We start from the raw sequence: 112,854 nt of genomic DNA, 5'->3' as shown, positions 1-112,854 counted from the left end.
CGACGCCGGTGGAGGCGCCGCCTGCGGCCGAGGCGCCCGCGTCGCCCGACCGCGTGGCGGCTGCACGTGACCGGATGGAGCAGCGGATCTATTCGCAGGTCCAGCAGCCCCGCGCGCGCACCGTGGCCGAGCGCGAGACCATCGACGAGCCGGACGCCCCGGCACCGGCCAAGGCGCGCCGACACCATCGCGGCACGCGCTACATGCATCGCGGGGCACCGTTCGACGCGTCTTGGTACAAGGGCGCCTGAGGGGCCTTTCGCAAGTCGAAGCCCGCGCCGGCGCCGATGTGGTCGAGCCCGTGCACCGCTGCGCGCAGGCGGCGCCGCAGCGGTTCCGACACCGGCAGGAGGGGCGCGCGCGTATCGGCAGCAATGTGGCCCGCCTCCGACAGCAGCGCCTTGACGGGCGCCGGGTTCGGCTCGGCAAACAGCAGCTCGGCCAAGGGCGCAAGCGCGCTGGCGAGGCGCCGTGCTTCGTCGACGCGGCCTGCGCGATGGTGCGCGACCAACGCCACGAACAGATCCGGGCGCAGGTGGGCGCCCGCCAGGATGCCTCCGGTGCCGCCATGTGCGAGGCAGTCGAGGAGCGCGCCGTCATCGCCGCTCAGGACAGCGAGCGGCCCGCCTTCGAGCTGGGCAAATTGCTCGGCCACGCATTCCTTGATGGCGACGATGTTGGCGGTCTCTGCCAGCGCCAGTGCGGTGGCAGGCGCGATCGACACGCCCGTGCGCTTGGGCACGTTGTACAGCACCACGGGCCGCGCCGTGCTGGCGGCCACCTGTGTGTAATGCCAGTGCACCCCGGCTTGCGATGGACACACGTAATACGGCGGCGGAACAAGGTAGCCCGCGCTGTTCCAGCGCTCGTAATGACGGATCTGCGCGCACACCTCGCGCGTGTCCGCCGCGCCTACGCCGATCAGAAAAGGCGTGCGGTCGGCGCAAGCGTAGGCGATGGCCTCCAGCACGGTGTAGCGCTCGATCTGAGAGAGCAGCGCGGCTTCACCGGTCGTGCCCAGCGCAACGAAGCCCGACACGCCCGCGCCCTGGTAATGGCGCACCAGCCGCCGCAGGGCAGCGGTGTCGACCTGGCCATGGTGGAACGGCGTGACCAGCGGAATCCAGATTCCCGAAAACATGGCGCGCCTCAATGCAGCAGCGCATGCGCGCGCTTGTGGGACGTGCACAGCGGCGTGATGCGGCCCAGCGTGGCGCGGGGCAGGCCACGCAACAGCGCGCCCACCACCGCGTCGACATCCGCATGCGGCAGTTCGAGGTCGACCGTGACTGCCTTGCGGCGAGCGTCATGCCGGACGATGTACAGCCCAAGCGTGTCGCCAAGCAGCGCATGCAGCTGCCGCCGAACCGCGTGCGGTGCATCGCCGGGCACCGTCACGCGCAGGCACACATATTGGCGTGCCGGCAGCGCCGCCGCCCGAGGCACCGTCGCCGGCGAGGGCGGCAGCAATTGCGGAATCAGCGAAGACAGGAGCATCGATCGCGCCATGATGAGTTGGCGACGGCCCGCGTCGCCATGTCGTTGAACATGACGACACCGTATCGAATCGCTCGTAAAAAGCGTGAAAAAGGGGCGTGACGCTGCGTAAAGAAAGCGTAAATGCTCAGGCAGCGCCCACTGCCTTGCAACGACGCAGCGCGATGATCGTCAGCGAGATGCCGCTCACCGCAGCGGCCGTCAGCACGTAGTAGCTCGGTGCCAGCGTATCGCCCGTCGTGTGGATCAGCCATGTGACGATGAACGGCGCGAACCCGCCAAACAGCGTCACGCCGAGGCTGTAGCCGAGCGACAGCCCGGTCGAGCGCACGCGCGTGGGGAAGATCTCCGACATCAGCGCCGGCATCGGGCCCGAATACGCGGCCTTGAAGATGCCCGACACAGCTTGCAGCGCCAGCAGCGCACCGATGGTCGGATACGCGCGCAACAGCGCAAACATCGGATAGATCAGCAGGATCATCAGCACCGACGTGCTGAGCATGATGCGGATGCGGCCAATGCGATCCGACAGCGCGCCCATCACCGGCGAGAGCAGAAACTGCAGCCCGCCATTGAGTACCACCACCGCGAACGACTGTGCGGCCGGCAGATGCAGTTGCTTGACGGCATACGTCGGCATGTAGAGCTGGAGCACGTACACCGACACGGTGGACTGTGCCACCACGCCCACCGCCAGCAGCAGGTTCGTCCACTGCGCTTTGAACGACGCTTGCGGATCGACGGTCGTTTTCTTCTGCTCGGCGACGAACTCGGGCGTCTCATCCAGATGGCGGCGGATGTAGAAACCCACCGGGCCGACCAGCAAGCCGAAGACGAACGGCAACCGCCAGCCCCAGCCTTCCAGATCGGCCGGCGTGAGCGACGCGGTGAGCAGCGCCCCCAGCCCGGCCGCCAGAATGGTGGCAATGCCCTGGCTGGCGAATTGCCAGCTGGCGTAGTAGCCGCGCCCGCGCGTGCTGTGCTCGACCATGAAGGCCGTCGCGCTGCCGAATTCACCGCCCACCGCAAAGCCCTGCACCAAACGTGCGAGCAGGATCGTGATGGGCGCGACGATACCGATCTGCTGATAGCCCGGCATCACGGCAATCGCCAGCGTGCCGACGATCATCAGCAGGATCGACAACGTCAGCGCCGCCTTGCGCCCCTTTCTGTCGGCATACATGCCCAGCACGATCGCGCCCACCGGCCGCGTGATGAACGACACGCCAAAGCTGCCCACTGCAAACAGCAGCGAGACCCATTCGTCATCGGCCGGAAAGAACAGCTTGCCGATGACCGACGCAAAGAAGCCGTAGACGAGAAAGTCGTACCACTCCAGCGCATTGCCGATCGACGACGAAATGACGATGCGGCGTGCGTGCGCTGCAGTCGTTGTTGCGTGCCGAGCAGGTGCAGCAGTGCCTGCCGCAGAGGGGGCGGTCATGATGAGGGTTCCTTTGGTGCCGGCCGGGATCGTTTTTATGGGAACTGCAGCGCGTTGCCCGCCCGGTCCCACGGGTCAGCGCGCTGGTGCGGCGGAGCTTTCTTAAAAGCCCACCGCGTGGCCGTCGCGGCGGCTGTCGCTGGCGGCCACGTAGCCGTGATCGGCGTCGTCCGACAGGCGCCAGATGAACTGGCCGGAGCCGAAATCCATGTACGGATCGGCCACCGATTCGAGCTTGTGGCCGCGTGCTTCCAGTGCAGCGACGGTCTTGGCGTTCATCGTGCCTTCCACGTCCAGCGTGAAATCGCGGTTGACCTTCCAGCGCGGTGCGTCGCACGCGGCCTGCGGCTGTTGCTTGTAATCGAGCATGCGCACGAGCGTCTGCAGGTGGCCTTGCGGCTGCATGTCGCCGCCCATCACGCCGAAGCTCATCTGCGGCTGGCCATCCTTGGTCAGGAACGCTGGAATGATGGTGTGGAATGGTCGCTTGCCGCCTTCCACCACGTTGGCCGAACGCGCGTCCATCGAAAAACCGAAGCCGCGGTTCTGCAGGCTGATGCCGGTGCCGGGCACCACCACGCCGGAACCGAAGCCCATGTAGTTGGACTGGATGAACGAGACCATCATGCCGCTCTCGTCGGCGGCCGTCAGGTACACCGTGCCGCCGGCGCGCGGCATGCCGAAGGTCGGCATCTGCGCGCGGCCCATGTCGATGAGCTTGGCGCGTGCATCGAGGTACGCGTCGTCGAGCATCTGCTCTGGCGTGACTTCCATCGAGCGCGGGTCGGCCACGTATTGGTAGAGATCGGCAAACGCCAGCTTCATCGCTTCAATCTGTAGATGCTGCGAATCGGCGGAGTCGACCGGCAGGGCGCCAAGATCGAAGCGATCGAGAATGCCCAGCGCGATGAGCGCGGCGATGCCCTGGCCGTTCGGCGGGATCTCGTGCAGGTCGTAGCCGCGGTAGCGCTTGGTGATCGGCTTGACCCATTCGGGACGATAGTCGCCCAGGTCTTGTGCGGTCATGCCGCCGCCGCATTCGCGCGAATAGGCGGCGATGCGTTCAGCGAGTTCACCTTCGTAGAAATCGCGGCCATTGGTCTGGCCGAGGCGGCGCAGCGTGGCGGCTGCGTCGGGCAGTTTGAATTTTTCGCCCACTTCCGGCGCGCGGCCGTGCGGCATGAAGGCCTGCGCGTAGCCGGGCTGGTTGTGCAGTTCGGGAATGGCCGCCGCCCATTTGTGCGCGACGATGGGCGCGATGGTGTGGCCGCGCTCGGCAATCTCGGCCGCCGGTTCCAGCACGTCGGCAAACGGCAGCTTGCCGAAGCGCTCGTGCAACGCAGCCCATGCGGAGATGGCGCCGGGCACGGTTACCGCGTCCCAGCCGCGCGTGGGGCGCTTGGGGTTGCCCTTGGCGTCTTCGCCGTATTTCTTGCGGAAGTAATCGAGGTTCCAGGCCTGCGGCGCGGTGCCGGAGGCGTTCAGGCCGTGCAGTTCCTTGCCGTCCCAGAGGATTGCGAAGGCGTCGCTGCCCAGGCCGCACGAGACGGGCTCGACCACGGTCAGCATGGCCGCTGCGGCGATAGCCGCATCCACGGCGCTGCCGCCCGCGAGCAGCATGCGCAGCCCAGCCTGCGCGGCCAGCGGGTGCGACGTCGACACAACGTTGCGCGCAAACAGCGGAATGCGCACGGTCGGATAGGGGTTCTGCCAGTCGAAGCGGTGGGACATGGTGCTCAAGCGGGATGGAGTTGAACGCCGATTATTTGCCTCGCGCTGGATTTAATAAAGTTAAAATTCATTTGATGTTGCTTAAGAAAATCTTGAGATTCCGTCGGTGAGTACGATCCGCTTTCTCCGCACCTTCGTCGCAGTGGCGCGCCATGGCTCGTTTGCCGCCGCTGCCGAGCGCGTGGCGCTCACGCAGGCCGCCGTGAGCCTGCAGATGCGTGCGCTCGAGGCCGAGTTGCGCCGCGACCTGTTCGACCGCTCGGGCCGCACCGTCACGCTCAATGCGCGCGGGCGGGCGCTCCTGCCGCAGGCCGAACATCTGCTGGCGCTGTACGACGCCATGCGCATCGGCGACGAGCCGCAGACCGAGCTTGCCGGCGCCGTGGCGATCGGCGCGGTGGTGTCGGTCATGGGGTCGTTGGCGCATGCGGTGGCGGGCCTCAAGCAGGTGCACAAGGCGCTCGACGTGAAGCTCATCACCGGCAAATCGGGCGAACTGGCCGAGCAGGTGGAGGCGGGGGAACTCGATGGCGCGCTGGTGGTGGAGCATCTGGAGCGGCTGCCGGCCAACCTCGCGTGGCACCCGCTCTACACCGAGCCGCTGGTTGTGGTGGCCGGGCGCCATACGCGCGGCCGTGCCGAGGAGGTGTTGCGTACGCACCCGTTCCTGCGCTTTGACCGCGCGGTGCGCACGGGCGCCCTCATCGACCGTGCCTTGCGCAAGACGCACATGGCGGTCAACGAGTTCATCGAGGTCAATTCGATCGAGGCGATCGTTGAGCTGGTGCGCCAGCAGGTTGGGGTGACGCTGGTGCCGCGCCTGCGCCGCGCCAGTTGGGAGAGCGATCCCGCCCTGCGCGTGCTGCCCATGCCGCCGCAGACCCCCGTGCGCACTGTCGGCATGATCGAGCGCAAGGAGCACGTGCGGCACGGTGTGATCCAAGCGGTACTCGATGCGCTCGAAACCACACTTGGCAAATCGAGCGCCTAGACTGCAATCACCAAAATCCGCCCCGGAGGCCAGAAATGGACGCGTTCATCGAACGTTGGCGAAACGAGCTGATGCTGCTCGCCCGCATCCTCATGATGGTGCTGTTCGTGATGTCCGGATGGGCCAAGCTCACCGGCTTCCAGGGCACGGTCGGCTACATGGCAAGCACGGGCGCGCCCGTACCGGCGGTGGCCGCCGCCATTGCCGTCATCATGGAGTTGGGCGTGGGGATCTGCCTGCTGATCGGTTTCTGGACGCGGCCGCTGGCCTTGCTGATGGCGCTGTTCGTGCTCGGCACGTCGCTGATTGGCCACCATTACTGGAGCATGGAAGGCGCGGCGCAGGCGGCCAACAAGATCCAGTTCTACAAGAACCTGACGATCATGGGCGGCTTGTTCCTGCTGGCCGCCGTGGGGCCGGGCAAGTACGCGGTGCAGACATCGTAGCGGGCGCTTTCAGCGCAGCGAGCGCTGCATCAGCACCACCACCGCCAGCACGCCGCACACCACGGCAAACCAACTGAAGAGCTGCGTGCCGGCCAGCAGCGTGGCCTGTCGGTCGATCTCCGCCGACAGGCTCGCCAGGCGTTGCGGCGTCAGCGGTCCGGCGGCCTGCAGATCCGATGTGAAGCGCGTGACGTGCGCCACGATCAGCGAGCGCGATTCGGCCTGCTGCGTCTGCAGCGACACCGCCGCCAGCCCCGTGCCGACTGCCGTGGCGAACTGGCGTGCGATGTTCTTCATCTGGTAGCCGTGCGCGAAGTCTTCCCGGTCGAGATCGAGGTAGGTCATCATCGCGACCTGGATCATCACCGCACCCGGCGTGATGCCTTCGAGCATCGATACGGGGAAGAAGGCGTAGTCCGGTGCGCCCGGCATCAGGCTCGTGCCGAGCAGCAGCGCTGCCGCCGCATACACGCCAAAGCCGATCGCGATGAAGCGGCGCTTGCGGAAGAAGAACGGCAGCCAGATCGTCATGATCACCGCCACCACGGTCGATACCGCGCCGCTGATCATCAGGAACAGCGTGGTCGTGCGGAACGTGAAACCGAGCCCGCCTTGCGACACCGCCGGAAACAGGTAAGACCAATAGCCGCTCATCAGGTAGTACACGCCGTAGAAGCCGATGCCCCACAGGTAGCGGCGGCCGTTCAGGCGCGACAGGTCGAGCCACGGATCGGGGTGCGTGCGCAGCCGGTGCATGGCCAGCAGCAGCGATGCCGCCCCGCCAATCAGGAGCAGCGGGATCGCCGGCGACGCCGTGAGCCGGCTATAACGCAGCTCCGACAGGCCCATCAGGAACGACAACGCGCCGATGGCCATGGCGCCGACGCCGACCCAGTCCCACAGGCTGTCCTGCGGCGGCGCCTCGTGCGGGCGGCGTGCGGCGCGTGTGCGGGGCTGGTGACGTTCGGGCGGCAGGAAGAACATCGCCATCCACGCCACGACGGCCAGCACGAGCTCCAGCCAGAAGATCACGCGCCATTCGCTGTATTCGAGCACCTCGGCGCAGATCCACGGCGCGATCGTCGTCAGGCCGAAGAGACCGACGCTGAACATGAGCATCGGCGGGATGCGCTCGTCGGGCTCTGCGGTGAGCTGCACCAGGATCCGCGATGCCGAGAACAGGCCGCCCGCGCCCAGCCCCTGGATCGTCCGGCCGACCACCAGCTCGCCAATCGTGTTCGATTGCGCGCACACCACGCAGCCGGCGGCAAACAGCGCGATCCCTACGAGCGAGTACATGCGGTAGCCCACGTGCGCGGCAATGCGGCCGATGGCGAGGTTTGCCACCACCGCGGCCACGGCATAAGCGGTGACGGCGTACAGATACGCTTCGGGGCTGGCATGCACGCCGCCCTGGATGTGCTGCCCGGCCACGGCGAACATCTGCGAAGACACGAAGTCGAGCCCGGTGGACAGGCCCAGCGCGAGCCCGAATGCGTGGACACGCGCAGAAGAAAAATGGGGAAACGCCCGCAGCGACGCGGGTTTGAGGATTTGCAGCGACATGTGCCCGAGCATAAACTTGCCCGCCAGCCGGATAAACGGCCAACTCTAGGAACACTGTCCAGTCATGCGAACAATGGAGTGGAACGACTGGGAGACCTTCTGCCGCGTGGTGGAGGCCGGCAGCTTCACCGCCGCCGCCGAGGCGCTCGGGATCCCGAAATCGACCGCCAGCGCCGCCGTCTCGCGGCTGGAAGCCTCGCTCGGCGTGCGGCTCATGACGCGCACCACGCGCCAGCTGCGCCTGACCGAAGCGGGCTCGCACTTCTACGACGACATCGCCCCACTGTTCGAGCGCCTGCGCGAAGTGCACGCCGACACCACCGCCGCCAGCGAAACCGTCGCCGGCACGCTGCGCATCGCTGCGCCGTACGAGGTGGGTGCACAGCACCTGACCGAGCCGGTGTGCCGCACGCTCGAGAAATACCCGCACTTGCAGATACAGGTGCACATCTCGTGGGAGCAGCCCGATCTGCTGGCCAGCGGTTACGACATCGTCTTCGTGATGGTCGACCAGATGCTGCCGGACTCGTCGCTGGTGGCGCGCCGCGTGGTGATGATCCCGCGCGGCCTGTACGCCTCGCCGGCATTGCTGGCGGAACGCCCGCCGCTGAAGACGCCCGCCGACCTGGCCGGCTGGCCCTGCCTCTCCGGCCCCGACGATGCGAGCTGGGCCTTCCGCCCCGCGGGCGACCCAGCGGCTGAGCCGATCGAGGTTCCGATCCAGCCGCGCCTGCAGACGCTGAATGCCGAAATGCGCGCCCGCGCCGCCGTGCGCGGCTTGGGCGTGGCGCGCATGGCGCGTTCCGTGGGCGATGCCGAAGTCGCCACCGGCCGGCTCGTGCGCGTGCTGCCCGACTTCGAGCTGACCGCGCTGCGTGTGTACGCGCTGATGCCGGCGCGCAAGCTCGTGCCGCGCAAGGTGCGCGTGTTTCTGGATGCGCTCGAGGCGGAGGGCGTCGCCGCCACGCCGGCGCCCGCCGATCCGGCCTAGCCGAAGACTCGGGGCCGATGTCACAATCGGCGCTTTCCCATTCGGATTTGTGAGGACCGGCGGCCATGCGCTTGCGCCAGATCGAAGTCTTCCGCGCCGTGATGCTGGTGGGCACCGTCAGCGAGGCCGCGCGCATGCTCAACGTGTCGCAGCCCGTGGTGACGCGCGTGCTGCAACACACCGAGCTGCAGCTCGGCTTCCGCCTGTTCGATCGCACCAAGGGACGCTTGCAGCCTACCGCGGAGGCATTCGAGCTGTTCGCGGAGGTCGAACGCCTGTACCAGGAGGTCGAGCGCGTGCGGCGCGTGTCGGCCAACCTGCGCCACAAGGGGGCGGGGCGCCTGCGCGTGGCGGCCACGCCGAGCCTGGCGCCGAGCATTCTCGCGCCGGCTGTGCGCCGCTTCTCACAGCGTCACCCCGACACGCTCGTGCGCGTGTTCACCCATCACACCGCCGAGATCGTGCAGGGCTTGCTCTCGCAGGATATTGATGTCGGCTTCGCCTTTGCGCCGCCCGTGCATCCCGCCATCAGCACGACGCCGGTCGCCCAGGGCCGCATCCTGCTGGCCGCACCGCGCGCGTGGGTCGGCGGAAAGACCGACGGTCGCGCGCTGCACAGGCTCGTCGCCGAGAAACCGTTCATCGGCCTCGAAGACCAGATCTCGCTCGGCTCGCTCGTCGGGCAGACGCTGGCACGCGGCGGACTGGCGCCGCAGTCGACGCTGGAGGTGCAGACGTATTCGCTGGCGCGCTCGCTGGTGGAGGAATCGCTGGGGGTGACGATGCTCGACCAGTTCACCGCCGCCACCGGCAGCATGGAGCGCATCGCGCTGTTCGCGCTGGAACCGGCGCAGACCTTCGATGTGCGCGCCATGCGTGCCGAGCACCATGCGCCGTCATCGCTGGCTGACAGCCTCGTGCAGTGCTTTGCCGAAGCGGCGCGCGCGTTGTCCGAGGAACTGCCGCAACGCCTGGAGCCGACACCGCTTGTGCTGAGCCCGTCAGCCGCGGAAGCCGACGACGCGGCGGACTGACTTTTCGGGCCCGTACACGTCTAACGGGCTCCCGCTGATCTTCCAAGGAGACCGATCCATGCGTCGTTCTGCAACCGCAATGATGTTGGGCGTGGCGCTGGGCGCCGGCGTGTTCAGTGGCTTCGCCACCGCGCAGCAGTCGCCCGTGCCCGGCATGTCGTCCGACGATCTGAATACCGCGCTCGACTTTGCCAAGGCCGGGTTGAACAAGGCCATCGACCAGGCCCGCGCGTATTCCGCACTGCCGATCAAGGAGCCGCACGACGTGCGCTACAGCTGCGGGGGCGGCAAGACGCTGCTCGTGAAGTACATGACGGTGGGCGATACACCGCTGGCGGCCATCACGCTCGACGGCAAGACCCACGTGTTCGCCAACGTCATCTCGGCGTCGGGCGCGCGTTATGCGTCGGGCCCGTACGTCTGGTGGACGAAGGGTCCCACCGGCTTCCTCACCGATGAGACGCTGCCCGCCAACCGCAACGTCCTCTACCGCGACTGCAACGAAGCGACCAGCGGCCGCCCCTAGATTTCCTGCAGGTCGCGGCCCACGATGATCTCGCGCTTGAAGTGCGGGCGCACCGCATCGAGCCACACCGCATCTTCCAGATACGGATAGCCGCCCGGCACGAAGTGCGACAGCACCAGCGTCTTCACCTTGGCCTCGGTGGCGATGCGGCCGACGTCTTCGGTGGAGGTGTGGCTCGCCAGCAGATGCTCGCGCAGCGTCTTGGCATTCGGCTCGGTGGCGAGCAGCCTGTCGAGCGACGGCAGGTGCATCACCTCGTGCACGAGCACGTCGGCGCCATAGGCCAGGCGCACGAGGTTTTCGCTCGGCGCCGTATCGCCGGAAATGACGATGGAGCGGTCTGCCGAATCAAAGCGGAACGCCAAGGCGGGCGCCACCGGGGGGTGCTTCACCAATGCGCTCGTGACCTTGACGTTGGCGTCTTGCATCACCAGCCCGCCTTCGGTGATCTCGTGCGGGTGGATCATCGGCGCCAGCGGCGGCCGGCCTTCGTCGGCAATGCGGGTGCGGATGTCGTAGTCGTACAGTTCGAGAAACCTGGTCGTCATCGCGGCCAGCGGGGGCGGGCCCCAGGCGTCGACGGGGCCGGTCAGGTCGGTGGCCCAGGCGAGCAGCATCAGCGTGCCGTAATCGGCGTTGTGGTCGGAGTGCTGATGCGTGAGGAAGACGTGGCGAATGTCCTTGAGCTTGAGCCCCGCCGTTACATACTGGCGTGCGACACCGTTGCCGCAGTCCACCACGTACGACACGCCGTTGATGACGATCACCTGCGCCGGCGCTGAGCGGTTCTTCTTGGGCGTCGGCCCCCCGGCGGTGCCGAGCAGGATCAGGCGCGTGCCCTTGCCCGCCCCTGCCGCCGATGCTGCCATCGGCCAGCCTGCGGCGGCAGCGCCCGCGCCTGCGGCCAGTGCGCCTGCCTGCTGCATCCAGCGGCGGCGGTTGTTGCTGAATGCGTGCATGCGGCGGTCTCCTCTCTGTTGTTGTGGGATGCGCCTCAGCGCGGCAGGCCGCCGACCTTCATGCCGGGCTTGATGCCCTTGCGCGAGAACCAGCCCTTGTTCATTTCGAGCGCATAGCGGCCGGCGCGGGTCGGGCAGTGGTTGTCTTCGGTCTGCGGCTTCATCTCGGCAATGTCGGAGATGGTGCCGTCCTCGGTGATGAACGCGATCGAGAGCGGCAGATCCGTGTTCTTCATCCAGAAGCAGTGTCCGGCAATCTCGTCGAACACGAACAGCATGCCGGCCGTGTCGGGCATCGACTTGCGGAACATCAGCCCCGTCTCGCGAGACTGCGGGGTGGCGGCCACTTCAGCGTGGACCTTGTACATGCCGATCGTCAGATCGGTGACGGGCAGGCCGGTGTTCGGGCCGGTCGGCGTTTGCGCGAAGGCCGTGCCGGCGGCGATCGACAGGCACAGGCCGGCAAGCAGGCGGGAGAGCGTGGTCATGGCAAGCAAGGCAGAAACGAAACGCACCATGATCGGCACTCGACCTCCCGGCGTCAATGCGGCGAGGGCCCGCGGGGATAAAAAGTTGTTACCGCGTAGTGGCCTGGTCGGGCCGGATGGCGGCGGTCCTTGTGCCCGCCCTGGGCGCGTGCGCCGAGCGTGCCTTGTCCACCGCGGGGTCCGGCATCTGCGCCACGTAGCGCGCATCGGTGAGCGTGCGCAGGAAGGCGACGATGTCGTCGATTTCGTCTTCCGTCAGCGCGGGTGTAGCGCCGGCGCGGCGGTTCATCGGCACAGCGTTCACGTTGATGTTGCCCTGGTATCTGGCTGGCACGTCGTCGAAACGCTTGCCGCCGGGGTACCACTGCGCCGGGTCGGTCGAGCGCGTGGCATAGAAGGCCACCGCATCGCGCAGCGTGCGGAACACGCCGTTGTGCATGAACGTCTGCCGCACGGCCACGTTGCGCAGGCCGGCCGTGCGGAAGTAGCCGCACCACTGGTCGGGCTCGGGCCATCCGAGGGCGCGGGCGGTCTGGCACAGGCCGACGTCGAAGTGGCGCGCGTCCTTGTTGGCGGGCAGCCGCGGGTTGCGCGGCACGGCGATGGCGTCGTAGCCGAAATCGGTGAACAGCGAGCGCTCCGGGCGCGACGACGATTCCACCATCAGGTGGCACGAGGCGCAGTTGCCCTTGTCGGGGTTGCGGAAGAGGGCGAGGCCGCGCATCTCGGCCGGCGAAAGCGGCGTGCGCTTGCGCAGGAAATCATCAAAGCGCGAGGTGAACGGCGCCATCTCGTCGCTCTGGAAATACGCCTCCAGCGCCTTTCCCAGCGCGCCCACGAGCCGTTCGGGGTCGCGGACCGCATCGGCACCGAATTGCTGCGTCAGCGCTTGGCCGAGGTCAGTGCCGGCCACCTTGCGCTGCAGCGTGCGCGGCGAGCGATTGCCCATTTCATCGGGGCTGAACAGCGGGCCGCGAATCTGCTCGGCGATGGAGTCGGCACGGCCATCGGCAAAGAAGCCGCCAAACGGCGACGGGAAGCTCGCGTCGTCGTCCTGGAAGAAGTACCGCTGCGGCACGTAACGCAGATACAGCAGCGATGGCGCATTGCGCGCGGCCATGTGCCCCGGGCGGCTGCCTGCCGGCACGCCGATGCGCAGCGCCTCGCCCTTGAGCGTGGGCGCGAACGCCCGGCCGGGGTCATGGCACGCCGCGCACGACGTGCCCTGCGGCTCCGACAGGCGCGGGTCGAAAAACACCCGCTTGCCGAGCGCGACGAGGTTCGGGTCGGGCTTGAACACGGCCGACTCGGCAGGCGGCGGCACGGCGTCCAGCTTGGGCGTCATGCCAATCGATTCGGCCAGCGCCACACCCGGGATGAGTGTGGCGGCAACCCAAAGCGCAATGCGCAGGCGCTTCAAGGTGCGACGAAGCCGGTCTTGTCGCACACCAGGCTCGAACCGTTCTGCGTGCACGTCGTCAGCAGCTTGCCGTTGACGGTGTACGCCTTGAACAGCCAGCCCTTGGCGGGCGCCGGCTGGCGGTCCATCACCATGAAGCCGAACGAGTTGTTGTGCGAGATGCTGCCCACCGTCACGCCGGAGGCCGGGCTGATGGCCGGGAACGGATCGGGCAGGGCCACATCCAGCGAATCGCCGGCGTTGCCCGCCACGATGGTCGCCGGATGGTTGCTGGTGAAGTTGATGGCCTGGAAGTCGTGCACGTGACCATGTAGCGCCACCTGCACGCCGGGCGGGTAGTAGGCCGTGGCGTTCAGGCTGTTCATGACCGACAGCAGTGCCGCGTTGCCGCCCAGCGGCGTGCCCCCTGCGATCGGCACGAAGCCGAGGATCGGGTGGTGGTTGGTGAAGATCGACATCACGCCCGGCTTGGCGGCCAGCGTACCGACGGTGGCGAACTGCTTCTGGTAGGTCTGGAACCACGGGTCGGTGGTCGCCAGCGGCGTGGTGCCCGCCTTGGCCGAATCGAACACGATGACTTGCGTATCGCTCCCGATGGCCACGGCGTACGGGTCCGACGCGTTGGCTGCGGTGTCGTTGGCCGGGTTGTCGCACGAGCGGTCCGCGGAATACGGGCGCGGATCGAGGAAGCGATACCAGCCCTGGCCGGCGCGCGCGCATTCCTCGTGATTGCCGCGCACCAGCACCCACGGGGCGGCGGCCATCAGCGGGGCGGCGGGCTGGAACAGGTCGGCCTGCCATGTATCCCAGCCGTAGCCCCACGGGCTGCCCTGGCAGCCGGCCACGTCGGGCGGGCAGGCGTTTTCGCGGTAGTGGTAGTCGCCCACGTGCAGGACGAGGTCGGGTTTCATGGCCGCTGCCGTGGCGGCAGCAGTCGAGAACGGCCACGACAGCGGATCGTTGCACGCCTGGAACGTGTTGCTCGACTTCTTCATGCGGCAGCCGGTGTCCGCCAGGATCACCACGCGTTGCGGGTTGGCCTTGGGCAGCGGCAGCACACGGGAGCCGATCGACGCGGCCTTGGCGGTCGATGCCACCGTGGCCTCGCAGGCGCTCACCGGAAAGGACGAAGCCTTGGAATCGCTCGCGGCGCTGGCGGTGGTGCGTTGTGCCACGGTGCCGGCGGCCACGCGCAGGCTCATGCGGGTGGTGGAGCCGTCCACCGTCAGCAGCGGACACACGGAGCTGTCGGCCGGTGTTGCGCCGTTCGTGTAGCTCGTGGCGACGCGGACGATGGCCTGATTGTTGTCACCGATCTCCACCCACGCGGCCTGGATATTGGCATCCGCCGTGGCGGCGTCAGCCGGCGCGGGCGTCGGTGCAGGCGTGGAATCGGAGGACGAGCCGCCGCAGCCTGCGATCACGGCTGCCGCAGCCAGCGCGGCAAGAGAGAGCATCGTCAACACGGTGCGTTTGCGCCGCACCGCAGCGAACATCGATCGGAATTCCATCGCGCCTTCCCTGTTTCTTGTTGTGAGGAACGCGCAACGTACCCAAGCTAGATGGCGCTATTTTGACAGCCCCACTTGCGTGCTGGGGTATCGGCCAAAGCGGGGCGAAAAAAAAAGCAGATGCATAAGCATCTGCTTTCTCTGGGCCAGCCGAGCCGCGAGGGCCCGGCGTCGCCACAAGCTTATTGCTGGGCAGCCGGAGCCGAAGCGTCAGCAGCAGCGGCCTTCTTGGCCTTCTTGTGGTGGTGCTTCTTGGCCTTCTTGGCCTTCGGAGCAGCCTTTTCAGCGGCCGGAGCAGCAGCTGCGTCAGCAGCCGGGGCCGAGGCTTGAGCGAACACACCGGTGGCGAACAGGCCGGCGATCAGGGCAGCGATCAGCTTCTTCATGGTGAATCCTTTTATAGATCAGTGAGTTAAACCATCGACCCGCTAAATGAGTCATCTGCAATAACGCAGCCCGTTACAGGCCCGTTGACACGCCGGATCGAATTTTTTGCGGGCGGCGGCGAAAGTCCGGCACACGCGGATCCGCGATGTGAACCATGTTGCGCCGCGCAAGAAAGTTGCCCGACGCGCCGCCTGCGGGCCGCCATTTCGGACTCGTCTGATAGGAGGGCGCCGCTGCGGACCTTGAGAATGCAGGCCCGTTTTCCTTCATGCTGCCGTGTCCCCGCTTTCGTTGTCGCTTTCCCCGCCCAAGCCGGAGCCGCTTCGGCGCCGCGACGTGCTGCTGGCCGCCGGTGGTTGGGTGGCGCTCGCCGCCTTGCCGGGAGTTTTCCGCTCCGCGCCGGCGCCCAGTTCGCACCTCGACGATTTCCTTCTGGTATCGGAGACGATCGCCGGAGCGCCGCTGGACCGCCGTGCGGCCCTGGCACGTTTGTGCCTCTTGCTCGAGGCGGACGGCCGCTTCGGCGACCACATCCAGACGCTCGCCTGGCTGGTGCGCCGTCACCCCGGTCTGGATGCCGCGGGGCTGGCCGGGTTGCTGAACACCGACGCTTCCGCCGGGCTGCGCGACGCGTTGGCCCGGGTTGTCGCCGCCTGGAGCGCGCTGCCCGACGCCGCGCCCGCACTGACGGATGCCCGCACCGTTGTCGCACACCGTCCGGACGGTGGTTTGCCCGGCAGCTAGGGGCCGGTCCGCCACGCGCGGGAGTATGGCGGATGGTGAAATTTTCCGGCATAATGCGGAATTCACTCTTGTGTCTTATATAAGAGTTGCGGCTTGCAAGGATTTTGTGCGGTGCATCGTGAGAGCGCCATCGCGGGCCGCTAGAATCGCCAGTTCATTGCAGCGTGCCGCATCGGCCAACCCGCGCGCGGCGCGCTGTGCTGTCAACCCCCACCGTCCATCCGCTCACCTGCGGTCAGCACTGGAGTCGTCATGTACCAACACATCAAGGTCCCGGCCGGCGAGAAGATCACCGTCAACAAGGACTTCTCCCTGAACGTCCCCGACAACCCCATCATTCCCTACATCGAGGGCGACGGCACGGGCTTCGACATCACGCCGGTCATGATCAAGGTCGTGGACGCCGCGGTCGAGAAGGCCTACGCCGGCAAGCGCAAGATTTCCTGGATGGAAATCTACGCCGGGGAAAAGTCGACCAAGGTGTACGGCCCGGACGTATGGCTGCCCGAAGAGACCCTGCAAGTCCTGAAGGACTACGTGGTGTCCATCAAGGGCCCGCTGACGACGCCGGTGGGCGGCGGCATCCGTTCGCTCAACGTGGCGCTGCGCCAGGAGCTGGACCTGTACGTCTGCCTGCGCCCGGTGCGCTACTTCAAGGGTGTGCCGTCGCCGGTGCGTGAGCCCGAGAAGACCGACATGGTCATCTTCCGCGAGAACTCGGAAGACATCTACGCCGGCATCGAATGGGCCGCCGAGAGCGAGCAGGCCAAGAAGGTCATCGCCTTCCTGCGCAACGAAATGGGCGTGAAGAAGATCCGTTTTCCGGAAACGTCGGGCATCGGCATCAAGCCGGTGTCGAAGGAAGGCACGCAGCGCCTGGTGCGCAAGGCCATCCAGTACGCGATCGACAACGACAAGCCGTCGGTCACGCTGGTGCACAAGGGCAACATCATGAAGTTCACGGAAGGCGGCTTCCGTGACTGGGGTTACGAACTGGCCCAGAAGGAATTCGGCGCCGAGCTGATCGACGGCGGCCCGTGGTGCAAGTTCAAGAACCCGAAGACGGGCAAGGAAATCATCGTCAAGGACGCCATTGCCGACGCCTTCCTGCAGCAGATCCTGCTGCGTCCGGCCGAGTACTCGGTCATCGCCACGCTGAACCTGAACGGCGACTACATCTCCGACGCCCTGGCCGCGCAAGTCGGCGGTATCGGTATCGCCCCGGGTGCCAACCTGTCGGATTCGGTGGCAATGTTCGAAGCCACCCACGGCACCGCGCCGAAGTACGCGGGCAAGGACTACGTGAACCCGGGTTCGGAAATCCTGTCGGCCGAAATGATGCTGCGCCACATGGGCTGGACGGAAGCCGCTGATCTGATCATCAGCTCGATGGAAAAGGCGATCCTGTCGAAGAAGGTCACGTATGACTTCGCCCGTCTGCTGGAAGGCGCGACCCAAGTGTCGTGCTCGGGCTTCGGTCAGGTGATGATCGAGAATATGTAAGCATGTCGCTCGCGGCTCCGGCCGCGATGGATATGACAAAAACCCCGGCAGCTTCGGCTGGCCGGGGTTTTTCGTTTCGAGCCGCAACCAGCCGCCCGCGTGTGCTCCAGTCTTGGGCGGCTTGCACTCTCAAAGGGGCGGGCGAGTCCCAACAAGCCTCAACGCCGATGCTGCAACAAAGGCGCCGCGGCCCATGCGTCGGCCTCGCCCATCAATCAGCGGGGGCCCGCGACGTTCCGGCGAAGCCGTCTTGCTCGTGGCGGCCTGCTTCATGGCTGCGGCGCGCGCGGCCAATGCATGCAGGAGTTCCCGCGCAGCACCAACGCCCTTTTGATATTCGCCGCGCGAATCGGCAACAGCGGGATCGACGGATGGGAAGATCGAGCGGGTCACGGCATTCCTCTTCATGTGATGAACGGAACCGCGCCCAACCCTTGGCGGGAGGGGTGGGCGAGCACAGGCAAGGTGGAAAACCGAGGTATAGCGATCGGCACGGCCGAAGCCGATCAAGCCTGGCTCGCCCCAGGAAGGAGACGAAGCCAAGCCATAACGGTTCAGGACAAGCACCTATGCTCGGCGCTTGCCCGCTATACCCGAGGTTTCCACACCTCGATCGCATTCTCTATGGCACTGAAGCGATGGGCGCGAGTGTACCGATGGCTGCTTCGTCTGAGCAGGGGCGAAACTATAAATCAGAGTTTGTCTAGGGGAGGCACGTGCAGCGCCTAGAGGCGCGTTGTCGCGGCTGCGCGCGGATGGCGACTAGTGAGGCACCCGCGTTGTGCCGGGCGATTGCGGCCCCGGCGAGCGCCCGCGCAGCACATCGCGCAGCCGCCGCACGCCGCGCCACAGCTTGGGCAGCAGCCACGCCGATACCAACAGCAGCAGCGCCAGCACCACCAGGAACGCGATCGGCAGGAAAAACGCCATCAACAAACCGCCGCTGGCGGCCACGTCTTCACTGAACGACGCCACCCAGTTCGAGAACGGTTCCGGCGACGTGTTGATCAGCGCGCGCGTGCCGGCCTTGGTGGCATGGGCTGTGCCGGCCAGCGTCCCGCCAATCAGTCCCGCAGCCACCATCCATTGCGGATCGAGCTGTCCGAACGCAGCCGCAGCCAGGATCGCACCGGCAGGCACGCGGATGAAGGTCTGGATGCCATCCCAAACGGAATCGAAACCGGGAATCTTGTCGGCGAGGAATTCCGCCACCGCCAGCACGCCGGCCAAGCCGATGACCCACCACGATTCCAGCATCTGCAGACCGGGCGGCAGGTGCAGCCACCCCGAGCGGCCCAGGATGCCCGCAGCGAACACGGCCAGGTAGAGACGGAAGCCGCTGGTCCAGGACAAGCCGGCGGCCAGCGCGGCGGTTTCCAGCATGGGTGCCTCGAGCAAAATGGCGGGCGAACGCCCATCGATACTGCAGTGTAGTGCGCGCCTGGCCGCGTCGCGCCTCAGAGCAGCGATTTGCCCTGCGACAGGATCTTGTCGCAGGCCTGGCGGGTGATCTGCGACTTGATGCTGGCCAGGTCGAATGTGCTGCCGTCGGCGCCGGTGAGGATGCCCCGGGTGCCATCCGTATAGCCTGGGTCAGACGCGGGCGCGCCCCCCAGCTTGCCGAGCAGCCTGTCCTTGACCGACTCCGCGCCGGCGCCGCTCAGGTAATTGTTCTTCACGCAGAACTCCAGCACCCCGGCCACATTGCCGGTGCTGCCCGAGCTGAGCGAACCCAGCGACGGCAGGCCGCCGCCCATTCCACCGAGATTCCCCAGGGCGCCCAACCCGCCGGAGGATTCCTGCCCGCCTTGCGTGGCGCCTTTGATGAGATCGCCGATCTGCGCGCTGGCACCGGCCGGCAGTAACGCCGCAATGAGGGCGACGGAGAGGGCGGTACAGGCGATGTGCTGTTTCATGCGGGGGCCTCCTTGAACACGGGGATCATCCACGCACCCTGGCCCACGCTGCGACGAAATGGCGTGTTGCTTGCGGTGTGCCGCCATTGTCCGCCGCTGCGGCAACAAAAAACCCGGCGTAGTACCGGGTTTTTTGCAATTGGGCGTCCGCCAGCGGCGGGCGCCCCATGACGCCGATCAGGCGGCCGACTGGATATTGGTGGCCTGCTTGCCCTTCGGACCCTGCGTCACCTCGAACGTGACGCGCTGGCCTTCCTTGAGCGTCTTGAAGCCGCTCATCTGGATGGCCGAGAAATGCGCGAACAGTTCTTCACCACCCTCGTCAGGCGAGATGAAACCGAAACCCTTGGCATCGTTGAACCATTTGACAGTACCGCTTGCCATAAACAACCCCTCCGTGGAAACACAAGTCCGAGCGGGGAAAGCATGCCTGTCGGGCCAGTGCAGAGCGGTACCGCGCAGTCATCGCCGGGCGTCGGCCGTGGGGCACGACGAAAGGCGCGGATGGAACCGCGCCGTCAGCGATCGGTCTTCTCGTGGCAGGCGCCACAGCCTGAAGCGGTTGTCGATCTGTTGTCGACTGGTGTGAGGCCTCCCCGGCTCACCATCATGAGGCCTGCTGCCAACGGTTTGCGGGGCAGTAAGACGCACATGTTGAATTCGATTGTTCGAGGAAAGCAACAGACTGTCAAGGCCGCCGAAGATGGGTTTGTGGCGAAAAACGGTCAGTTTTTGAAGAGGTTTCGCTCGAAATTGAGCCGGTCGCCCCCACTGTGAGAAAACGATTGGCATGGCAGGCCCGGAGCTTGCGCCGCTCTCCGGCGGGCAGCGGCGGAAAAACCCCTCCGCGCCGAGGGCCGACGCAAGCACGCCGGCTCGGCCAAACCGTTTGCAGACCTTGAAGTCAGCGTTATTTCCCCAAATTGCGAAGTCGAAAGGAGTGGTTAGAATAAGACCATGGCAATCCGGCAAGCGACCACTCCACAACACGATGCAGGCACCGTCCTGGAGCGGAAAGAGCAAGCGCTCAAACCGCCCGCGATGTACAAGGTGCTGCTGCTCAACGACGACTACACCCCGATGGAATTCGTCGTGATGATCCTTCAGCAATATTTCAGCAAAGACCGGGAGACTGCCACACAGATCATGCTGACTGTGCATCGGGAAGGTAAGGGCGTGTGCGGTATCTACACTCGGGATATCGCCGCGACGAAAGTGGAATTGGTATCAACCCATGCACGGCAGGCGGGGCACCCGCTGCAGTGCGTGATGGAGGAAGCATGATCGCGCAAGAACTGGAAGTCAGCCTGCACATGGCGTTTGTCGAAGCCCGTCAGGCTCGCCACGAATTCATTACGGTGGAGCACCTGCTGCTTGCGCTGCTGGACAATCCGACGGCCGCGGAGGTGCTGCGCGCCTGCGCCGCCAACATCGAAGATCTCCGCACGCACCTGAAGAACTTCATCGCTGACAACACGCCCGTCGTGCCCGGCACCGACGAGGTGGACACGCAGCCGACGCTCGGCTTTCAGCGCGTGATCCAGCGCGCCATCATGCACGTGCAGTCGACCTCCAACGGCAAGAAGGAAGTCACGGGCGCGAATGTGCTGGTGGCCATCTTTGGCGAGAAGGATTCGCACGCGGTGTACTACCTGCAGCAACAGGGCGTGACCCGCCTGGATGTCGTCAACTTCATCAGCCACGGCATCCGCAAGGACCAGGCGGAGCCCGCCAAGCAAGGTGAGGGCAACCCCGAAGGCGAAGGCGGCGACGGCAAGGAAAGCCCGCTCGAGCAGTTCACCCAGAACCTGAACGCGCTGGCCAAGGCCGGCAAGATCGATCCGCTGATCGGCCGCGAGCAGGAAGTCGAGCGCGTGGTGCAGGTGCTGTGCCGCCGCCGCAAGAACAACCCGCTGCTGGTCGGCGAGGCCGGCGTCGGCAAGACGGCCATCGCTGAGGGCCTGGCATGGCGCATCACCAAGGGCGAAGTGCCGGACATCCTCGCGAAGTCCGTCGTCTACTCGCTCGACATGGGCGCCCTGCTCGCCGGCACCAAATACCGCGGCGACTTTGAGCAGCGCCTGAAGGGCGTGCTGAAGTCGCTCAAGGACAACCCGAACGCGATCCTGTTCATCGACGAAATCCATACGCTGATCGGCGCGGGCGCTGCATCGGGCGGCACGCTGGATGCCAGCAACCTGCTCAAGCCGGCGCTGTCGTCGGGCGCGCTCAAGTGCATCGGTGCGACGACGTTCACGGAATACCGGGGCATCTTCGAGAAGGACGCAGCGCTGTCGCGCCGCTTCCAGAAGATCGACGTGGTGGAGCCGTCGGTGGATCAGACCGTGCAGATTCTGCGCGGCCTGAAGTCGCGCTTCGAAGAACACCATGGCGTGAAGTACGCGTCGTCGGCGTTGACTGCGGCGGCTGAGCTGTCGGCGCGCTTCATCACCGACCGTCATTTGCCGGACAAGGCGATCGATGTGATCGACGAAGCGGGTGCGGCGCAACGCATCCTGCCGAAGTCGAAGCAGAAGAAGACCATCGGCAAGAGCGAGATCGAAGACATCGTGTCGCGCATCGCGCGCGTCCCGCCGCAAAGCGTGTCGCAGGACGATCGCAGCAAGCTCCAGACGCTGGAGCGTGACCTGAAGTCGGTCGTGTTCGGGCAGGATCCGGCCATCGACGCGCTGGCTTCGGCCATCAAGATGTCGCGTGCCGGCCTGGGCAAGACGGACAAGCCGATCGGCTCGTTCCTGTTCAGCGGCCCGACGGGCGTGGGCAAGACGGAAGTCGCCAAGCAGCTCGCGTTCATCCTCGGCATCGAGCTGATCCGCTTCGACATGTCGGAGTACATGGAGCGCCATGCGGTGAGCCGGCTGATTGGCGCGCCTCCGGGCTACGTGGGCTTCGACCAAGGCGGTCTGCTGACGGAAGCCGTGACCAAGAAGCCGCACTGCGTGCTGCTGCTGGACGAGATCGAGAAGGCGCACCCGGACATCTTCAACATCCTGCTGCAGGTGATGGACCACGGCGCGTTGACGGACAACAACGGCCGCAAGGCGGACTTCCGCAACGTCATCATCATCATGACGACCAATGCGGGCGCCGAGACGATGAACAAGGCAACGATCGGTTTCACCACGGCGCGCGAACAGGGCGACGAGATGGCCGACATCAAGCGCATGTTCACGCCGGAGTTCCGCAACCGTCTGGACGCAACCATCAGCTTCCGCTCGCTCGATGAGGAAATCATCATGCGTGTGGTCGACAAGTTCCTCATGCAGCTGGAAGAGCAACTGCACGAGAAAAAGGTGGATGCCATCTTCACCGAGAAGCTCCGTCGCTTCCTGGCGAAGAAGGGTTTCGACCCACTGATGGGTGCGCGCCCGATGCAGCGCCTGATCCAGGACATGATCCGCAAGGCGCTGGCCGACGAACTGCTGTTCGGCAAGCTGGTGAACGGCGGAAAGGTGGTCGTGGATCTGGACGATGCGGATGCGGTGAAGCTGGAATTCTCCGAGAACGAAGCACCGCCCGCACCTGCCCAGGAAGAAGCGGAAGCCTGACCCGTCAGACGCTCCAAAGAAAACGGCCCGGAAAAACTCCGGGCCGTTTTTCTATGTGCGGACGATGCACTCAGTGGCGTCCCGTGCTGCCGAATCCACCGGCACCGCGCTCGCTTTCTGCAAAGTCATCGACGATGTTCAACTCGGCTTGCACCACCGGCACGATCACCAGTTGTGCCAAGCGCTCCATCGGATTGAGCACGAACGCCGTGCTGCCACGGTTCCACGTGCTCACCATCAGTTGGCCCTGGTAATCCGAATCGATCAGGCCGACCAGGTTGCCCAGCACGATGCCGTGCTTGTGGCCCATGCCCGAGCGCGGCAGGATCAGCGCGGCATAACCGGGGTCGGCCAGGTGGATCGCCATGCCGGTCGGAATCAGGTGCGTGGTGCCGGGCTCGATGGTGAGCGGGGCGTCGATGCAGGCTCGCAGGTCCAGCCCGGCGCTGCCGGTGGTGGCGTACCGCGGGAGCTGTTCGTGCAGGCGGGCGTCGAGAATCTTGACGTCGAGTTTCATGCGGGGCAGGCCGAGGAGGTTGCAGAAGCCGGAGATGGTAGCGCAAACGCCTCGGCCAGCAGCTCGTACGAGCGCAGGCGCGCCTTGTAGCTGGGCGCGACGGTCAGCACGATCAGTTCGTCGGCGACAAAGCGGCTCTTGAGCGCAAGCATCTGCTCGGCCACGGATTCCGGTGTGCCGATGATGCTGCGCGGCCGCTCCCGCATGACGATGGCCTGGTCGCGCTCGGTGTAGACGTGCGCTTCGGCTTGCTCGACAGTCGGGACCGGGCCATTCACGCCAATCGCCATCTGCACGCGGCGCAAATCAATCGCAGCTTCGTAGCGGCGCGCCTCGGCTTCAGTGTCCGCCGCGATCACGAAGACGGCGGCAGCGCTGTACGGCCGTGCGTCGTAGCCGGGTTCGAAATCGGTACGGTACTGCTGCGCGACGATGTGCCCGACGTGCGGATTGATGAAATGCGCAAACGCGAAACGGATACCGAGGCGCGCGGCCAACGCGCCACCAAAATCGCTGGAGCCGAGCACCCACAGTTCGGGTTGGGTGTCGATCTCGGGCTGCAGGATGACGCCGTAAGCGGGGTGATCCGGTGGCAGCGTGCCCGTCAGGTGCCAGATCAGTTCCTGCACCTGCTGCGGGAAGATGTCGCCGCGGTTGTAGTCGCCCATGGCCACGGCCTGCGCGGTACGCATGTCGCCGCCGGGTGCGCGGCCGACACCCAGGTCGATACGGTTCGGGAACAGCGCTTCCAGCAAGCGGAACTGCTCGGCCAGCTTGAACGGGCTGTAGTACGGCAGCATCACGCCGCCGGAGCCCACGCGCAGGTGCTTCGTGGCGCTCGCCACGCGGGCGATCATCACTTCGGGCGCGGGGTTGCTGACGCCGCGCAGGCCGTGGTGTTCGGCGCACCAGTAGCGCGTGTAGCCGAGCGAATCCGTCAGTTGCGCCAGGTCGACCGTCGCGGCAATGGCATCGCGTGCGCTGTGGCCATAGATGACGGGGCTTTGGTCCAGGACCGATAGACGGATCGGCGCGGCGCTCATGACCGTGCTCCGTGCACGCGGTCGGCGATGGCGGCGACGATCTGGCGTGCCAGCGTCAGCTTGTCGGCACGCGGCAGGCGCGTGATGCCCTTTGCATCGAAGAGCGCGACTTCATTGTCGTCGCGGCCGAAGGTCTGATGGCCGAGATTGCCGACCAGCAACGGGATGCCTTTTTTCTGGCGCTTGGCCTCGCCGAACTCTTCCAGGCGTTCGGTTTCTGCTGCAAAGCCGACGCAGAAGGGCGCATTCGCACGGCGTGCCACGGCGGCCAGGATGTCCGGGTTTTGCGTGAACGTCAGTGTCGGTACGTCGGAATCGCTCTGCTTCTTGAGCTTCTGCTCAGCGGCTTGCGCCACACGCCAATCCGCCACGGCGGCAACGGCGATGAAGATGTCGTTCTTCGTGGTGTCCAGCTCGCGCATGACGGCATCGTGCATCTGCTGGGCAGTCTGCACATCGATGCGCAATACGCCTGCAGGCGTGTCCTGATGGCACGGCCCAGCGACGAGCGTGACCGTCGCACCGGCCTGCGATGCAGCCCGCGCCAGCGCAAAGCCCATCTTGCCGCTCGACAGATTCGTGATGCCGCGCACCGGGTCGATCGGCTCGAAGGTCGGGCCGGCTGTCAACAGCACGCGGTGGCCGCGCAGCAGCTTGGGCTGGAAGAAGCCGATGAGTTGCTCGACGATGTCTTCCGGCTCGAGCATGCGGCCGTCGCCGACTTCGCCGCAGGCTTGGTCGCCGGCATCGGGGCCGAGCAGCGTGACGTCATCCGCGCGCAGCTGCGCGGCGTTGCGCTGAGTAGCGGGCGCGGCCCACATCTGCCGGTTCATGGCGGGGGCCACGAGCAGCGGGCAGTCGCGCGCGATGCATAGCGTGGAGAGCAGATCGTCGGCCATGCCGTGCGCAAGCTTGGCGAGGAAGTCCGTCGATGCTGGGGCGATGACGATTGCGTCCGCTTCGCGCGAGAGATCGATATGCGGCATGTTGTTGCCGATGCGGTTGTCCCACTCCGACGTGAAGACGGGGCGTCCGGAAAGCGCCTGCATCGTCACCGGCGTGATGAAGTGCGTGGCGGCGTCGGTCATCACCACCTGCACGGTCGCACCGGCCTTGGTCAGCAGCCGCACGAGCTCGGCCGACTTGTAGCACGCGATGCCGCCGGTCAGGCCGAGCACGAAATGTTTGCCTTGCAGTTCCATAACTGTCCGCTGGGGTCCGATTGACGCAATGTGCTTGGGCAGGATACAACCCGGAGCCGGATCGGCCCGCCCGTCAGTGTGGCGATGATACCGGCTTGGCCCGAAGCCCGTCCGGCGCCCGGATTTTTCCTCAAATGCTCATTCCCGATATGGTTTTCGCTCGTTCGGCAGTCTGCAATGTCCTGGCGGTAGTCGGCGCATTGTCCCTTGTCGCCCTGGTGACGGGCGCGGTGCTCGTGCGCGAAGCCAAAGCGTGGTTGCGCGAGGAGTCCGTGCCTGCGAGGGCAGACGTGATCGTTGTCCTCGGCGGGGAATCGGGTCAGCGCGTGATCGGTGCGGCGGAGCTGTATCACGCGGGTGTGGCGCCGCGCGTGTTCGTGAGCGGGGAGGGAGATTGCCTGCTGATCGTGCGCCGGCTGGTGATGGCCGGCATACCGGCTGACCGCATCGGCTACGAGTGTGAATCGGGTAGCACGATGGAAAACGCGCAGATGACGCACCGGGCGTTGACCGGTCAGCATGTCGGCCGCGCGGTGCTGGTCACTAGTTGGTACCACACAGGCCGGGCGCGGGACGTATTCCGCCAGGTGTGGCCTGATGTGGCATGGGGCGTGCACGGCGTATTCGCCGGGGACACGCTCACCAAGTCGTTGCCGATTTACGAGAGCGGAACCATCTTGGCCGAGTACATCAAACGGGCGTGGTACGCGATTCGATACTGATTCACTACCACGCCACTGCGTCGGCGTTCAGCGCCGCACGCGCCGCAGTTCGTCAACGATCAACAGCACGGCGCCGATCGTGATCCCGCAGTCCGCCACATTGAATGCGGGCCAGTGGTAGGTGTTGAGGTGAAAGTCGAGGAAGTCCACCACGTGGCCGTAGACGACGCGGTCGATCACGTTGCCAAGCGCCCCACCCAGGATGAGCGCGAGCGCAAAGCAGAACAGCTTCTGCGCGCTGTGCCGCTTGAGCAGCCACACGATGAACAGCGCCGCCGCGATTCCCAGGCCTGTGAAGAACCAGCGTTGCCAGCCCCCAGCCGCCGCCAGGAACGAGAACGCCGCCCCCTTGTTGTAGGCCAGCACCAGGTTGAAGAAACCCGTGATCGGGCGCGATTGTCCGTACGTGAACGTCTTCAGGATCGCGATCTTGGTCAGCTGGTCCAGCAGGATCCAGATCACGGCCAGGCCCAGCCAGGGGCCCAGACCATGACCGCCGCCTGAACGCGAAACCGCCTTGCTCTTGCCGTTGTTGCGAGTGGCCATCAGGCAGCGCTCCGTTGTTCACCGGCGCCAAACAGGTTGTCAGTGCAGCGCTTGCACAGCGTCGGGTGGGCGTGGTCGTGGCCGACGTCGGCGCGGTAGTGCCAGCAGCGTTCGCACTTGGCATGCGTCGAAGGTGCCACGGTGATGAGCAGATCGCCGCCCTCGGGCGCGCGTTCGAGTTTGGCCGCCGACGTGATGAGCACGAAGCGCAGGTCGTCGCCGAGGCTCGCCAGGGCGTCGTACACGGTGTCACCGGCAGCGACCGTCACTTCCGCCTGCAGCGACGCGCCGATCTTGCCGTCGATGCGCAGCGCTTCGAGCTGCTTGGTCACTTCGCCGCGCACGTTGCGGATGGCGGCCCACTTCTCCAGCAGCGCGCTGGCGCCTTGCGGCACCGGGGCGTCGTAGTAGGTGCTGGTGAAGATGGTGTCGGTGTGCTCGGTGCCGTGTGCGAAGACCTGCCATGCCTCTTCGGCCGTGAACGACAGGAACGGCGCCATCCAGTGCAGCATGGCCTGGGTGATGTGATACAGCGCGTTCTGTGCCGAGCGGCGCGCCACGGAATCGGGTGCCGTGGTGTACAGGCGGTCCTTCAGCACGTCGAGGTAGAAGCCGCCCAGGTCTTCCGAGCAGAACGTCTGGAGCTTGGCGACCACCGGGTGGAATTCATACACGTCGTAGTGCGACAGGACTTCCTTCTGCAACGCATCCGTCAGCGCTACGGCATAGCGGTCGATTTCGAGCCATTGCTCGGTCGGCAACGCGTGTTTGGCGTGATCGTAGTCGGTCAGGTTGGCGAGCAGGAAGCGCAGCGTGTTGCGGATGCGGCGATAGCTTTCGACCACGCGCTTCAGGATCTCGTCAGAGATGGCGAGTTCGCCCGAATAATCCGTCGAGGCGACCCACAGGCGGATGATCTCCGCGCCCATCTTGTTGGCGATTTCCTGCGGTGCGATCGTGTTGCCGATCGACTTCGACATCTTCCGGCCTTCGCCGTCCACCGTGAAGCCGTGCGTGAGCAGGCCCTTGTACGGCGGCTTGCCGTACAGCATCGAAGCCGTCAGCAGCGACGAGTGGAACCAGCCGCGGTGCTGGTCGGAGCCTTCCAGGTACAGATCGGCCAGGCGGCCGTCCGGCAGCTCGGCCGAAGCGTCGTACAGATCCGCCGCATGCGAGCCGCGGATGACGTGCCAGTGCGTCGTGCCCGAGTCGAACCACACGTCGAGCGTGTCGCGATTCTTCTCGTACATGTCAGCCTCGTCGCCGAGCAGCTCGCGCGGGTCGAGCGTCTGCCAGGCTTCGATGCCGTTTTGTTCGATGCGCTGCGCGACCTGCTCCAGCAGCTCAGGCGTGCGCGGGTGCAGCGCGCCGGTTTCCTTGTGCACGAAGAACGCCATCGGCACGCCCCATTGGCGCTGGCGCGACAGCGTCCAGTCCGGGCGGTTGGCGATCATGTTGTGCAGGCGCTGCTTGCCCCACGACGGGTAGAACGCGGTGGCATCGATGCCGGCGAGCGCCGTTTCGCGCAGCGTGGCGTTGCCGTCGTTGGGCTGCACGTCCATCCCCGCAAACCACTGCGACGTGGCGCGATAGATGATCGGCGTCTTGTGGCGCCAGCAGTGCATGTAGCTGTGGTTGTACTTGTGCGCGTCGAACAGGTTGCCCGATTCGCGCAGCACCTCGACGATCTTGGGGTTGGCATCCCAGATCATCTGGCCGCCGAACAGCGGCAGCGTCGATGCGTAGACGCCGTTGCCCATCACCGGGTTGATGATGTCCGCGTCGCGCATGCCGTGCGCCTTGCACGACTGGAAGTCTTCCACGCCATAGGCGGGCGCGGAGTGGACGATGCCGGTGCCGGTGTCGATGGTCACGTAGTCGCCCAGGTAGACGGGCGAGGTGCGGTCGTAGCCCGCATCCATCTTCGCGAGCGGATGGTGGAAACGCACGCCCGAGAGCGCGGCACCTTCGCACGTGGCCAGCACGGTGCCTTCGAGCTTCCAGCTTTGCAGGCAGGCCTCGACGCGCTCCTTCGCGACGATCAGCAGCCCGCGCGGCGTGTCGACCAGCGCGTATTCGATTTCCGGGTGCAGGTTCAGCGCCTGGTTGGACGGGATCGTCCACGGCGTCGTCGTCCAGATCACGATCCAGCCCGGCTTGGCCTTGAGCACATCGGCGCCGACGTGGAAGGCGCTCGCCAGCGCGTCGATGTCGGCGAACGGGAAGCCGACGTCGATCGACAGGTCGGTGCGATCCGCATATTCGACTTCTGCCTCAGCCAATGCCGAGCCGCAGTCGAAGCACCAGTTGACCGGCTTCAGGCCGCGGAAGACGTAGCCCTTTTCGAGAATCTTGCCCAGCGCGCGAAGCTCGTCGGCTTCGTTGCGGAAGTTCATGGTGAGGTATGGGTCCGCCCAGTCGCCCAGCACGCCCAGGCGCTCAAAGTCGGCCTTCTGGCGCGCGATCTGGCCGGTGGCGTAGGCGCGCGCCTTCTCCTGCACTTCCTTGACGGGCAGGCCCTTGCCGAACTGCTTTTCGATCTGGATCTCGATCGGCATGCCGTGGCAATCCCACCCCGGCACGTACACGGCATCCAGGCCGGTCAAGCCGCGCGACTTGATCACCATGTCCTTGAGGATCTTGTTGACCGCGTGGCCGATGTGCAGGTCGCCGTTGGCATACGGCGGGCCATCGTGAAGGATGAACTTCTTCGCGCCTTTACGCGCGGCGCGGATCTTCTTGTAGAGCTGCTTGTCCTGCCACTGCTTGACCCATTGCGGCTCGCGCTTGGGCAGATCGCCGCGCATGGGGAAGGGGGTGTCCAGCAGGTTGACCGGGTACTTGCTTTTCTCCGGCGTGGGCTTCTTGGCGTCAGACATGGTGTGATGTGAGGCAGATTCGGGCAAATCGGATCGATGCAGCGCGCCGGTCAGAGCAGGCGCGTGCGTGGTGTGGCTTTCGGGCGGCGGGTGCGTCAGCCGCCTACTGAATTCGGTCGGTGGCGGAGGTCGCGAAGTCGCGCCGAAGCGTTGGCGACTCGCCGGCCGGTGGAACGGGCAGGCCGAAGAACTGCCGCGCGTGAACACAGTCCTGCGCGATGGCGTCCTTGAGCGCATCGAGCGAATCGTAGCGAGCCTCGTCGCGCAGCTTCTTCATGAATTCCACGCGGACCAGCTTGCCGTAGACGCTGGCGTTGTAATCAAAGACGTGCACTTCCAGCAGCACGCGGCCGGAATCGTCCACCGTCGGGCGCACTCCAATGCTGGCGACGGCCGGCAGCGGCTTTTCGGCCAGCCCGTGCACCTGCACGACAAAGATGCCGGCCACTGCGGGCTTGCGATGCGAAATGCGCAGATTCAGCGTCGGGAAGCCGAGCGAGCGCCCGAGCTTTTGCCCGTGCACCACGTGCCCGCTGATGGCATAACCGTGACCGAGCAGGCGGCGGGCATGTTCGAGGTCGCCCGCGGCCAGCGCCTCGCGCACCGCCGAGCTGGAGATGCGAATGCCGGACTCCGACACCGAGCCCATCTGCTCGACTTCAAATCCGAACTGCGCGCCGGCGGCCTGCAGGTAGGTGAAGTCTCCGGCGCGCTTGGCGCCAAAGCGGAAGTCATCGCCCACCAGCAGCCAGCGCGCATGCAGCCCGTCGACGAGCACGTTGCGCACGAACTCGTCCGGCGTCTGGCCGGCGAAATGCGCGTTGAAGTGCTCCACGACCACGCGGTCGACGCCCTGGCGCCGCAGGCTTTCGAGCTTGTCGCGCAGCAGGGCAATGCGGGTGGGCGCGCGATCCGGCATGAAGAATTCGCGCGGATGCGGCTCGAACGTCATCACCGTGAGCGGCAGCCCGCGTGCGTCAGCCGCCGCGCGCGCCCGGGCCAGCAGAGACTGGTGCCCGCGGTGCACGCCGTCAAAGTTGCCGATGGTCAGCGCGCACGGCGCGCGACTTTCGGCATTGGGCAGGCCGCGAAAGACTTTCACGAGAGGCGTCGGTGATGGAGGAAGAAAGGGCAGCGTTTCGGATTGGATTGCCGCGGCACTGCGCAAAAATCCAGCAAAACGCACATTATATAAGGGATTGCCGCGTCCCCGGCGCGCCGCGAGCCAGGTGTCGGGCTGTTGCACAATCCTCCGAACGGTGCGCCCGCCCGTTGCGGGCTTGCGGCACAATCCGATATCCGCTGAGATCCGGCTTCTTCTTCCCCGCATTCCCTTGAACGCCTCGTTGCGCCTTTTCTTCGCCAAGTTCGGGCTGGCCAGCCGTGCGCCGCTCGAACTGGATGCCCGAGCCAAGCTGCTCGCCGCCGTGCATCGGGGGGCGCCCATGGGGATTGCCGCCTCGGTCGTGCTGCCTGCGCTGACAGTGGCGGCATTCTGGGATGCGCCCAATCGCCCGGCGCTGCTGGGCTGGTGCCTGATCATGCTGTGCCTGACGGCGTCGGGCCTGCGCTTCTATTTCGGATACCGCTACGACCTCCCCCGCATGACGCTGGCTGCGCACACCCGCAAGTGGTGGACGGGCATGCACGTCATGTCGGCGGTGGGTGGCGTGGCATGGGGCTGCTCGGCCGGGTTGTACCTGATGTCGCCGTCGCTGGAGTTCAGCAGCCTGCTGATGATCGTGATCATCGGCGTGGCGGCGGCCGCGGTGCTGTCGCAGGCGCCGGTGCCGTCGAGCCTGCTGATCCTCGGCACGGGCATCCTGGCGCCGCACTTCGTGCTGGCGGAGCAGGCGTTTCCGGGCCACGGGCTGTACCTGCGCGGGGTGCTGCTCTTCTTTGCGGCCCTGCTGACGCGCCATGCGGTGAACATCCACAACACGCTCGTGCGTGAAATCCAGCTCGAGAACGAAAGCCGCCAGCTGGCGCGCCGCTACCAGGACGAAAAGCAGCGCGCGCTGTCGGCGTCGGAGGAAAAGTCGCGCTTCCTGGCCGCGGCCAGCCACGATCTGCGGCAGCCCGTGCATGCGCTCGTGCTGCTGGTGGAGGCGTTGCGGGCGCGCAACCAGTCCGAATCGCTGGCGCCGCTGGTGGAGCAGCTTGCCTCGGGCGCGGCGACGATCGATCTGCTGTTCCGCTCGCTGCTCGACCTGTCCAAGCTCGAGAGCCGCAAGACCTCACCGACGCTGGAGCCGGTGGATCTGGGCGAGGTCATCACCGAGGTGGTCCAGCAGTTCATGCCGGATGCGCGCGCCAAGGGTCTGACGCTCACGCAGCGCATTCCGCCGCTGCCGGTATTCGGCATGGCCGAGCCGGTGCTGCTGCGCCGGGCGCTGTTCAACCTGCTGCAGAATGCGCTGCGCTATACCGAGCGCGGCGGCGTGATGGTGGCGTTGCGCGTGCGCCAGAAGCATCTGCGCATCGAGGTGTGGGATACCGGCATCGGCGTGGCGCCGGAGCACCAGAAAGAAATCTTCTCGACCTACTACCAGGTCGAAAACCCCGAGCGCGACCCAAGCCAGGGTCTCGGCTTGGGGCTGGCGATCTACAAGGAATGCGTGCGCCTGCTGCGCGGTACGTTCGGCGTGCGTTCGGTGCCGGGCCGGGGCTCGATGTTCTGGATGGCGCTGCGGCCCGTGCCGGCCGAGGTGAAGGCGCCGCTGGCCGCCCAGCCGCGGGCGGAGCAGAAGCGTGCGGTGCTGGACCAGCCGCGTTTCTCGGGCGTGGTGCTGGTGGTGGACGATGATCCGCAGATCCGCAAGGCCTGGCACGCACTGCTCGAGGCGTGGGGCGTGGAGGTGCACAGCGCCGCCGATGGCCGTGCCGCGGACCAACTGCTCGCGCGCGGCATTCGCCCGCAGATCATCTTCTGCGACCTGCGCCTGCCCGGAGAGGAAGACGGCCTGCAACTGCTCGAACGCTGGCAGGTCAGCCATCCCGACGCCCACGCCGTGCTGCTGACTGGCGACCGCAACTCCGCCGCGCTGGCGCGTGCGGAAGAGGCCGGCTACCTGCTGCTGGCCAAGCCGATGGATCCGAACATGCTGCGCGTACTGCTCAAGCGCTGGCTGCGGGGCCGTGCGGCCGAGCCACAGGTCGCGTACTGAGCAACGCGGAAAGCCGGCGCCGTCGGATGCGGCGCCGCGCAAATCAGGCCGCGCCCGTCAGGCGGAAGCGCTCCATGCGCGAGATGATCTGGATGCGCGTGCGCACGCCCAGCCGCTGCAGGATCGCCGAGACGTGTTCCTTGACGGTGTTCTCCGTCAGGCCCAGCTGGCGGGCGATCGATTTATTGGGCAGTCCTTCAAGCAACAGCGCGAGCACAGAACCCTGGCGCGGCGTCAGGCCGAGTTCTGCCGGCGTGATCGGGATGCCGTGGGAGGCGCCTCCTTTGTTGCTGCCGCCCATGTCGTCTTCCGACGGGAACGACGCATCGCCGCTGAAGATGCCGGCCACGGCCTTCGAAAACGCATGGGCATCGGCGTGCTTGCCGATGAAGCCGATGGCGCCCAGCGCCTGTGCCTTGGCGACGATCTCCGGCGTGTTCTCAGCCGACATGAAGGCAAAGCGCGCTTCGGGCAGCTTGCCGCGCAGCTCGCGCATGGCGTCGAAGCCGGTGCAGTCGGAGAGCCAGACGTCGAGCAGCACCACGTCGGGCCGGACGCCTTCGTCCACCAGCGCCAGCGCCTGGCGGCGGCCGATTGCTGCGTGCACCTGGACTTCAGGCAAGGCGTGCGCGAGAAACGTGGTCGTGCCAGACAAGGCGAGGGGGTGGTCGTCGACCACCAGCAGGCTACGCAGCGAGCTCGTCATTCTTATTCCCCGGTGAGGGCAAGGCCCTCTTGTTGTTGTACGCGTGCCGACCCGGCGCGGGCGGTGGCCGGCGGGCCGGGCTGGGTCGCCCACGGCCGATCGGCTTTCACGGTTATTGCCCGCGCAGTGTTGCAGCGAAGATGCCGGAACGCCGCAAGGGACTTCCAGTCGTCGCTGACGGCACACCGGACCCCCCCGGGTGTGCGGGCAATTATGGTGTTGAGATTATCAGAGCGCGCCATCGCACGCCAACGGTTGCACCCTCCATTTTTGGGATGCGGCGAGCTTTTTGCTACGCGCCGTCGGCAAAATGCCACGGTACGCCGGAAAGCCGCGTGACGCGGGCTTGCCAAGCGCCACACCGGATTTTCTCCGGGGAACTGCGGCGCACTTGATAAAATGCCGCGATGAAAAACATCGTCATTCTCATTTCCGGGCGGGGCTCCAATATGGAAGCCATCGTGCGGGCTTGCCAGGCAGAAGGCTGGCAGGCGCGCATTGCCGCCGTCATTTCTAATCGGCCTGATGCGGCCGGACTTAAATTTGCCGCGTCGCACGGCATCGCCACGGCGGTGGTCGATCACAAGACGTTTGCCGACCGCGAGCACTTCGATGCTGCGCTGGCGCAGGCCATCGACGGCTACTCGCCTGATCTGGTCGTGCTGGCGGGCTTCATGCGCATTCTCACGCCCGGCTTCGTGAAGCATTACGCCGGACGCATGCTGAACATCCATCCGTCGCTGCTGCCGTGCTTCCCTGGTCTGCATACGCATGAGGCGGCGCTGGCCATGGGCGTGAAGGTGCATGGCGCGACCGTCCATTTCGTGACCGCGGATCTGGATCACGGTCCGATCGTGCTGCAGGCCATCATCGACGTGCGCCAGGACGACACGCCGCAGTCGCTCGCCGCGCGGCTGCTCACGCAGGAGCACGTGATCTATCCGCGCGCCGTGCGCTGGTTTGTCGAAGACCGGCTGAGTGTGCAGAACGGCGTGGTGCGTGTTTCGCCGGACGCTCCACAACTCGTGATCGGGGCCGATGCCCGGGAGGCTGCATGAGCCAGGATCGCCAGCGGCCGCGCAATGGGGGGTCGGGTAGCAAGCGTTCGGGTTCGGGGGGCGGTGGCTGGTACCGGGCACCGCAAGGCAAGCCGGCCCAACGTACGCCGCGCCCGCGCACGGGCGTGCACGGCAGCCATCTTGAGCACCTGGACAAGGTGCTCGCCCGCCTGCTGCACTTTGCTGCACCGGCCGACATGGTGGTCAGCCAGTACTTCCGTGAGCACCACGAACTCGGCCACCGCGAGCGCGGCATCGTCGCCGAGGCGGCCTTTGCCGTGCTGCGCCGAAAGAACGAATTTGGCCAGTTTGCCGAAAGCGGTTCGGGGCCGGCGCGCCGCCGCCTCGCGCTGCTCGGCCTCGTGCAGACCGCAGGACGTGAAGCGATCGCGCCGTTCCTGAATCCCGCGGAAGCCGAGTGGCTCGACCGCTGGCAACTGCGCGACCGCGCTGCGCTGGCGCCCCGTGTGCGAGCCAACCTGCCCGACTGGCTCTTTGACGCCCTGGTTGCGCAGCACGGTGCGGAATTTACCGAGGCCCTTGCCGAGGCGTGGCTCAATCCCGCGCCATTGGACCTGCGCGTCAACACGCTCAAGGGCGATCGAGACACGGTGCTGGCGACGCTGGCCGAAGCCGGCATCGAGGGCGCCGCGGCACCGCTGTCGCCGGTGGGCATTCGCCTGGCGGGCAAGCCGGCGCTGAACAAGCTCGAGATCTTCACCAACGGCACCGTCGAAGTGCAGGACGAAGGCAGCCAGCTGCTGTGCCAGCTCCTGGCGCCCAAGCGCGGCGAGATGGTGGTCGATTTCTGCGCGGGCGCGGGCGGCAAGACGCTGGCGATCGGTGCGGCGATGCGCTCGACGGGGCGGCTGTACGCATTTGACGTATCGGAGAAGCGCCTGTCGAACCTGGGCCCGCGTCTGGCACGCAGCGGCTTGTCCAATGTGCATCCGAGCCGGATCGACAGCGAGCACGACGCCAAGGTCAAGCGCCTGGCGGGCAAGATCGACCGCGTGCTGGTCGACGCACCGTGCAGCGGGCTCGGCACGCTGCGCCGCAATCCGGACCTGAAATGGCGGCAATCCGCGCGGGCCGTGGAAGAGATGTCAGCCAAGCAGCGGTCGATTCTGGACTCCGCGGCGCGGCTCCTCAAGCCGGGCGGCCGCCTCGTCTACGCAACGTGCAGCGTGCTGGCGCGCGAGAACCAGCAGGTGGTCGAGCAGTTCCTGGCCGCGCATGAAGACTTCGTGCTCGTGCCTGCCGGCGAGGTGCTGGCGGCCCAGAAGATCGCGCTCGAGATGGGCCCTTACCTGGAGCTGTATCCGCACGTGCACCAGACCGACGGCTTCTTCGCGGCCGTACTGGAGCGCCGCGCATGACCGCACGCCAAGTCGGTCTGCTGCTGGCCGCTGCGCTTGCATTCAGTGGCACCGGCCTCGCCCAGGCCCGCAGCACACCACCGGTTCTGCCGGCCAAAGGTACGGTGCAGGCCGCCTTCACGCCCGATGACGATATCGAGGGCCTGCTCGCGGACGCCATCGACCAGGCGCGCGAGCAGGTGCTGGTGCAGGCCTACCTGCTGTCAAACAAGGCGATCGTGCGCGCGCTGCTGGCGGCGCATCAGCGCGGCGTCGATGTGCGGGTGCTGGCCGACCGCGAACAGATGATGCGCGCCAACGGCAGCCGCGTGCCGGAAATCGCCAATGCCGGCATTCCCGTGTGGCTGGAAGTGCGCTACAAGAACGCGCACAACAAGGTCATCGTGATCGACCCGCGCGGCGCCCGCCCGGTGCTCGTGACGGGCAGCTTCAACTTCACGCAGACGGCGCAGCGCGGCAATGCCGAGAACGTCCTGATCGTGCGCGGCGACGCCGATCTCGCCCAGCGCTATGCCGCCAACTGGCAGAAGCACGCGGGCGACGCCCTGCCTTATCGAACGCAATAACGTGTCGGCCGAATGAACGGATTGCCACAGAACCTGAGCCACCTCGCGCTGGGCCACATGATCGACGACATCGTCGCCGACCTGGGCGGCCCGCGCTTTATCTGGCAGCTGGGCGTGCTCGTGCTGCTGCTCGGCGCGGCGTGGCTCATGGCCCGCTCGATCGCGCGGCGCCTGCATGCGCGCCACGTGAACGAGACCTTCGCGCTGCGCTTTGCGTGGTCGAGCCTGGAGCGGGCGATGTTCCCGCTGATCGGCTGGCTGCTGGTGCTCGGGGCCCGTTACGCGCTGGTCGGCACCATGCCGATCAGCGTATTCCGGCTCGCGGCGGTGCCGCTCTTCGGGCTGGCGGTGCTCTACCTGGGCTTCTATGTGCTGCGCCGCGTGTTGTCGGCCAACGGCGAGCTGCACGGCATGCTCGTGCTGGCCGAGCGCGTGCTCACAACGCTCATGTGGATCGGCATGGTGCTCTACGTGCTCGGTGTGCTGGGCGACGTGGTCGATTTCCTCGAGGGCATCCGCTTTGCGCTGGGCGGCAAGCAGAAGGTCAGCCTCGCCGCCTTGCTCATGGGCGTCGTGTGGATTCTCGTCACGGTGCTCGTGGCGATGTGGTTCGGCTCCTGGCTTGACAGCCGCATCACCCGCGCCACGGCGCTCGACGCCAACCTCAAGGTGGTGCTGTCGCGCGTGACCAAGGCGATGTTGCTCCTGGTGTCGCTGCTGCTGAGCCTGTCGCTGGTCGGCATCGACCTGACGGTGCTGTCGGTGTTTGGCGGCGCGCTGGGTGTGGGGCTGGGCCTGGGCCTGCAGAAGATCGCGAGCAACTATGTGTCGGGCTTCATCATCCTGCTTGAGCGCTCGCTCAAGCTGGGCGACCAGATCACGGTCAGCAGCTACACCGGCATCGTCACGCAGATCCGCACGCGCTACACCGTCGTGCGCAACGGCGACGGCGACACACTCGTGCCGAATGAGTTGATGGTCGCGCAGGCCGTGCAGAACCATAACGAGCGCGGCACCGTCCGTGTGGCGGTGCGGGTGCAGGCCTCGTATGCGGCAGACCCCGAGACCGTGCTGGCCTTGCTGGTCCAGTGCGCCGAGGGCATTCCTCGCGTACTCGCAGATCCGGCGCCCGCCGCGTTCCTCGCGCTGTTCGGCGACAGCGGCATCGAGTACGAACTGGGCGTGTGGATCAACGATCCGCACAACGGCAAGCTCGGTGTGCAGTCCGATCTGAATCGGGCGATCTATCGGCGCTTCAAAGAGGCGGGGATCGACATTCCATACCCGCAGCGGGAAGTGCGCGTGCTGGGGCCCGTGGCTGGGGATAGCTTATCGGCGGGTGATGCATGAGGCGCCTGGGTGCCCGGCTTTAACACATCCCGGTGCGGAACGGTGCGCCCTTGCTCAGGGTCAAACTCACGGTTTTCCCCCATGGAGTAGAGGGGGTCTTCGGTTAAAATGCCGGATGTTCCCCCGAAGGATCAGGCGGCCGTCGCAATGGCCTGAAGTTTGCGACGCATTGCCGCGAAAGCCTTGCATTGCGCAGGGGCGGAGGTCATATGACCGGCAGCCGGAGAGTTCGCCGATGTGACGCGCAAGCCGGGTGCCAACACCCGAATCTCCGCCAACACGACCCCACTGTCGCCACCGTGCGACAGCGGATGGCCTGACGAGGCAGCAATGGCGCTATCGACCCAGGCTGCTTCAATCACCCGAGTTGACCACGGAGAACACTTTGATCGACTCTCTTCTGAATTTCCTTGCCAACGGCACCCTGGACTGGGCCTGGTGGCAAATCCTGATTTTTACGCTGGTGGTGACGCACATCACCATCGCGAGCGTGACGATTTTCCTGCACCGCTGCCAGGCGCACCGGGCGCTGGACGTGCATCCCATCGCTGGACATTTCTTCCGGTTCTGGCTCTGGCTGACCACCGGCATGGTCACCAAGGAGTGGACGGCCATTCACCGCAAGCACCACGCCAAGTGCGAAACGGAAGACGATCCGCACAGCCCGCAAACACGAGGCATCCGCAAGGTGCTGCTCGAGGGCGCCGAACTCTACCGGGCCGAGGCCAAGAACAAGGAAACGATCCAGAAGTTCGGCCACGGCACGCCCGACGACTGGATCGAGCGCAACGTGTATTCGAAGTTCACGTGGCAGGGTGTCGGCCTGATGCTGATCCTCGACGTCGTGATGTTCGGCGCGATCGGCCTGACGGTGTGGGCCGTGCAGATGCTGTGGATTCCCATCCACGCTGCCGGCATCATCAACGGCCTGGGCCACTACTGGGGCTATCGCAACTTCGAGTGCGAAGACGCTTCGACCAACGTGTCGCCGTGGGGCATCATCATTGGCGGCGAAGAGCTGCACAACAACCACCATACGTACGCCACGTCGGCCAAGTTCTCGGTCAAGTGGTACGAGTTCGACATCGGCTGGGGCTACATCCGTGCGCTGGAAATGGTTGGGTTGGCCAAGGTCAAGAAGGTGGCGCCCAAGGCACGTTTTGGCGACGTCAAACCGGTCGACCAGAACACACTGGAAGCCATCATCGCCAACCGTTATGACGTGATGGCGCGCTACGCCAAGACCGTCAAGGCGGCCTATCGCCAGGAGCTGGCCAAGCTCAAGGCGTCGCGCGATGTCGAATACCGTGCGCTGAAGCCGGCCCGCAAGTGGTTCCACCGCGACGAGACCAAGCTCGGCCCGCCGCAACGCGAGCAGCTTTCGCAGATCGTCTCGGACCATTCGTCGCTGCACACGTTCGTGGAGATGCGCCGCGAACTGGGCGCGCTGTGGAGCCGTTCGAACGCTACGCGCGAGCAGCTGCTGCATCAACTGCAGGACTGGTGCAAGCGCGCCGAGGAAAGCGGCATCCACGCGCTCCAGGAATTCGCTGTGCGCCTGCGCCGCTACGCCTGACTTTTCTGTTTCATAGGTGAAGCCCCGCTCCGCAGCGGGGCTTTTCTTTTGGGTAAACTGCCCCAATTCACATTCTTAAGCTGCGGCAAAGCATCGCGGCGCGAGTCCTCCTCACACGCCGTCCGTTTCATTGCCACGCCACCTTTCTGACGCCTTAACGGCAGGAACGGACGCGGAGACCACCATGGAAACCCACATCAAGACGGTTGAATTCGAGCGCCCGGACATGCTGGCCGAGACGCAATCCGGCGCGAGCTGTGTCGCCCACGCATGGGCGAAAGTGCCGCCGGCGCTGTCGCGCGAGGAGCGCGATGGGCTGAAGGCCCGCATCAAGCGGCTGCTCAAGGAGCGCGAGGCGGTACTCGTCGCGCATTACTACGTCGACGCCGACCTGCAGGACCTCGCCGAAGAGACCGGCGGCTGCGTGTCCGACTCGTTGGAGATGGCGCGTTTCGGCCGCGACCATTCCGCCAAGACGCTGGTGGTCGCAGGCGTGCGCTTCATGGGCGAGACGGCCAAGATACTGAGCCCCGAGAAGACCGTGCTGATGCCCGACCTGGACGCCACGTGTTCACTGGACCTGGGCTGTCCGCCGGACGAATTTGCCGCATTCTGCGACGCGCATCCGGATCGCACCGTCGTCGTCTATGCGAATACCAGCGCGGCCGTGAAGGCGCGAGCCGACTGGATGGTCACTTCGTCCATCGGGCTGAAGATCGTGCAGCATCTGCACGCGCAGGGCAACAAGATCCTGTGGGCCCCGGACCGGCATCTCGGCAGCTACATCCAGAAGCAGACCGGCGCCGACATGCTGATGTGGCAGGGCTCGTGCCTCGTCCACGACGAGTTCAAGGGCGTGGAACTGGACCTGCTGCGTGCCGAACACCCGAACGCGAAGATCCTCGTGCACCCGGAATCGCCCGAATCCGTGGTGGCGCAGGCCGATGTGGTGGGCTCGACGTCGCAATTGATTGCGGCTGCGCAGTCGCTGTCGGCCAACGAGTTCATCGTCGCGACGGACAACGGCATCCTGCACAAGATGCGCATGGCCGCGCCCGGCAAGCGCTTCATCGAAGCGCCGACCGCCGGCAATGCCGCCACCTGCAAGAGCTGCGCGCACTGCCCGTGGATGGCGATGAACGCGCTCACGAACCTGGCCGAGGTGCTGGAGACCGGCCGCAACGAAATCCACGTCGACCCGGCGACAGCCCGGCAGGCCGTGGTCTGCATCGACCGCATGCTCGACTTTGCCGCACGCGAGAAAGCCGCCGTCCGGCCGCACGGCGATCTGGCGGCCAATGCACAACTCTTCCAAGGAATTGGCCCGGCATGACGGCGACCCAGATGAACGGCAGCACCGCGCAGGCGATTTTCGACAGCTTCGGCGCGGCACTGCGCGAGGCGCTGGCTGCCAACGTGGCTGCAGCGATTGCGGAGGATGTCGGCACGGGCGACCGCACGGGCTTGCTCGTCCCCGCAGACAGGCATGCGCGCGCGCGCGTGATTGTGCGCGAGTACGCCGTGCTGTGCGGCACGCCCTGGTTCGACGCGTGCATGCACGCCGTCGACCCGGCGCTGCGTGTGACATGGCGCCAGCACGAAGGCGATGGCATGGCGCCCGATTCCGTGGTGTGCGAAATCGAAGGCCCTGCGCGTTCGTTGCTGACGGCGGAGCGTCCGTCGCTGAATTTCCTGCAACTGCTTTCCGGTGTGGCGACCGCAACGTCGCGCTACGCACAAGCCATTGCCGGTACGCGTGCGCGCGTGCTGGACACGCGCAAGACATTGCCCGGCCTGCGGCTTGCGCAGAAGTATGCCGTGCGCATTGGCGGCGGCGAGAACCAGCGCCTCGCGCTGTACGACGGCATCCTCATCAAGGAAAACCACATCGCTGCAGCCGGTGGTGTGACGGCGGCCTTGCGTGCTGCCCAGGCGCTGAATGCCGGGGTATCGATCCAGGTGGAAGTGGAAACGCTCGCGCAGCTGGAAGAAGCGCTGGCAGCCGGCGCCACGTCCGTGCTGCTCGACAACTTCGATACGCCCGCGATGCGGGAGGCGGTGCGCCTGACGGCGGGGCGGGCGCTGCTGGAAGTGTCCGGCGGCGTGAACATCGAGACGATCCGCGCGTTTGCCGAAACGGGCGTGGACCGCATCTCCGTCGGTGCGCTCACGAAAGACGTGCGCGCCACCGACTATTCCCTGCGGATCGTCGAATAGGCCTCAGCGTTTGCGCGCGATCTGCCGATGCGTCGGCTGCATGACCGTCGGCAGCGCCTTGGGCAGCGTCTCGGGATAGTCGCGCGAGAAATGCAGGCCACGGCTCTCGTGCCGTGACAGCGCGCTGTCGACGATGAGCGAGGCCACTTCAACGAGGTTGCGCAGTTCCAGCAGGTCGTGACTCACGCGGAAGTTCGCGTAGTACTCGGTGATCTCTTCGCGCAGCAGTGCAATGCGATGCTGCGCGCGTTCCAGCCGCTTGTTCGTGCGGACGATGCCGACGTAGTTCCACATCATGCGGCGCAGTTCGTCCCAGTTGTGCGAGACGACGACTTCCTCGTCGGCATCGGTCACGCGGCTTTCATCCCAAGCCGGAATCTGCACCGACGTCGGGTGCGATTGCGGCTGCGCAAGGATGTCTTCCGCCGCGCCGCGTCCGATGACCATGCATTCCAGCAGCGAATTGCTGGCCAGCCGGTTGGCCCCGTGCAGGCCGGTGTAGGCCGTCTCCCCCACGGCGTACAGGCCGGCGATGTCGGTGCGGCCGAGGTGATCCGTCACCACGCCGCCGCACGTGTAGTGCGCCGCCGGCACGACCGGGATCGGCTCTCGGGTGATGTCGATGCCCAGCTCCAGGCAGCGCGCCAGGATTGTCGGGAAATGCTCTTTGAGGAAGGCCGGGCTCTGGTGGCTGATATCGAGATAGACGCAGTCCAGGCCGCGCTTCTTCATCTCGAAGTCGATGGCGCGGGCGACGATGTCGCGCGGGGCGAGTTCGGCGCGTTCGTCATGCGCGGGCATGAAGCGGGTGCCATCGGGCAAGATCAGCTTGCCGCCTTCGCCGCGCACCGCTTCCGTGATCAGGAAGGACTTGGCGAACGGATGGTACAGGCAGGTCGGGTGGAACTGGATGAACTCCATGTTGGCCACGCGGCAGCCCGCGCGCCATGCCATGGCAATGCCATCGCCGCTGGCCGTGTCCGGATTCGTCGTATACAGGTACACCTTGCCCGCGCCGCCCGTGGCCATCACCGTGTGATTGGCGGTGAGCGTCTTGATGTGGCCCGAAGCCACATCCAGCACATACAGGCCATGGCAGCGCATGCCAGGCAGGCCGAGCTTCGCATCGGTAATGAGGTCGATCGCGAAATGGTCTTCCAGCAGCGTGATGTTCGGGTGATTGCGCACCTTTTCCACCAGCGTCGTCACCACGGCATGGCCGGTCGCGTCGGCGGCGTGGATGATCCGGCGGTGGCGGTGGCCGCCTTCGCGCGTCAGGTGGAAGCCGAGCTCGGCCTGTTCGTCGCGCGTAAAGGGCACGCCGTGGCCGATCAGCCATTCGATGGCCTCGCGTCCGTTTTCGACGATGTAGCGCGTGGCCGCCTCATCGCACAGGCCTGCGCCTGCGATGAGTGTGTCGTCGACGTGCTCGTCATGGCTGTCGCCGGAGTCGAGCACGGCGGCAATGCCGCCCTGTGCCCAATCGCTCGCGCCTTCCGGCAGGCTGCGTTTGCTGATGACGACCACGCGGCGGTGATCGGCGAGGTGCAGGGCGACGGTCAGGCCCGCCAGGCCACTGCCGACGACGGCAACATCGAAATTCATGGAAGACGCGGGAGGCTGGGCAGACGCGGCTGGGCGTAGCGCAGTCGCGTGTCAATCGGAAAGAGAAGCAGTGTACACCGCGGTTTGACCGTGCGGCGCGCAACAAAAAACCCGCCATGAGGCGGGTTTTCGGTGCCGGTCCGCATGGTGCCGGACGGGCGGAAGCCAGATGCGCAATCCGTGGCGGATTACTTGATCTTGGTTTCCTTGTAAGCGACGTGCTTGCGGGCGACGGGATCGAACTTCATGATCTCCATCTTTTCCGGCTTGGTGCGCTTGTTCTTGGTGGTCGTGTAGAAATGACCCGTACCTGCGGTCGATTCCAGCTTGATCTTGTCGCGTCCGCCTTTGCTGGCCATGTTTAACTCCTAATTAGACTTCGCCGCGTGCGCGCAGGTCCACGAGCACTTCGTCGATGCCTTTTTTATCGATCAGGCGCAGACCAGCGTTCGAGACGCGCAGGCTCACCCAGCGGTTTTCGGATTCGACCCAGAAGCGGCGATTCTGCAGGTTCGGCAGAAAACGGCGCTTGGTCTTGTTGTTTGCGTGGGAAACGTTATTGCCGACCATCGGCGCTTTCCCGGTCACTTGACAGACGCGTGCCATGGAGCACTCCTAACTTGATTCGTATGACTACAGTTTGCGACCGGGCGCGTAGGACTTGAGCCATGCGCAGCGCCACTGTAGAGGTGGGACACTTCAGCGAAACGCGGATTATACACACAAAACCACCGTGAAATCAACGCAATCCGTGGATTGCCGTTGCGCGCCGTGTGGTGCGGCGCCGGCGCTACATCTTCCCGTGCTCCAGGAAGCCGTAAACCGTGGTGCGGCCCACGATCATGTGGTCCAGCACGATGACGTCGAGCAGCGCCAGCGCCCTGCAGAGCTCGCGGGTGAGCGTGACGTCGGCTTCGCTCGGCTCGGCGTGGCCAGTGGGGTGGTTGTGGGCCAGGATGACGGCGGCGGCATTGTGATGCAGAGCGCGCTTGGCGATCTCGCGCGGGTACACGCGCGCTTCGGTGAGCGTGCCGCGAAACAGCTCCTCCCAGGCGATCAACCGGTGCCGCACGTCAAGGAACAGGCAGGCAAACACCTCGTGTGGGCGATGGCCGAGCGTCAGGCGCAGGAAGTCCTTCACGCTTTGCGGCGACTCGAAGGTGAGGCCGACGCTGATGTCTTCCTTCAATGCGCGCCGCGCGACCTCCAGCAGCGCGTGCAGCTGCGCGTACTTGGCCGGCCCCATGCCGTCGATCGAGGAGAACTCCTGTTGCGAGGCGTGGCAAAGGCGCCCCAGCGAGCCGAAATGCGCGAGAAGCTCGCGGGCAAGGTCGACCGCGCTTTTGCCCGGCATGCCAACGCGCAGGAAGATGGCCAGCAGTTCCGCATCGGACAGGGCGCCCGGGCCGTGGGCGAGCAGTTTTTCACGTGGCCGCTCGTGGGCGGGCCAATCGACGATTGCCATAGTTGAGATCGCGGTGGACCGCTGCGTGCGGCGCGCGCCACGCCAGCGGCCGGGAAAAGGGCTGGCGTACAATAACGGGTTACTTTTCGGTCAAGCAGGTTGAGCGTGCAAAATTTGGTGAACGACGCGCCCAAAGGGGCGCCAGGCGGCGAAGTGAAGGTGGTTGGGCCGGATTCGTATCTGACGCTGCATTACCGCATCGCGCTGGAGAACGACACGGACATCGTGACCACGTTCGGAGACAAGCCCGCCACGCTGCTGCTGGGCCAGGGCCAATTGGCGCCGACGCTGGAGCAGGCGCTGCTCGGCATGCGCGAGGGGGAGCGGACGACGTTCCGCCTTGCGCCCGAACATGCCTTCGGGCCGCGCAACCCGGAGTTGCTGCAACGCGTGTCGCTGGCCACGCTGCGCGAAAACTCCTCCTTTGAAGAGGATTACCAGCCAGGCGATCTCGTCGAATTCAACGCCCCGAGCGGCGGCAAATACGCCGGCGTGCTCAAGGAAGTGGGCGAGACCTCCGCGCTGTTCGATTTCAACCACCCGCTCGCCGGCCAGACCATCGTGTTTGAAGTCCAGCTGATCGGCATTCTGTGATGAGCACCACCGTGAACGCGCCCGTCGATCCTGTCACCCAAGCCGATGCCGAAGTCCTGCTCGCGCAGCCGCGAGGCTTCTGCGCCGGGGTGGACCGCGCCATCGAAATCGTCGAGCGGGCGCTGCAGCTTTTTGGCGCCCCGATTTATGTGCGTCACGAGATCGTCCACAACGCCTATGTCGTGAGCGACCTGCGCAACAAAGGCGCCGTGTTCGTGCAGGAACTCGACGACGTGCCGGTGGGCGGCACGGTCATCTTCAGCGCGCACGGGGTGTCGCGTGCTGTGCGTGAGGCGGCGCAGGCCCGCGGCCTGCGCGTGTTCGATGCGACCTGCCCGCTGGTCACCAAGGTGCACGTGGAAGTCTCGAAGATGCGGGCGCAGGGCTTCGAGATCATCATGATCGGGCACAAGGGCCATCCCGAAGTCGAGGGGACGATGGGGCAGGCCGACGACGGCATACTGCTTGTCGAATCGGTGGCTGACGTTGCCCATCTTGCAGTGAAGGACCCGACGCGGCTGGCGTATGTCACGCAGACGACGCTGTCGGTGGATGAGACGCAAGAGATCGTCGCTGCCATCAAGGCGCGCTTTCCGGCTGTGCACGAGCCCAAGAAGCAGGACATCTGCTACGCCACGCAGAATCGCCAGGACGCGGTGAAATTCATGGCGCCGCAGGTCGAAGTGGTGATCGTGGTCGGCAGCCCGAACAGTTCGAACTCCAACCGCCTGCGCGAACTGGCCGAAAAGCTGGGCGTACCGGCCTACATGGTGGACACCCCAGAACAGGTGAAACCGGAATGGGTGGCCGGCAAGCGCCGCGTGGGCCTGACGGCGGGGGCGTCCGCGCCCGAGGAGCTGGCGCAGTCGATCGTCGATCGGCTCAAGGCGCTGGGCGCTCGGACGGTGCGACCGCTGGAGGGAATCCAGGAAAACATGTCCTTCCCTCTTCCGAGGGGCCTTCAAATGAATTGAATGCGTTTATGTAAATGCCCACTTAAAAAATGCCCTAAAGAAGTGCGCGCCAAAGCGGTGCATCGAGCGCTTTTTCATAAATGACAGCCACGCAATCGAGCGTGGCTGTTTCATTTTGTGCGCCGCAAAAAGAGACCCGCTACCCGCCAAGCCTTGATTTACTGTGGATGTCGCCCGGCAAGCCGCGTGGTGACAGGGTTTTCCCTGCTCTGGCACGCTTCTTGATCTTCTCGTCCGCCATTCGTGTTCGCCTGCGCGAAATCACCCGTTTTTGTGCATTGGGGAAACCCCGTAAAACGGCGTGGTTACGGCAAAAAACGTTGTTGCGACGCGTATTGCATCCGCAAAAAAAGGGGATACAATGCGCGCGTTTCAAATTGAAACAAATCGGCGCGGGGGGAGCGGCCGGGAGGCAGGACGCTCTCCTTGCTCTTGCGAGATCTAGGAGATCACTCATGCAAATTAAGTTTGCCAAAGTTCTGCCGCTTGCGGCTGCCGTGGCACTCGTAGCAGCTTGCGGTAAGAACGAGGAAAAGCCCGCAGACCAGGCTGCTGCACCCGCAGCAACGTCGGCTCCGGCCGCGGCTGCTGGCGGCGGCGAGACCGTCGTCAAGATCGGTCACGCGGCTCCGCTCACGGGCGGTATTGCTCACCTTGGCAAAGACAATGAAAACGGCGCACGCCTGGCCGTTGAAGAAGCCAACAAGGAAGGCCTGACCATCGACGGCAAGAAGATCAAGCTGGAGCTGGTGGGCGAAGACGATGCGGCCGATCCGAAGACCGGCACCGCCGTGGCGCAAAAGCTGGTCGACGAGCACGTCGTTGCCGTCGTTGGCCACCTGAACTCGGGCGTTTCGATCCCGGCCTCGAAGATCTACAGCGATGCAGGCATCGTGCAGATCTCGCCGTCGTCGACCAACCCCGACTACACCAAGCAAGGCTTCAAGACGACCTACCGCGTGGTGGCAACCGACGCGCAGCAAGGTCCGGCACTGGCGAACTACGCTGCCAAGAGCCTGAATGCCAAGAGCGTGGCGATCGTTGACGACGCGACCGCTTATGGCAAGGGCCTGGCCGACGAGTTCGAGAAGACCGCGAAGGCCGACGGCATGAACGTGGTGGCGCGTGAAGCCACCAACGACAAGGCCACCGACTTCAAGGCCATTCTGACCAAGATCAAGGGCAAGAAGCCGGACGTGATCATGTACGGCGGCATGGACGCCACCGGCGGTCCGTTCGCCAAGCAAGCCAAGGAACTGGGCATCACGGCCAAGATCGTTGGCGGCGACGGCGTGTGTACCGACAAGGTGGCCGAACTGGCCGGCGACGCCATCGACAACATCATCTGCTCGGAGGCGGGCCTGGCGCTGTCGAAGATGGAGAAGGGCGCAGACTTCGAGAAGAAGTATCAAGCGCGCTTCAACACGCCGGTGCAGATCTATGCCCCGTTCACGTATGACGCCGTCAACGTGATCATCGATGCGATGAAGCGTGCCAACTCGACCGATCCGGCCAAGATCCTGGCTGCCATGCCGGCAACCAACTATCACGGCGTGATCGGCAACATCGCGTTTGACGACAAGGGTGACCTGAAGGAAGGCTCTATCACCCTGTACAACTACAAGGACAAGAAGAAGACCGTTCTTGACGTTGTGAAGATGTAATCAAGGGTCATCCGCCCTGGAAACGGCACCGCGCCCACCCCTGCGGTGCCGTTTTTTATAGCCTCGCCAGTTACACAAGGCCCTCACCATGGGCGCGTTCGGCAGGCCGCTTACCAGCAACCTCACCTTACCCATCCGATTGATCGCATACCTTGCGGGCGCGCCACCGCGTCGCCTACAACAAGCAAGGCATAGCAGGAGCTGTTCTCATGGATATCTTTATCCAGCAGATCGTGAACGGCCTGGTGCTCGGCAGCATTTACGCGCTGATCGCACTGGGCTACACCATGGTCTACGGTATTCTCGGCATCATCAACTTCGCCCACGGCGACGTCCTGATGATTGGCGCCATGTCCGCGCTGACCGCCATCAACTTCCTCCAGAAGTTCTTCCCCAACTTGCCCGACTGGCTGACGCTGGTGCTCGCGCTGCTGTTTGCGATGCCGGTTTGCGCCATCGTCGCGTACACGATTGAACGGGTCGCCTACCGGCCGCTGCGCAATGCGCCGCGCCTGGCCCCACTGATCACCGCTATTGGCGTGTCGATCGTGCTGCAGACCCTGGCGATGATGATCTGGTCACGCAACCCGCTGACCTTCCCGCAACTGCTGCCCTCGAACCCGATCGACATCGGCTCGACGGGTGCGACCATCACCGGCAAGGAAATCGTCATCATCGTGGTGTCGATCCTGGTGATGATCGGGCTGATCCTGCTGGTCAACCGCACCAAGCTCGGCCGCGCCATGCGCGCGACCGCCGAGAACCAGCGTGTGGCGGGCCTGATGGGCGTCAATCCGAACTTCGTGATCTCCGCCACCTTCATGATCGGTGCTGCCATGGCGGCGGTCGCTGGCGTGATGATGGCGACCAACTACGGCAACGCCCACTTCTACATGGGCTTCATCCCTGGCCTGAAGGCGTTTACCGCCGCGGTGCTGGGTGGCATCGGCAACCTGGCGGGCGCCATGGTGGGCGGCGTGCTGCTCGGCCTGATCGAGGCGCTGGGTGCCGGCTATATCGGTGATCTGACTGGCGGTGTGTTCGGTTCGAACTACCAGGATGTCTTCGCGTTCATCGTGCTGATCGGCGTGCTGCTGTTCCGGCCGTCCGGCATCATGGGCGAACGCGTTGCGGACCGTGCATAAGAAGGGGAGCGCCATGACTGAAACTGCAACCGAATTCAAGGCCCCGAAGAAAACGCGTCTCGCGCTTTACGGCTTCCTGATCCTCGCTGTCTTCGCGCCGTTCCTCGTGGGCGCCGCAGGCGGGAACTACTGGGTGCGCGTGCTGGACTTCGCGCTGCTCTACATCATGCTGGCCCTGGGCCTGAACATCGTCGTGGGCTTTGCTGGCCTGCTCGACCTGGGCTATATCGCGTTCTACGCGGTGGGGGCGTACATGATGGCGCTGCTCGGCTCGCCGCACCTGTCCACCCAGTTCGAGTGGGTTCACCAGCTGTTCCCCAACGGGCTGCACTTGGTGGTGTGGTGGGTGATTCCGCTGGGCGCGGGGCTTGCGGCGCTGTTCGGCATCCTGCTGGGCGCGCCGACCCTGAAGCTGCGCGGGGATTACCTCGCCATCGTGACGCTGGGCTTTGGCGAGATCATCCGCATCTTCATGAACAACCTAGACCGGCCGGTGAACATCACCAACGGTCCGAAGGGCATCAACCTGATCGAGCCGGTCAAGATCTTTGGGTTCGACTTCTCGAAGCGCCATGATTTCTTCGGCATCCGCTTCGACTCGGTCTATATGTACTACTACCTGTTCGTGATCCTGGCCGCGATCATCATCATCGTGTGCCTGCGCCTGCAGAACTCGCGGATCGGTCGTGCATGGGTCGCCATCCGCGAAGACGAAATCGCTGCCAAGGCGATGGGTATCAACACCCGCAACATCAAGCTGCTGGCGTTTGCGATGGGTGCGTCGTTCGGTGGCGTCTCGGGGGCGATGTTTGCATCGTTCCAGGGCTTCGTGTCGCCGGAATCGTTCGTGCTGTGGGAGTCGATCTACATCCTGGCGATCGTGGTGCTGGGCGGCATGGGCCACATCCCGGGCGTGATCCTGGGCGGCATCCTGCTGGTGGGCTTCCAGGAACTGCTGCGCGCCTTGGCTGAGCCGCTTCAGAACAAGCTGTTCGGTCATGTGATCGTGGAAGCGGAAGTGCTGCGTCAGTTGCTCTTCGGCCTGGCCATGGTGGTGGTGATGCTGTATCGCCCTGCGGGCCTGTGGCCCTCGCCGCGCAAGGAAGACCGTCCGCAGAAGGCGCGGGTCGGTGGGTTGTCCCGCATCTGATTGGAGGCACGCAACATGAGCAACAACAACGTCCTCCTCTCGATTCGAGGAGTGAGCAAGCGCTTCGGCGGCCTGCAGGCGCTGTCCGATGTGAACCTGGAGATCCGCGAAGGCGAGATCTACGGCCTGATCGGCCCGAACGGCGCCGGCAAGACGACGTTCTTCAACGTCATCACCGGGCTGTACACGCCGGACTCCGGTGAATTCGTACTGGGCGGCACGCCGTATCAGCCGACCGCCGTGCACGAAGTGGCCAAGGCCGGTATCGCGCGCACGTTCCAGAACATCCGCCTGTTCGGGGACATGACCGCGGCCGAGAATGTCATGGTCGGCCGCCATGTCCGCACGAAGGCCGGCCTGGTCGGCGCGGTATTCCGCACGAAGGCTGCCCGTGAAGAAGAACAGTCGATCGAGGACTGGGCGCACGACCTGCTCGACTACGTCGGCATCGGGAAGTACGCCAACTACACGGCGCGCAACCTGTCGTACGGCCACCAGCGTCGTCTGGAGATCGCGCGCGCCCTGGCCACGCAGCCCAAGCTGCTGGCCCTGGACGAGCCGGCCGCCGGCATGAACGCGACTGAAAAGGTCGAACTCCGCGGTCTGCTCGACAAGATCCGTTCCGACGGCAAGACCATCCTGCTGATCGAACACGACGTGAAGCTCGTGATGGGCCTGTGCAATCGCTTGACCGTGCTTGACTACGGCAAGGTCATCGCACAAGGTCTGCCGCAGGAAGTGCAGAGCAACCCGGCCGTGATCGAGGCCTACCTCGGCGCATCGGCGCACTGATGCGGAGGAACGGAACAATGAAACCAGTGATGTTGAAGATCGACGGCCTGAAGGTTGCCTATGGCGGCATCCAGGCGGTCAAGGGTGTGGATCTGGAGATCCGCGAAGGCGAGCTTGTCACGCTGATCGGTGCCAACGGCGCCGGCAAGACGACCACCATGAAGGCCATCACCGGCCTGCAGGGCTGGGCCGGCGGCGACGTGCAGTATCTGGGCAAGTCGATCAAGGGCGTGCCGAGCTACAACCTGCTCAAGCAGGGCCTGGCGATGGTGCCGGAAGGCCGCGGCGTGTTCGCGCGCATGACCATCACCGAGAACCTGCAGATGGGCGCCTTCACGCGCAGCGACGATGCGCAGATCAAGGCGGACATCGACCGCATGTTCGGCATCTTCCCGCGCCTGAAGGAACGTGCAAACCAGCTGGCCGGCACGATGTCGGGCGGCGAGCAGCAGATGCTCGCCATGGCGCGCGCGCTGATGAGCCAGCCGAAGCTGCTGCTGCTCGATGAGCCGTCGATGGGCCTCTCGCCGATCATGGTGGAGAAGATCTTCGAGGTCGTGCGCGACATCTCGGCGCAGGGCGTGACGGTGCTGCTCGTCGAGCAGAACGCGCGCCTGGCGCTGCAGGCGGCGCACCGCGGCTACGTGATGGACTCGGGTCTCATCACCATGAGCGGCGATGCCAAGCAGATGCTCGACGACCCGAAGGTGCGTGCCGCCTATCTGGGCGAGTAAGCGTTCCGAAGCGTCATCAAAAAAGCCCCGCGATGTCTGCGGGGCTTTTTCTTTGTGCCAGTGGAGCGCCGAGGCTCAAGCGTGCGCCTTCAGCAGCGTACGCAGCATGCCGATCATCGTGTCGATTTCTTCGGTGGTCACGTTCAGCGCGGGCATGAAGCGCAGGATGCTCGGGCGCGGGGCGTTGAGCAGCAGGCCCGTCGGGTTCATCTCGCGTGCGGCCTCGACGAGCTGGCCGCCGATGTCCTTGCCGAGCAGCAGGGCGCGGAGCAGGCCTTCACCGCGTTCGCCGGCCAGGCCAAACTCTTCGCTCAACTTCAGCAACTGCGTGCGCAGGTACGCACCGCGCTCCTGCACACCGGCCAGGAAGCCCGGGGCCAGCAGCTGCTCGATGACGGAGCAGCCGACGGCCGTCATGAGCGGGTTGCCGTTGTACGTACCGCCCTGGTCGCCGGCTTCGAAGCTCGCGACTTCATCGGTGCACAGCAGGGCCGACAGCGGCACGCCGCCGCCGATGCCCTTGCCGAGCGTCATGATGTCCGGCTCGATGTTCGAGAGCTGGTAGGCGAACAGCGTGCCGCAGCGGCCGCAACCGGCCTGTACTTCATCGACGATCAGCAGGATCTTGTGCTTCTTGGTCAGCGCGCGCAATTGCTGCATGAATTCTGGCGTGGCTGGCAGCACGCCGCCTTCGCCCTGCACCGGCTCGAGCATCACGCCGACCGTCTCATCGGTGATCAGCGCTTCCACCGATGCGATGTCGTTCAGGATGGCCTTCGGGAAGCCCGGCACTTGCGGCGCGAAGATGGTGTCCCAGCCTGCCTTGCCGGATGCGCTCATGGTGGCGAGCGTGCGGCCGTGGAAGCTGTGGTCGAACGTGATGATCTGGTAGGCGCCGTTCTTATGCTTCTTGCCCCACTTGCGCGCGAGCTTGATGGCGCCTTCGTTGGCCTCGGCGCCGCTGTTGGCGAAGAACACCTTGTCGAAGCAGCTGTGCGCGGTCAGCAGGCCGGCCAGCTTGGCCATCGGCTCGTTGTAGAACGCCGGGCTCGGGTTGATGAGCTTCCTGGCTTGGGTGTTGAGCGCCTCGATCATGCCGTCGTTCGAGTGGCCAAGGCAGTTGACGGCCCAGCCCTGCACGAAGTCCAGGTATCGCTTGCCGTTGTGGTCCGTCAGCCACGAGCCCTTGCCCTCGGTGAAGACGATCTCGGGCCGGTTGGTGATGTACATCAGGGACTGGACGGGGTAGTCAGCAAACGCCATGGCAGAAGCTCCAGAAAAAAGGCGGCAAGGAAATGAAAAGAGCGTGAAAAGAGCGGCGGGAAAAAGACAAAGGCCACGGGGGTCGCCCCGTGGCCTTGTGATCGTCGAATCCTGCGAACCCGATATGCAATCAGCAGACAGCCGCGCGGCTTCCCGAAGGGAGCAACGTACGGCGGCGTCGGAGGTGCAGGGCCTGGTTCATAAGGCGCAAGAATAAGACGGATGCCATGTCAAGTCAAAACCAAATTTTGACCGTCTTTGGATTTGTGCAACGCCTCAGCCCGCCGGGTGCAGGTCGGCTTCCGAGGTGAACGAGTCGGCAAAGAACGCGTCTGGATGCATCTTGCATTGCGCGGCAAAGTCGTTGCGGGCGGCATTGACCATGACCGGCGCCCCGCACGCGTAGACCTCGTGGTTGGACAGGTCTGGGTGGTCGGCCATCACAGCGTGGTGCACGAAGCCGGTGCGGCCCGTCCACGCGTCTTCGGGCAGGGCGTTCGAGATGACCGGCACGTAGGTGAAACCCGGGATCGTGCGCGCCCATTCCTCGGCCCTGGCGTGCATGTACAGGTCTTGCGGACGGCGGCCGCCCCAGTACAGCGTCATCGGGCGCTTGCTGCCGATGAACTGGGCGTGCTCGATGATGGCCTTGATGGGCGCGAAGCCCGTGCCGGAGGCCAGCAGGATGATCGGCTTGTCCGAGTCTTCGCGCAGGAAAAAGCTGCCCAGCGGCCCTTCGAAACGCAGGATGTCGCGCTCCTTCATGGCCGGCGCGCCTTCCTTGGCGCCGAACACGTAGTCGGTGAATACGCCGCCCGGCATGTGGCGGATGTGCAGCTCGATCGGGCCTTCTTCGTGCGGCGGATTGGCGATCGAGTAGCTGCGGCGCTTGCCGTCGCGCAGGAGGAATTCGACGTACTGCCCGGCCAGGAACTGCATGCGCTCGGTGGCCGGCAGTTGCAGCTTGACGATGGTCACATCGGGCGCGGCCTTTTCCAGGGACGCCACGCGGCACGGGATCTTCTTGATGGGCACGTCGCCGGCGCCTTGCACTTCGCGCACTTCAATGGTGACGTCCGTGGCCGGCGTGGCGCAGCAGAACAGCGCGCGGCCCTCGGAAGCTTCCTGCGCGGACAGCGCGTTGGGCGAATGGTTGCCCTGCACGATCGAGCCCTCGCGTACATGCCCCTTGCACGAGCCGCATGCGCCGTTCTTGCAGCCGTACGGCAGGCCGATGCCCTGGCGAAGCGCCGCTGCAAGGATGGTCTCGCCGTCTTCGGCCTGGAACTGGCGGCCGCTGGGCAGCACGTTGATCTGGTAAGCCATACTACAATCCGAATATGTTGAAAAGAGTCTCTGGTCGCCTGAATGCGGCGCATTCGGCGGCACATCCGAGGGTGAGCCCGGCAGTCGCCCGGCCACCGGAATCCATGTCACGTCTGGGGCTTCCGCGCGTACTCATCGTCGGCTGCGGGGACGTCGGCCAACGTTGCCTGGCGATGCTGCGCACGCGTTTCCGCGTCTTTGCCGTCACGTCGCGCGAAGCGGGCCGTGCTGCCTTGCGCGAAGCGGGCGCCGTGCCGGTGCTTGCGAATCTTGACGATGCCGCGTCGCTACGCCGTCTGCGCGGGTTGAGCCAGCGCGTCCTGCACCTGGCACCGCCGCCCGCCACCGGCCGCGACGATCCACGCACCGGCGCGCTGCTGCATGCGCTCGCGCGTCCCGCCCGGAGCCCCCGGGCCACAAAGCATCGCATTTTACCCGAGCGGCCGCGCACGTCTGGCCGCTTCACGGGTCGCTTGAAAACCCGCCTCCAGGCGCGTGCGTTCGTGTACGCCAGCACGAGCGGCGTGTACGGCGATGCCGGCGGCGCCTGGGTGGAAGAAAGCCGCCCCGTGAAGCCGGCCACCGCCCGTGCCCAGCGCCGCGTGGCCGCCGAGCGCCGCGTGCGCTGGTTCGGAGCAGGCGGCGGCTGGCGCACGTCCATCCTGCGCATCCCCGGAATCTATGCGGCCGAGCGCCTGCCGACCGCCCGGCTGGAGCGCGGCACACCAGCCTTGCGCGCCGAGGACGATGTCTACACCAACCATATTCACGCCGACGATCTCGCGCGGGCATTGATCGCGGCGCTGTTCCGCGGCAGGCCGCAGCGCATCGTGCATGCAAGCGATGCGTCGGAGTTGCGCATGGGCGATTACTTCGACGCCGTGGCCGATGCCCGCGGCTTGCCGCGTCCGCCGCGCATCTCGCGGGCCGATGCCACGCAGCAGATCGAGCCGACGCTGCTGTCGTTCATGAGCGAATCGCGCCGTCTGCGTAATGCCCGCCTGATGCGCGAGCTGCGCGTGGTGCTGCGGTATCCGACGGTGGCGCATTTCCTGAGCGGTGGGGCCTGACATGGAGCCCCCGGCGCCCGCGGTATCTTCGCCCAGCCCGGCGCGGCGGCGTGCGATCCGGCTCGCGCTTGCGCTGACCGCGGTGGTGGTCGGCGTGGGAACGTGCTGGATTGCCGCATGCATCGTCGCGGACATGATTGCCGCGCGCGACGTGCAACAGATGGTCGAAGCCCGGCGCCAGCTTGCCGCCCAGGTGGCCGAGGGCATGTCGAGCCAGATCACGGCCGACGTCGCCCTGCTGCGCGCCATTCCGCAGACGCTCGCGCAGATCGATGCCATCCCGCGCGCGGTCAACCGCATCGATACGCGCCGCTGGAGCCTGATGGACCAGGGCTCGCGCGCCAAGGAGGCGCAGTCGTATCCGGAGGTTGCCGACATCAACGCGTTCCTGAGTACGACCGCCGGCAACCTCGGCCTCGACTACGTCTGGGTGGTCAATCGGCACCACTATGTGGTGCTGGGCAACATCGCCGGACACCCGGAGTCGTTCATCGGCGTGCTGTCGAGCATGCAGCCGTACATGAAGGAGGCGATGCTCGGCGGGTTGGGCGAGCAGTTCACGGTCGGGCGTGTCACCGGCGTGCCCGGGTTGTTCTTCGCCGCGCCGGTGTACGACGCGGGCGGCTACCTCGTTGCGGCGATGGGCACCAAGGTCAGTCTGGCACGCCTGCAGCACTGGGTATCGCACCCGACCTCGCTGGTCGCTGACGCAAACGGGCTGATCATCCTGTCGACTGACGCGTCGCTGGTCGGCAAGATGCTGCCGGGCGCCCGTCTGCAGCAGATGAGCGCCACCGATCGGTACGACGCGTACCAGCGCGTCGACTTCGACGTCTGGCCGTACCAGTCCGCCGCGCAGCCGCATCACCCGGTGCCGCGATGGGTGCCGCAGGACGTCCGCGATACGCTGGCCTGGCGCGAGGGCAGCGCAATGCCGTCGCTGACGGTGTCACGCAATGCCAGTGCCGATCTCACCGTCGTCGTGGCCGAGCCGCTGCCCGCGTGGAGCCAGCAGATTGCGGACCACACTCGCAATCGCACCCTCTGTTTCGTGCTCTTCGTGAGCGTGCTGGCGACGTTCGTTCTGGTGGTGTGGTCGCTGGTGCGCGAACGGCAGCATCATCGCGTCACGCGGCATCTGAACCAGCGGCTGCAGCGCACCAACAGCGCACTGGCCAACGAGGCGCACTTCGACCACCTGACCGGCGTGCTCACGCGCCGGCGCTTTCTGGCGCTGTTCGATACGGTGCTGATGCGTGCGCACAACCGCGGCGAGCCGCTTGTGCTGGTGCTCGCCGATCTCGATCACTTCAAGCGCATCAACGATACATGGGGCCACGCGGTAGGCGATCTGGCGCTGCAGCGCTTCGCCTCCCTTGCCACCGCGGTCCTGCGCAGCAGCGACATGGTCGGCCGCCTGGGCGGCGAGGAATTCGCCATCGTCATGGGCCGCACGACGCTGGACGCGGCAACGGAAGTCGCGGAGCACCTGCGCGCCTCCGTGGCCGAGACCGACGACAACTTTCCCACCGGCCTGTCGATGACCGTCAGCATGGGCATGACGGCCCGCCGGCCGGGCGATACCGCATCGGAGATGCTCAAGCGCGCAGACCTTGCGCTTTATCGCGCCAAGGAAAGCGGCCGCAACCGGCACGTGGCCGGCTGAGATCAGCGGGCCTGGCTGGCGCGCCCGTTGCGACGGCGGCGCAGCTCGAGGTGTGTGCGTGTGCCCGACAGCGGCACCCGGCGGAAGCGCTCCCGGCGCTGCTCCTCGTCGAAGAACGCGAGCGACGGTTTGACCAGGTCGCTGCGCGAGACGATGCCCACCACGCGGCGCGATTGCGAATCGGCCACCACGGGCAGCCGCTCCAGCCCATGCACGGCCAGCCGTGTGGCGACGATGCGGCAGGTCTCGCCGGGCAGCGCCATTGACGGTGCGTTGGCGCCGAACAGTTCAGCCACGGTGTGCGCGCCGCGCGCCTGGCCGGCCAGTAGCGCCTCGCGGTCGAGCATGCCGACGAGGGCGCCATCGCGCACCACCGGGAATGCGCGGTGCGCCTGCTTGGCCCCAAAGCGCGTGGCCAGCGTCTCCTGCAGCGTGGCGTGCGCATCGATGGTCTGCACCGAGCGCGTCATCACTTCATCGACGGCGTGGCGCTCGAGCGGGTCGACGGCGTATTCGCGATAGATGTGGAAGCCGCGGCGCGCGATCTTCTCGGTCATGATCGAGCGCGGCATGGTCAGCACGACAAAGCCATAGGACACCGCTACCGCCAGCAGGATCGGCAGCAGGGCATTCACATCGTGCGTGAGCCCGAAGGCGAAGACAATGGCGGTGAGCGGGGCGCCCAGCACGCCAGCCAGCGTGGCGGCCATGCAGACGAGCGGCCACAGGCCCGGATCGCCGCCCGACAGCACGGGGCCGATCAGCACGCCAAGCCCGGCGCCCATCATCAGCAGCGGGGCCAGCACGCCACCCGAGGTGCCCGAGCCCAGCGCGATCACCCAGATGATCGCCTTGACGACCAGCAGCGCCAGCGCCACGCCGATGGCCAGGTGGTTGTGCAGCAGGTCGCCGATGACGTCGTAGCCGACGCCCAGCGCGCGCGGCTCGAAATAGCCGCCGATGCCGACCACGAGCCCACCGATGGCCGGCCACCACATCCAGTGGATCGGCAGGCGGCCAAACAGGTCTTCGGTCTTGTACAGCGCTATCGACAGCGACCGTGCCAGCGCGCCGCACAGCAGCCCGGCGACAATGCACGAGCCGAGCGCCGGCAGCGTCGCCGGTGCGGTTTCCAGCGGGAAGAGGGGGCCGGGCTCCAGCACGAGCACACGGAGGAAGCCCGCGACCGCGCACGCCACTGCCACCGGCAGCATGCTGCGCGGGCGCCATTCGAACAGCAGCAACTCGACGGCCAGCAGCAGCGCGGCCACCGGCGTGCCGAACACTGCCGTCATGCCGGCCGTGGCACCGGCCACCAGCAGCGTCTTGCGCTCGGCGGCGGTGAGCTTGAAGAACTGCGCAAACAACGAGCCCACCGCACCGCCCGTCATGATGATCGGGCCTTCCGCACCGAACGGCCCGCCGCTGCCGATCACGATGCCCGACGACAGCGGCTTGAGCACCGCCACTTTCGACGACATCTTGCTCTTGCCGAACAGGATGGCCTCGATGGCTTCGGGAATGCCGTGGCCGCGGATCTTCTCCGACCCGAAGCGCGCCATCAGCCCAACGATCAACCCGCCGATGAGCGGGATCGCGACCACCCAGATCCCGAGCGTGTTGGTGGCCGGCGAGCGATCCGCCAATGACAGCGTCTGGAAGAAGAACAGGTTGGTGAAGAAGCGGATCAGGTTGAGCAGCACCACCGCCGCCAGCGTGGCAAATGCGGCAATGACCACCGCCAGCGCAGTCGTGCGGAACAATGTGGTGTCGGTCGCAAAGTCGCGCCGATGCAGCGAGTGTTCAGGGGTTTGCATGACGTGACTGCGCGGCGGAGGGGTCAGCGGCTTGGTCGAGATGCGGGATCTTGAAGGCGCGGCTGAAGGCCGACAGCTCGCTCTGGTGCAGCCCAGCCAGCAGCGCGACGAGACGATCGCCCTTCCTGGAGAGGTGGACTTCGACCTGCCGCGCATCGGCGTCGCTCTGGCGGCGCTCGACCAGGCCGGCTTCCTCGCAGCGCGTGACCAGGGCCGCGGTGCCGTGCGCAGACGCCTGCAGCCGCTCGGCGAGCTCGCCCACGGTCGCCCACTCGCGCCCGGCGTAGCCCTTCACGTGCAGCAGCAACTGGTACTGCAACGGCGTGATGCCCTTGGAGTGGATCAGGTCTTCAGAGGCACGCAGGAAGCGACGCAGGTGGTAGCGGAAATCGGAAAGGGTCTCGAAATCCTGCTTGGACAACGGTCGTGGATTGGTGGCAGACATGATGGAATCAGCGTTTCGGCCCGAATGTATCACAACATGATATATCTGGCGATGTCCACCGGAAACGGCCGTGATGCCGCAGGTGCGCCATAACGGGCCCGAGATTGTTGAATTCCGCGCAAGACTGTTTGGTCCCCCAACGGGTTTTTCCGGCACGGCAAAGACAGCACACTGCGAGCCTGTCAAAACGTTTGCGGAGCGTCGGGCCACGATGCCGTCGGCTTTCCGCGTCTTGCCCAGGAGTTTTGCGGCATGCATGCCACACCCGCTTCCTCTGATCGCGCACCCGTCAGCGCAACGCTGCCGTTGCTCGCACTCGCAGCCGGCGCGTTCGGCATCGGGACCACCGAGTTCTCGCCCATGGGCCTGCTGCCCGTGATTGCCGAAGGCGTGCACGTATCGATTCCGCAGGCCGGCATGCTCATCAGCGCCTATGCCATCGGCGTGATGCTCGGTGCGCCCGTCATGACGCTGCTGCTGGCACGTTGGCCGCGCCGCTCGGCGTTGATTGCGCTGATGAGCATCTTCACGCTCGGCAACCTGTTGTCGGCCATCGCGCCGAATTACACGACGCTGCTGCTTGCGCGTCTGGTGACCAGCCTGAACCATGGCGCGTTCTTCGGGCTGGGCTCCGTGGTGGCGGCGAGCCTCGTACCGCGCGAGAAGCAGGCGAGCGCCGTGGCGACCATGTTCATGGGGCTGACGATTGCCAACGTGGGCGGCGTGCCGGCGGCCACGTGGCTCGGCCAGATGATCGGCTGGCGCATGTCGTTCATGGCGACGGCGAGCCTCGGCCTCATCGCCATCGCGGGCCTGTTCGCGGCGTTGCCCAAGGGTGACGCCGGCAAGATGCCGAACCTGCGCGCCGAGCTGCGCGTGCTGACGCGCCCCGTCGTCGTGGGTGCGCTGCTGACCACGGTGCTGGGCGCCGGCGCGATGTTCACGCTGTACACCTATGTGGCCCCCACGCTGGCCCAGCTGACCGGCGCCACCCCCGCTTTCGTGACGGCCATGCTCGTGCTGATCGGCGTTGGGTTTTCCATCGGCAACATGGCGGGAGGCCGGCTGGCGGATCGCTCGCTCGACGGCAGCCTCATCGGTTTCCTGGTGCTCCTGATCGCGACGATGCTGGCCTTTCCCGTGCTTGCAAAAACGCATGCCGGCGCCGCAGCTGCGTTGCTGGTGTGGGGCATTGCCACGTTTGCCGTCGTGCCGCCGCTGCAGATGCGCGTCATGCGCGCGGCCGCGGAGGCCCCCGGTTTGGCGTCGTCGATCAACGTGGGGGCGTTCAATCTGGGCAACGCGCTCGGAGCGGCGGCCGGCGGCGCGGTCATTTCGGCGGGTTTCGGCTATGCGGCGGTGCCCGTGGCCGGTGCGCTCATCGCGGCCGGGGGCCTATTGCTGGTGCTGCTGCAGGTGGCGCAGCGCCGGAGCCGGCTTGCGGTGAACCCGTAGTCGATTCCGAGCCTGGCGGGCTTGCGCATCGCCACCAAGAAAAAAGCCGCTCCGGAGAGCGGCTTCAGCAGCAGTTGCGCCGGGGTCAGTCGTCCAGCAGCGACAGGTCGCGCACGGCGCCCTTGTCGGCCGACATCACGAGCTTCGCGTAGGCCTTCAGCGCTGCCGACACCTTGCGCGGACGCGGCTTCGCCGGCTTCCAGCCCTTGGCGTTCTGCTCTTCGCGGCGGCGTGCAAGTTCCTCGTCCGACACGAGCACGTTGATCGTGCGGTTCGGGATATCGATGCGGATGCGGTCGCCGTCGCGCACGAGGCCGATCGCGCCGCCTGCCGCCGCTTCCGGCGAGCAGTGCCCGATCGACAGGCCCGAGGTGCCTCCCGAGAAGCGGCCATCCGTCAGCAGCGCGCACGCCTTGCCCAGGCCTTTGGACTTGATGTAGCTCGTCGGGTACAGCATTTCCTGCATGCCGGGGCCGCCCTTCGGCCCTTCGTAGCGCACGATCACCACGTCGCCGGCCTTCACCTTGTCGTTGAGGATGTTCTCGACCGCTTCGTCCTGCGATTCGGTCACGTGCGCGGTGCCCTCGAACACGAGGATGCTCTCGTCGACGCCGGCCGTCTTCACCACGCAGCCGTCGAGCGCGATATTGCCGGTCAGCACGGCGAGGCCGCCTTCCTTCGAGAACGCATGCTCGTACGAGCGGATGCAGCCTTCGGCGCGATCGAGGTCGAGGCTCGGCCAGCGCGTGTTCTGGCTGAACGCGACCTGCGTCGGGATACCGGCGGGACCGGCGCGGTAGAACGTCTGCACGGCTTCATCGGACGTGCGGACGATGTCCCACTGATCCAGCGCGTCCTTCATCGTGGGCGCATGCACGGTCGGCACGTCGGTGTGCAGCTTGCCGGCACGGTCGAGCTCGCCGAGGATCGCCATGATGCCGCCGGCGCGATGCACGTCCTCGATGTGGTACTTGTTCGTGTTCGGCGCGACCTTGCACAGCTGCGGCACGACGCGCGACAGGCGGTCGATGTCCTTCATCGTGAAGTCGATGCCGGCTTCCTGAGCAATCGCCAGCAGGTGCAGGATCGTGTTGGTCGAACCGCCCATCGCGATGTCGAGCGTCATCGCGTTTTCGAACGCCTTGAAGCCGACCGAGCGCGGCAGCACGCGGTCGTTCTCCTGTTCGTAGTATTCGCGGGTCAGCTCGACGATGCGGCGGCCGGCGCGCTTGAACAGCTGCTCGCGGTCCGCGTGCGTCGCGACGACGGTGCCGTTGCCCGGCAGCGCCAGGCCGAGCGCTTCGGTCAGGCAGTTCATCGAGTTCGCGGTGAACATGCCCGAGCATGAGCCGCAGGTCGGGCACGCCGAGCGTTCGACTTCCGCGACTTCGGCATCTGAATACGACTGGTCGGCCGCGATCACCATCGCGTCGACGAGGTCGAGCTTCTTCAGTTGGACGGTCTTGGTGACCGGGTTCGCGAGGCGCGTCTTGCCGGCTTCCATCGGGCCGCCCGACACGAAGATCACCGGAATGTTCAGGCGCATCGCGGCCATCAGCATGCCCGGCGTGATCTTGTCGCAGTTCGAGATGCAGACCATGGCGTCGGCGCAATGCGCGTTGACCATGTATTCGACCGAGTCGGCGATGATGTCGCGGCTCGGCAGCGAATACAGCATGCCGTCGTGGCCCATGGCGATGCCGTCATCGACGGCGATCGTGTTGAATTCCTTCGCGACGCCGCCGGCGGCTTCGATCTCGCGCGCGACGAGTTGGCCGAGATCTTTCAGGTGCACGTGCCCGGGCACGAACTGCGTGAACGAGTTGACGACCGCGATGATCGGCTTCTGGAAATCTTCGTCTTTCATGCCGGTGGCGCGCCACAGCGAGCGGGCCCCCGCCATGTTGCGGCCGGCGGTGGAGGTTTTGGAACGGTATGCGGGCATTTTGGGTACGGAAGCAAGTCGATTGTGGGGCGGGCCACGCGGATACAGGCCCTCGCGCGCCCGTGCAACCGGCCTCTTGAGCCACGCCCGGGGCAAAACAGGGATTATCCCACGCCGCGCCGGGCGCGTTGTCCTGCATCCTCGTCCTGCCGGACGTGCAATGAAAAAGCCGCTTCTGCATCAACAGAAGCGGCTTTGGAATCTGGTGCCCGGGGTCGGACTCGAACCGACACGCCTTGCGGCGGGGGATTTTGAGTCCCCTGCGTCTACCTGTTTCACCACCCGGGCAGGTGCGAACGAGCCGGCAATTATGCCAGAAGTTCGGCTCGCCCAACAAGGCAGGCGGGGCGACGGGCCGCGGCTCAGCCCGCCTTGTGTGCGTTCTGCAGTTCCAGCACGCGCAGCAAGGACGACGTATCGTCGTATCCCCAGCCGTTGGCCACCAGCGCGTTGAGCTGCGAGGCCACCAGCTCCATCGCCGGCATCTGCAGGCCCAGCTCGTGGGCGATCTCGCGCACGAGGCCGAAGTCCTTGTCGTGCAGGCGCGCTTCGATGCCGGCGGCAAAGTTTCGCTCGGCCATCTTGGGGCCCATCATGTCGAGCATGCGGCTGCCGGCAAAGCCGGGCCGGATGGCGTCCAGCACGCGCGCGGGGTCGGTGCCTTGCTCGCGCGCAAACAGCATCGCTTCGGCAATGCCCTGGATGTTGATGACCTGCACGATCTGGTTGCACGCCTTGGCAACCTGGCCCGACCCGGCCGCACCGATATAGGTGATGGTCGTGCCCAGCAGCTGAAGCAGCGGGCGCACGCGCTCCAGCACCTCGGGCTTGCCACCCACCATGATGGACAGCGTGGCCTTCTGCGCGCCCATCGTGCCGCCCGAGACGGGCGCATCCAGGAACTCCAGCCCCGCCGCTTCCAGTTCCGCCGCAATGCGCCGCGTAGCCACGGCGGAGATCGTGCTGTGGTCGATGCAGACCGCACCACGCGGTGCGCCGTGGATGACGCCGTCCGGCCCCAGCAGCACGGCTTCGACGTCGGCGGTGGAGGTGACATTGGTGAAGATGACCTCCGCGTCGCGCGCGGCCTCGGCCGGCGTGGCGACCGGCTCCGCACCGAGGGCGCGGGCGTTGTCGGCTGCTTCCGGGCGGCGCACATAGGCACGCACGGTATGGCCGGCGGCGATCAGGTGCTGGACCATCGGCGTGCCCATGTTGCCGAGGCCGATGAAGGCGAGTCGTGTCATGGCGAATCTCGAATCTGTGTTGCTCGGGTTTAACGCGGGCCGGCGTAGGCGAACCGGCCGTTCCTGATGATGCCCATCACGCGCGAGCGCTGGTCGAAGCCCTGGTGATCCTGTGCATTCAGGTTCAGCACGCCGTTGGGCACGGTCAGGTCTCGCGTGGTTTCCAGCGCGTCGCGCAGGGCGGCGCGAAAGGCCGGGGTGCCCGGCTGCGTGCCGGTCTTGAGCGCACGGGCGGTGGCATTGTCGAGCAACTGCCACGCGCCCCACGCATCGCCCGCAAACTGCGTGACAGTGTTGGGGCCGTACCTGGCCTCGTAGCGCTCGGCAAATTCCACCGCGACCTTGCGCACCGGATGGCTGGCTGGCAACTCGCGGGCGACGACGACCGGGCCGGTGGGGAACAGCGTGCCTTCCACGTCCTTGCCGCCGACTTTCAGGAATTCCGTGCTGGCGATGCCATGCGTCTGGTAGATCCGGCCCTTGTAGCCGCGCTCGACCAGGGTGCGCTCGGGCAGCGCGGCCGGCGTGCCCGAGCCCGCGATCAGGATGGCATCCGGCCGGGCGGCCATCAGCTTGAGCGCCTGCCCGGTGACGCTGGCGTCCGTGCGCGCAAAGCGCTCGTTGGCGACGACGTGCAGCTTGCGCACGTCGGCCAGCTTCGAGAACTCGCGCCACCAGCTCTCGCCATACGCGTCGGCAAAACCGATGAAGCCGACGGTACGCACGCCGGTATCCGCCATGTGCTGCGTGACGAGCGTCGCCATGTGCGAATCGTTCTGGGGCATCTTGAAGGCCCAGTGGCGCTTGGCGTCCTGCGGTTCGACGATGGAGGCGGAGGCGGCCAGCGCCACCATGGGCGTCTGCCCTTCGGCCACGGCGTCGAGCGAGGCGAGCGCCGTCGGCGCGATGGTCGGGCCGACGATCACATCGACCTTCTCTTCGGCGATCAGCTTGCGCACATCGCGCACCGCCACCGAAGGGTCCGATGCATCGTCGAGGATGATGACCTGCGCGCGCTGGCCCCCGATCGTCGCGGGCCACATCTGCACGGTGTTCTTGCTCGGGATGCCGATGGCCGCGGCGGGTCCGGTGCTCGACAGCACCACGCCGACGCGGATATCGGCGTGGGCGGGCAGGGCGATGGCGGCAGCGCCGGCGAACAGCGCGAGGCCGCATATACGGTCGAAGAGGCGGCGACGTCGGGTCGTCATGAGGTCTCCAGGCATGTCAGGCGGAATTCGGGGCGATTCAAAGCTCGTACGCTTCGTGCTCGCCGGACATCAGCTGCTCGACCAGCTTGCGCGTGAGCGTCGGCGCGAACAGTTCGATGAATGTGTAGACGAAGCCACGCAGGTACGCCCCCTGCTTGATGCCCAGGTGGGTGACGTTGGTGCCGAACAGGTGCCCGGCCGGAATTGCGCGCAGGTTGCGGTCGCGCTCGGCATCGAACGCGACGCCGGCCACGATGCCCACACCCAGGCCGACTTCCACGTAGGTCTTGATCACATCCGCGTCGATGGCCTCGAGCACGATGTCCGGCTTCATCTGGCGCAGCTCGAATGCGTGGTCGATCTTCGGACGGCCGGCAAAGTGCTGGTCGTACGTGATGATCGGATAGCCCTTCAAGTCGTCGAGCGTCAGGTTCGGGCGGGAGAGGAGCGGGTGGTCGGGCGGCGTCACCACCACGTGCTGCCACTGGTAGCCCGGGATCGAGATCAGGTCCTTGATCTGCGAAAGCCCTTCGGTGGCGATGGCCAGGTCGGCCTGGTCGTGCAGCACCATCTCGGCGATCTGCGCCGGCGTGCCCTGCTGAATGGACAGGCGCACCTTCGGGTACTTGCGCGTGAATTCGGCGATCGCCTTGGGCAGTGCGTAACGGGCCTGCGTGTGCGTGGTCGCGATGGTGAAGTTGCCCTGGTCCTGCGCCGCGTAGTCCTTGCCCACGCGCTTGAGGGTTTCGACTTCCTCCAGTACCCGCTCGACGGAAGCGAGAATGCGTCGGCCGGGCTCCGTGAGACCCCGGATGCGCTTGCCGTGCCGCGTGAAGATATCGACACCCAGTTCCTCTTCCAGCTCGATGATGGCCTTGGAGACCCCGGGTTGTGATGTGTAGAGCGCTTTCGCCGCCTCGGTCAGGTTGAATTTCTGCCGGACGGCCTCGCGAACGAAGCGAAATTGATGAAGGTTCATGGCGCGCGATCGGATGCGAAGAAAAGCGAGCGATCAGAACGCTACTTATAACCGACGCCATATAAACAAACAATTTTTTATTGGTTTGGGATATGAGGCCGCTTCATTACGATGCTCGAACTTCGTGATAACACGCCCACACTGTCCCTCGTGTCCCCCGCGCCATGACGCTTGCTTATACGGTTTCCGGTCTGCTGGTCGGCCTGCTGGTCGGCCTGACGGGCGTGGGCGGCGGTTCGCTGATGACCCCGCTGCTGACGCTGATGTTCGGCTTTTCGCCGGCGACCGCTGTGGGCACCGATCTGGCATTCGCCTCGCTGACCAAGGGTGTCGGCACGATCGCGCACCGCAGCCATGGGCATGTCCGCTGGGACATCGTCAAGCGCCTGTGCCTCGGTAGCCTGCCGGCCGCGCTGATCACGGTGATCGTGCTGAAGAACGCGGGCAACCTCGATGCCGAGTGGATGCACGTGATCCGCGTGACGATCGGCGTGTCAGTCATCCTGACGGTGATCTCGCTGCTGTTCCGCCAGCGTGTGCTGGGCTGGCTCGCCCGCAACCCGCGCTATCGCCTGCAGGGCTCGACGCTGGCTGTGGCAACCATCATCGTCGGCGTGGTGCTCGGGGTGCTGGTGACGGTGTCGTCGATTGGCGCCGGCGCCGTCGGCGCGACGCTCATCCTGATCCTGTACCCCGAATTGAAGAGCGCCGAGGTGGCCGGCACCGACATCGCCTACGCCGTGCCGCTGACCGCCGTGGCAGGCCTGGGCCACATGTACCTCGGCACGATCGACTGGAACCTGCTGGCCTCGCTGCTGGTGGGCTCCATCCCCGGCATCTGGCTGGGGGCGCGCCTGTCCAGGAATCTGCCGGAACGTCTGGTGCGCGGCGCGCTTGCCGCCACGCTGACGGTCACGGCCATCAAGCTGGTGTCGTGATGCGCAACGTCATGCCGACCCTGCTTGTGTGTTGCTGCTGTCGTTGAGCGACGGCAGCAGCCACATCACGAAACGCTTTCCCCCAAATTGAATCGCACGCCGGCGCCAGCCGGAATGGACTGAACAGTCATGTACCAATACGACGCTTACGATCACCGCCTCGTCGCCGACCGCGTTGCGCAGTTCCGCGACCAGGTGCGCCGCCGTATTTCGGGCGAACTGACGGAAGAAGAGTTCCTGCCGCTGCGCCTGCAGAACGGCCTGTACTACCAGCGCCACGCCTACATGCTGCGCGTGGCGATCCCATACGGCCACCTGCGTGCCAACCAGCTGCGCATGCTCAGCCACATCGCCGCCGAGCACGACCGCGGCTACGGCCACTTCAGCACGCGCCAGAACATCCAGTACAACTGGATCGAGCTGGAACAGGTGCCCGACATCCTCGCCAAGCTGGCGTCGGTGGAAATGCACGCCATCCAGACCTCCGGCAACTGCGTGCGCAACATCACGACCGACCAGTTTGCGGGCGTTGCGCCGGATGAGTTCGTCGATCCGCGTCCGCTGGCGGAAATCCTGCGCCAGTGGTCGACGTTCCACCCGGAGTTTGCCTTCCTGCCGCGCAAGTTCAAGATCGCCATTTCGGCCACGCGCGAAGACCGCGCCGTGACCCAGCTGCACGACATCGGCGTGTATGTGTACGAAAAGAACGGCCAGACGCTGCTGCGCATCCTGGCCGGTGGCGGCATGGGCCGCACCCCGATCCTCGGCGCGATCATCAAGGAAGACCTGCCGTGGCAGCACATGCTGTCGTACATCGAGGCGGCCATCCGCGTGTACAACCGCTACGGCCGCCGCGACAACAAGTTCAAGGCGCGCATCAAGATCCTGGTCAAGGCCATCGGCGCCGAAGAATTCGCGCGCCAGGTGGAAGAGGAATGGCAGGCCACGAAGGACGGCCCGTCGACCATCACGCAGGCCGAGTTCGACCGCGTGGCCAAGTTCTTCGCACCGCCCGCCTACGAGAAGCTGGCCGACACCGACGCCGGCTACGAGAAGGCACTGCTCGAGAACAAGGCGTTTGCGCGCTGGGTCAGCCGGAACGTGCATGCGCACCGCGTGCCCGGCTACGCAGCGGTGACGCTGTCGCTCAAGCCGGGCGTGGCGCAGCCGCCGGGCGATGCCACCGCCGAGCAGATGTCGCTGGTGGCGGATTGGTCCGAGCGCTTCGGCTTTGGGGAAGTGCGTGTCGCACACGAGCAGAACCTGATCCTGCCCGACGTGAAGAAGCGCGATCTGTTCGAGCTGTGGCAGCTGGCCAAGGCCAACGGCATGGCGACCGCCAACATCGGCCTGCTGACCGACATCATCGCGTGCCCGGGCGGCGATTTCTGCTCGCTGGCCAATGCCAAGTCGATCCCCATCGCGCAGGCCATCCAGGCGCGCTTCGATGACCTCGATTACGTGTACGACCTGGGCGAGCTGTCGCTCAACATCTCGGGGTGCATGAACTCGTGCGGCCATCACCACGTCGGCAACATCGGCATTCTCGGTGTCGATAAGCACGACGAGGAGTGGTACCAGGTGTCGCTGGGCGGCGCGCAGGGCAACGATTCGGCGATCGGCAAGGTCATCGGCCCGTCGTTCAAGGCCGAGGAAATGCCCGACGTGATCGAACGCATCATCGACACCTTCGTGGCCCACCGCACGGACGACGAGCGGTTCATCGACACCTATCACCGCATCGGGCTGACGCCGTTCAAGGAACGTGTCTATGCCCACAGCGACAAGCAGACTGCCTAAGCCCAGGGAAACGAACATGAGCAAGATCATCAAGCTGCAAAACGGTGCCCCGCAGATCGTGGCGGACGCGTGGACGGTGCTGCGCGCCCCCGAAGGCGGCGAGCTGACGCAAGCCGAAGTGGATGCCGCTTCGCACGCCATCGTGCCGCTGGCATTCTGGCAAGCCCATCGCGATGCGCTGCTCGGCCGCGCGCGTGCCGGCACGCTGGCGGTGTGGCTGGCGCCGGACGACGAGCCGTTCGCGCTGGAAGCCGACCTGCCGAACCTGTCGCTGGTGGCGGTCGATTTCCCGGTCTTCCGCGACGGCCGCGGCTACAGCACGGCGTTCCTGCTGCGCCAGCGCCTGGGCTTCACGCGTGAGCTGCGCGCCATCGGCGACGTGCTGCGCGACCAGCTCGACTTCATGCGCCGCTGCGGTTTCGACGCCTACGCCGTGCGCGCCGACAAGAGCATCGAGGATGCGCTGAACGGCTTCGGCGAGATCAGCGTGCGCTACCAGGGCGCCATCGACGACCCGCGCCCGCTGTTCCGCCGCGAGCGTGCCGTGCAGGAGGCCGCGTGAGCGACGTTCAGGACGTGAGCGTGTCGGAAGTGCCGGTGTCCGCGATCGGGCGACCGGCGCTGTGGACGCGTCCTCCGTACACCGGCACGGCGCAGGCGCTGGCGGCCAAGGAGGCCACGCTGTTCGCGCGCCTGGCTGAAATCGCCGGCAAGCACGGTGTGGCGAAGTTCGCCACGAGCCTGGCCGCCGAAGACATGGTCGTGACCGACGCCATCCTGCGCAGCCCCGAGGCGGTGCGTGCACACCTGCCGATCTTCACGCTGCAGACGGGCCGGCTGCATGCCGAAACGCTGGCAATGCTCGACCGCATCCGCGAGCACTACGGTCATGCGATCGAGCAATACGCACCGGACGCCCGCGCCGTCGAGGCCTACGTGCGCGACCACGGCCTGAACGCCTTCTACGACAGCATCGAGCTGCGCAAGGCCTGCTGCAACATCCGCAAGGTGGTGCCGCTGAACCGCGCGCTCAAAGATGCCGATGCATGGCTCACCGGCCAGCGCCGCGAGCAGGCCGTGACGCGTGCCGACCTGCCGTTTGCCGAAGACGACGACGCTCGCGGCATCGCCAAGTACAACCCGCTGTTCGACTGGACGGAGGCCGAGGTCTGGGCCTACCTCGAGCAGCACAACGTGCCCACCAATGCGCTGCACGACAAGGGCTACCCCAGCATCGGCTGCGAGCCCTGCACGCGTGCGGTACGCGCCGGCGAAGACGTGCGCGCCGGCCGCTGGTGGTGGGAATCGCGCGACAGCAAGGAATGCGGTCTGCATGCGACAAACCTGTCGCACAAAGCTTGAGGAAATGAAGATGGGAGTGATGAGCGAGATCCCCGGCACGGCGCTGACGCCTGTGCAGAACGACCACCTCGACTGGCTCGAAGCCGAGTCGATCTACATCATCCGCGAAGTGGTGGCCGAGTGCCGCAACCCGGCACTGCTCTTCTCGGGCGGCAAGGATTCGATCGTCATGCTGCACCTGGCGCTCAAGGCCTTCCGGCTGGGCGACCGCAAGATCGAACTGCCGTTTCCGCTGGTGCACATCGACACGGGTCACAACTACCCGGAAGTGATCGCGTTCCGCGACCAGCGCGTGGCCGAGCTTGGCGCGCGCCTGGTGGTCGGCCATGTGGAGGATTCCATCAAGCGCGGCACCGTACGCCTGCGCAAGGAAACCGATTCGCGCAACGCCGCCCAGGCCGTCACGCTGCTCGAAACCATCGAAGCCCACGGCTTTGACGCCCTGATGGGCGGGGCCCGCCGCGACGAAGAGAAGGCCCGCGCCAAGGAGCGCATCTTCTCGTTCCGCGACGAGTTCGGCCAGTGGGACCCGAAGGCCCAGCGCCCTGAACTCTGGAGCCTGTACAACGCCCGCATGGCGCAGGGCGAACAGATGCGCGTGTTTCCGATTTCGAACTGGACGGAGCTCGACGTCTGGCAGTACATCGCCCGCGAGAACCTCGCCCTGCCGCCGATCTACTACGCGCACCAGCGTGAAGTCGTGCGCAAGAACGGCCTGCTGGTGCCGGTCACGCCGATTACGCCCAAGGCCGACGGCGATGTGAGCGAAGTCCTGTCGGTTCGCTTCCGCACGGTGGGCGACATCAGCTGCACGTGCCCGGTGGCGAGTACCGCCGCCACACCGGCCGAGATCATCGCCGAGACGGCCATCACCGAAATCACCGAACGCGGTGCCACGCGCATGGACGACCAGACGAGCGAAGCCTCGATGGAAAAGCGCAAGAAGGAAGGGTATTTCTGATCATGACGAATCAAGCAACGCACCAAGGCCTGCTGCGCTTCATCACCGCCGGTTCGGTCGACGACGGCAAGAGCACGCTGATCGGCCGCCTGCTGTACGACAGCAAGGCCGTGCTGACCGACCAGCTGCAGGCGCTCACGCGTGCCAAGAACAAGCGCACCGCCGGCGAAGACATCGACTTCTCGCTGCTGACCGACGGGCTGGAAGCCGAGCGCGAGCAGGGCATCACGATCGATGTGGCATACCGCTACTTCTCGACCGCACGCCGCAAGTTCATCATTGCCGATACGCCGGGCCACGAGCAGTACACGCGCAACATGGTGACGGGCGCATCCACCGCGCACGCCGCCATCATCCTGATCGACGCCACGCGCGTGACGACCGTGGACGGCAAGGCGCAACTGCTCGCCCAGACCAAGCGCCATTCGGCCATCGTCAAGCTGCTCGAACTGCAGCACGTGATCGTGGCCGTCAACAAGATGGACCTGGTCGACTACAGCGAAGCGCGCTTCAACGAAATCCGCACCGCCTACGATGCGCTGGCCGTACAACTCGGCCTGCAGGATCACGAACATGCGGTGCGCTACGTGCCGGTCTCGGCCCTGCGCGGCGACAACATCGTGCATGCGTCCGAAGCCATGCCGTGGTACCAGGGCGAGCCGCTGCTGGCGCTGCTCGAAGACCTGAAGGTGGAAGAGACGGCACCGGTAGGTGACGATGCGCTGCGCTTCCCGGTCCAGCTCGTGGCGCGCCAGGACGGGTCGCAGGCGGACGACTTCCGCGGCTACATGGGCCGCGTCGAAGCCGGTACCGTGCGCGTGGGCCAGGCCGTGCGCGTGCTGCCCGCCAACCGCGAGACGACGGTTGCCGAAGTGCTGACGCCCAACGGCGCCGCCGACTCCGCCGGCCCGGGCGAAACCATCACCGTGCGGCTGGCCGATGACGTCGACGTCTCGCGCGGCGATACCATCGTCGCGGCGCCGACGACTGCCGCCAACGCCGCCAGGAAGCTGCATGCCGATCTCTGCTGGTTCGACGAGCACGAGCTGAACCCGGCCCGCAAGTACGTGCTCAAGCACACAACCGCCACCGTGTTCGCGCGCGTGTCGGAAGTCGAGCGCGTGCTGGACGTGCACACGCTGTCGCACGAAACCGGGCGCAAGCAGATCGCGCTGAACGACATCGGCACGGTCAACATCAGCCTGCAGAAGCCGATCGTGTGCGATGCCTACGGCGACAATCCGGCGACCGGCGCCTTCATCCTGGTGGACGAAGCGACGCACCACACCGTGGCCGCTGGCATGATCCGTGCATTTTCCTGAGGTGGAGACGGCGCGGTGACACACGCCGTCCGGAAAAGCAAAGGAAGCCAATCCATGCAAGCGAAGACCCGCAAAACCCTCGGCCGTGTGAGCCTGATTGGTGCCGGCCCCGGTGCTGCAGACCTCATCACGGTGCGCGGTGCACGATTGTTGGGCGAGGCCGAAGTCGTGCTGCACGACGCACTGGTTTCGCCGGAGGTCTTCCGGTACTGCCCGCAGGCAGTGCTGATCCCGGTGGGCAAGCGCTGCGGCCAGCGCTCGACCGCGCAGCGCTTCATTAACCGCCAGCTGGTCGACCTGGCGACCAAGTACCAGCGCGTGGTGCGTCTCAAAGGCGGCGATCCGATGCTGTTCGGCCGCGCCGACGAGGAACTGCAGGCGCTTGAGCAAGCCGGCATCGACTACGAGGTCGTGCCGGGCATCACGGCGGCGCTGGCCGCGGCGTCGGCCATCCGCCAGCCGCTGACCAAGCGGGGTGTGGCGCGCAGCGTGGCGTTCGTCACGCAAGCCAAGGCTGCCGATCCCGACACGCCACCACCCGAAGGTGTCACACCGGAACCGGCCGCACAGGCCGATTCGCTCGTCTATTACATGGGCCGCGACCAGGCAGCTTCCATCGCCGCCGATCTGATCGCCCGCGGCCGCGCGCCCTCGACACCCGCGTGGGTCGTCGAGGCGGCCACCACGCCCGAGCAGCGCTCGGCGTGCTTCACGCTGCAGCAGATGGCCGACGGCGCTGCCGCCGCGTGGATCGACCCCGAGCATCCGAGCCTGCTGATGATCGGCGACGCGTTTGCCGTGCGGGCGAGCGCCGCCGCGCCGGAGGTGCTCGTCAGCGAGCCGCATATCCTGGCCGCCTGAGCATCGTCAGAACGCCAGCGCCACCTTCCCGAAGACGGCACCGGCCTCAAGCGCGCGGAACGCATCGGGCGCCTCCTGCCACGGCAGTACCTGGTCGACGATCGGGTGCAGGCCGTGCACCGCCAGCGCGCGGTTCATCGCCTCGAACGACCCGCGCGACCCCACCGATGCGGGCCGGATGACGGCCTTGCGGGCGAATATCTCCAGCGGATTCACACCACCGTCGCGCCCGGCGAGGTAGCCGATCAGGTGGATCTGTCCACCCACCCGCAATGCCTTCAGCGAACGTTGCAGCGTGCCGCCTCCCCCGACTTCGATCACGTGGTCGACGCCGCGGCCGTGCGTGCGTGCGAGCACCGCTTCATGCCATTCGGGCGTCACGCGGTAGTTGACGGTGTCCGACTCGGGCACGCCCAACGTCTGCACGCGTTCGAGCTTGGCATCGCTGCTTGACAGCACGATCGGCCGAGCGCCCGCCATGAGCGCAAACTGCACCGCGAACATCGCCACGCCGCCCGTGCCTTGCACGAGCACGGTTTCGCCGGGCTGCAGGTTGCCTGTTTCGATCAGGCAATGCCACGCCGTGAGCCCCGCGCAGGGCAGGGTGGCGGCTTCTGCGTCGCTCAGGTGCCGGGGCACGAGCACGCTGCCGCCCGCATCCAGGCGGATCGTGTCGGCCAGCCAGCCGTCGATCGGGCCGCCGAGCATGCGGCGTGTGTCGGCATTGCGGAAGTCGCCGCCGTCCCAGCGCTGCCAGAACGTGCCGGCGACGCGATCGCCAACGCACACGCGACTGACGTTCTCGCCCACCGCGATGACGTGGCCTACGCCATCCGAAAGTGGAATCAGCGGCAGCGGGAAGCGCGTGAAGAACGTGCCCGAGACGATCTCCAGGTCACGGTAGTTGAGTGAGGCAGCGCGCGTGCGCACGATGATCTCGTCCGGACCAGGCGTGGGATCGTCGCGCTCGATGGGGTGCAAGGCGTTGATGCCGTAACCGTCGGTCAGTGCCAAGGCTTTCATGGTCGTCCTCGTGGTGGGGTGGAAGGGCCACGCAAAACGCGTGTGGCACTACTGTGGCGCCTGGCTTAAGATGAATCCAATTCAATTTGTTCAGATTCAACATAACTGGTAGGAATGTCGCCATGCTCGACGAGATGCGTACCTTTGTGCTGCTGGCGCAGACGGGCTCCATTGCCCGCGTGGCGGAGCGCCTGCCGCTCACGCAACCTGCCGTCACCAAGCAGATTCAGCGGCTGGAACGCGCGCTCGATACCGTGCTGTTCGATCGGCGCGTCAAGCCGTTTCGTCTGACCGCGGAGGGCGAGGCGATCCTGGCGCGCTGCCGCACCATCGTCGGGGAGTTCGAAGCGCTGCGAGGCAGCGTGCGCACCACGGCCGAGCCGGAAGGCGTGCTGCGGGTGGGCGTCAGCCATGCCGTGGGCGATGCCCGCTTTGCACGGACGCTGTCGGCGCTGCGGCAGCGCTACCCGGCCGTTTCGTTTCGGCTCAGCTGCGAGTGGGGCGGCGTGCTGCGCGAGCGGCTCAAGCGCGCCGAGCTGGACGCCGCGCTGTGGCTGGCGCCTTCGAATACCGCGGGTCACCATGCCGACGCGGATGTGCGCGTGATCGGCACCGAGGCTGTCAGCCTGATCGCCGCGCCGGCCCGCAAGCTGCCGCATGCGCTGTCGATGGCGCAGGTGCGGGACGAGGCGTGGGTGCTCAACCCGGCTGGCTGCGAGATGCGCGCGTGGCTGCTGAGCCGTTACGAGGCCGATCGCGTGACGCCGAATGTCGCCGCCGAGGTGCAATCGGTGCCGCTGCAGCACGCGCTCGTGGCAGAGGGCTTCGGGCTCGGGTTTGCGCCCGTGCGGCTCATCCGGGCCCAACTGGCCGAGGGTTCGCTGTCGATGCACAAGCTCGCCTCGGCGCCTGCCGACTGGGATGTCTGCGTGCAACGTGCGCCGTCGCTGGGCCGCCTAGCGCAAGTGGTGGATGCACTCGAGTCTGCGCTGTCGACGCAAGCGGCCGCAGAGCGTTAATCTCTGATCCTCCCTTCGGATACCTGCGATGCCGCACGTCATCATCGAATACACCGCCAATGTCGAGGCCGACGCCCGCATTCCCGAGCTGATGCGCGTGCTCAGCGATGTGCTGATCCGCCACGCCGACGTCTTCCCCATCGGCGGCATCCGCACGCGTGCGCTGCGCCTCGACCAATACCGCATGGCAGACGGCTCGGAAGACGACGCGTTCATCCATGTCACGTTCCGCATCAAGGCCGGGCGGCCCAAGAGCGTGACCGGGCCGGTCTGTGCGGAGATGTTTGCCGCGGCCCGTGCGCACCTGGCCGACGTATTTGCGCGTCGCTATCTGGGCCTGACGCTGGAACTGATGGAGTTCGACACGCACGGCTTCCACGTCGAGAACAACGTGCATGCGCGTTTTGCACGCGCGCCGCAGCCGCTACCTGGCCAGATCAGCTGAGCTGCCGCGCGCAATAGCCGGCGATGGCATCGAGCACGGCGTCGTCCTCGCCAACGGCATCGGCGCAATGGATGGAAAGGGTGGGATGGGCCTGCGCGCATTGCGCAACGAGCGCGGGCAGATCGCGCCGCAAGTGCCCGCCCTGGCCGAAGAACACCGGCACGATGGTGATGCGGTGGGCGCCGGCAGCGGCCAGGTCGTCGATGGTGCCGGGCAGGTCGGGCGCCATCAGTTCAAGGAAGGCGAGGCGGACGTCAACGTCCGGTTGCTGCACACAGAGGCGATCCTTCAGGCGGTCAAACGGCTCCCGCCAGCGGGCGTCGCGCGCGCCGTGCGCAAACAGGACGAGCGCGCGCGCGGCCATCAGTGGCGCTCCACCCAGCGCAGGCTCACCAGCGCCAGCGCCAGATACAGCGCCCCGGGCACGATGGCCGTGAAGATGGCCGGCCACGTGTTGAGCAGGCCAACGTGCGAGAACAGGTTGTTCACCAGCTGGAACGACAGCCCCAGCATGATGCCGCCGAACACCTTCAGGCCGACCGCTCCGGCACGCGCATGCAGGTACGCAAACGGCAGCGCCAGCGCCATCATCACCAGCACCGTGAACGGATAGACCACCTTCTTCCACAGGGCGATCTCGTAGCGCTGGGTGTCCTGCTTGTTGTCGCGCAGATGGCGGATGTACTGGAACAGGTCCAGCGTCGCCATGCGGTCGGGCGTCACCATCAGCACCGACAGGATCTGCGGCGTGAGTTCGGAACGCATCTCCTGCTGTGGCACCTTGGTCTGCTCGCCGCGGAAGTCCGGCGCCAGTGCATCCGGGGCGCCGGGCACGGCCTGCACGGTGTCCCGCGATGCCACGGTGCCGGGCTTGCGCGGGAACTCGATGAAGCGCGTTTCCGTCACGTCATTCAGCTGCCAGTTCTGGTGGCCCTGATAGCGCGCCTGCTGCGCCACGCGGATCGAGCTCAGCCGGTAGTCCGCATCGAATTCATAGATGCGCAGGCCCTTGATGGACTGATCGGGCTGCAGGCTGCCCACATTGACGAACCGGGTGACCTCGCCGCCGCTGCCGTCGGCCTTGGCGGGGCCGCGATCCTTGACCCACACGCCCGAGCGGAAGCCGGCCGACACTGTGGCGCCCAGCGCCTCGAGCCGCACCTTCTGCGCGTATTGCTCCGATTTCGGCCCGATGAACTCGCCGAACACGTAGGTCACCAGCGCCAGGGGCAGCGCGATCTTGAACAGCGAGAGCAGCGCCCGCTTCGTGTCGAGCCCGGCCACGCGGAAGATCGTGAACTCCGACTGGCTCGCCATCTGCGAGAACACGTAGATGGCACTGATGAGCGCCGCCACCGGAATCACTTCATACACGCGCGTCGGCGCCTGCAGCAGCACGTGGAAGAACGCGATGAGCGTGGTGTAGCGCCCGACGACCGAGCCGAGCTCGCCAAGCATGTCGAAAAAGATGAACAGCGCCAGCACCGCAAACAGGATGAAGACGAACACCCCGTAGATCTGGCGCGCAAAGTACTTCTCGTAGACCGGCATCTTCATCATGCGCCCGCCTTGGTCTGTGCCGCCCGCGAAGCGAAGCCCAGCAGCGCCGAAATGCCCTTCAGGCCGGCCGCGCTGTAGTGGCGGAAGCGGAACAGCAGCACCGCGCAGATGAAGGCGACGAGGTGGATCGGCCACCACGCCATGAATACGTTCATCTTGCCCTGCGAGACCCACGCCTGCGACAGGTTCAGCAGGTTCGAGTACGTCAGGTAGATCAGGACCGCGAAGATCATCGGCGTGTAGCGGCCCAGACGCGGGTTGACGTAGGCCAGCGGAATGGCGATCAGCACGAAGTTGAGCGCCAGCAGCGGCAGCCCGATCCGCCAGACCAGCTCGCCGAGATTTTCGGGCGTCGGGTTGGCGAGCAGGTCCTTGGTGGAGCGGCTCTTGGTCGGCAGGTTGGCGTCGGCCTGCGGCGGCTTGTTGGCGACCTTCACGCCGTACTTGTCGAACTCGACGATGCGGTAGTCGAGCTTGCCGGGCGTGCCTTCATAGCGGCGGCCCTTGTCGAGCACGACGAAGCGGTCGCCGTTGGGCATGGTCTTGAACTCGCCGGTCTTGGCCAGCGCCACGCCGATCTTGTCCTGCTCGGCATTGGCGACGAACAGGTTGCGGGCGTGCTTCATGCCGGAATCCACGCCTTCGATGAACAGCACGTAGTTCCCGTGCGCGGGCTCGATGAAGCGGCCGGCGGAGATCATCGACAGCACGTCGCGCTGCTCGAAGCGGTCGCGGAACAGCGCGCTCTGCTGGTTGGCCCACGGCCAGCCGAACAGCGCCAGCAGCGCCACCAGCACGATGAACGGCAGCGAGAAGCGCAGCACCGGGCGGATGAAATCCGTCAGGCTGATGCCCGAGGTGAACCACACCACCATCTCGGAATCCTTGTACCAGCGAGTGAGCACCAGCAACACCGAGATGAAGAGCGTGGCGCACAGCAGAATCGCCAGGTAGCCCAGCGTTGCCAGGCCGATGAGGAGCAGGACGTCGTTCGGATTCGCCTCGCCGTTGGCGGCCATGCCGAGGATGCGGATCACCAGGGTGGTCAGCATGAACGTCAGCAGCACGAGGAAGACGGCGCCGGCGGTGAAGGACAGCTCGCGTCGCAGGGCTTGTTCGAAAATCATGCGGATGCGGGATGGAGGGCGAGGTCTTGCCCGATGTGGATTCCACCGGAGCCCACCGCGCAAAATCGCGGATAATGTGGGCTTTCGTTGACTCGCCTCATAGAGAGAAGCGCGATGGAATTTAGCACAAAAGCCCTGGACTGGGCCAAAGCGGGCGCCCTGGCCGCCAAGAGCGATTGCCTCGTGATCGGTCTGTTCGAGTCGCAGACCCTGGCCGGCGCCGCCAAGGCGCTGGACGCAGCCACCAAGGGCCTGGTGGGCCGCCTGATCAAGCTGGGCGACTTTGAAGGCAAGCGCGGCACGTCGCTGCTGCTGCACGAAGTGGCCGGCGTGGGCGCCGCCCGCGTGCTGCTGGTCGGGCTCGGCAAGGAGGCCGACCTGACCGACCGGGCCTATGCCGAAGCCGTGCGTACCGCACTGCGCGCGCTGGCCGGCACCAAGGCCGCCAACGTCACGTGGACGCTCACCGAACAGTCCGCCCGCGACAAGGACACCGCCTGGTCCGTGCTGACCACCGTCACGCTCATCCGCGAAGCGAGCTACCGCTTCATCGAGCGCCATCCCGAACTCAAGAGCAAGCGCGACAAGAACGGCGCCGCCAGCGGCCTGCGCAAGGTCGTGCTGGCTGTGCCGGCGGCCGACGCCAAGGCCGCCAGCGTGGCCGCCGCCCGCGGCACCGCCATCGCCAACGGCATGGACCTCACGCGTGACCTGGGCAACCTGCCGTCCAATATCTGCACGCCGACCTACCTGGCCAACACCGCGCGCCAGATCGCCAAGGATTTCAAGCTGAAGGTCGAGGTGCTCGGCCGCAAGCAGATCGAAGCCCTGAAGATGGGCGCGTTCCTGGCCGTCACCAAGGGCAGCGAAGAGCCGCCGCAGTTCATCGTGCTGCGTTACGAGGGCGGGTCGCCCAAGCAGGCGCCGGTCGTGCTCGTCGGCAAGGGCATCACGTTCGATACGGGCGGTATCTCGCTCAAGCCGGGCGAGGGCATGGACGAGATGAAGTACGACATGTGCGGCGCTGCGTCCGTGCTCGGCACGCTGCGCGCCGTGGCCGAGATGGGCCTCAAGCAGAACGTCATCGCCGTGGTGCCGACCTGCGAGAACATGCCCAGCGGCATCGCGACCAAGCCGGGCGACGTGGTCACCAGCATGTCGGGCCAGACCATCGAGATCCTGAACACCGATGCCGAAGGCCGCTTGATCCTGTGCGACGCGCTCACCTACGTGGAGCGCTTCAAGCCGGCCGTGGTGATCGACGTGGCCACGCTGACGGGCGCCTGCATCATCGCGCTCGGCCACGTCAACACCGGCATGTACGCCCGCAGCGATGCGCTGGCCGATGCGCTCATCGCTGCCGGCAAGCAGTCGCTCGACACCGCCTGGCGCATGCCGCTGGACGAGGAGTACCAGGAGCAGCTCAAGTCCAACTTTGCCGACATGGGCAACATCGGCGGCCGGCCGGCCGGCAGCGTGACGGCGGCCTGCTTCCTGGCACGCTTTACCGAGAAGTACGACTGGGCCCACCTGGACATCGCCGGCACCGCCTGGAAGAGCGGCGCGGCCAAGGGCGCCACGGGCCGGCCGGTGCCGCTGCTTACGCGCTTCCTGATGGACCGCGGCTGATCCATCGCAGGCAAGGCATCGTATGACGCGCGTCGATTTCCACAGCAACGTGCCCGGCAAGCTGGCCTACGCCTGCCGGCTGGTGCGCAAGGCTTACGGCGCGGGCCAGAACGTGATCGTGGTGGGGGATCGCGCCGCGCTCGAAGCGTTCGACACGCAGTTGTGGACCTTCAGCGCACTCGACTTCCTCCCGCATTGCGGCCTGCGGCACCCGCTGGCCGCCCAGACGCCCATCCTGCTGGCCGATGCATCCGAGCCGCTGGACGACGCGCCGCATCACGACATCCTCGTCAACCTGTCGTTCGATCCGCCACCGCTGTTTGCGCGCTTCGAGCGGCTGATCGAGATCGTCGGCGATGACGATGCCGACCGCGCCGCTGCACGGGAGCGCTTCCGCTTCTACCGCGATCGCGGTTATCCGATCCAACACCACGACGTGGGGCGCGCATGAGCGACGGACGCTATCCCGGCTCGCAAGCGGACAACAACATCCCTGTTCTGACGGAGATCGTCGAGCTGGACGACGCCCCGCCCGTGGCTGAGCCGGTTGCAGAGCCGGCTTCGGCGCCGGCGAACGTCGTCCCGCCCGCGCTGCGCGAGCAGGGTCTGGCGCCCACCTCAGCCATGCCGCCCTCCGGCACCGACGCCGCACGCGTGATGGGCCACGTGATGTGGCGCTTCCAGACCGAGTGGCCTGCGCTGATCGAAACGCAATGCCGCGAGGCCATGGAATCGCGCCTGGCACTGCTGAGCGAGCAACTGGCAGCCGACCTGACCCGCACGCTGGAGGCCCGGCTGATGGATTGGCTCGGTGCGGCGCTGGAGGATGCGCTGGCTGCCGAGCGCAAGCCGCCGCAGCGCTGATTCCGCAAAAGAAAAACCCGCCGATGGCGGGTTTTTTGTTGGGACGCCGTCCGGACTCAATCCGTCACGGCGCCCTTGCTGGCCGGTGCCGCGAGTTTCGCGAACTTCGCCAGCACGCCACGGGTGTAGCGCGGCGCCGGCTGCTTCCATGCGGCGCGGCGGCGCGCGAGCTCGTCGTCCGGCACGTTCAGCTGCAGCAGGCGCTGGTGCGCGTCAATGGTGATCGAGTCGCCTTCCTGCACCAGCCCGATTGTCCCGCCGACGTATGCTTCCGGCGCGACGTGCCCCACCACCATGCCCCACGTGCCGCCCGAGAAGCGACCGTCGGTAATGAAGCCCACCGACTCACCCAGGCCCTTGCCGATGATGGCCGACGTCGGCGCGAGCATTTCCGGCATGCCCGGGCCGCCCTTGGGCCCGAGATAGCGCAGCACGAGAATGTCCCCGGCCTGGATGCGATCGCCCAGGATCGCGTCCATCGCGCTCTGCTCGTCGTCGAACACGCGGGCCGGGCCGGTGATGACGGGGTTCTTCAGCCCGGTGATCTTCGCCACGGCGCCTTCCGGCGCCAGGTTGCCCTTCAGGATCGCGAGGTGGCCTTCCTTGTAGAGCGCACGGTCAAGCGGCAGGATCACGTCCTGATCCGCGCGCGGCTGGTCGGGCACGTGCGCGAGCTCTTCGGCGAGCGTCCTGCCGGTGATGGTGATGCAATCGCCGTGGAGCAGGCCGGCGTTGAGCAGGATCTTCATGACCTGCGGGATGCCGCCGGCCGCGTGCAGATCGGTCGCCACGTACTGGCCTGACGGCTTGAGGTTGCAGATGACCGGCACGCGCTGGCGCATGCGCTCGAAATCGTCGATGGTCCACTCCACTTCGGCAGCGTGCGCGATGGCGAGGTAGTGCAGCACCGCGTTGGTCGAGCCGCCCGTGGCCATGATGACGGCCACGGCATTTTCGATGGACTTGCGCGTGATGATGTCACGCGGCTTGAGGTCGCGGCGCACCGCCTCGACCAGGACGCGGGCCGATTCAGCGGCGCTGTCCACTTTCTCCTGATCAGGATTGGCCATCGTCGAGGAATACAGCAGCGACATGCCGAGCGCCTCGAACGACGAACTCATCGTGTTGGCCGTGTACATGCCGCCGCACGAACCGGAGGTGGGGCACGCGTTGCGCTCCACGCCTTCGAAGTCTTCCTCGCTCATGCGACCGGCGGTGAATTCGCCCACGGCCTCGAACGACGACACGATGGTCAGGTCCTTGCCCTTCCAGTGCCCCGGCTTGATGGTCCCGCCGTACACGTAGATGCCCGGCACATTCGTGCGCGCCAGGGCGATCATGCCGCCGGGCATGTTCTTGTCGCAGCCGCCGATGACGACCACGCCGTCCATCCATTGGCCGTTGACGCAGGTCTCGATGCAGTCGGCAATCACCTCGCGCGAGATCAGCGAGAACTTCATGCCCTCGGTGCCCATCGACATGCCGTCGGAGATGGTCGGCGTACCGAAGGTCTGCGGATTGGCCTTCGCCTCCTTGATGGCAGCCACGGCCGCATCCGCGAGTTTCTGCAGGCCCGAGTTGCAGGGCGTGATCGTCGAATGGCCGTTCGCCACGCCGATCATCGGGTTGTTGAAATCTTCCTTCTTGTAGCCCAGCGCGTAATACATCGAGCGGTTGGGCGAGCGCGCCACGCCTTGCGTGATGTGCTGGGAACGCTTGTTGTCTGGCATGGGGTCTCCGTGGGCGTTGTTCTGTGCCGCTCAGCATGCGCTTGGACGAAAGGCGCGTCAAATATATTATTGATAGCCCATTGATTCATAAAACATATCAATCGCTGACATGGACCTGCGCCAACTGCGCTATTTCGTGACGGTGGCCGAAGAGCTGCACTTCGGTCGCGCTGCCGAGCGGCTTGCGATGACGCAGCCGCCGCTGTCGCAACAGATTCGCGCGCTGGAAGAGGAGCTCGGCGTCACGCTGTTCCATCGCACGCAGCGTTCGGTCGCGCTCACGCCGGTGGGGGCGCGGTGGCTCGTCGAGGTGCGGCGCGTCCTCGCCGAGGCCGGGGCACTACCGGCGCTGGCCCAACGCCTGGCGCGCGGGGAAGTCGGTTCGCTGTCGCTGTCCTTCGTCAGCACGGCTGACTACGGCATCCTGCCCGCCGTGCTGCGGCACTTTCGTGACGTGCGGCCGGACGTGCAGCTGCAGCTGCGCGAGGCCACCAGCGATGTGCAGATCGAGGCGCTTCTGGCCGGCGAAGTCGATGCTGGCATCGTAATTGCGCATCACGCCGGCTCGGTGCCCGGCGAGCTGGAATACCGCCCGCTGGTGCGCGAGCCGCTCGTGCTGGCCGTACCGGCTTCGCGGGCCGCGCGGTGGGGCGTCGGGCCGGGCCAGCCGTTCCCGTTGGCCGACGCTGCGGCCGAGCCGCTCATCATCTTCCCGCGCCGGTCCGCGCCTGCGCTGTTTGACATCATTACCGGCTATCATGCCGCGCACGGCGGCCGGCCTGAAGACGCCGGGGCTGCCACGCGCATCGGCCAGGAAGCCATCCAGATGCAGACCATCGTCAGCCTCGTCTCGGCTGAGATGGGCGTGGCGCTGGTGCCCGCTTCGCTATGCAACCTGCAGCGGACCGGCGTGGTCTATCTTGAACTCGCCGCGCCGAGTCCCGTCATCGAGACCGGCCTGGTGTGGCGGCGCGATGCGGCCTCACCGGTGCTGCCGTGGTTCGTGGCCAGCGCCGAAGCGGTCGCCAGGCTGCAAGAAGACAACCAAACCTGAAACACAGGATTCATGCTCATCCATCCGCAATTCGACCCCGTCGCCCTGCATCTGGGGCCGCTCGCCATCCGCTGGTACGGCCTGATGTATCTGGCGGCGTTCATCATGTTCCTGTGGTTCGGCCGCCTGCGCACGCGCCAGCCGCACATCGCCGCTGAAGGCTGGACCGGCCGCGACCTCGACGACATGCTCTTCTACGGCGTGCTCGGCGTGATCCTGGGTGGGCGCCTCGGCTACGTGCTGTTCTACAAGGCCGATTGGTATTTCGCCCACCCGCTCGACATCTTCAAGGTCTGGGAAGGCGGCATGGCGTTCCACGGCGGCTTTCTCGGCGTGGTCGTGGCGATGATGCTGTATGCGCGCATGCGCGGCCGCTCGTGGATGCAGGTGACCGATTTCATCGCGCCGATGGTGCCGTGCGGGCTTGCCGCAGGGCGCCTGGGCAACTTCATCAACGGTGAGCTGTGGGGACGCGTGTCGTCGCCCAACCTGCCGTGGGCGATGATGTTCCCGCAGGCGCAGGGCGAAGACCGGGAGTGGTTGCTTTCGCATGCGCAGGAGGCGGTCACCAGCGGCCTTCAGGCCATCTTCGACCAGTACCACATGCTGCCGCGCCACCCCTCGCAGATCTATCAGTTTCTCGGCGAGGGCGTGCTGTTCTTCATCCTGCTGTGGCTGTACGCGCGCAAGCCGCGGCCGATGGGCGCCGTGTCCGGGGCGTTTCTGGTGGGCTACGGCGTGTTCCGCTTCGCCGCCGAATTTGCACGCGAGCCGGACAACTTCCTCGGCCTGCTGGCGATGAACCTGTCGATGGGGCAGTGGCTGTCGCTGCCGATGATCCTGATCGGCATCGCCATGCTGGTCTGGTCCTATCGTCGTGCAGGCAACGGTGCAAAAAGCCAGGCACACGCCTGACGTCGCCGCCGCGCAAAGGAAAAAGCCACCGAACTTCGGTGGCTTTTTTCATGGACCGGCTCGCGGCTTATTTCAGCATCTGCACGGCGCCGGAAACCGTCACCGTGACCTGCGCCTTGCCGCCCTCGATGGGCACCGGCGCCGAATCGAACGATGCCGGAGCAGCTGCCATGCGCATCATCGGACGCGGGCCCGGATTGTTGCTGCCCTCGCTCACGTGCACGTCGCGGATCGTGTAGCTCGTGTAGCCAAACAGCTTGGTGGTTGCCAGCGCCTTGTCGCGGAATGCACTCACAGCCTGATCGATGAGCTTGGCTTCCGCCGCCGTGCGCGCCTCGCGCGAGAGCGTGAAGTTCACGTTCTGCACCTGCATCTGATTGGCCAGCTGCCCGGCGAGCTTGGAGGCGGCCGCGAAATCCTTCGAGGTCAGGCGCACTTCCGCGCGGCCCCGCCACACGCTGATCTTGCCGTTGCGATCGGTGTTCGGATAGATGTTGAAGCCGCCGGTTTCCGCCTGCACGCCGGAGGTCCGCTTGGCCTGGTTGATGACCTCATCCGCCTTGCGTGACAGGGCCGTCGAGATCGTGCCCGGGTCGGCACCTTCCTGCTCGGCGGCCAGCGTGAGCGTCACGGTGTCGGTGGGGACTTCAGCTACGGCTTGGGCATCCAGCGAAAGCACGCCCGAATGATTCGTCTCAGGTGCGGCTTGCGCGACAGCGGTCGTCATCATTGCAGTCCCCAGAATGGTTGCGGCCAGGACAGATTTCATTGTGTTCTCCCAAAAAAGCAATGTGATGCTTCTGACTGGGCGCCGCGCGCATCGTTCATCACGTTTGTAACAATTCCCAGCCGAAGCACGCCATTCACTCAGGATCGCGCATCAATTTGGTGGTGATGTAGCGCCATTGCGCGGGGGTGACGGGCGTGATCGACAGGCGATTGCCTCGCTGCAGCACCGTCATGTCGGCGAGCTGCTCGTGCGCGCGCAGCGTGGGCAGGTCGATCAGCGCGCATTTGCGCACGAACTTTACGTCGACGAGCATCCAGCGCGGTGCGTCCGGTTTGGATGCGGGGTCGTGATAGGGGCTCTTGGCGTCGAACTGCGTCGGATCGGGGTAGCTCGTCGAGCAGATTTCCGCCAACCCCGCAATACCCGGCTGCGGACAGGACGAGTGGTAGAACAGCACGCCATCGCCGATGCGCATGCGGTCGCGCATGAAGTTGCGTGCCTGATAATTGCGCACGCCCGTCCAGGGTAACGTGCCTTGGGCTTGCAGCGTGTCGATGCTGGCCTCGTCGGGCTCAGACTTCATCAGCCAGTATTGGGCGGCCATGGTGCGCGAGCGGAAGTGGCGGTGTGCGCAGCATAGCAACACGGCGATGCGGCTGCACCACGCAGCACGCAAAAGAAAAGGCGATCGTGCGCAATGCACGACCGCCTTTGTTGGGTCCCCACCTCGGCCGCTAGGCCCGCCTCCTGAACCCAAGTACGGTTCAGAGTGGCTGCGGAAGCCGCATTTCGGGTACATCACCGGCGCAGGGAGCACACGACTTTCGTCGCATGCTGTGCACCGGAAGACGCGCGCGCCCACACGGCATGTCCCGCACCAAGCAATGCTTATCGGTTCAAGGAATGTATGACCTTGGCGAACCAGGCAGGGAAACTGTCAGACGCATCGTCACGCTGCTTTTGATGCATGGCGATGCGTCTGAGAATTCATCGCAGGCAACCGATTTTTCTCGAGTCTGGAGCCGCTAAAGCCTTATGTTGAAAGGGTTTGCGGGCAGTTGCCGGAAGCCATTGGGTGACACTATACACCCGTTCGCATCCGAACCCAAGCCCGGATGCGATCCGGTTACAAACACGTTTTGTATGGGGTCAAACGACTTCGCCGTACTGGCGCAGCGCTTCATCGGCGCGTGCATTCAGGTCGGCCAGCTTGGCACGGATGGTGTCGATCGGCAGCGCGGCATCGGCGGCGGCCTGGCGCTGCATCGACAGCAGGTCCGAGGCGATGCTGATGGCGGCCATGACGGCCACGCGCTCGATGCCCTTGGTGTTCGAGCCGTTCTTGATGCGCGTCATCTGGGTGTCCACCATGGCGGCGGCTTCGCGCAGCGCGGCTTCGTTTTCGGGCGAGACGGCAAATTTGTAAGCCTGCCCGGCGATGTTCACTTCAATCTGCTTGCTGCTCATGCTTAGGTCTCCGGATGCGGGGCAGGGGCGGCGGTGGCGTCATCGCCGGCGGCCTGGCCGAGGAGGTCAAGCTGCCGGGCGTCGGTGGCCGTGGGCAGCTTGTCGAGAATCGACTGGATGCGCAGTTGCGCTTCCTCGATCTTGGCATTGAGCACGCTGCGATCAGCGACCATGGCATCGCGCTCGGTCCTGGCGGTCTCGGCCTCGGCCTGCAGCCGCTCGACTTCGGCGCGCAGGCGCTGGTTCTCGGCGGCAAGCGCGTCGGCGTGACGCAGCACGCGCGTGAGCTTGTCGGCAAGTTGTTCGAGTTCGTTCAGCATTGGTTGTCAATCGGAATCGAGTGGGGGGATTTTAGCCCATCGCTGCGGCAGCGCCTGTCCTCCATACGGATGCGCAATGCGAGGCGGCGCGCGGGGCACAACGGGCGACGGGCTTATTTGGCGAGCAGGACGGCGTTTGGCGTTAAACTTCGCGGCGTCCTGGTGCCCGCAGCACCATCTGCAGTTAAACGGGAAGCAGGGAGCGCGCGCCCCCAAAGCGATGCGCCAACCTGCGCTGCCCCCGCAACGGTAAGCGAACGTCGCGGTGCCCGCCATCTCGCCAAGAAGATGGGCGCCGCGCGGTCTGTCCAACCAAGCCACTGTTCCCTTGGGAATGGGAAGGCGGACGGGCCGCTTCGCCAGCCCGGATACCGGCCAGGACGGTGGATCTCAGAGGATCGGTCAACGATCCGGGTGCGCCGCCCGAGCTCGGCCCTGTGATGCCCGCCGTACCCCGTGTAGGGCTGCGCTCCCGGGGCCGACGTGGGACTGCTCGCCACGGACCATGAGCCGGTTCAGAGCCGATGTGAGGGAACCGCATCGAGATCCTGCTGCCAGCGACCCGCGGGGGAACGGGTCCGGCTGACGCTTCTTGTCTTTTCAACATGAGCTTGACTACAAAGCGGCCACTCCGGAAGCCCCGGACGGCCATGCGTGCGCTTGCCGGTGCACGATTGGGGGTTGTTGCAGGGGTCATGGCAGGTGCGGTTGCACCGGCCTGGTCACAAAGCAATACACAGGCGAACGGGACGCCGGTGGGTGAACTGAATCCGACCGTGGTGACCGCCTCGCGGGGCGAGCAGCCGCTCTCCGATGCGCTGCCGCACACCACGGTCATCAGCCGCACCGACATCGAGCGCTCGCAGGCGCCGGATGCGGTGACGCTGCTGCGCCGCGAGGCCGGTATCGAAATCGCCCAGAACGGCGGCCCCGGCACCAACGCCAGCCTGTTCATGCGCGGCGCCAGTTCCAACCAGACGCTGGTGCTGATTGACGGCGTGCGTGTGAGTTCTGGCACATCGGGCGGCGCGCAGATCGGGCAACTGATGGCAGACCAGATCGACCACATCGAAGTCGTGCGCGGTAATGTGTCGGCGCTCTATGGCTCGGACGCGGTCGGTGGCGTGGTGCAGATCTTCACGCGCAGCGGTCGCGGCCATGCGCCGCTGGCCAATGCGGAGATCGAATACGGCGCGCGCAACACCAAGCGCGCGCAGGCGGGCATCAGCGGGTCGGTGGGCGAGCGTGGCGATACGTCGTTCGCCGTGTCGGTGTCTGAGTTCAAGACCAGCGGGTTCTCGACCATGAACCCGCTACTGGCGCCGAAAGCGAACCCGAACGACAACCCCTACACGAACAAGAGCGTGTCGGCGCAGCTGTCGCATCGGTTCTCTGCGGACTGGCAGGCGGGGCTGACGTACTTCCAGACCTGGGGCGATGTCAGCTACGACAGCAGTTTCGGCAAGCCGACCGACATCAACACGGCGCACAACGTGGTGCGCTCGATGTCCGCCTTCGTGGATGGCAAGGTGACGCAGGACTGGAAGACGCGCGTGACGCTCTCGCAAGGGGATGACCGCAGCCTGAACTTCACCAACGGCGTGCCGCAGGTGCCGGCGCGTTTCAACACGCGCAACCAGACGGCGACTTGGCAGAACGACTGGACTTTCCTGCCGAACCAGTTGCTCAAGGTCGGCCTGGAACATCTGCAGACCAGCATCGATAGCGACGCCTACGATGTGCCCACGCGCAACGTCGACTCCGGCTACATCGGCTACGAAGGCAAGTTCGGCCCGCACCAGTTGCAGCTCAATCTGCGCCGTGACCGCTATTCGGATTTCGGCGGCGCCAACAGCTACTACGCCGGCTACGGCTTTGCGTTCACCCCGCAGTGGAAGGCGGTGGCGAGCGTGAGCAACGCCTTCCGCGCGCCGAGCTTCAATGAGTTGTACTACCCGTTCTTCGGCAACCCGAACGTGCAGCCGGAGAAGGCGCGCTCGGTGGAGGGCGGCGTGGAATATAACGGCGCGATCGGCCTGGTCCGCATGACGGTGTTCGAGACGGACTACAGCAACCTGATCACCTCCGTGTGCGATGCCGCGTTCAACTGCGCGGCTGCCAACGTCAACCGCGCGCGGGTGAACGGCGTCGAGACTTCGTACCGCGGTTCCATCTATGGCGTGGACGTGCGCGCCAGCTTTACCATGCAGAACCCGCAGGACTTGTCGGCCAACCAGTTGCTGTCGCGTCGTGCACGGCACTTCGGCAGCGTCTCGGCGTACAAGACGGTCGGGCCGTTCTCGGCGGGCGTGGAGTGGAACGCGGCGGGTGATCGGCAGGACTCGACGAGGGCGCTGGGCGGTTACGGCTTGCTGAACCTCGTCGGCCGCTACCAGATCACGCGCGAGTGGGCGTTGTCCGCTCGCCTGGAGAACGTGACGAACAAGAACTACCAGTTGATCTATCCGTACAACACGGCATCGCGTGGAGTGTTCTTCACGCTGTCGTGGCAACAGCACGAACCGAAGCGATGACGACACCTGCACTGCCCGCACGCGCGGCACGCGGTTTTGCCTGGCGGCTGTGGTCGCTGCTGGCCTTCGCGTGCGTGGTGGTGCTGGTGGCGTCGCTGATGCTCGGCAGCGTGCGGCTGTCGCCCGCCGAAGTCTGGCGGGCCCTGATTGGCGGCGGCGATGGCCTGGCGGCAGGCATCGTCACCGAGCTGCGCCTGCCGCGTGCGGGCGCGGCATTTGCGGCCGGCGGGCTGCTCGCGTTTGCCGGCGCGCTCATGCAGATGCTGCTGCGCAATCCGCTGGCCGATCCGTATGTGCTGGGCGTGTCGGGCGGCGGCGCGGTGGCGGCCCTCACGGCGATGCTGCTTTCGCTGCCGTGGTGGGCGGTGCAGACCAGTGCCGGCGCGGGGGCGTTGCTGTCGATGGCGCTGGTGGCCGCGCTGGCGCGCCAGCACCTGTGGCGCGGTGAACCCGGCGAAGCGAATGCGCGTCTGCTGCTCGGCGGCGTGGTGATGGCTTCGGGCTGGGGCGGCCTCATTACCCTCATTCTGACGGTCGCACCCGAGAACAAGCTGCGCGGCATGATCTTCTGGATGGTCGGCGACCTCGGCGGCGCCGATCGTTACGTCGGCGCCTTGATTGCGCTGGTGGCGGCGGTGGCCGTGGTGCTGCCTCATGCTCGGGACCTCAATGTGCTGCTCGCGGGCGAGATGCGCGCCCGCGCGCTCGGCGTGCCGGTGGCGCGCGTGCGGGCGCTGATCTACGTGGTGGCGTCGCTGTGCACCGCCGTGGCCGTGACGATGGCAGGCTCCGTCGCCTTTGTCGGCCTGCTCGTGCCGCACATGGTGCGCCTGGCGTGGACGCGCGACGTGCGCATCCACCTGCCCGCCACCGCGATGGCGGGCGGCGGCCTGCTGATGCTGGCCGACCTGATCGCCCGCACGCTCATCGCGCCGACGCAACTGCCGGTGGGCGTGATCACCACGATGATCGGCGTGCCCACCTTCCTCTACCTGCTGATGCGGAGCGCGCGATGAGCTGGCTGCGCCGCACACCCGCACCGCCGGCATTTGCGCAGATGGAGGCGGCGCCTGAACTGGCCTTGCACGATCTGCGTGTGGCGGTGGAAGGGCGCGTGCTGATCGGGCGCCTGTCGATGACGGCGACGGCCGGCCAGCTCTGGAGCGTGGTCGGCCCCAACGGCGCAGGCAAATCGACGTGGCTCTCGGTGCTTGCAGGGCTGCGCGCGCCGGACGGCGGCAGCGTCACGCTCGACGGGGCGCCGCTCGCCGACTGGCCAGCCGTGGCGCTGGCACGCCGCCGCGCTTTCCTGCCGCAGACGCTGCACGACACGTTTCCGGTCACCGTCCATGACGCCGTGATGACGGGCCGCCATCCCCACCTCGCGCGCTGGGAATGGGAGGGCGATGCCGATGCACGTGCTGTCGATGCTGCCCTCTCTGCGCTGCACCTGCAGCCGCTGGCGCAGCGCGACGTCCGCACACTTTCCGGCGGCGAGCGGCAGCGCGTGGCGATCGCCTCGGTGATTGCGCAGGACGCTCGCGTGCTGCTGCTCGACGAACCCGTCGCGCACCTAGACTTGCATCAGCAGATTGCCGTGCTCCGCCTGCTGCTTGAAGGCTGCCGCAAGCACGGCTGGCTCGTCATGCTGACCGTGCACGATTTGAACCTCGCGCGCCGCTTTGCCACCCATGCGCTGTTGATGGACGGCGCGGGCCACACGATTGCCGGCAAGGCAGCCAACGTGCTCACGCCTGAGCACTGCGCGCGCGTGCTGCGCACCCCGATTGCCGAGGTGGCCGACGGCCGCCGCACGGCACTGATTCCGGATGACCCCGATGACCATGCCTGAAAACGAAGACGGCGGCCTCAATGCCCGCCATCGCACCCGCATGCAACGCAAGAAGGCCGTCGTGGACGCCAGGATCGCGGCCGCCACCGACGTGCGCGGCGTGCTGCTCGTCAACACCGGCAACGGCAAGGGCAAATCGAGCTCGGGCTTCGGCATGGTGATCCGCGCGATGGGGCACGACATGCAGGTGGGTGTCGTGCAATTCATCAAAGGCGCGATCCCCACCGGCGAAGAGCGTTTCCTGCGGCGGTTTCCCGAGCAATGCCGCTTCCACGTCATGGGCGAAGGCTATACGTGGGAAACGCAGGACCGCACGCGCGACATCGAGAAGGCGCAAGCCGCGTGGGCCTGCGCCCGCGAGCTGCTGAACGATCCGTCGATTGGCCTGGTGCTGCTCGATGAGCTGAACATCGCGCTCAAATACCACTACCTGGACGTGCAGACGGTGCTGGCCGACCTGCGCGCCCGGCCGGCAGCGCAGCATGTCGTCGTCACCGGGCGCGGCGCGCCACCCGAGCTGATCGAAGCGGCCGATACCGTGACCGACATGACACTCGTCAAGCACGCGTTTTCGCAGGGCGTCCAGGCGCAGCCGGGGGTGGAACTGTGATGGCCCCCGCGATGCGCATTCCCCCGTTTGATGACGCACTGCGCGCGCGTCTGCAGGCCGCCGTAGACACCAAGACCAAGCCGCTCGGCGCGCTGGGCCGGCTCGAAGCGCTGGCCGTGCAGATCGGGCTGATCCAGAACACCGAGGCGCCGCAACTGATCCGCCCGGCCATGGTGGTGTTCGCGGCGGACCACGGCATCGCCCATGCCGGCGTGAGCGCGTATCCGCAGGCCGTGACGGCGCAGATGGTGCTCAACTTCGTGGCGGGTGGCGCTGCGGTCAACGTGTTTTGCCGCCAGCACGGCTTTGCGCTCGAAGTCGTGAACGCCGGCGTCGCCGCGCCGCTGTGGGCAGGCGACACACCGGGCCTGGTCGATGCGCCCATCGGCCCGGGCACGCGCGATTTCGCCCAGCAGCCCGCCATGACCGCCGAGGAGCGCGACCGCGCCATCGCGCTCGGCGCCCAGCGGGTGGCGCACCACGCGACGCTCGGCAGCAACGTCATTGCACTCGGCGAAATGGGCATCGCGAACACCGCGTCGGCTGCCTGCCTGATGGCGCGGCTGTGCGATCTGCCGGTGGCGCAATGCGTCGGTCGCGGCACCGGGCTGGACGATGCGGGCCTGGCCCGCAAGCGCGCCGTGCTGGAAGCCGCCATGGCGCGGCATGCACAGGTGAAGGCGCCGCTTGACGTGCTCGCCTGTTTCGGTGGCTTCGAGGTGGCGGCGATGGTTGGCGCCGTCCTGGAGGCGGCGCAGCGGCGCATGGTCATCCTTGTCGACGGCTTCATCGCCACGGCCGCCGTGCTGGTGGCGGCGCGCGTGGCGCCCGGCGTGCTGCGCTATTGCGTATTCGGCCATGTATCGGATGAACGGGGGCATCGCGCGCTGCTGGAGGTGCTCGATGCGCGACCGCTGCTGTCGCTGTCGTTGAGGCTGGGCGAGGGCAGCGGGGCGGTGCTGGCGTATCCGCTGGTCGTGTCCGCCGTGGCGTTCCTGCGTGAGATGGCGACTTTCGCCAGCGCCGGCGTGAGCGGGCGCGCGTAGCCATGAACCCGTTGCGCGAACACTGGCAGGCGCTGTGGATGGCGGTCGGGTATTTCACCCGCATCCCCGTACCGGCGTGGGTCGGGCTCGGTCCCGATACCTGGCAGGCCGGGCTGAATCGCGCGGCGCGGTACTTTCCGCTCGTCGGCTGGCTGGTGGGCGCGGTGGCTGCGGCGGTGTACTGGCTGGTGTCGCGCACCGTGCCTGCGCCCGGCGTGGCAGTGGCCGTGTCGATGGCGGCCACGCTGCTGCTGACCGGCGCGTTCCACGAAGACGGCCTGGCCGATTGCGCGGATGGCTTCGGCGGCGGTTACACAGCCGAAGACCGCCTGCGCATCATGCACGACTCGCGCATCGGCGCGTTCGGGGCGATTGCGGTGTGCATGGCGCTGCTGCTCAAGTGGCAACTGCTGAGTGCGATGGCGTCGCATGGCACGGCGATCCTCGCAGCAATGGTTTGTGCCCATGCCGCCAGCCGTGCAGCCGCGGTGAGCTACCTCCTCACGCATGACTACGTGCGCACCGAAGGCAAGGCCAAGCCTGTCGCCCAACGCATGCGCTGGGCCGGAGCGCTGTGGGCCAGTGCATTCGGCATCGTGCCGCTGCTGTGGTTCGGGGCCGTGTGTGCAGCGCTCGTTGTCGTGGGGCTCATCGTTGCGCGCTGGCTGCTGGGCCGCTACTTCGTGCGCCGCATCGGCGGCATCACCGGCGATTGCCTGGGGATGGCGCAGCAACTCTTTGAACTGCTGATCCTGTGGGGGCTGCTGGCGTGGATTTCATCCTGATCCGCCATGCGCGGCCTGCCATGACGGCCGGGCTGTGCTACGGCCGCACCGACCTGCCGCTGGCCGACCCGATGGACCCGCATCCTTCGGCCAACGTCGACAAGCTCACCGCACACGCGCCGCACCGCCTGCTGGCAAGCCCGCTCCAACGTAGCCGCCTGACAGCGGAGGCGATCGCGCGCGTGGCCGAGGTGCGGGCTGTCGAAATCGATGCCCGCTTGATGGAGCTGGACTTTGGCACCTGGGAAGGCTGCCAGTGGGACGACCTGCCGCGCGCCCAGGTGGATCGGTGGGCGCATGACCTCGTGCACGGGAACCCGCATGGCGGCGAATCGGCGGCGGACCTGCTGGCGCGGGTGACCGCCTGGGCGGAAGCCACCGCGGCCGCCGAGGCATCGTGCGTGTGGGCGGTCACGCATGCCGGCTGCATGCGCGCCTTGGCTGCCCATTGGCTGCAGCGTCCGCTGGCCGAAACGCTGCAATGGCCGCTGCAATGGGGCGCCGCGTGCGGCTTTCGCGTGCAGCCCGACGGTTTGCCGGTGCTGCTGTTCTGGAACCGATGAGGCGCTACGCCCGACGCGCGGCCAACGTCAGCGTCCGATCCTGGCGTGCATCCCGAGCCGCCGCGTGCGCGCCTCTTCCAGGTCTTCGCACAACTGCGTGGCGGCCTCCACCAGGCGTGGCCCGAAGCGGTTGATGAGGTCGCCGTTGATCGTAAAGAGGTTGCCGCGCTGCACGGCCTGCAACTGGGGCCAGCGCTTCCAGCCGTCGAGCGTGTCGATGGGGCGATTGCCCTGCGTGGCGCCCATGCTGGCCGTCAGCAGCACCTCGGGGTTGGCCGCGATCACAGCCTCCGCCGAGACCGTCGGCACCAGCAGCGGCTCGCTGGCAAACACGTTGCGGCCGCCGCATAGCGCCAGCATGTCGGAGAAGATGTGCTGGCCGTTGAGCGTCATCAGCGGCTGTTCCCACACCTGGTAGAACACCGTCACGGGCGGGCGGCCGCTGTAGCGGTTGCGCAGGCCATCGACGCGCTGGCGGAACTGCTGCGCGGCGTCGTGGGCGCTGGCGCGCGTGTCGAGCAGCGTGCCGAGCGCTTCGATGGAGCGCGGGATGTCCGCCATGCGATGCGGTTCAGAAAAGAACAGCGGAATGCCAAGCGCACGGAGCCGGTCGAGCTGCTTCTGCGCATTGCCGTGGCGCCAGACGACCACCAGGTCGGGCTTGAGCGCGGCGATGCGCTCGAGGTCCAGCGACCGGTTGTCGCCCACGCGCGGAATGTCGCGGGCGGCGGGCGGGTAGTCGCTGTACGTCACGGTACCGACGATGCGCGCGCCGCCGCCCGCCGCGAACAGCAGTTCGGTGGCGTGCGGCGCAAGGCTGACGATGCGCTGCGCAGGGCGTTGCAGCGTGACGGCGGCGCCGGTGTCGTCGGTGACGGAGATTGCGGCAAGGGCGGGGGCGACCGCGGCGAGCAGGGCGGCAAGGCCGAGCGCGGCAACACCGCGGGCAAGGTGGCTGAAACGGACTGTCATCAAACGGGGCGGGGGGAGGCGGTCATGCGGAAAGCGACAGCGATGCTAACGCATCGTCCAGGCGTTGCCATCCGGGTTCATCCGCAGGCAAGCCGAAGCGCAGGCCCGCGACGGGCCCATCGAACAGGCGGGTCCAGACGCCGACCCGCGCCAGCCGTGCGTGAAGCGCCGGTGCCTCGGCCGTCGGTGCCCAGGCAAACAGCGGCGTGGCGGTGTTGCGCAGGCCGTGGCGATCCAGCAACGCATGCAGCCGCGCGCCTTCAGCTTGCAGGCGCGCGCGCGTGGCGCTCTGCCACGGCGCGTCGGCCAGCGCGGCACGCACCACGGCGCGCGCCGGGCCGTTGACGGTCCAGTGGCCCAAGGCGTCGCGCAGCGCATCCACGAGTTCCGGCGCAGCCAGCGTGAAGCCGATGCGCGCTCCGGCCAGCCCATAGAACTTGCCGATCGAACGCAGGACCACCAGGCCCGGCGCCCCCGCCAACGGCGCCATCGTCGGGCCATCGTCGAACGCCTCGATGAAGGCCTCGTCGACGATCAGCGTGCCGCCGCGCACAAGCAGGCGCGCATGCCAGTCGCGCAGCGTTTGCGCGGGCAGCAGGCGTGCGGTCGGGTTGTTCGGGTTGACGACGACGAGATGCCGCACGTTGGCCGGCAGGTCGGTGAAGAACGCGTCTTCGGGCAGCGGTACGACGGTGTGGCCGGCTCGCGCGAAGGCCGGCGCGTATTCGCTGTAGCCGGTCTGCGCAATGCCGACGCGCCCGCGCGGCAGCAACGCCGGCAGCCCGCGGATGGCCGCCTGCGAGCCGGCCACCGCCAGCACCGCACGCGTATCGCTCACGCCGTAATGCGCGGCGGCTTGCACTTCGAGCCCATCGTCTTCGGGCAGTCGCAGCCAGGCATCAGCCGGGATGGGCGGAACGGGATAGCCGCGCGGATTGATGCCGGTCGAGAGATCCAGCCAACCACCGGCCGGCTCGCCGTAGCGGGCACGGGCGGCGGCCAGGTTGCCGCCATGGACGATGCCGCTCATGACGCGCTCCACGCGATGACGGCGAGGCTGCCCAAGATGGCCAGCCACCACCACAGCGTGCGCGAGACCAGAGCCAGTGCGCGCGTGATGTCGGCCGCGGCGACGGGCGCGCCGGTGCCCAGCGGTGGGCGCGGCTCATCCACGCCTTCGTAGCGCGCGGTGCCGCCAAGCTTCACGCGCAGGCTGCCGGCGCCGGAGGCCATCACCGGGCCTGCGTTGGGGCTCGACCATTGCGGCGCCTGTGCGCGCCAGCAGCGCAGCGCATCACCGGTGTGGCCGAGCAGCGCATAGCTCGTGGCCGTGAGCCGGGCGGGCACCCAGTTGAGCACGTCGTCGATGCGTGCGGCTGCCCAGCCGAAACCGGCAAAGCGCGCATTGCGGTAGCCCCACATCGCGTCCAGCGTGTTGGCCAGCCGGTACAGCACCACGCCGGGGGCGCCTGCCACGACGAGCCAGAACAGCGGCGCAAAGATGGCGTCGCTGCCGTTCTCGAGGGCCGATTCCACGGCGGCACGAGCAATGGGCTCGCCGTCGGCATCGTGCAGGTCGCGCGAGACGATGCGCGACGCCAGTGCGCGTGCTTGGGGCAGATCGGCATCGCGCAGCGCAAGCGCGATCGGGGCGATGTGGTCATGCAGGCTGCGTGCGCCGATGGCGATGTAGAGCGCGATGGCATCGAGCGCCGTCACGCACCATGGCGAGGCGCCTCGCGCCCCGGTGACGAACCACCCCGCCACCAGCACGAACGGCAGGACGGCGATCGCCCACGCGATGAGCCCGGCGGTGCGCGACCACGCCAGCGCGGCAGGCCTGCGGTTCATGGCGCGTTCCACGGCAGTGGCGATGCGCCCGAAGCCGACCAGCGGATGCCAGCGCGGCACCTCGCCGAACAGGCGATCAAGCAGCACGCCCCCGAGCGCAGCGAACGCAACGAGTGGCCACCCGAGATCGAACACGCCGCCCAGCATGGCACTCACTTCGTCGCGCCGAGTGCCGGCCCCTTCACGACCATCGGAATGCCCGCGACCAGCAGATGCACGTTGTCGGCCAATGCGGCGAGGCGCTGGTTCAGCCGTCCAAGCTCATCCACGTAGAAGCGCGTGACGGCGCCCATCGGTACCACGCCCAGTCCGATCTCGTTGCTCACCAGGATGATGTCGCCGGGCACCAGCGGCAGCGCGGTGAGCAGCGCGTCGATCTCGTGCGTCCAGGCCTCGGGCGGGGTGATGACGCCGGTGTCGGGGTAGGCGTGCGGCGCGGCCGGGTCGCCGAACAGCAGGTTGTTGAGCCACAGCGTCACGCAATCGACCAGGACGCAACCGCCGTGCTGGGCGTGTGTGTAGAGCGCTTCCGCCAGGTGCACGGGCTCTTCCACGAGTCCCCACGCGGCGGGGCGGCGCGCGCGGTGCAGGGCCACGCGCAACTGCATCTCGTCGTCGCCCTCCCGCGCGGTGGCGAGGTACGTGACGGGACCCGTACATTGCAGCGCGAGCTGTTCGGCGTGGTGGCTCTTGCCCGAGCGGGCGCCACCGAGGACGAGCGTAAGACGGCGTGACATCCGTGCATTCTAGCGAGGGCGCGGCGAGGGCGGGTGCGATAATCCGCGCATGTCGAAAGCACCTTTCCTTGTGCCGCCGCGGGGCACGCTGATGATCCAGGGCACCACGTCGGACGCCGGCAAGAGCACGCTCGTCGCGGGGCTGTGCCGCGTGGCGCGCCGTGCGGGTGTGCGCGTGGCGCCGTTCAAGCCGCAGAACATGGCGCTGAACAGTGCCGTCACCGCAGACGGCGGGGAGATCGGTCGTGCACAGGCGCTGCAGGCGCAGGCCGCCGGCGTCGCCCCCACGGTCGACATGAACCCCGTGCTGCTCAAGCCCAATAGCGACACCGGCGCGCAGATCATCATCCACGGCCAGCCGCGCTGCGATCTCGACGCCCGCGCGTATCACGCCTACAAGCCCACCGCCATGGCGGCCGTGCTCGAATCGCACGCACGGCTGCGCGCGCAATACGAGCTCGTGCTCGCGGAAGGCGCCGGCAGCCCCGCCGAGATCAACCTGCGGGACCGCGACATCGCCAACATGGGCTTTGCGCAAGCCGTCGACTGCCCCGTCGTGCTGGTCGCCGATATCGACCGCGGCGGCGTGTTCGCGCACCTGCTCGGCACGCTCGCGTGTCTGTCCGACAGCGAACGCGCGCGCGTGGCCGGTTTCGTCATCAACCGGTTTCGCGGCGATGTTTCGCTGCTCACGCCCGGCCTGGACTGGCTGACCGCGCAGACCGGCAAGCCGGTGTTTGGCGTACTGCCGTATCTGCACGGTCTGCACCTCGATGCCGAGGACGCCGTGCAGACCGCGCAGCATGCGGCAGCGGCCGACGCATTGCGCGTGGTGATCCCCGTGCTGCCGCGCGTGTCGAATCACACCGACTTCGATGCGCTGCGCGCGCATCCGCAGGTGGACGTGCGCCTCGTCGGCCCCGGGCAGCCGATTCCGCCGGCCGATCTCATCATCCTGCCCGGCAGCAAGAGCGTGCAGGCCGATCTGGCGTGGCTGCGCGCCAACGGCTGGGAGCCGGCCATCGCGAGACACCTGCGCTACGGCGGCAAGCTGATCGGCATCTGCGGCGGCATGCAGATGCTGGGCCGGCGCCTGCATGACCCCCAAGGCCTCGAAGGCGCGCCCGGCAGCAGCGATGGCCTCGGTTATCTCGACTTCGAAACCACGCTCGAAGCCGCCAAGCAGTTGCGCCACGTGCGCGGCACATTGGCCGAGGGCGGGGCGGGCGTCTCCGGCTATGAAATCCACATGGGCGTGACCGACGGCCCGGCACTCGCGCGGCCCGCCGTGTGCCTCGACAACGGCAGACTGGACGGGGCGGTCTCGGCCGATGGGCAGATTCTGGCCACGTACCTGCACGGGCTGTTTGATGCGCCCGAGGCGTGTCGCGCGCTCCTGGCCTGGGCGGGCGTGCGTGGTGCGCAGGCACAGGACTACGCCGCCCTGCGGGAGGGCTCGATCGAGCGGCTGGCGGACGTCTGCGAGGCACATCTCGACCTCGCCGCGCTGTTTGGGACCTTTCCGCCGCCGTCACATACCCGCTGAGCCATAATCCGCAGAGATGCAGATTTTCCGGGTGATCTACCCGGCACACGAGTTCGACGAGCACAAGGAGGCAGGCATGCCGGTGGCCGTTGTAGCGAATCCGAAGGGCGGGGTGGGCAAGACCACGTTGGCGACCAACCTGGCCGGCTATTTTGCGGCCCAGGGCCACGCCGTGATGCTGGGCGACACCGACCGCCAGCAGTCTTCCCGCGAATGGCTGGCATTGCGCCCAGAGACCGCCCGGCCCATCCGCACGTGGGAAATCAATGCCGACCACATCGCCAAGCCACCCAAAGGTACGACGCACGTCGTGCTGGACACGCCGGCTGGCCTGCATGGCTGGCGCCTGGGCGACCTGGTCAAGATGTCAGGCTACGTGATCGTGCCGCTGCAGCCTTCGATGTTCGACATCCTGGCCACGCAGTCCTTCCTGCGCAGGCTGGCCGACGAAAAGCCGATCCGCCACGGCGAGGTCAAGCTGGGCGTGGTCGGCATGCGGGTGGACATGCGCACGCGTGCCGCCGAGCAACTCCAGCGCTTCGTGCAGGGCCTGGACGTGCCCATCCTGGGCTACCTGCGCGATACCCAGAACTATGTGCAACTCGCCGCGCACGGGCTCACGCTGTGGGACGTGGCGCCGTCGCGCGTGGCGAAAGATGTGGAGCAGTGGAGCGGTATCCTGGCCTGGCTCGGCGCGCGGCCCGTAGAGGCGTCGCCCGCCAACGCGTCGGTGGCAGCATGAAAAAAGCCCGGCAACTTGCAACTGCCGGGCTTTTTCGTGGACCGCCTTCGCTCAGATCTCGAGATTGTCGATCAGGCGGGTCTTGCCGAGCTTGGCGGCGGTCAGCACCACCAGCGGCTCGCCGGCGGCGATGTTCTCGGGCGTCGGCACCTGCAGGTCGGAGCGGCGGCGCACGGCCACGTAATCGGGCTGCCAGCCGCGGCCGCGCAGGTACTCCATCGCCTTGTTGGTCACCTCTTCGTGCGACGCCTGGCCCTGCAGCACGGTCTCCAGGACGTCCTGGCGCACCCGGTGCAGCATGCGGTACAGCTCGGGCGCCTCGGCGCGCTCTTCGTTGGTCAGATAGGCGTTGCGCGACGACAGCGCGAGGCCGTCGTCCGCGCGCACCGTTTCCGCCGGGATGATGTCCACCGGCAGCGCAAACTGGTTGGCCATGCGGCGCACGATCATCAACTGCTGGTAATCCTTCTTGCCGAACACCGCCACGCGCGGCTGCACGCACGAAAACAGCTTCATCACCACCGTGCACACGCCCTTGAAGAAGCCGGGGCGGAACTCGCCTTCGAGGATGTCGCCCAGATCATGCGGCGGCTCGACGCGGTATTCCTGCGGCTCGGGGTACATGTCGCGCTCGGTGGGCGCGAACAGGACGTATACGCCTTCCTTCTGCAGCTTTTCGATGTCGTCCTGCAGCGTGCGCGGGTATTTGTCGAAGTCTTCGTTCGGGCCGAACTGGAGGCGGTTCACGAAGATGGACGCCACGACGGGGTCGCCGTGCTGGCGCGCCAGTCGCATCAGGCTCAGATGGCCCTCATGCAGGTTGCCCATGGTCGGCACGAAGGCGACGCGGTTCTGGCCGCGCAGCTGGTCGCGCAGTTCCTGGATGGACGAGATGACTTTCATGCGGTCTGGTTATGGGCCGACGTTCAGGTCGGCGAGTAGGCGAGGCGCACGTAAATGGGTGCGTAGGGTTCAGCCTGGGTGATTTCCACCAGGGATTCGCGGGAGAGCTCCAGCATGGCGACAAAGTTGACCACCACGATGGGCGCGCCCTTGCCGGACTGGATCGCTTCTTCAAACAGCTCGGTGAATTCCATGAACCGGGCGTGCTGCAGGCGGCGCAGGATCTGGCTCATGTGCTCGCGCACGGACAGCTCTTCGCGCGAGATCTTGTGGTGCTGCGTGAGCTTCGCGCGGCGCAGCACGTCGGCCCACGCAGCGCGCAGGTCGTCGGTATTGACGTCGGGATAGCGCGGCGCGAGGCTCTGTTCGATGTAGACCTGCGCGCGCAGGAAGTCGCGTCCCAGCTGCGGCAGGGCATCGAGCTTCTGCGCGGCCAGCTTCATCTGCTCGTATTCGAGCAGACGGCGCACAAGCTCCGCGCGCGGGTCTTCGGGCTCGGTGCCTTCGTCGGTCTTCTTGACCGGCAGCAGCATGCGCGACTTGATCTCGATCAGCATGGCCGCCATCAGCAGGTACTCGGCGGCCAGCTCGAGGTTGGTTGCGCGGATCTGCTCGATGTACGCCAGGTACTGCCGCGTGACCTGCGCCAGCGGAATGTCGAGCACGTTGAAGTTCTGGCGCCGGATCAGGTACAGCAGCAGGTCCAGCGGGCCTTCGAATGCTTCAAGGAAGACCTCGAGCGCATCCGGCGGGATGTAGAGATCCTGCGGGAGCTTGAACAGCGGCTCGCCGTACAGCCGTGCGAAGGCAAGGCCGTCGACCTGCGCGGGCGTGGAGTCCTGCTCGGGCGCTACGGTGGGCAGCTCGACGGGCAGCGGCAGCTTGTCCTGCGCAGAAGTGGTCATGCGGCGATCCGCTCGAGGGCCGGCGGCGGGATCAGTCCAGCGAGTAGACGTACGGCTTTTGCGGCACGCGGGCGGCCTTGGCGCGCGCACGTTCTTCCAGATCGATCGGGTCTTTGTCCCACAGCAGGGCGCGGCCCTGGCGCTGCTGCGCTTCAAGCTCGGGCTTCTGGGTCTTGAGTTCTTCCAGGAACTGGGTGATCTCGGACTTGTACAGGGACATGGCGGTAAGTGATGTTGGATGACCTTGCCCGCCCACGGCATGCCAGGGCGGATAACCGCGCATTTTACCGTATTGGCCGGCGGGCACGCCGTCTGCGGAGGGGGTCTGGATTTGTCCGCAAGGACGTTTTCGTCGCATTGACCAGGGCACCGGCCACGCCCGGTATGGTCAAATACGGCTTTCCTCGATCCGGCCGGCCCGTGGGGCGGCGCCATGTTTGCCACGATGAAGGGTTCCAACCGACCATCGCGACCATCACGACCGCCACGTTTTCGCTTTCTGGATGCGCGAGCCGCTGCGTTCGCGGCGGGCTGCGTCCTGGGTCTGGCCGGTATGCCGGTTCACGCAGAGTACGACGTCAAGATCGACGCCCCGAAGAGCATCCGTGAGTTGCTCGAGCGGCATCTGGACCTGTCGCGCTACAAGGGCCGCAAGGACATCACCGAAGACCAGCTCCAGTACATGGTCGAAACCATTGGCGACCAGGTCACCAAGCTGACGGCCACCGAGGGCTATTTCGTGCCGAAGGCCACCGCACAGATCGAAGGGCAGCCGGAGCACCGCGTCGTGCAGGTGAAGGTCGACCCTGGCCCGCGCACCACGGTCGACAGCGTGTCGCTCGACTTTACCGGGGCCATCACGCAGGAACCCAAGCGCATCGATGAGCTGAAGAAGGCCTGGGGCCTGCAGCCGGGCGTGGCTTTCCGCCAGACGGGGTGGGACAAGGCCAAGGACGACAGCCTCGCCGCGCTGCAGAGCAAACGTTACTACGCGGCCAGGCAGACGGCGTCCGAGGCGCGCATCGACCCGGATGAAAGCAAGGCGGACCTGTCCGTCGCGTACGACAGCGGGCCGGCCTACACGCTCGGGCCGCTCGACGTACAGGGCCTGTCGCGCTATCCGCGCAGCATCATCGATCGCGTGAACCCGTTGCGCGTGGGCGAGGATTACTCGGCAGACCGCCTGCAGTCCTTGCAGGCGGCCATCCAGGGCCAGCCATACTTCGCGAACGCCATCGTGGACCTGGGCGACGATCCGAAGAACCCCGTGAACGCCCCGGTGCGTGTGCGGGTGCGGGAGTACCCGCCCAACCGCCTGACCAGCGGCGTCGGCTACGGCACCGACACGGGCGCCTCGGTGGAAGGCCGGTATCAGTATCTGAACCTGTTCAACAAGGCGTGGGTGGCCGACACCCAGGCGCGCATCGAGCAACGCCGGCAGTACCTGTTCGGCAGCGTGACCCTGCCGCCGGACGAGAGGCAGTACGTCAACAGCGTCTACGCCAGCATGGACCGCACGGACACCTCCGGCACCGATACGCGCAGCTATCGCTCGGGCTTCAAGCAGACACGCGTGCGCGGCATCTACGAGACGTCGTTCACCGTCGATTTCTACTACGACGACCTGCGCCCCGACGGCGCCGAGCGCCAGTTGAGCAAGGCCCTGGTGCCCGGTTTCTCGTGGACGCGCCGCGACGTGGACGACCCGCTGTTCCCGCGGCGCGGCAACATCATCACCACGCAGATCGGCGCGGCGGTCAAGGGCGTGCTGACGGACCAGTCGTTCGTGCGTTCGTACAGCCGCATCCGGCAGTTCGTGCCGGTGGGGCAGCGCGACATCCTGGTCGCGCGGGCCGAGCTGGGGGCCGTCATCACCAGCGGTCCTGGCGACGGCGTGCCGGCCACGCTGCGCTTTCGCACGGGCGGCACGCAGTCGGTGCGCGGCTACGATTTCCAGAACATTGGCAACAACGTCAACGGCAGCACGCTGCCCGCCAAGTTCCTCGTGACGGGCGGGCTGGAGTACCAGCGCTGGTTTCTGCCGGAATGGGGCGCCGCGGTGTTCTGGGATACCGGTACCGCCACCGACAACTGGCCGGAGCGCCGCTGGTACAACGGCGTCGGCGTCGGCGTGCGCTGGAAGAGCCCCGTCGGCCCGATCCAGCTGGATCTGGGCTACGGAATCCAGGAGAAACAGTTCCGGCCGAGCGTGTCGCTGGGCATCGCGTTCTGAGCATAAGCATGGTGGAATCGCAGACGCCCGAATCGACCCAGCCCGAAGTGCCGCCGCCCAGGCGTAACCGCCGCCTGTGGCGCTGGCTGGGTGGGTTTGTCGCCTTCGTGCTCCTCATCGTGCTGGCGCTGGCCGGCTGGCTGGTCTGGGCGGTGCATTCGCAGACGGGGACGGCGCAGCTGTGGTCGCTCGTCACGCGCTTCGGCCACGCCTATGTGTCGGGCAGGCTCGTCGGTGGCACGGCGCGCGAGGGCCTGTCGCTGCGCGACGTGCACGTGCGCGCGGGCAGCACGGAGGTGCGCATCGACCACGTCGAAGGCAAGTGGGCCATCACGCGCGGCCCCTGGCATGCACACTTTGGTTACCTCACCGCCGGCAATGTCGAGGTGATCCTGCACCCGACGCCGCCATCGCCGCCGAGTGGGCCGCCCGACTCGCTGGTGGTGCCGCTGGCGCTGGACGTGGACCGGCTCGCCGTGGACCGCCTGGCCATCCGCCAGGGCACGTCCACCACCGAGCTGAAGTCGATCGCCGGCAGCCTGCATTCCGACGGCACGCATCACAACGTGCTGCTTGACGGCATGCAGACACCTGTCGGCAAGCTGGCCGCGACGCTTCGCGTGACGGGCACTCGGCCGTATCCGTTGACGGGTGCGGCGACGCTTGCGACGCAGTTCGAGGCTGGCGGGCAGAAGCAGGATGCATCGGTGTCGGCGCAGTTGGCGGGGTCGTTGGAAGCGCTGCACGTCGATGCGACGGGCAGCGGCGCCAAGATGACCGCACAGGCGCAGATCGACGCCACGCCGTTTGCCGCGCTGCCGTTGTCGCGCGCCGTCGTGTCGGCCGACCACGTGAACCCGCGTGCGTTTGCGCCCGGCGCGCCGCAGGCCTCGCTGTCCGTGCATGCCGACCTGCGCCCCGACGAGAAATCGCCGGTGCTGACCGTGGCGGGCCCGATCCAGATCGACAATGCCCAGGCCGGCACGCTTGACAAGCAGAAGCTTCCGCTGCAATCGCTGCGCGCGCAGGTGCGCCTGAACGAAGACGCGCAGCAACTCACCGGCCTCGACGTACGGCTGTTGGGCGGCGCGCAGCTCACCGGGGGCGCCGACGTGAAGAAGGGCCACGGCGCGCTGCGGGTGGAAGTGCGCCAGCTCGATCTGCAGGCGCTGCACACGTCGCTGGAGAAGACCCGGCTCGCGGGCCCCATCACCGTCGATTTCGCGGGCGGCACGCAACACGTGGCGCTGGATCTGGCGGGCGGCGACATGCGTGCGCAAGCGAAGGCCGTGCTGGACGCCGCGCAAGTGGCCGTGGAGAACGCGCAGGTCTCGCTTGGCCGCTCGCGGCTGACGCTGGCGGGCACGCTCAGGCACGACGACGCGCAGTCGTTCGCTTTCAAGGGCAAGCTGGCGGAGTTTGATCCGGCGCGGCTCGCCAAGGTGGCCAAGGGCCGCATCAACGCCGACCTCGACGCACACGGCACGCTGGCCGAGCCCATTGACGCGGCCATCAAGTTTGCCGTGCGCGACAGCGACTACGCCGGGCTGCCGATGACGGGCGACGGCAACCTCCACGTGCGCATTGCGGGCGAGTCGATGCGCCTGCTGCCGAGCGACGCAAGGCTCGACGTGGCCGGCAACAAGGCGAGCCTGCGCGGCAGCTTCGGCGCCGCGGGGGACCGCCTGCGCGTGGATGTCGATGCACCGCAGCTGGCGCGGCTGCAGTTCGGCGTCAGTGGTTCGCTCGCCCTGTCCGCCGATGTGTCGGGCACCTTGAAGCGGCCGCAGGCGGATGCCACGTTCCGCGCGAGCCAGCTCGCCTATCGGGGCAACCGGATCGACGCTGCCAGAGGCCGCGCCCAGATCCGCGACGGCATCGACGGCCCGCTGCTGTTTGAGCTCGCCGCACAGCGCGTCACGGGGCCGAGCATTTCGTTGCGCGAGGTCCGCGCCACGCTGGACGGCACGCGCCGTGCGCACCGTTTCCACGCCGATGCCGATGGCAACGTGCGCAACCAGCCGTTCAAGTTCGCGCTCGCCGGCGACGGCGCACTGACGCCCGGCAAGGACGGCGACGGCTGGGACGGCACGATCTCCACGCTGTCGGCGCAGGGCGCGCCCAACCTCCAGTTGACTGCCCCGGTGCGCGTTTCCGTCGGGCCCGGCCGCCTGCTGGTCGGGCGCGCCGATCTGACACTGGAGCAGACGCCCATCCGAATCGATCGCGTCGAATCCGTCCAGGGCCACGTGCGCAGCGCCGGCCGCTTCGATGGACTACACGTGGCACGGGTGCTCGAGCTCGTGCGCACGTGGACGGGCCAGACGCCGCCCGTGCGCAGCGATCTCGTCATCGACGGCCAGTGGGACGTCGGCCTCGGCACCACTGCGACCGGTACCGCGCACATCGCCCGGCGCAGCGGCGATCTGTCGATCAACGCAGGACGAGGCTTCACGCCGCTGGGCTTGACCGAGGTCACCATCGACGCGCGCGGCGAGGGCATGCGGCTCGCCGTGCGCGGCAACGTGCAGTCAACGCGCGTGGGCAATCTCTACCTCGATGCGGGCGTGGGGCTCGTGCGCGACGCCGCGCCGGGCGCGCTGGCATTGATGGCGCCCACGTCACCGCTGTCCGGCGGTTTGACGATCAGCCTGCCGCATTTGAAGGGCATCGGCGATCTGCTTGGGCCCGACGTGGCCACCGACGGCCAGCTCGCGGCCAGCCTAACCTTTGCCGGCACGGTCGGCGCGCCCAAAGTCAGCGGCTTCCTGACCGGGCAGGACGTCGAGGTGGCCTTGTATGACCAGGGCATCCGGCTGACGGGCGGCGTGCTGCGCGTGGCGCTCGACCAGAACGTGGTCGACCTGCAGGACGTGGTCTTCCACGGCGGCGAAGGCACGGTGCGCGCGCAGGGCCGCGTGCAGCTGGGCGAGGCCAACCCGAACCTCGCGGGGTCCATCGTGGCCGACAGGCTGCAGCTGTTTGCCGATCCGGATCGCACGCTGGTGCTGTCGGGCCAGGCGCGGATCACCAACGACAATGACCGCGTGGCCATTACCGGCAAGTTCAAGGTCGACCGCGGCCTGTTCGACCTGCCCAAGGACGGCGCACCGAGCCTCGGCGATGACGTGGTGATCGTCCGGCGCGCCGATGCCGCCCGCAACCAGGCCGAACGCGGCGTGAAGCGCGAGGAGAAGCCAGCCGGCCGCTTCAGCCCCGTGGTCGATGTTGACGTCGACTTTGGCGACAACTTCCGCTTCAAGGGCGCCGGCGCAGACCTGTCGCTCGGCGGACAGATGCACGTGCACAGCGAGCCGCTGGTGCCGCTGCGCGGGACGGGCACGATCTTCGTCCGGCAGGGCAGCACGTACGAGGCGTTCGGCCGCAAGCTCGCGATCGAGCAGGGTGTGCTGAACTTCATCGGGCCGATCAACAACCCGTCGTTCAACATCATCGCGATGCGGCGCAACCAGGAGGTCGAGGCCGGCGTGCAGGTGACGGGCACCGTGCGCCAGCCGCGCGTGAAGCTCGTCTCCGAGCCCAACGTCCCGGACGAAGACAAACTGTCATGGCTGATGTTCGGCTATAGCGCGTCCAACGCGGGCCTGGGCCAGCAGCAGGCCATGTCCGGCGCGGCGCTCGGCCTGCTGGGCAACGTGGCCGGCAAGAACGTGGCGCGGCGCTTCGGGCTCGACGAATTCTCGATCGGGCCATCCACGTCGGGCCTGACCGACCCGCAGGTGGTGAGCCTGGGCAAGGCAATTTCGGAGCGCATCACCGTGGGCTATGAGCAGAGCCTGTCGACAGCGGACTCCATCGTCAAACTGACGTGGCAATTCTCGCGGCGGTGGTCGGTCGTGGCGCGCGGCGGCACGATCAACGGTGCGTCGGTCCTGTTCAACAAGCGTTGGTAATCGGATAGCCCGGCTGCCAGAATGGCGACGGGTACAGGTTTCGAACGAGGAGTTCCATGTCGCATCTTCGTCAACTCGCACAAGTGGGAGTCACCATGGGCATTCTGGCTTCATTGCTGGGGTTGTTCGGCTGCGATCAGCAGAAGGTCGACCAGGCAGTGGATCGCGTCGGCGATGCCGCCAAGCGCGCGTGGCAATCGGCCAAGCCCGACAACCTGCTGTTCAAAGGCATCGTGGCCGGGCAATCCACCGAGGACGATGTCAGGGCCACCGCCGGCCAGCCCGAGACGATCTGGGAGAACGAAGGCGGCACGCGGCAACTGGAGTATCCGCGCGGTCCGGAAGGGACTTCAACGTGGATGGTGACGATCGGGCCTGACGGGCACGTGCAGAAGATCGAGCAGGTGTTGACCGCCGAGAATTTTGGACGCGTCCAGGTGGGGCAGAGCAAGGATGACATTCGCCGGATGCTGGGCAAGCCGGGGAAGGTGGAGGTGTTTAAGCTGAAGCAGGAAGAGGTTTGGGGGTATCGGTGGATGGAAAGCGCGACTGAACGGGCTTTCTTCAATGTGCACTTTGGGGTGGATGGGCGTGTTACGACGACTTCGCGGAGTGATGATCGGTTGAATGGGGGGTAGGGTTTTTGGCTCTGGTTTTTTTGTGGTGCATCCCTTGTTTCATCCCCTGGCGGGGCTGACTCACTTTCTTTGGTCTTGCCCAAAGAAAGTAAGCAAAGAAATGCGCGCCCGAGATGGCGAAAGATTCCTTGAATTTATGTCGCAGGGAGGGGAAGGGAAAAACTCGCTTCGCTCAGACAGGAGCCTGTCAGGAATTTTGTGTTTGAGGCATAGCATGTTGGAAAGGAGCATCTATGCCAAGCAAGAAGAAACCGGCGGCAGCCGGCACGGCGGCGCTGCCGTCTATTCCCCACGAACTCATTGAACAACTGACCGGCGGCACCACGCCGATGACGGCCGAACAGATCAACGCCACCACCATGGCGCTGAAGAAAGCGCTGATCGAGCGGGCGCTGGGCGCAGAACTGTCGTACCACCTGGGCTACCCGCCCGGCAGCGCCCGCCCCGAGGATGCAGCCAACCAGCGCAACGGCAAGTCCGCCAAGACGGTGCTGACTCAGGACGGGCCGCTGCGCATCGAAGTGCCGCGCGACCGCGCAGGCTCCTTCGAGCCCATCCTGATCCCCAAGCACGAGCGGCGTTTCACCGGCTTTGACGACAAGATCGTAGCCATGTACGCGCGGGGCATGACGGTGCGTGAGATCCAGGGCTTTCTGGCCGAGCAGTACGGCACCGAGGTCAGTCCTGAATTCATCAGTTGCGTCACGGATGAGGTAATGGCCGAGGTCACCGCCTGGCAGGCACGCCCGCTGGAGCCGATGTACCCGGTCGTATTCTTCGACTGTCTGCGGGTCAAGATCCGCGAGGATGCCGTGGTGCGCAACAAGGCCATCTATCTGGCGCTGGGCGTGCTGCCCGACGGCACCCGCGACATCCTGGGCCTGTGGATCGAGAACACCGAGGGGGCCAAGTTCTGGATGAAGGTGTTCAACGATCTGAAGACCCGTGGTGTAGCCGACATCCTGATTGCCGTCACCGACGGCCTCAAGGGCATAGCCGAGGCGCTTGGGGCGGTGTTTCCGACCACGACGCTGCAGACCTGTATCGTGCACTTGATCCGCAACAGCCTGGACTATGCCAGCTGGAAGGACCGCAAGGCGCTGGCAGCGGCGCTCAAGCCCATCTACACGGCGCCCAGCGCAGAAGCCGCAGCGGCCCAACTCGATGCCCTGGAAGCTGGTCCCTGGGGGCAGAAGTTTCCCACGGTGGTGGCGGCCTGGCGCCGGGCCTGGGAGCGCGTCATTCCGTTTTTTGCGTTCAGCCCGGCGGTGCGCAAGGTGATTTACACGACCAATGCCATCGAGAGCCTGCACAGTCAGCTGCGCAAAATCATCAAGACGCGGGGGCACTTTCCCAGCGATGATGCCGCCACCAAGCTGCTGTGGCTGGCCTTGCGCAACATCACGGCTGACTGGGGCCGAGCAGCCAGGCAGTGGAAAGACGCCATGAACCAGTTCGCCATCGCCTATGGGGAGCGCTTTACACGACCGGCCGCGTAATATGTCCACCGGGCTCGTCTGAAACGGCAGCCCGAATAAAAAGCCTTGAACACAAAAATTCAGACAGCCCCCTCAGACAGTTTCCCTTCCTTTTTCCTCCCTGCAACAGAAATTCAAGGCGCCATCTAGGGCAGGAAAGTCAAAGGACAAAAGCCGAACCATCTGAGCGCCAGCCCAAACGACAAAGGCCAACCGCGCGATGGGTTGGCCTTTTTTCTTTTGACGTTGAGCCCTTGATGGCGCCTTGAATTTTTGTGAGCGGGCGGATCAAGGAAGGAGGCTGTCTGAGCGCAGCGAGTTTGCCTCCTTCCCCGCCCGGTCACACAAATTCAAGGGATGGGTCGCCATCTCCGGCGCGCCTTTCTTTTGCTTACTTTTCTTTGGCAAGACAAAGAAAAGTGAGTCGGTCCCGGCAGGGAACGAAAGGGGAGTGGACCACCAAGGCCCATCCCGAAACACCCATTACCGCACCCGCATCCCCGGCACCGCCCCAGAATGCGGCTCAAGAATATAAAGCCCAGGCTGAGCCTTCTCATCAGCAGCCGAAGCCGCCAACACCATCCCTTCCGACATCCCGAACTTCATCTTGCGCGGTGCCAGGTTGGCGACCATCACGGTCAGCTTGCCCACGAGATCTTCCGGCGCATACGCCGACTGGATGCCCGAAAACACATTCCGCGTCTGTCCTTCACCCACATCCAGCGTCAGCTGCAGCAGCTTGTTCGATCCTTCCACGCGCTGGCAGGCGACGATCTTGGCGACACGCAGGTCGATCTTGGCGAAGTCGTCGATGGTGATGGTCTCGGCGATCGGCTCGATGGCGGCAGCACCGTTGGTGGCAGCAGCCGGGGCATCGGCGGTCGCCTGCAGGGACTGACGATTTGCCTCCACCAGCGCATCTACCTGCTTTTTGTCCACGCGCGTCATCAGGTGCGAATACGGCTGGATCGGCTTGGCCGACGACAGCTGCGAGTCAATCGCGTGCCAGGTCAGCGGCTCGATGTTCAGGAACGCTTCGATGCGTGCGACCGTGGCCGGCAGGACCGGCTTGAGGTAGATCCCGAGCAGGCGGAACGCTTCCAGCGCAACGGAGCACGTGGCGTGCAGCTTCTCGCGGTTCGCTTCGTCCTTGGCCAGATCCCACGGTTTTTCGGTGTCGACGAAGGCGTTGACGGCGTCGGCCAGTTCCATCACGGCACGCAGCGCCTTGCTGTACTCGCGCTTTTCGTACAGATCGGCAATCTGCGGGGCGGCTTCGCGCAGTTGCACCATGAGCGGATGGCCCAGCGCGGCATCGCTCACGCGGCCCTCGAAGCGCTTGACGAGGAAGCCCGCCGAGCGGCTGGCGATGTTGACGAACTTGCCGACCAGGTCGCTGTTCACCCGGGCGATGAAATCGTCCAGGTTCAGGTCCAGGTCTTCCATCGTCGCGTTCAGCTTGGCGGCAAAGTAGTAGCGCAGCCATTCCGGATTCAGGCCGGTGTCGATGTAGCTCTGCGCGGTGATGAACGTGCCGCGCGACTTGCTCATCTTGGCACCGTCCACGGTCAGGAAGCCGTGCGCGAACACGTTGGTCGGCGTGCGGTGGCCCGAGAACTTGAGCATGGCCGGCCAGAACAGCGTGTGGAAGTACAGGATGTCCTTGCCGATGAAGTGGTATTGCTCGGTGGTGGAGTGCTCGTTGATCCACGATTCGAAATCGAGGCCGAGCTTGCCGCACAGGTTCTTGAAACTGGCGTAGTAGCCGACCGGTGCGTCCAGCCACACGTAGAAATACTTGCCGGGCGCGCCGGGAATCTCGAAGCCGAAGTACGGGGCATCGCGCGAGATGTCCCAGTCCGACAGCTTGGCTTCGCCATCGTCGCCGAGCCACTCGCGCATCTTGTTGGTCGCTTCCGGCTGGGCCAGGTCGGCCACCCATTCGCGCAGGAACGTCTCGCAGCGCGAGTCGGAGAGCTTGAAGAAGTAATGTTCCGACGACTTGCGCACCGGCGTCGCGCCCGATACCACGGAATACGGGTTCTTCAGGTCGGTCGGCTGGTACGTCGCGCCGCAGACTTCACACGAATCACCGTATTGGTCCTTCGCGCCGCACTTGGGGCACTCGCCCTTGATGAAGCGATCCGGCAGGAACATCTCCTTGACGGGGTCGTAGAACTGCTCGACCTCGCGCACGTCGATCAGGCCGTTTTCCTTGAG

At 66.3% G+C, this 112,854-nt stretch carries 106 protein-coding genes, 1 tRNA gene, 1 other RNA gene and 1 riboswitch (2 of these 109 running past the window's edge); of the genes, 56 read left to right on the top strand and 52 right to left on the bottom strand.

Annotation, left to right across the window (positions count from 1 at the left end; translation table 11 throughout):
* Window positions 1-251 carry the final stretch of a hypothetical protein gene (locus TK49_RS15720; RefSeq protein WP_045787539.1) on the top strand. Its footprint begins 325 nt before the window's first position, so the window shows 251 of its 576 coding nt (coding positions 326-576); its start codon lies beyond the left edge, outside the window; the stop codon is at window positions 249-251.
* Here TK49_RS15720 and dapA read toward each other — a convergent pair.
* The 4 genes from dapA to TK49_RS15700 all read right to left on the bottom strand — a co-directional run bounded on the left by dapA (window position 200) and on the right by TK49_RS15700 (window position 4,672).
* Window positions 200-1,141, bottom strand: a complete 942-nt coding sequence (gene dapA, locus TK49_RS15715) for a 4-hydroxy-tetrahydrodipicolinate synthase (protein WP_045787538.1) — start codon at window positions 1,139-1,141, stop codon at window positions 200-202. The two genes, TK49_RS15720 and dapA, sit on opposite strands and share 52 nt — an antisense overlap.
* Window positions 1,142-1,149: 8 nt before the next feature.
* A complete protein-coding gene (locus TK49_RS15710; protein WP_045787537.1) occupies window positions 1,150-1,497 on the bottom strand; it encodes a hypothetical protein in 348 nt (115 codons plus the stop codon).
* 127 nt (window positions 1,498-1,624) lie between these two features.
* Entirely contained in the window at window positions 1,625-2,941 is a 1,317-nt protein-coding gene (locus TK49_RS15705; RefSeq protein ID WP_045787536.1) for an MFS transporter, read from the bottom strand.
* A gap of 102 nt (window positions 2,942-3,043) precedes the next feature.
* Entirely contained in the window at window positions 3,044-4,672 is a 1,629-nt protein-coding gene (locus tag TK49_RS15700; RefSeq protein ID WP_045787535.1) for a gamma-glutamyltransferase family protein, read from the bottom strand.
* Window positions 4,673-4,778: 106 nt separating this feature from the next.
* Here TK49_RS15700 and TK49_RS15695 point away from each other — a divergent pair, with 106 nt between their 5' ends.
* Together TK49_RS15695 and TK49_RS15690 are read left to right on the top strand one after the other, a co-directional pair.
* Complete coding sequence (locus TK49_RS15695; RefSeq protein ID WP_045787534.1) at window positions 4,779-5,663, top strand: LysR family transcriptional regulator; 885 nt, start codon at window positions 4,779-4,781, stop codon at window positions 5,661-5,663.
* A gap of 35 nt (window positions 5,664-5,698) precedes the next feature.
* Window positions 5,699-6,109, top strand: coding sequence for a DoxX family protein (locus TK49_RS15690; protein ID WP_045787533.1), 411 nt, complete (start codon window positions 5,699-5,701; stop codon window positions 6,107-6,109).
* A 9-nt stretch (window positions 6,110-6,118) separates the two neighbouring features.
* Here TK49_RS15690 and TK49_RS15685 read toward each other — a convergent pair whose 3' ends face one another.
* Window positions 6,119-7,675, bottom strand: a complete 1,557-nt coding sequence (locus TK49_RS15685) for an MFS transporter (RefSeq protein WP_045787929.1) — start codon at window positions 7,673-7,675, stop codon at window positions 6,119-6,121.
* Between the two features lie 73 nt (window positions 7,676-7,748).
* Here TK49_RS15685 and TK49_RS15680 point away from each other — a divergent pair, with 73 nt between their 5' ends.
* The 3 genes from TK49_RS15680 (at window position 7,749) to TK49_RS15670 (ending at window position 10,226) form a co-directional block, all read left to right on the top strand.
* Complete coding sequence (locus TK49_RS15680) at window positions 7,749-8,666, top strand: LysR family transcriptional regulator (RefSeq protein WP_045787532.1); 918 nt, start codon at window positions 7,749-7,751, stop codon at window positions 8,664-8,666.
* Between the two features lie 65 nt (window positions 8,667-8,731).
* Entirely contained in the window at window positions 8,732-9,700 is a 969-nt protein-coding gene (locus TK49_RS15675) for a LysR family transcriptional regulator (RefSeq protein WP_045787531.1), read from the top strand.
* 58 nt (window positions 9,701-9,758) lie between these two features.
* Entirely contained in the window at window positions 9,759-10,226 is a 468-nt protein-coding gene (locus tag TK49_RS15670) for an MliC family protein (protein WP_045787530.1), read from the top strand.
* Here the strand turns inward: TK49_RS15670 and TK49_RS15665 are convergent.
* The 5 genes from TK49_RS15665 to TK49_RS15645 all read right to left on the bottom strand — a co-directional run bounded on the left by TK49_RS15665 (window position 10,223) and on the right by TK49_RS15645 (window position 14,990).
* Window positions 10,223-11,185: an MBL fold metallo-hydrolase gene (locus TK49_RS15665; RefSeq protein ID WP_045787529.1), complete on the bottom strand. Its 963-nt coding sequence runs from the start codon at window positions 11,183-11,185 to the stop codon at window positions 10,223-10,225. The two genes, TK49_RS15670 and TK49_RS15665, sit on opposite strands and share 4 nt — an antisense overlap.
* 35 nt (window positions 11,186-11,220) lie before the next feature.
* Window positions 11,221-11,673, bottom strand: a complete 453-nt coding sequence (locus TK49_RS15660) for a DUF192 domain-containing protein (protein ID WP_045787928.1) — start codon at window positions 11,671-11,673, stop codon at window positions 11,221-11,223.
* Between the two features lie 88 nt (window positions 11,674-11,761).
* On the bottom strand, window positions 11,762-13,093 hold the full coding sequence (locus TK49_RS15655) for a cytochrome-c peroxidase (RefSeq protein WP_045787528.1): 1,332 nt from the start codon (window positions 13,091-13,093) through the stop codon (window positions 11,762-11,764).
* Window positions 13,090-14,604: a metallophosphoesterase gene (locus TK49_RS15650; RefSeq protein ID WP_045787527.1), complete on the bottom strand. Its 1,515-nt coding sequence runs from the start codon at window positions 14,602-14,604 to the stop codon at window positions 13,090-13,092. Before TK49_RS15650 ends, TK49_RS15655 begins: the two co-directional genes overlap by 4 nt.
* 182 nt (window positions 14,605-14,786) lie before the next feature.
* Window positions 14,787-14,990 (bottom strand): hypothetical protein, encoded by a 204-nt coding sequence (locus TK49_RS15645; RefSeq protein ID WP_045787526.1) that lies wholly within the window; start codon window positions 14,988-14,990, stop codon window positions 14,787-14,789.
* A 337-nt stretch (window positions 14,991-15,327) separates the two neighbouring features.
* Between TK49_RS15645 and TK49_RS24230 the strand changes: the two genes are divergently transcribed.
* Complete coding sequence (locus TK49_RS24230; protein WP_233902595.1) at window positions 15,328-15,735, top strand: sugar dehydrogenase complex small subunit; 408 nt, start codon at window positions 15,328-15,330, stop codon at window positions 15,733-15,735.
* Between the two features lie 252 nt (window positions 15,736-15,987).
* The gene (icd, locus tag TK49_RS15635) at window positions 15,988-17,238 is read left to right on the top strand and encodes an NADP-dependent isocitrate dehydrogenase (RefSeq protein WP_045787525.1); all 1,251 of its coding nucleotides are present in this window, start codon (window positions 15,988-15,990) and stop codon (window positions 17,236-17,238) included.
* 129 nt (window positions 17,239-17,367) lie between these two features.
* On the opposite strand, the gene TK49_RS24225 is transcribed toward icd, so the two are convergent.
* From TK49_RS24225 to TK49_RS15620, 4 genes are all read right to left on the bottom strand, one after another.
* Window positions 17,368-17,631, bottom strand: coding sequence for a hypothetical protein (locus TK49_RS24225; protein WP_164490847.1), 264 nt, complete (start codon window positions 17,629-17,631; stop codon window positions 17,368-17,370).
* Between the two features lie 369 nt (window positions 17,632-18,000).
* Window positions 18,001-18,621: a DUF4126 domain-containing protein gene (locus tag TK49_RS15630; RefSeq protein WP_045787524.1), complete on the bottom strand. Its 621-nt coding sequence runs from the start codon at window positions 18,619-18,621 to the stop codon at window positions 18,001-18,003.
* Window positions 18,622-18,695: 74 nt separating this feature from the next.
* Window positions 18,696-19,154: a YjjA family protein gene (locus tag TK49_RS15625; RefSeq protein WP_045787523.1), complete on the bottom strand. Its 459-nt coding sequence runs from the start codon at window positions 19,152-19,154 to the stop codon at window positions 18,696-18,698.
* A gap of 177 nt (window positions 19,155-19,331) precedes the next feature.
* On the bottom strand, window positions 19,332-19,538 hold the full coding sequence (locus tag TK49_RS15620) for a cold-shock protein (protein ID WP_045787522.1): 207 nt from the start codon (window positions 19,536-19,538) through the stop codon (window positions 19,332-19,334).
* A 573-nt stretch (window positions 19,539-20,111) separates the two neighbouring features.
* Here TK49_RS15620 and clpS point away from each other — a divergent pair.
* Both clpS and clpA read left to right on the top strand, forming a co-directional pair.
* The gene (gene clpS / locus TK49_RS15615) at window positions 20,112-20,438 is read left to right on the top strand and encodes an ATP-dependent Clp protease adapter ClpS (RefSeq protein WP_003261876.1); all 327 of its coding nucleotides are present in this window, start codon (window positions 20,112-20,114) and stop codon (window positions 20,436-20,438) included.
* Window positions 20,435-22,723: an ATP-dependent Clp protease ATP-binding subunit ClpA gene (gene clpA / locus TK49_RS15610; RefSeq protein ID WP_045787521.1), complete on the top strand. Its 2,289-nt coding sequence runs from the start codon at window positions 20,435-20,437 to the stop codon at window positions 22,721-22,723. The genes clpS and clpA overlap by 4 nt, the downstream gene beginning before the upstream one ends.
* A gap of 70 nt (window positions 22,724-22,793) precedes the next feature.
* On the opposite strand, the gene dut is transcribed toward clpA, so the two are convergent.
* The 3 genes from dut to coaBC are packed head-to-tail and all read right to left on the bottom strand — an operon-like array spanning window position 22,794 to window position 25,485.
* Complete coding sequence (gene dut / locus TK49_RS15605; protein WP_045787520.1) at window positions 22,794-23,240, bottom strand: dUTP diphosphatase; 447 nt, start codon at window positions 23,238-23,240, stop codon at window positions 22,794-22,796.
* Window positions 23,237-24,283 carry an LLM class flavin-dependent oxidoreductase gene (locus TK49_RS15600; protein WP_045787519.1) on the bottom strand — a complete coding sequence of 349 codons (1,047 nt, stop codon included), beginning with the start codon at window positions 24,281-24,283 and terminating at the stop codon, window positions 23,237-23,239. Before TK49_RS15600 ends, dut begins: the two co-directional genes overlap by 4 nt.
* Complete coding sequence (gene coaBC / locus TK49_RS15595; protein ID WP_045787518.1) at window positions 24,280-25,485, bottom strand: bifunctional phosphopantothenoylcysteine decarboxylase/phosphopantothenate--cysteine ligase CoaBC; 1,206 nt, start codon at window positions 25,483-25,485, stop codon at window positions 24,280-24,282. Before coaBC ends, TK49_RS15600 begins: the two co-directional genes overlap by 4 nt.
* A gap of 149 nt (window positions 25,486-25,634) precedes the next feature.
* On the opposite strand from coaBC, the gene TK49_RS15590 reads away from it, so the two are divergent.
* Window positions 25,635-26,207, top strand: coding sequence for a YdcF family protein (locus TK49_RS15590; RefSeq protein WP_045787927.1), 573 nt, complete (start codon window positions 25,635-25,637; stop codon window positions 26,205-26,207).
* A gap of 27 nt (window positions 26,208-26,234) precedes the next feature.
* On the opposite strand, the gene lspA is transcribed toward TK49_RS15590, so the two are convergent.
* The 3 genes from lspA to TK49_RS15575 all read right to left on the bottom strand — a co-directional run bounded on the left by lspA (window position 26,235) and on the right by TK49_RS15575 (window position 30,734).
* Window positions 26,235-26,753: a signal peptidase II gene (gene lspA / locus TK49_RS15585; protein WP_045787517.1), complete on the bottom strand. Its 519-nt coding sequence runs from the start codon at window positions 26,751-26,753 to the stop codon at window positions 26,235-26,237.
* A complete protein-coding gene (gene ileS / locus TK49_RS15580) occupies window positions 26,753-29,632 on the bottom strand; it encodes an isoleucine--tRNA ligase (protein WP_045787516.1) in 2,880 nt (959 codons plus the stop codon). Before ileS ends, lspA begins: the two co-directional genes overlap by 1 nt.
* Window positions 29,633-29,735: 103 nt before the next feature.
* Window positions 29,736-30,734: a bifunctional riboflavin kinase/FAD synthetase gene (locus TK49_RS15575; protein ID WP_045787515.1), complete on the bottom strand. Its 999-nt coding sequence runs from the start codon at window positions 30,732-30,734 to the stop codon at window positions 29,736-29,738.
* A 232-nt stretch (window positions 30,735-30,966) separates the two neighbouring features.
* Here TK49_RS15575 and TK49_RS15570 point away from each other — a divergent pair, with 232 nt between their 5' ends.
* Window positions 30,967-32,799, top strand: coding sequence for an ATP-binding response regulator (locus TK49_RS15570; protein WP_045787514.1), 1,833 nt, complete (start codon window positions 30,967-30,969; stop codon window positions 32,797-32,799).
* A 43-nt stretch (window positions 32,800-32,842) separates the two neighbouring features.
* Here the strand turns inward: TK49_RS15570 and TK49_RS15565 are convergent, their stop codons facing one another.
* The gene (locus tag TK49_RS15565) at window positions 32,843-33,505 is read right to left on the bottom strand and encodes a response regulator transcription factor (protein WP_045787513.1); all 663 of its coding nucleotides are present in this window, start codon (window positions 33,503-33,505) and stop codon (window positions 32,843-32,845) included.
* Window positions 33,506-33,912: 407 nt separating this feature from the next.
* On the opposite strand from TK49_RS15565, the gene purN reads away from it, so the two are divergent.
* The 7 genes from purN to nadC all read left to right on the top strand — a co-directional run bounded on the left by purN (window position 33,913) and on the right by nadC (window position 41,651).
* On the top strand, window positions 33,913-34,563 hold the full coding sequence (gene purN / locus TK49_RS15560) for a phosphoribosylglycinamide formyltransferase (protein ID WP_045787512.1): 651 nt from the start codon (window positions 33,913-33,915) through the stop codon (window positions 34,561-34,563).
* Window positions 34,560-35,942 (top strand): RsmB/NOP family class I SAM-dependent RNA methyltransferase, encoded by a 1,383-nt coding sequence (locus tag TK49_RS15555; protein ID WP_045787511.1) that lies wholly within the window; start codon window positions 34,560-34,562, stop codon window positions 35,940-35,942. The genes purN and TK49_RS15555 overlap by 4 nt, the downstream gene beginning before the upstream one ends.
* Window positions 35,939-36,508, top strand: coding sequence for a phospholipase D family nuclease (locus TK49_RS15550; protein WP_045787510.1), 570 nt, complete (start codon window positions 35,939-35,941; stop codon window positions 36,506-36,508). The genes TK49_RS15555 and TK49_RS15550 overlap by 4 nt, the downstream gene beginning before the upstream one ends.
* Before the next feature lie 12 nt (window positions 36,509-36,520).
* Complete coding sequence (locus TK49_RS15545) at window positions 36,521-37,858, top strand: mechanosensitive ion channel family protein (RefSeq protein ID WP_045787509.1); 1,338 nt, start codon at window positions 36,521-36,523, stop codon at window positions 37,856-37,858.
* 385 nt (window positions 37,859-38,243) lie between these two features.
* A complete protein-coding gene (locus TK49_RS15540) occupies window positions 38,244-39,434 on the top strand; it encodes a DesA family fatty acid desaturase (protein WP_045787508.1) in 1,191 nt (396 codons plus the stop codon).
* Between the two features lie 184 nt (window positions 39,435-39,618).
* Window positions 39,619-40,767, top strand: a complete 1,149-nt coding sequence (gene nadA / locus TK49_RS15535; protein WP_045787507.1) for a quinolinate synthase NadA — start codon at window positions 39,619-39,621, stop codon at window positions 40,765-40,767.
* Window positions 40,764-41,651, top strand: coding sequence for a carboxylating nicotinate-nucleotide diphosphorylase (nadC, locus tag TK49_RS15530; protein WP_045787506.1), 888 nt, complete (start codon window positions 40,764-40,766; stop codon window positions 41,649-41,651). The genes nadA and nadC overlap by 4 nt, the downstream gene beginning before the upstream one ends.
* A gap of 3 nt (window positions 41,652-41,654) precedes the next feature.
* Here nadC and nadB read toward each other — a convergent pair whose 3' ends face one another.
* The 4 genes from nadB to radC all read right to left on the bottom strand — a co-directional run bounded on the left by nadB (window position 41,655) and on the right by radC (window position 44,721).
* Complete coding sequence (gene nadB, locus TK49_RS15525; RefSeq protein WP_045787505.1) at window positions 41,655-43,256, bottom strand: L-aspartate oxidase; 1,602 nt, start codon at window positions 43,254-43,256, stop codon at window positions 41,655-41,657.
* A gap of 188 nt (window positions 43,257-43,444) precedes the next feature.
* Entirely contained in the window at window positions 43,445-43,615 is a 171-nt protein-coding gene (gene rpmG, locus TK49_RS15520) for a 50S ribosomal protein L33 (RefSeq protein ID WP_003262397.1), read from the bottom strand.
* A 13-nt stretch (window positions 43,616-43,628) separates the two neighbouring features.
* Window positions 43,629-43,862: a 50S ribosomal protein L28 gene (gene rpmB / locus TK49_RS15515; protein ID WP_004631999.1), complete on the bottom strand. Its 234-nt coding sequence runs from the start codon at window positions 43,860-43,862 to the stop codon at window positions 43,629-43,631.
* A 184-nt stretch (window positions 43,863-44,046) separates the two neighbouring features.
* Window positions 44,047-44,721, bottom strand: a complete 675-nt coding sequence (gene radC / locus TK49_RS15510) for a RadC family protein (RefSeq protein WP_045787504.1) — start codon at window positions 44,719-44,721, stop codon at window positions 44,047-44,049.
* Between the two features lie 105 nt (window positions 44,722-44,826).
* Between radC and TK49_RS15505 the strand changes: the two genes are divergently transcribed.
* The 7 genes from TK49_RS15505 (at window position 44,827) to TK49_RS15475 (ending at window position 51,774) form a co-directional block, all read left to right on the top strand.
* Window positions 44,827-45,315, top strand: coding sequence for an FKBP-type peptidyl-prolyl cis-trans isomerase (locus TK49_RS15505; protein WP_045787926.1), 489 nt, complete (start codon window positions 44,827-44,829; stop codon window positions 45,313-45,315).
* Window positions 45,315-46,289 (top strand): 4-hydroxy-3-methylbut-2-enyl diphosphate reductase, encoded by a 975-nt coding sequence (ispH, locus tag TK49_RS15500; protein WP_045787503.1) that lies wholly within the window; start codon window positions 45,315-45,317, stop codon window positions 46,287-46,289. The genes TK49_RS15505 and ispH overlap by 1 nt, the downstream gene beginning before the upstream one ends.
* 455 nt (window positions 46,290-46,744) lie before the next feature.
* Window positions 46,745-47,953, top strand: coding sequence for a branched-chain amino acid ABC transporter substrate-binding protein (locus tag TK49_RS15495; RefSeq protein ID WP_045787502.1), 1,209 nt, complete (start codon window positions 46,745-46,747; stop codon window positions 47,951-47,953).
* A gap of 209 nt (window positions 47,954-48,162) precedes the next feature.
* Window positions 48,163-49,098 (top strand): branched-chain amino acid ABC transporter permease, encoded by a 936-nt coding sequence (locus TK49_RS15490; protein ID WP_045787501.1) that lies wholly within the window; start codon window positions 48,163-48,165, stop codon window positions 49,096-49,098.
* Between the two features lie 13 nt (window positions 49,099-49,111).
* Window positions 49,112-50,248 (top strand): ABC transporter permease subunit, encoded by a 1,137-nt coding sequence (locus tag TK49_RS15485; RefSeq protein WP_045787500.1) that lies wholly within the window; start codon window positions 49,112-49,114, stop codon window positions 50,246-50,248.
* A 15-nt stretch (window positions 50,249-50,263) separates the two neighbouring features.
* The gene (locus TK49_RS15480) at window positions 50,264-51,040 is read left to right on the top strand and encodes an ABC transporter ATP-binding protein (protein ID WP_045787925.1); all 777 of its coding nucleotides are present in this window, start codon (window positions 50,264-50,266) and stop codon (window positions 51,038-51,040) included.
* Between the two features lie 17 nt (window positions 51,041-51,057).
* Window positions 51,058-51,774, top strand: a complete 717-nt coding sequence (locus TK49_RS15475; protein WP_045787499.1) for an ABC transporter ATP-binding protein — start codon at window positions 51,058-51,060, stop codon at window positions 51,772-51,774.
* A 75-nt stretch (window positions 51,775-51,849) separates the two neighbouring features.
* Here TK49_RS15475 and TK49_RS15470 read toward each other — a convergent pair whose 3' ends face one another.
* Both TK49_RS15470 and TK49_RS15465 read right to left on the bottom strand, forming a co-directional pair.
* The gene (locus tag TK49_RS15470; protein ID WP_045787498.1) at window positions 51,850-53,037 is read right to left on the bottom strand and encodes an acetylornithine transaminase; all 1,188 of its coding nucleotides are present in this window, start codon (window positions 53,035-53,037) and stop codon (window positions 51,850-51,852) included.
* 276 nt (window positions 53,038-53,313) lie between these two features.
* A complete protein-coding gene (locus TK49_RS15465; RefSeq protein ID WP_045787497.1) occupies window positions 53,314-54,363 on the bottom strand; it encodes a CDP-6-deoxy-delta-3,4-glucoseen reductase in 1,050 nt (349 codons plus the stop codon).
* 104 nt (window positions 54,364-54,467) lie between these two features.
* On the opposite strand from TK49_RS15465, the gene TK49_RS15460 reads away from it, so the two are divergent.
* Window positions 54,468-55,433, top strand: coding sequence for an NAD-dependent epimerase/dehydratase family protein (locus tag TK49_RS15460; protein ID WP_045787496.1), 966 nt, complete (start codon window positions 54,468-54,470; stop codon window positions 55,431-55,433).
* 1 nt (window position 55,434) lies between these two features.
* A complete protein-coding gene (locus tag TK49_RS15455; RefSeq protein ID WP_045787495.1) occupies window positions 55,435-57,099 on the top strand; it encodes a GGDEF domain-containing protein in 1,665 nt (554 codons plus the stop codon).
* 2 nt (window positions 57,100-57,101) lie between these two features.
* On the opposite strand, the gene TK49_RS15450 is transcribed toward TK49_RS15455, so the two are convergent.
* Window positions 57,102-58,916, bottom strand: coding sequence for a chloride channel protein (locus tag TK49_RS15450; RefSeq protein WP_045787494.1), 1,815 nt, complete (start codon window positions 58,914-58,916; stop codon window positions 57,102-57,104).
* The gene (locus TK49_RS15445) at window positions 58,903-59,361 is read right to left on the bottom strand and encodes a MarR family winged helix-turn-helix transcriptional regulator (RefSeq protein WP_045787493.1); all 459 of its coding nucleotides are present in this window, start codon (window positions 59,359-59,361) and stop codon (window positions 58,903-58,905) included. The genes TK49_RS15450 and TK49_RS15445 overlap by 14 nt, the downstream gene beginning before the upstream one ends.
* Before the next feature lie 252 nt (window positions 59,362-59,613).
* Between TK49_RS15445 and TK49_RS15440 the strand changes: the two genes are divergently transcribed.
* Window positions 59,614-60,816: an MFS transporter gene (locus TK49_RS15440; protein WP_045787492.1), complete on the top strand. Its 1,203-nt coding sequence runs from the start codon at window positions 59,614-59,616 to the stop codon at window positions 60,814-60,816.
* Window positions 60,817-60,901: 85 nt separating this feature from the next.
* Here the strand turns inward: TK49_RS15440 and ilvD (TK49_RS15435) are convergent, their stop codons facing one another.
* From ilvD (TK49_RS15435) to TK49_RS15415, 5 genes are all read right to left on the bottom strand, one after another.
* Window positions 60,902-62,761, bottom strand: a complete 1,860-nt coding sequence (ilvD, locus tag TK49_RS15435; protein WP_045787491.1) for a dihydroxy-acid dehydratase — start codon at window positions 62,759-62,761, stop codon at window positions 60,902-60,904.
* Window positions 62,762-62,964: 203 nt separating this feature from the next.
* Window positions 62,965-63,049, bottom strand: a tRNA-Leu gene (locus TK49_RS15430).
* A gap of 74 nt (window positions 63,050-63,123) precedes the next feature.
* Entirely contained in the window at window positions 63,124-64,008 is an 885-nt protein-coding gene (locus tag TK49_RS15425) for an NAD(P)-dependent oxidoreductase (RefSeq protein WP_045787490.1), read from the bottom strand.
* A 29-nt stretch (window positions 64,009-64,037) separates the two neighbouring features.
* Window positions 64,038-65,219 carry an ABC transporter substrate-binding protein gene (locus TK49_RS15420; RefSeq protein WP_045787489.1) on the bottom strand — a complete coding sequence of 394 codons (1,182 nt, stop codon included), beginning with the start codon at window positions 65,217-65,219 and terminating at the stop codon, window positions 64,038-64,040.
* Window positions 65,220-65,256: 37 nt separating this feature from the next.
* A complete protein-coding gene (locus tag TK49_RS15415; protein WP_045787488.1) occupies window positions 65,257-66,198 on the bottom strand; it encodes a CysB family HTH-type transcriptional regulator in 942 nt (313 codons plus the stop codon).
* A gap of 164 nt (window positions 66,199-66,362) precedes the next feature.
* On the opposite strand from TK49_RS15415, the gene TK49_RS15410 reads away from it, so the two are divergent.
* The 7 genes from TK49_RS15410 (at window position 66,363) to cobA (ending at window position 73,442) form a co-directional block, all read left to right on the top strand.
* The gene (locus TK49_RS15410; RefSeq protein ID WP_045787487.1) at window positions 66,363-67,136 is read left to right on the top strand and encodes a sulfite exporter TauE/SafE family protein; all 774 of its coding nucleotides are present in this window, start codon (window positions 66,363-66,365) and stop codon (window positions 67,134-67,136) included.
* Between the two features lie 129 nt (window positions 67,137-67,265).
* On the top strand, window positions 67,266-68,936 hold the full coding sequence (locus tag TK49_RS15405) for a nitrite/sulfite reductase (RefSeq protein WP_045787486.1): 1,671 nt from the start codon (window positions 67,266-67,268) through the stop codon (window positions 68,934-68,936).
* A gap of 16 nt (window positions 68,937-68,952) precedes the next feature.
* On the top strand, window positions 68,953-69,498 hold the full coding sequence (locus tag TK49_RS15400; RefSeq protein WP_045787485.1) for a DUF934 domain-containing protein: 546 nt from the start codon (window positions 68,953-68,955) through the stop codon (window positions 69,496-69,498).
* Entirely contained in the window at window positions 69,495-70,298 is an 804-nt protein-coding gene (locus TK49_RS15395) for a phosphoadenylyl-sulfate reductase (protein WP_045787484.1), read from the top strand. The genes TK49_RS15400 and TK49_RS15395 overlap by 4 nt, the downstream gene beginning before the upstream one ends.
* A gap of 10 nt (window positions 70,299-70,308) precedes the next feature.
* A complete protein-coding gene (gene cysD / locus TK49_RS15390) occupies window positions 70,309-71,259 on the top strand; it encodes a sulfate adenylyltransferase subunit CysD (RefSeq protein WP_045787483.1) in 951 nt (316 codons plus the stop codon).
* Window positions 71,260-71,261: 2 nt separating this feature from the next.
* The gene (locus TK49_RS15385; RefSeq protein ID WP_045787482.1) at window positions 71,262-72,581 is read left to right on the top strand and encodes a sulfate adenylyltransferase subunit 1; all 1,320 of its coding nucleotides are present in this window, start codon (window positions 71,262-71,264) and stop codon (window positions 72,579-72,581) included.
* A gap of 54 nt (window positions 72,582-72,635) precedes the next feature.
* The gene (cobA, locus tag TK49_RS15380) at window positions 72,636-73,442 is read left to right on the top strand and encodes a uroporphyrinogen-III C-methyltransferase (RefSeq protein WP_045787481.1); all 807 of its coding nucleotides are present in this window, start codon (window positions 72,636-72,638) and stop codon (window positions 73,440-73,442) included.
* A 6-nt stretch (window positions 73,443-73,448) separates the two neighbouring features.
* Here the strand turns inward: cobA and TK49_RS15375 are convergent, their stop codons facing one another.
* Window positions 73,449-74,465: a zinc-dependent alcohol dehydrogenase family protein gene (locus TK49_RS15375; RefSeq protein ID WP_045787480.1), complete on the bottom strand. Its 1,017-nt coding sequence runs from the start codon at window positions 74,463-74,465 to the stop codon at window positions 73,449-73,451.
* A 122-nt stretch (window positions 74,466-74,587) separates the two neighbouring features.
* Here TK49_RS15375 and TK49_RS15370 point away from each other — a divergent pair, with 122 nt between their 5' ends.
* Window positions 74,588-75,484, top strand: a complete 897-nt coding sequence (locus tag TK49_RS15370) for a LysR family transcriptional regulator (RefSeq protein WP_045787479.1) — start codon at window positions 74,588-74,590, stop codon at window positions 75,482-75,484.
* A gap of 28 nt (window positions 75,485-75,512) precedes the next feature.
* Window positions 75,513-75,929: a 5-carboxymethyl-2-hydroxymuconate Delta-isomerase gene (locus tag TK49_RS15365; protein ID WP_045787478.1), complete on the top strand. Its 417-nt coding sequence runs from the start codon at window positions 75,513-75,515 to the stop codon at window positions 75,927-75,929.
* On the opposite strand, the gene TK49_RS15360 is transcribed toward TK49_RS15365, so the two are convergent.
* From TK49_RS15360 to lptF, 3 genes are read right to left on the bottom strand one after another with little or no spacing between them, the layout of a single operon-like run.
* Entirely contained in the window at window positions 75,922-76,293 is a 372-nt protein-coding gene (locus TK49_RS15360) for a sirohydrochlorin chelatase (protein ID WP_045787477.1), read from the bottom strand. The two genes, TK49_RS15365 and TK49_RS15360, sit on opposite strands and share 8 nt — an antisense overlap.
* The gene (gene lptG / locus TK49_RS15355) at window positions 76,293-77,486 is read right to left on the bottom strand and encodes an LPS export ABC transporter permease LptG (RefSeq protein ID WP_045787924.1); all 1,194 of its coding nucleotides are present in this window, start codon (window positions 77,484-77,486) and stop codon (window positions 76,293-76,295) included. The genes TK49_RS15360 and lptG overlap by 1 nt, the downstream gene beginning before the upstream one ends.
* Window positions 77,486-78,616: an LPS export ABC transporter permease LptF gene (gene lptF / locus TK49_RS15350; protein ID WP_045787476.1), complete on the bottom strand. Its 1,131-nt coding sequence runs from the start codon at window positions 78,614-78,616 to the stop codon at window positions 77,486-77,488. The genes lptG and lptF overlap by 1 nt, the downstream gene beginning before the upstream one ends.
* Window positions 78,617-78,730: 114 nt before the next feature.
* Here lptF and TK49_RS15345 point away from each other — a divergent pair, with 114 nt between their 5' ends.
* The 3 genes from TK49_RS15345 to TK49_RS15335 are packed head-to-tail and all read left to right on the top strand — an operon-like array spanning window position 78,731 to window position 81,109.
* Window positions 78,731-80,245, top strand: coding sequence for a leucyl aminopeptidase (locus TK49_RS15345; protein ID WP_045787475.1), 1,515 nt, complete (start codon window positions 78,731-78,733; stop codon window positions 80,243-80,245).
* A 22-nt stretch (window positions 80,246-80,267) separates the two neighbouring features.
* Window positions 80,268-80,696, top strand: a complete 429-nt coding sequence (locus TK49_RS15340; RefSeq protein ID WP_045787474.1) for a DNA polymerase III subunit chi — start codon at window positions 80,268-80,270, stop codon at window positions 80,694-80,696.
* Window positions 80,693-81,109: a hypothetical protein gene (locus TK49_RS15335; RefSeq protein WP_045787473.1), complete on the top strand. Its 417-nt coding sequence runs from the start codon at window positions 80,693-80,695 to the stop codon at window positions 81,107-81,109. Before TK49_RS15340 ends, TK49_RS15335 begins: the two co-directional genes overlap by 4 nt.
* Before the next feature lie 56 nt (window positions 81,110-81,165).
* On the opposite strand, the gene ilvD (TK49_RS15330) is transcribed toward TK49_RS15335, so the two are convergent.
* Window positions 81,166-82,839, bottom strand: a complete 1,674-nt coding sequence (gene ilvD, locus TK49_RS15330; protein WP_045787472.1) for a dihydroxy-acid dehydratase — start codon at window positions 82,837-82,839, stop codon at window positions 81,166-81,168.
* Window positions 82,840-82,948: 109 nt separating this feature from the next.
* Here ilvD (TK49_RS15330) and TK49_RS15325 point away from each other — a divergent pair, with 109 nt between their 5' ends.
* A complete protein-coding gene (locus tag TK49_RS15325; protein ID WP_045787471.1) occupies window positions 82,949-83,893 on the top strand; it encodes a LysR family transcriptional regulator in 945 nt (314 codons plus the stop codon).
* A gap of 12 nt (window positions 83,894-83,905) precedes the next feature.
* The gene (gene lgt / locus TK49_RS15320) at window positions 83,906-84,808 is read left to right on the top strand and encodes a prolipoprotein diacylglyceryl transferase (RefSeq protein ID WP_045787470.1); all 903 of its coding nucleotides are present in this window, start codon (window positions 83,906-83,908) and stop codon (window positions 84,806-84,808) included.
* A gap of 67 nt (window positions 84,809-84,875) precedes the next feature.
* Here the strand turns inward: lgt and TK49_RS15315 are convergent, their stop codons facing one another.
* The 5 genes from TK49_RS15315 to TK49_RS15300 all read right to left on the bottom strand — a co-directional run bounded on the left by TK49_RS15315 (window position 84,876) and on the right by TK49_RS15300 (window position 87,325).
* Window positions 84,876-85,577, bottom strand: a complete 702-nt coding sequence (locus TK49_RS15315; protein ID WP_045787469.1) for an SIMPL domain-containing protein — start codon at window positions 85,575-85,577, stop codon at window positions 84,876-84,878.
* A gap of 94 nt (window positions 85,578-85,671) precedes the next feature.
* Entirely contained in the window at window positions 85,672-86,142 is a 471-nt protein-coding gene (locus TK49_RS15310) for an EVE domain-containing protein (protein WP_045787923.1), read from the bottom strand.
* A 111-nt stretch (window positions 86,143-86,253) separates the two neighbouring features.
* A non-coding RNA gene (gene ssrS, locus TK49_RS25280) (6S RNA) lies at window positions 86,254-86,473 on the bottom strand.
* A 214-nt stretch (window positions 86,474-86,687) separates the two neighbouring features.
* Window positions 86,688-87,005, bottom strand: coding sequence for a cell division protein ZapA (locus TK49_RS15305; RefSeq protein ID WP_045787468.1), 318 nt, complete (start codon window positions 87,003-87,005; stop codon window positions 86,688-86,690).
* 2 nt (window positions 87,006-87,007) lie between these two features.
* Window positions 87,008-87,325 carry a hypothetical protein gene (locus TK49_RS15300; RefSeq protein WP_045787467.1) on the bottom strand — a complete coding sequence of 106 codons (318 nt, stop codon included), beginning with the start codon at window positions 87,323-87,325 and terminating at the stop codon, window positions 87,008-87,010.
* Window positions 87,326-87,468: 143 nt separating this feature from the next.
* A riboswitch (cobalamin riboswitch) is annotated at window positions 87,469-87,719 on the top strand.
* A gap of 256 nt (window positions 87,720-87,975) precedes the next feature.
* Here TK49_RS15300 and TK49_RS15295 point away from each other — a divergent pair.
* From TK49_RS15295 to cobC, 7 genes are read left to right on the top strand one after another with little or no spacing between them, the layout of a single operon-like run.
* Window positions 87,976-89,859: a TonB-dependent receptor domain-containing protein gene (locus tag TK49_RS15295; protein WP_045787466.1), complete on the top strand. Its 1,884-nt coding sequence runs from the start codon at window positions 87,976-87,978 to the stop codon at window positions 89,857-89,859.
* Complete coding sequence (locus tag TK49_RS15290; RefSeq protein WP_045787465.1) at window positions 89,856-90,875, top strand: FecCD family ABC transporter permease; 1,020 nt, start codon at window positions 89,856-89,858, stop codon at window positions 90,873-90,875. The genes TK49_RS15295 and TK49_RS15290 overlap by 4 nt, the downstream gene beginning before the upstream one ends.
* Window positions 90,872-91,711, top strand: a complete 840-nt coding sequence (locus TK49_RS15285) for an ABC transporter ATP-binding protein (RefSeq protein WP_045787464.1) — start codon at window positions 90,872-90,874, stop codon at window positions 91,709-91,711. The genes TK49_RS15290 and TK49_RS15285 overlap by 4 nt, the downstream gene beginning before the upstream one ends.
* Window positions 91,698-92,321, top strand: a complete 624-nt coding sequence (gene cobO / locus TK49_RS15280) for a cob(I)yrinic acid a,c-diamide adenosyltransferase (RefSeq protein ID WP_082076327.1) — start codon at window positions 91,698-91,700, stop codon at window positions 92,319-92,321. Before TK49_RS15285 ends, cobO begins: the two co-directional genes overlap by 14 nt.
* Window positions 92,321-93,367, top strand: a complete 1,047-nt coding sequence (gene cobT, locus TK49_RS15275; protein WP_045787462.1) for a nicotinate-nucleotide--dimethylbenzimidazole phosphoribosyltransferase — start codon at window positions 92,321-92,323, stop codon at window positions 93,365-93,367. Before cobO ends, cobT begins: the two co-directional genes overlap by 1 nt.
* A gap of 2 nt (window positions 93,368-93,369) precedes the next feature.
* Window positions 93,370-94,152 (top strand): adenosylcobinamide-GDP ribazoletransferase, encoded by a 783-nt coding sequence (locus TK49_RS15270; RefSeq protein WP_045787461.1) that lies wholly within the window; start codon window positions 93,370-93,372, stop codon window positions 94,150-94,152.
* Window positions 94,137-94,715 carry an alpha-ribazole phosphatase gene (cobC, locus tag TK49_RS15265; RefSeq protein ID WP_045787460.1) on the top strand — a complete coding sequence of 193 codons (579 nt, stop codon included), beginning with the start codon at window positions 94,137-94,139 and terminating at the stop codon, window positions 94,713-94,715. The genes TK49_RS15270 and cobC overlap by 16 nt, the downstream gene beginning before the upstream one ends.
* Before the next feature lie 27 nt (window positions 94,716-94,742).
* Here cobC and TK49_RS15260 read toward each other — a convergent pair whose 3' ends face one another.
* The 4 genes from TK49_RS15260 to cobU are packed head-to-tail and all read right to left on the bottom strand — an operon-like array spanning window position 94,743 to window position 98,275.
* Window positions 94,743-95,687 carry a cobalamin-binding protein gene (locus TK49_RS15260; protein ID WP_045787459.1) on the bottom strand — a complete coding sequence of 315 codons (945 nt, stop codon included), beginning with the start codon at window positions 95,685-95,687 and terminating at the stop codon, window positions 94,743-94,745.
* 22 nt (window positions 95,688-95,709) lie between these two features.
* Entirely contained in the window at window positions 95,710-96,717 is a 1,008-nt protein-coding gene (gene cobD / locus TK49_RS15255; protein WP_045787458.1) for a threonine-phosphate decarboxylase CobD, read from the bottom strand.
* Window positions 96,714-97,685 (bottom strand): adenosylcobinamide-phosphate synthase CbiB, encoded by a 972-nt coding sequence (cbiB, locus tag TK49_RS15250; protein ID WP_394372759.1) that lies wholly within the window; start codon window positions 97,683-97,685, stop codon window positions 96,714-96,716. Before cbiB ends, cobD begins: the two co-directional genes overlap by 4 nt.
* 5 nt (window positions 97,686-97,690) lie before the next feature.
* Complete coding sequence (gene cobU, locus TK49_RS15245; protein ID WP_045787456.1) at window positions 97,691-98,275, bottom strand: bifunctional adenosylcobinamide kinase/adenosylcobinamide-phosphate guanylyltransferase; 585 nt, start codon at window positions 98,273-98,275, stop codon at window positions 97,691-97,693.
* 49 nt (window positions 98,276-98,324) lie between these two features.
* On the opposite strand from cobU, the gene TK49_RS15240 reads away from it, so the two are divergent.
* Complete coding sequence (locus tag TK49_RS15240; protein WP_045787455.1) at window positions 98,325-99,821, top strand: cobyric acid synthase; 1,497 nt, start codon at window positions 98,325-98,327, stop codon at window positions 99,819-99,821.
* Between the two features lie 76 nt (window positions 99,822-99,897).
* A complete protein-coding gene (locus tag TK49_RS15235; protein WP_045787922.1) occupies window positions 99,898-100,563 on the top strand; it encodes a ParA family protein in 666 nt (221 codons plus the stop codon).
* Window positions 100,564-100,614: 51 nt separating this feature from the next.
* Here the strand turns inward: TK49_RS15235 and panC are convergent, their stop codons facing one another.
* From panC to TK49_RS15220, 3 genes are read right to left on the bottom strand one after another with little or no spacing between them, the layout of a single operon-like run.
* A complete protein-coding gene (gene panC / locus TK49_RS15230; protein ID WP_045787454.1) occupies window positions 100,615-101,466 on the bottom strand; it encodes a pantoate--beta-alanine ligase in 852 nt (283 codons plus the stop codon).
* Window positions 101,467-101,489: 23 nt separating this feature from the next.
* Window positions 101,490-102,371 (bottom strand): segregation and condensation protein A, encoded by an 882-nt coding sequence (locus TK49_RS15225; RefSeq protein ID WP_045787453.1) that lies wholly within the window; start codon window positions 102,369-102,371, stop codon window positions 101,490-101,492.
* A 31-nt stretch (window positions 102,372-102,402) separates the two neighbouring features.
* Complete coding sequence (locus TK49_RS15220) at window positions 102,403-102,591, bottom strand: DUF3460 family protein (protein WP_045787452.1); 189 nt, start codon at window positions 102,589-102,591, stop codon at window positions 102,403-102,405.
* 225 nt (window positions 102,592-102,816) lie between these two features.
* On the opposite strand from TK49_RS15220, the gene TK49_RS15215 reads away from it, so the two are divergent.
* The 4 genes from TK49_RS15215 (at window position 102,817) to TK49_RS15200 (ending at window position 110,655) form a co-directional block, all read left to right on the top strand.
* Complete coding sequence (locus TK49_RS15215) at window positions 102,817-104,604, top strand: autotransporter assembly complex protein TamA (protein WP_045787921.1); 1,788 nt, start codon at window positions 102,817-102,819, stop codon at window positions 104,602-104,604.
* A gap of 11 nt (window positions 104,605-104,615) precedes the next feature.
* Complete coding sequence (locus tag TK49_RS15210; protein ID WP_045787920.1) at window positions 104,616-108,518, top strand: translocation/assembly module TamB domain-containing protein; 3,903 nt, start codon at window positions 104,616-104,618, stop codon at window positions 108,516-108,518.
* 95 nt (window positions 108,519-108,613) lie between these two features.
* Entirely contained in the window at window positions 108,614-109,156 is a 543-nt protein-coding gene (locus tag TK49_RS15205) for a hypothetical protein (RefSeq protein ID WP_045787919.1), read from the top strand.
* Window positions 109,157-109,389: 233 nt separating this feature from the next.
* Window positions 109,390-110,655, top strand: a complete 1,266-nt coding sequence (locus TK49_RS15200; protein WP_045220114.1) for an IS256 family transposase — start codon at window positions 109,390-109,392, stop codon at window positions 110,653-110,655.
* Window positions 110,656-111,117: 462 nt separating this feature from the next.
* Here TK49_RS15200 and metG read toward each other — a convergent pair whose 3' ends face one another.
* Window positions 111,118-112,854, bottom strand: the 3' portion of a protein-coding gene (gene metG, locus TK49_RS15195) for a methionine--tRNA ligase (RefSeq protein ID WP_045787918.1). The gene runs 333 nt beyond the window's last position; 1,737 of the gene's 2,070 nt are visible here — the last part of the coding sequence; the start codon falls outside the window, past its right edge; it ends in the stop codon at window positions 111,118-111,120.

This window comes from Ralstonia mannitolilytica (assembly GCF_000954135.1).
Taxonomy (GTDB): domain Bacteria; phylum Pseudomonadota; class Gammaproteobacteria; order Burkholderiales; family Burkholderiaceae; genus Ralstonia; species Ralstonia mannitolilytica.
This window is presented reverse-complemented; position numbering and strand designations above follow the sequence as displayed.

Bases quoted from the DNA above. Each gene is read 5' to 3' on its own strand.
- dapA (WP_045787538.1), bottom strand. From the start codon at position 1,141: ATGTTTTCGGGAATCTGGATTCCGCTGGTCACGCCGTTCCACCATGGC.
- TK49_RS15710 (WP_045787537.1), bottom strand. From the start codon at position 1,497: ATGCTCCTGTCTTCGCTGATTCCGCAATTGCTGCCGCCCTCGCCGGCG.
- TK49_RS15705 (WP_045787536.1), bottom strand. From the start codon at position 2,941: ATGACCGCCCCCTCTGCGGCAGGCACTGCTGCACCTGCTCGGCACGCA.
- TK49_RS15700 (WP_045787535.1), bottom strand. From the start codon at position 4,672: ATGTCCCACCGCTTCGACTGGCAGAACCCCTATCCGACCGTGCGCATT.
- TK49_RS15690 (WP_045787533.1), top strand. From the start codon at position 5,699: ATGGACGCGTTCATCGAACGTTGGCGAAACGAGCTGATGCTGCTCGCC.
- TK49_RS15685 (WP_045787929.1), bottom strand. From the start codon at position 7,675: ATGTCGCTGCAAATCCTCAAACCCGCGTCGCTGCGGGCGTTTCCCCAT.
- TK49_RS15680 (WP_045787532.1), top strand. From the start codon at position 7,749: ATGGAGTGGAACGACTGGGAGACCTTCTGCCGCGTGGTGGAGGCCGGC.
- TK49_RS15675 (WP_045787531.1), top strand. From the start codon at position 8,732: ATGCGCTTGCGCCAGATCGAAGTCTTCCGCGCCGTGATGCTGGTGGGC.
- TK49_RS15670 (WP_045787530.1), top strand. From the start codon at position 9,759: ATGCGTCGTTCTGCAACCGCAATGATGTTGGGCGTGGCGCTGGGCGCC.
- TK49_RS15665 (WP_045787529.1), bottom strand. From the start codon at position 11,185: ATGCACGCATTCAGCAACAACCGCCGCCGCTGGATGCAGCAGGCAGGC.
- TK49_RS15660 (WP_045787928.1), bottom strand. From the start codon at position 11,673: ATGACCACGCTCTCCCGCCTGCTTGCCGGCCTGTGCCTGTCGATCGCC.
- TK49_RS15650 (WP_045787527.1), bottom strand. From the start codon at position 14,604: ATGGAATTCCGATCGATGTTCGCTGCGGTGCGGCGCAAACGCACCGTG.
- TK49_RS15645 (WP_045787526.1), bottom strand. From the start codon at position 14,990: ATGAAGAAGCTGATCGCTGCCCTGATCGCCGGCCTGTTCGCCACCGGT.
- icd (WP_045787525.1), top strand. From the start codon at position 15,988: ATGTACCAACACATCAAGGTCCCGGCCGGCGAGAAGATCACCGTCAAC.
- TK49_RS15630 (WP_045787524.1), bottom strand. From the start codon at position 18,621: ATGCTGGAAACCGCCGCGCTGGCCGCCGGCTTGTCCTGGACCAGCGGC.
- TK49_RS15625 (WP_045787523.1), bottom strand. From the start codon at position 19,154: ATGAAACAGCACATCGCCTGTACCGCCCTCTCCGTCGCCCTCATTGCG.
- TK49_RS15620 (WP_045787522.1), bottom strand. From the start codon at position 19,538: ATGGCAAGCGGTACTGTCAAATGGTTCAACGATGCCAAGGGTTTCGGT.
- clpS (WP_003261876.1), top strand. From the start codon at position 20,112: ATGGCAATCCGGCAAGCGACCACTCCACAACACGATGCAGGCACCGTC.
- clpA (WP_045787521.1), top strand. From the start codon at position 20,435: ATGATCGCGCAAGAACTGGAAGTCAGCCTGCACATGGCGTTTGTCGAA.
- dut (WP_045787520.1), bottom strand. From the start codon at position 23,240: ATGAAACTCGACGTCAAGATTCTCGACGCCCGCCTGCACGAACAGCTC.
- TK49_RS15600 (WP_045787519.1), bottom strand. From the start codon at position 24,283: ATGAGCGCCGCGCCGATCCGTCTATCGGTCCTGGACCAAAGCCCCGTC.
- coaBC (WP_045787518.1), bottom strand. From the start codon at position 25,485: ATGGAACTGCAAGGCAAACATTTCGTGCTCGGCCTGACCGGCGGCATC.
- TK49_RS15590 (WP_045787927.1), top strand. From the start codon at position 25,635: ATGGTTTTCGCTCGTTCGGCAGTCTGCAATGTCCTGGCGGTAGTCGGC.
- lspA (WP_045787517.1), bottom strand. From the start codon at position 26,753: ATGGCCACTCGCAACAACGGCAAGAGCAAGGCGGTTTCGCGTTCAGGC.
- ileS (WP_045787516.1), bottom strand. From the start codon at position 29,632: ATGTCTGACGCCAAGAAGCCCACGCCGGAGAAAAGCAAGTACCCGGTC.
- TK49_RS15565 (WP_045787513.1), bottom strand. From the start codon at position 33,505: ATGACGAGCTCGCTGCGTAGCCTGCTGGTGGTCGACGACCACCCCCTC.
- purN (WP_045787512.1), top strand. From the start codon at position 33,913: ATGAAAAACATCGTCATTCTCATTTCCGGGCGGGGCTCCAATATGGAA.
- TK49_RS15555 (WP_045787511.1), top strand. From the start codon at position 34,560: ATGAGCCAGGATCGCCAGCGGCCGCGCAATGGGGGGTCGGGTAGCAAG.
- TK49_RS15550 (WP_045787510.1), top strand. From the start codon at position 35,939: ATGACCGCACGCCAAGTCGGTCTGCTGCTGGCCGCTGCGCTTGCATTC.
- TK49_RS15545 (WP_045787509.1), top strand. From the start codon at position 36,521: ATGAACGGATTGCCACAGAACCTGAGCCACCTCGCGCTGGGCCACATG.
- nadA (WP_045787507.1), top strand. From the start codon at position 39,619: ATGGAAACCCACATCAAGACGGTTGAATTCGAGCGCCCGGACATGCTG.
- nadC (WP_045787506.1), top strand. From the start codon at position 40,764: ATGACGGCGACCCAGATGAACGGCAGCACCGCGCAGGCGATTTTCGAC.
- nadB (WP_045787505.1), bottom strand. From the start codon at position 43,256: ATGAATTTCGATGTTGCCGTCGTCGGCAGTGGCCTGGCGGGCCTGACC.
- rpmG (WP_003262397.1), bottom strand. From the start codon at position 43,615: ATGGCCAGCAAAGGCGGACGCGACAAGATCAAGCTGGAATCGACCGCA.
- rpmB (WP_004631999.1), bottom strand. From the start codon at position 43,862: ATGGCACGCGTCTGTCAAGTGACCGGGAAAGCGCCGATGGTCGGCAAT.
- radC (WP_045787504.1), bottom strand. From the start codon at position 44,721: ATGGCAATCGTCGATTGGCCCGCCCACGAGCGGCCACGTGAAAAACTG.
- ispH (WP_045787503.1), top strand. From the start codon at position 45,315: ATGAGCACCACCGTGAACGCGCCCGTCGATCCTGTCACCCAAGCCGAT.
- TK49_RS15495 (WP_045787502.1), top strand. From the start codon at position 46,745: ATGCAAATTAAGTTTGCCAAAGTTCTGCCGCTTGCGGCTGCCGTGGCA.
- TK49_RS15490 (WP_045787501.1), top strand. From the start codon at position 48,163: ATGGATATCTTTATCCAGCAGATCGTGAACGGCCTGGTGCTCGGCAGC.
- TK49_RS15485 (WP_045787500.1), top strand. From the start codon at position 49,112: ATGACTGAAACTGCAACCGAATTCAAGGCCCCGAAGAAAACGCGTCTC.
- TK49_RS15480 (WP_045787925.1), top strand. From the start codon at position 50,264: ATGAGCAACAACAACGTCCTCCTCTCGATTCGAGGAGTGAGCAAGCGC.
- TK49_RS15475 (WP_045787499.1), top strand. From the start codon at position 51,058: ATGAAACCAGTGATGTTGAAGATCGACGGCCTGAAGGTTGCCTATGGC.
- TK49_RS15470 (WP_045787498.1), bottom strand. From the start codon at position 53,037: ATGGCGTTTGCTGACTACCCCGTCCAGTCCCTGATGTACATCACCAAC.
- TK49_RS15465 (WP_045787497.1), bottom strand. From the start codon at position 54,363: ATGGCTTACCAGATCAACGTGCTGCCCAGCGGCCGCCAGTTCCAGGCC.
- TK49_RS15460 (WP_045787496.1), top strand. From the start codon at position 54,468: ATGTCACGTCTGGGGCTTCCGCGCGTACTCATCGTCGGCTGCGGGGAC.
- TK49_RS15455 (WP_045787495.1), top strand. From the start codon at position 55,435: ATGGAGCCCCCGGCGCCCGCGGTATCTTCGCCCAGCCCGGCGCGGCGG.
- TK49_RS15450 (WP_045787494.1), bottom strand. From the start codon at position 58,916: ATGCAAACCCCTGAACACTCGCTGCATCGGCGCGACTTTGCGACCGAC.
- TK49_RS15445 (WP_045787493.1), bottom strand. From the start codon at position 59,361: ATGTCTGCCACCAATCCACGACCGTTGTCCAAGCAGGATTTCGAGACC.
- TK49_RS15440 (WP_045787492.1), top strand. From the start codon at position 59,614: ATGCATGCCACACCCGCTTCCTCTGATCGCGCACCCGTCAGCGCAACG.
- ilvD (WP_045787491.1), bottom strand. From the start codon at position 62,761: ATGCCCGCATACCGTTCCAAAACCTCCACCGCCGGCCGCAACATGGCG.
- TK49_RS15425 (WP_045787490.1), bottom strand. From the start codon at position 64,008: ATGACACGACTCGCCTTCATCGGCCTCGGCAACATGGGCACGCCGATG.
- TK49_RS15420 (WP_045787489.1), bottom strand. From the start codon at position 65,219: ATGACGACCCGACGTCGCCGCCTCTTCGACCGTATATGCGGCCTCGCG.
- TK49_RS15415 (WP_045787488.1), bottom strand. From the start codon at position 66,198: ATGAACCTTCATCAATTTCGCTTCGTTCGCGAGGCCGTCCGGCAGAAA.
- TK49_RS15410 (WP_045787487.1), top strand. From the start codon at position 66,363: ATGACGCTTGCTTATACGGTTTCCGGTCTGCTGGTCGGCCTGCTGGTC.
- TK49_RS15405 (WP_045787486.1), top strand. From the start codon at position 67,266: ATGTACCAATACGACGCTTACGATCACCGCCTCGTCGCCGACCGCGTT.
- TK49_RS15400 (WP_045787485.1), top strand. From the start codon at position 68,953: ATGAGCAAGATCATCAAGCTGCAAAACGGTGCCCCGCAGATCGTGGCG.
- cysD (WP_045787483.1), top strand. From the start codon at position 70,309: ATGGGAGTGATGAGCGAGATCCCCGGCACGGCGCTGACGCCTGTGCAG.
- TK49_RS15385 (WP_045787482.1), top strand. From the start codon at position 71,262: ATGACGAATCAAGCAACGCACCAAGGCCTGCTGCGCTTCATCACCGCC.
- cobA (WP_045787481.1), top strand. From the start codon at position 72,636: ATGCAAGCGAAGACCCGCAAAACCCTCGGCCGTGTGAGCCTGATTGGT.
- TK49_RS15375 (WP_045787480.1), bottom strand. From the start codon at position 74,465: ATGAAAGCCTTGGCACTGACCGACGGTTACGGCATCAACGCCTTGCAC.
- TK49_RS15370 (WP_045787479.1), top strand. From the start codon at position 74,588: ATGCTCGACGAGATGCGTACCTTTGTGCTGCTGGCGCAGACGGGCTCC.
- TK49_RS15365 (WP_045787478.1), top strand. From the start codon at position 75,513: ATGCCGCACGTCATCATCGAATACACCGCCAATGTCGAGGCCGACGCC.
- TK49_RS15360 (WP_045787477.1), bottom strand. From the start codon at position 76,293: ATGGCCGCGCGCGCGCTCGTCCTGTTTGCGCACGGCGCGCGCGACGCC.
- lptG (WP_045787924.1), bottom strand. From the start codon at position 77,486: ATGAAGATGCCGGTCTACGAGAAGTACTTTGCGCGCCAGATCTACGGG.
- lptF (WP_045787476.1), bottom strand. From the start codon at position 78,616: ATGATTTTCGAACAAGCCCTGCGACGCGAGCTGTCCTTCACCGCCGGC.
- TK49_RS15345 (WP_045787475.1), top strand. From the start codon at position 78,731: ATGGAATTTAGCACAAAAGCCCTGGACTGGGCCAAAGCGGGCGCCCTG.
- TK49_RS15340 (WP_045787474.1), top strand. From the start codon at position 80,268: ATGACGCGCGTCGATTTCCACAGCAACGTGCCCGGCAAGCTGGCCTAC.
- TK49_RS15335 (WP_045787473.1), top strand. From the start codon at position 80,693: ATGAGCGACGGACGCTATCCCGGCTCGCAAGCGGACAACAACATCCCT.
- ilvD (WP_045787472.1), bottom strand. From the start codon at position 82,839: ATGCCAGACAACAAGCGTTCCCAGCACATCACGCAAGGCGTGGCGCGC.
- TK49_RS15325 (WP_045787471.1), top strand. From the start codon at position 82,949: ATGGACCTGCGCCAACTGCGCTATTTCGTGACGGTGGCCGAAGAGCTG.
- lgt (WP_045787470.1), top strand. From the start codon at position 83,906: ATGCTCATCCATCCGCAATTCGACCCCGTCGCCCTGCATCTGGGGCCG.
- TK49_RS15315 (WP_045787469.1), bottom strand. From the start codon at position 85,577: ATGAAATCTGTCCTGGCCGCAACCATTCTGGGGACTGCAATGATGACG.
- TK49_RS15310 (WP_045787923.1), bottom strand. From the start codon at position 86,142: ATGGCCGCCCAATACTGGCTGATGAAGTCTGAGCCCGACGAGGCCAGC.
- TK49_RS15305 (WP_045787468.1), bottom strand. From the start codon at position 87,005: ATGAGCAGCAAGCAGATTGAAGTGAACATCGCCGGGCAGGCTTACAAA.
- TK49_RS15300 (WP_045787467.1), bottom strand. From the start codon at position 87,325: ATGCTGAACGAACTCGAACAACTTGCCGACAAGCTCACGCGCGTGCTG.
- TK49_RS15295 (WP_045787466.1), top strand. From the start codon at position 87,976: ATGCGTGCGCTTGCCGGTGCACGATTGGGGGTTGTTGCAGGGGTCATG.
- TK49_RS15290 (WP_045787465.1), top strand. From the start codon at position 89,856: ATGACGACACCTGCACTGCCCGCACGCGCGGCACGCGGTTTTGCCTGG.
- TK49_RS15285 (WP_045787464.1), top strand. From the start codon at position 90,872: ATGAGCTGGCTGCGCCGCACACCCGCACCGCCGGCATTTGCGCAGATG.
- cobO (WP_082076327.1), top strand. From the start codon at position 91,698: ATGACCATGCCTGAAAACGAAGACGGCGGCCTCAATGCCCGCCATCGC.
- cobT (WP_045787462.1), top strand. From the start codon at position 92,321: ATGGCCCCCGCGATGCGCATTCCCCCGTTTGATGACGCACTGCGCGCG.
- TK49_RS15270 (WP_045787461.1), top strand. From the start codon at position 93,370: ATGAACCCGTTGCGCGAACACTGGCAGGCGCTGTGGATGGCGGTCGGG.
- TK49_RS15260 (WP_045787459.1), bottom strand. From the start codon at position 95,687: ATGACAGTCCGTTTCAGCCACCTTGCCCGCGGTGTTGCCGCGCTCGGC.
- cobD (WP_045787458.1), bottom strand. From the start codon at position 96,717: ATGAGCGGCATCGTCCATGGCGGCAACCTGGCCGCCGCCCGTGCCCGC.
- cbiB (WP_394372759.1), bottom strand. From the start codon at position 97,685: ATGCTGGGCGGCGTGTTCGATCTCGGGTGGCCACTCGTTGCGTTCGCT.
- cobU (WP_045787456.1), bottom strand. From the start codon at position 98,275: ATGTCACGCCGTCTTACGCTCGTCCTCGGTGGCGCCCGCTCGGGCAAG.
- TK49_RS15240 (WP_045787455.1), top strand. From the start codon at position 98,325: ATGTCGAAAGCACCTTTCCTTGTGCCGCCGCGGGGCACGCTGATGATC.
- TK49_RS15235 (WP_045787922.1), top strand. From the start codon at position 99,898: ATGCCGGTGGCCGTTGTAGCGAATCCGAAGGGCGGGGTGGGCAAGACC.
- panC (WP_045787454.1), bottom strand. From the start codon at position 101,466: ATGAAAGTCATCTCGTCCATCCAGGAACTGCGCGACCAGCTGCGCGGC.
- TK49_RS15225 (WP_045787453.1), bottom strand. From the start codon at position 102,371: ATGACCACTTCTGCGCAGGACAAGCTGCCGCTGCCCGTCGAGCTGCCC.
- TK49_RS15220 (WP_045787452.1), bottom strand. From the start codon at position 102,591: ATGTCCCTGTACAAGTCCGAGATCACCCAGTTCCTGGAAGAACTCAAG.
- TK49_RS15215 (WP_045787921.1), top strand. From the start codon at position 102,817: ATGAAGGGTTCCAACCGACCATCGCGACCATCACGACCGCCACGTTTT.
- TK49_RS15205 (WP_045787919.1), top strand. From the start codon at position 108,614: ATGGGCATTCTGGCTTCATTGCTGGGGTTGTTCGGCTGCGATCAGCAG.
- TK49_RS15200 (WP_045220114.1), top strand. From the start codon at position 109,390: ATGCCAAGCAAGAAGAAACCGGCGGCAGCCGGCACGGCGGCGCTGCCG.